The following is a 112,973-nucleotide window of genomic DNA, read 5'->3' as shown; positions in this document are numbered from 1 at the left end:
ATCCAGGAAACACCTTCGGTGCGGGTTATCTATGTGGCCCTGAACCAGTCCAAGGAAGTGCCGCCGGGCATGTCGGGCACCGATGGCAAGAACCCGCTTGCCGACAAGCGGGTGCGCGAAGCCTTGTCGCTGGCTATCGACCGCAAGGCCATTGTGGCGCGCATCATGGGCGGCGTGGCCCAGCCGGCGGCCAATCTGCTGGCTTATCCCGCTTTTGGCGCATCGAAAAAATACTCCACCGTGCCCGCCGTCAACGTGGCCAAAGCCAAAGAGCTGCTGGCCGCCGCCGGCTATGCCAAGGGTTTCACCATATCCCTGGGGTCGCCCGCCGGACGCTACACCAACGATCAGCGCATCGCCCAGACCGTGGCCTCTTTGTGGGCGCGCATAGGTGTCAAGGCCAATGTCGAAACCATGGCGCCGCCCGTGTTCTTCAAGAAGCGCGACAGCTATTCGTTCAGTACCTATCTGGCAGGCTGGGCCGCCAGTTCGGGCGAAATGCTCAATCCGCTAACGGCCCTGGTCGTTACCAAAGATCCCAAGCTGGGTTTGGGCACCACCAACTGGAGCCATTACTCCAACCCGGCACTCGACAAACTGGTGCTTGATGCCTCCAAAACGCTGGACGACAACAAGCGTTCCGAAATGCTGCAGCAGGCCGGAAACATGGCCATGGATGACTACGCCATTTTGCCGCTGCAGTTCGAGCTGTCGGTCTGGGCCATGAAGAAAGACATCCGTTATGGCGGGCGTGCCGACCAAATGACCCTGGCTCAAGACATGACCCTGGCCAAGTAGAAGGAAGGCTGCCGGGGTGTTGTCGACTATCATTCGCCGCCTGCTCCAGACTGTTGTCGTAGTCCTGGTCATGTCGGCGCTGGTGTTTGCCGGGCTGTATCTGGTGGGCGATCCGGTGTCCATGCTGGCCAGCCCCGAAGCGACTGACGCCGAGCGCGAGCTCATACGTCAGTCGCTGGGCCTGAACCTGCCCCTGTGGCACCAGTATTTCATTTTCCTCAGCAAAGCGGCGCACCTCGATTTCGGCAACAGCTTTCTAACCGGCGAGCCGGCCATGCGCCTGATTCTCGATCGCATGCCGGCAACCCTGGAACTGGCCACGGTGGCCATGCTGCTGTCATTGCTCATCGGCGTGCCGCTGGGTATTTATGCGGGCCTGAAGCCCGAAAGCGTCAGCGCCCGTTCCATCATGACCGGCTCGGTGTTGGGCTTTTCGCTGCCCAATTTCTGGGTCGGCCTGATGCTGATCATGGTGTTTGCCGTAATGCTCGGTTGGCTGCCGGCGGGCGGGCGCGGGCCGGTCGAATCGTTCGGGCCGATACAGCTCAGTGTCTTTAGCCTGGAAGGCTGGCGCAACCTTATTTTGCCGGCCGCCACGATAGCCACGGCCAAATGCGCGCTGATTATCCGCGTTACGCGGGCAGCAACCCGCGAGTGCCTGCCGCTCGATTACATCAAGTTCGCGCGCGCCAAGGGCCTGACCGAAAGGCGCGTGCTGGGCTTGCATTTGCTCAAGAATATCCTTATTCCCATCATCACGATAGGGGGGCTGGAATATGGCCAGGTGTTCGCGTTTGCGGTGGTGACCGAAACGGTTTTTTCCTGGCCGGGCATGGGCAAGCTGCTGATCGATTCCATCATCACGCTTGATCGGCCGGTGGTGGTGGCGTACCTGATGCTCACGGTCGTATTCCTGGCGCTGCTGAATCTGGCCGTCGACATCGCCTACACCATACTGGATCCGCGCGTACGTCTGGGAGGAGGCTCATGAGCATTGCGAATTCGGCGGTCGAAGCCCCCGATGTTGTCGCTCCCCGCGACAGCATGCTGCGGGTTTTCCTCGAGCAGTTCTTTGCCAGCAAGCTGGCGGTGGTGGGCTTGATCCTGCTGGTCCTGTTCCTGTGTCTGGCCATTTTTGCCCCGTGGATCGCACCCCAGAATCCGTTCGACATCGGTAGCCTGGACATCATGGATTCAAAGCTGCCGCCGGGGTCCGTCAGCGGCAGCGGCGCCATGACCTACTGGCTGGGCACCGACGGCCAATCGCGCGATGTGTTCTCCGCCATTCTGTACGGCATGCGCACCAGCCTTATCGTAGGCTTTGTATCGGTCTCGGTGGCTTTTGCAATCGGGTCCGCGGTGGGCTTGATCTCGGCGTATTTCGGCGGCCGTATCGATGCGCTGCTGATGCGCATCGTCGATATCCAGCTGTCGTTTCCGTCTATCCTGGTGGCCTTGATCCTGCTGGCCGTCCTGGGCAAAGGGGTGGACAAGGTCATTTATGCCCTGGTGGCTGTGCAATGGGCGTATTTCGCCCGGGCCGCCCGGGGGGCCGCCATCGTCGAGCGCAACAAAGAGTACGTCGAGGCCGCACGCTGTCTGTCTTTATCATGGCGGCGCATTTTGTGGCGCCACCTGTTTCCCAATTGCATTCCTCCGCTCATGGTCATTGCCACCATCGATCTGGCCCATGCCATTGCGCTGGAAGCCACCTTGTCGTTCCTGGGGGTGGGCGTGCCGGTCACCGAGCCGTCGCTGGGCATGCTGATTGCCAATGGTTTCGAATTCCTGATGTCCGGAAACTACTGGATTTCATTCTTTCCGGGAATCGCCCTGGCGCTGGTGGTCGTGGCGATCAATCTGGTTGGCGATCATTTGCGCGACATTCTCAATCCGCGCAACGCGACCTAGGGGAGCATTTTCTTGACGACCACAGCGGCATCCTCTTCCAGCGAGTGGCTACTTGATGTGCAGGGCCTGAAAACCTGGTTCTACACCCGCGACGGTGTGCTCAAGGCCGTCGATGGCGTTTCCCTGCAATTGAAGGCCGGCGAAATTTTGGGCCTGGTGGGGGAGTCGGGTTCGGGCAAAAGCATGACCGGCTTTTCCCTGATGAACCTGGTCGACAAGCCGGGCAAGATACAGGCCGACCGCCTGTTCTTCAATGGTCTGGATCTGCAGGCGCTGACCGCCGAGCAGTACCGTTCCCTGCGCGGCAAAGACATGGCGATGATCTTCCAGGATCCCATGATGACCTTGAATCCCACTTTGCGCATCGACACGCAAATGATCGAGGCGGTGCGGGCGCATAGTTCGGTTTCGCGGGCGGCGGCGCGGGCGCGGTCCATCGAGGTGCTGGGCAAGGTGGGGATTCCGGCTCCGGCGGAACGCATGAGCGTTTATCCCCATCATCTATCGGGCGGCATGCGCCAGCGCATTGCCATTGCCATTGCGCTGCTGAACGAGCCGAAACTGATTATCGCCGACGAGCCCACGACGGCGCTCGATGTGACCATACAAGGGCAGATCCTGTACGAGGTGCAAAAGCTGTGCCGCGAGATGGGCACGGCGCTGATCTGGATCACGCACGATCTGGCCATTGTGTCGGGGCTGGCCGATCGGCTGGCGGTCATGTATGCGGGGCGCATCGTCGAAACCGCCCATACCGACGAGATCATCCGCGCGGCCCAGCATCCCTATACCCATGGCCTGATGGCCTCTATTCCCACGCTCGAGACGCGCGGGAAAGAGCTGTTCCAGATTCCGGGCTCGACTCCATCGCTGTTGAGCATGCCCGAAGGCTGCCCTTTCCGTACCCGCTGCTACCGGGCGACCTCCAAGTGCATCGAGCCCCCGCAACTCGAAGAAACAGGGCCCATGCACCAGGTCAGCTGCTGGCACAAGGGGGTAGCATGAGTCCGGACCATAACGAGATCATCCTGGGCGTACGCCAGCTCGAGCGCCTATATGTGCAGCCGCAAGACATGGTCGACCGGATCGGACGCCTGCTGAAAGGCAAGCCTGCGCCGCGGCCGGTGCAGGCGGTGGCCGGGGTCGACCTGGATATTATCGCGGGCGAAGTCATCGGCGTGGTGGGCGAGTCGGGCTGCGGCAAATCGACCCTGGGCCGCATGCTTACGGGGATCCTGCCGCCCACCCGGGGCCAGATCTTCTACAAGGGCCGCGCCATCGATACCTTCAATGCCGCGGCACGGCACGAGTTCGAGCTGAGCGTGCAAATGATTTTCCAGGATCCTTTCTCCTCGCTCAACCCGCGCATGCGGGTCATCGATATCATCGGCGAAGCGCCCCTGGCGCATGGCATGATCAAGCGGGCCGAGAAAGAGGCCTATGTGTCCGGGCTGATGAAGAAAGTAGGCCTGGATCCGGCTTACCGCTTTCGTTACCCGCATCAGTTTTCCGGCGGCCAGCGCCAGCGCATTGGCGTGGCCAGGGCCTTGGCCATGAAGCCGGCGGTGATTGTGTGCGATGAAGCCGTGGCGGCGCTCGACGTGTCGATTCAGGCCCAGGTCCTGAACCTGTTCATCGAACTGCGCAAGGAATTTGCGCTGACATACTTTTTCATCAGCCATAATCTGGGCGTGGTCAGTCATATTTCCGATCGCGTGGCCATTATGTATCTGGGGCGCATTGTTGAAATCGCCCCAACCGAAACCATCTTCACGGCCGCCAATCATCCTTACACGCAGGCCTTGATCAAGGAACTGCCCAGGCTCAGGGCCGACCATCGGCAGTTCGACCCCATCAAGGGCGAGCTGCCTTCGCCCATCGATCCGCCGTCGGGCTGTCCATTCCACCCGCGTTGCCCCCATGCCATGCCGCGCTGCCGCGAAGAGCGGCCGGTATTAAGGGAAATTGGGCGGCCAGCCGGCGCGCATGCCGCCACCGTCAAGGAAATCAGGCTTCAGCACCTGAGCGCCTGCCACCTGAACGACATGCCGGCACGCTGAATTTCGTAGAGACGGCCCTTGCGGCCGCCCGATCACCCACCCATTCGAGGAGCCATTCAATGAATTTCCAGTTCGCCGACGCAGACTTTGACCCCTTTACATTGTCCCTGCCGACTCAAGACCCGATTCCATTGATCTGCGATTCGCCCCACAGCGGCGTCATCTATCCCAAGGATTTCGGCAGTTGCCTGCCCGCGTCGATTTTGCGCTCGGGCGAAGATACCTACGTCGATGAACTGTGGCAGGCACTTCCTGGCGTGGGCGGCTGCTTGCTGGCGGCCAATTTCCCGCGTTCGTATATCGACCCCAATCGCGAGATCGACGATATCGACATCAATATGCTGGCCGAGCCATGGACGAGTGCGCTGCACCCATCCGAGAAGACGCGCCTGGGGCATGGCCTGATATGGCGGCTGGCCCGCAAGCAGGCGATTTACGATCGCAAGCTCGAGGCGGCTGAAGTTGAAAACCGCATCGCCAGCTATCACCAACCCTACCATGCCGCGCTGACTCAACAGATAGACGCGGCGTACGCGCGTTTCGGCGGTATCTGGCACCTGAACCTGCACTCGATGCCCGCCAATTCGTATGAGGTGCTCGAGATCGAATCCGACACGCCTCTGGCCGATTTCGTATTGGGCGATCGCGATGGCGTGACCTGCGATCCGGCATTGATCGAGACGATCGAAGAGTTTCTGGTGGGGCGCGGCTACACGGTGGCGCGCAACGACCCGTTCAAGGGTGTCGCCCTGATTGCGCGCATAGGCCGGCCCGACGAAAATCGCCATAGCCTGCAAATCGAAGTGAATCGCAAGCTTTACATGGATGAAGATACGTATGAAAAGTCGAGCGGCTTCAATGCGCTGCAAGAGTCGCTGAGCCGTCTCAGCGCCCATGTTGCCGGGTTCGTGCGGGAACGCATCTGATTGGCCGCCCCTGCAGGCGCGATTTGCCGGTTTTGTAGAGGCACCCCTTGCGGGTGCCCGCCGGCCCGCCGCATTGACGGGGAGCGCCCATAAGGGCTGCGGTTGTATTATGGTAATGAATTTGCCGTTCGGTTTTTAAAGCGTCCTGACGCCGCATTATTGCCTGGCGCAGGTTTATGGTCTTGGGTAGTTTTTTTGCGAACAGAGTTATTTACGAGGTCTTGTCATGAGTGTGTTAGCCGATATCGAAGAAAGCCACGAAGAATTGATCGCCATCCGCCGCGATATTCATGCCAATCCGGAATTGGCATTCACCGAACAGCGTACCTCGGCCCTGGTGGCCAAACGCCTGACCGAGCTGGGCCTGGAGGTGCATACGGGCCTGGGCAAGACGGGCGTGGTGGGCGTGCTAAGGGCGGGAACCAGCACCCGGTCCATCGGCTTGCGGGCCGATATGGATGCCTTGCCCATGCCGGAAAACAATCGTTTCGCGCATCGTTCGAAGAATCCGGGGAAAATGCACGGCTGCGGGCACGACGGCCATACCACCATGTTGCTGGGGGCCGTACAGTACCTGGCCAAGCACCGCAATTTCGACGGCGTGGTCAATTTCATTTTCCAGCCGGCCGAAGAGGGCGGCAATGCGGGCGCCAAGGCCATGATGGACGACGGCCTGTTCGAGCGTTTCCCTTGCGATGTGGTGTACGGCATGCACAATATGCCGGGCATGGCGGAGGGATTTTTCGGATTCCGCGCGGGGCCCACCATGGCGTCGAGCAATCGGTTCGATATCGTCATCAAGGGGGTGGGCGGCCATGCGGCGCAGCCGCACAAGTCCGTCGATCCGATCATGATTGCGACGGAAATGGTGCAGGCGCTGCAAACCCTCATTACCCGCAATAAGAATCCGATCGATACGGCGGTATTGTCGATTACGCAAATACATGCGGGCGACGCCTACAACGTGATTCCGTCCGAGGCGATCATACGCGGTACGGTCCGGACGTATAGCGTCGAGGTGCTCGACCTGATGGAAAACAATATGCGCCGCATTGTCACGAAGTTGTGTGAAGCGTATGGCGGCACGGGCGAGCTGGATTTTGTGCGTTGCTACCCGCCGCTGGTCAATTGGCCTGAACAAACCGATTTCGCCGCGAGCGTGGCCGAAAAGATTTTCGGCGCCGATCGGGTCGACCGCGATACGCCGCCGCATACGGGGGCGGAGGATTTTTCGTTTTATCTGGAAAAAGTTCCTGGCACGTATTTGTTCATCGGCAACGGCGATGGCGACCACCGTATGAATACATACCATGGCATGGGGCCGTGCCAGTTGCATAATTCGAATTACGATTTCAACGATGCGCTGCTGCCGATTGGCGCCACGTATTGGTCGAAGCTGGTCGAGGCCACGCTGCCGGCGTGATCGTGCGGGTCCGGGTTTGTGCATTGGCTTTGATGGGTAATGCATGGGCCGGATGATTAATGCATCGTAATGCGGGCCTGGCGCATTTTTGGTTCGAGTGTTTACGGGATTCGACGTTTTGGTATTTTAAGACGCCGTCTATCGGGGCTTGGGGGCAGGACCGGCACGGCGTGCTTCATCCGGATTTAGCTCGTCAAGGCGGGCGTCGGTCGAACTCACTGCGCCTCGCACGCGAGGCTCCGTTCAGACAGCGCCCGACGACTTCCCCCGCCTTGCCAAGCTAAATCCGGCGCACGCCTTACGCCGGTCCTGCCCCCAAGCCCCGATAGACGGCTCGCGTAATGGCATGCCTGGAATTAATGTGCTCGCGCCCACAGAACTGTTGGCATGCCCGCATTCATGCCTCTATCGCGTGGCCACATCTACTCCGATCGACTACTCGATTTATTAAACGTCCACTGTTTCAACGCATACCTCGATGCAATTCCGTAATTCCCCCACCCTACGGCGTCTTAATAGAATCATTCCCAGTCAACACAGTCCAAGGCCATAGCTCAAGTCTAAAAACAGCTAAAAACGAAAGTCACTGAAACACGTTCAATGACGTAAACACTTGAACAAAAAATGCTTTAGTGCCCGCCATTTTTGACTCCAGCATTTCATGCAATTTCTTGTGCCGAGGCTGTGAGCGCCTGCTGCAAAAACTGAATCGGCGCCAGCTTGGCTTTTTCTTGACGGCAAATGAACAGCAGGGGGCTGATCGAGGTGGGCCAGGAAAAGCGAACGGGGCTGATGACCTTTAGTTCGGCATAGCGCTGCACCGCCAGGTGGGGCGCCAGGGTTATCAGCGGCGTGGCCCCAACCATATGGAAATTCGAGAAAAAAGAAAACGATTCTATCAATGGCACCGGCGGCACAATACCGTTTTGAATAAAAGCCTGATCGAATGCATTGCGCGTTTGCGAACCCTTGGGCACCACCACCCAATCCTGTTCTGCCAGTGTTTCAAGAGAAATGTTCTTCTTGCGCGCCAGGGGGTTGTTAATGCTGCATGCGACGGCCAGGAACATTGGCAGCAGGGGTGCAAAGCATAGCTGCTGAATGCTTTCGGGCGTGAAATTGACGGCATCCATGCGCCCTATGGCGCAGTCGAGCTTGTTTTCCAGCACATCGTTAATGACGCTGGACACGGTTCCTTCAAAAAATTTCAACACCAGGTGTATATCGTTTTTCACCAGCCAAGCGATTGACTGGGGAATAAGTTCGACCATCGCAATGGGCAAGGCGCCGACGAGCAGATGGCTGCCGTTGGGTTCGGTGATATTGGCGTTCTGAGCGGCCTGCAACTCATTCAAGGCGATGTGAAGCCGATCGCGCGTGGTCCTGCCGGCATCGGTCAGCAAGGCGCCCTGCCGGGTCCGGGTTACCAGGCCGGCATGAAACACGGCCTCGAGTTCCTTGAGCATGCTGCTCACGGCGGGCTGTGTCAGATTGAGCGCGCTGGCCGCCTTGCTGATGGACTTGAATTCGTCGATCAGATTGAGCAGCAAGAGGTGCTTGAGCCGCAGTTGGCCCAGACGTGGGTTGATGGAGGTCATACAAAAATCTTATCACATTGAAATAATATTTGATTATGTGTTTATGGCCGGCACGGACTAGCATTTGTGGACCGCCTTTGGGCGTAATAAATAGAAGGAGACAAGATGAGATTCCCCAAGAAATCTTTGGCCGCCGCGCTGGGCGTTTTTTTTGCCTGCGCCGGTGTGCCGGCGGCGGCAAGCCCGGCCGGCTATCCGCAGGAACCCGTGAAACTGGTCGTCAGCTATGCCGCGGGCAATGTGACCGATCTGGTGGCCCGCATGATCGGCGAAAAACTATCGACCCTCTGGAAGCAGTCGGTGCTGGTCGAGAACCGGCCGGGGGCGGGCGGCAGCCTGGGCGCGGCGATGGTCGCCAAGGCCAGGCCCGACGGCTATACCTTGCTGTTTTCGGCCGTGGCGGCCCTGGCGGTCAACCCGCATATCTATAAAAACGTGCATTACGATCCGCTGAAGGATTTCGACTACATCACCCTGACCGTGGCCATGCCGCTGGTCTGTGTGGTTAATTCCAAATCCGACATCAAGGATTTTCCCGGCCTGATCAGGTACTCCAAAGAGCATCCCGGATCTCTCAATTACGGTTCGGCGGGCAGCGGCACGATTTCCCATTTGACGATGGAGACGCTGAAGGCGAAATATCAACTGAATACGACACATGTTCCTTACAAGGCATCGTCGGCTGTCATGACCGATCTTTTGGGAGGCCGCATACAAGTGGCTTGCGAGCCGGCCACTGTCACCACGCCTTTGGTGAAGGCGGGCACGCTGCGGGCCATCGGCATCACGTCGAGCCAGGTGCTGCCGTCCATGCCCGAGGTGCCGACCGTGGCATCGCAAATCGGCCCCTTCTCCAGCGGCGCCTGGCTGGGCATGCTGGCTCCCAAAGGTACGCCGCCGGCCATCGTGAAGAAAATAAACTCGGACCTGCAGACGATACTCAAAGACCCGGGCTTCCAGGCCAAAATGAGTCAGCTGGGAATCGAAGTGCTGGCGGAAGGGCCGGCGGATTTCAAGAAACGCGAACGCCAGGATTACGATCAATACGGCGCCATCGTAAAGCGCCTGAACATGAAGGTGGATTGAGGCAATGGGTCCTTTAAGCGGGTTGCGCATTCTGGATCTGGCAACGCTGATTGCGGGGCCGCTATCGAGCACCCTGTTGGCCGATCTGGGCGCCGAAGTGCTGAAAATAGAGCTTCCCAGCGGTAGCGATTCACTCAGAACCCTGCCTCCGTTCAAGGACGGAGTGCCCTTGTGGTGGAAAGTCACCAACCGGAACAAGCGCGGCATTACGCTGGATGTGCGAACGGCCGAAGGGCGGGAGATTTTTCTTGATCTGGTCGCCCGGCATGATGTTCTGGTGGAGAATTTCAGGACCGGAACGATGGGCAAATGGGGGCTGGACGCCGCTACCTTGCGCGCGGTCAATCCGAAGTTGACGGTGTTGCGGGTTACCGGATTCGGCCAGACCGGGCCGGATAAATCGCGCCCGGGATTCGCCCGGATGTTCGAGGCCTTGTCCGGCTACACCTATATTTCCGGCCCCGAAGACCGTCCGCCTTCTTATAACGGCTACCCCATCGGTGACGCCGTGGCGGGCTTGTTTGGCGCGCTGGGGATTCTGTCCGCGCTGCTTCAGCTGCGTTCGGGGCCTGGAGACCAGGCTCAGGGCCAGGATATCGATTTATCCGCCACCGAGGCGATGTTCAGGCTGCTGGAATTCCTGCCCATCGAGTACGATCAACTGGGGGTGGTCAGGGAAAGAAACGGCAACACCAGCGCCTACGCGGCGCCGGTCAATACCTACAAGACCCTGGACGATAAATGGGTGTCTTTGCACGCCAGCGCGCAGCCCATGTGGGAACGCCTGGCGGCCTTGATGGGCAAGCCCCAACTGATCGCATCGGCCGAGTTTTCGGACAACGAGAATCGAGTCAAGAATCGGCATAAATTGAACGCCATGGTGGAAGAGTGGGTGCGCGGCATGCCTTACGATGCCCTCAGCCAGGCTCTGACCAGGGCGGACATTGCCCATTGTCCGATCTATTCAATCGCCGATATTTTCAAAGACCCGCAGGTGGTGGCCAGGGAAAGCATTATTCAAATTGAAGACAGATCGCTGGGCCCGGTCAAAATGCAGGGGGTCGTTCCCCGCTTCGAGAAAACCCCCGGCGCGGTGCGCGCCACGGGCCCGAATCTGGGGCAGGACAATACCGAGGTCTATGAGGCACTGGGGATTGATGCCGCAAGAATGGACGCGTTGCGCAAAAGCGGAGTGATTTGATCCTGATCTTGTCACACAACTACAAAAGCCCCAGGGCTTTTGACATGGATTTGGCTTCCGCCATGAGCAGCTTGCCGAACTCTTCAACTTGCACTGGGTTCAAGCGTACGCTTGGGCCGAAGACGCCTATGGATCCGGCTACCAGGCCCGCGCCATTGAAGAACGGCGCCGCAACGGCCACGGCACCCTTGATAAGTTCTTCATTACTGATGGCATAGCCACGTTGGCGGATGGTCTCCAGCTCTTCAGGATAATTGTTCAGGTTGACGCCAGTGCCTTTCGCATAATCGCGCAATTCACTGGCGCCAATGTTTGCATAGGCAAGGATGACCCTACCGCTGGCGCCTAAAACAATGCGTTCGCGATAGCCTATCCCGCGCTTGAAGCTTAACGGTTGAGCGCTAGGGAGCTCAGCAATGCACGTTCGGTACGCGCCCTGCGGCACAAACAGGGCGACGGTTTCGGCCGTTTGTTCCCAGATTCTGCGCAATATGGGTCTGGCGACTTCGCTGAGATCCTGGCTGGATGTCCAGACATGCACCAAATGTGCAACGGATGGCCCCATCCGAAATTTTTGCGGCTCTCCGACGGAGATAAGGAATCCGTTTTGTTGCAACGTATATAGGAGCCGATAGAGCGTCGGGCGACTCAGGTCGACTCGTTTCAGCAACTCGCTGGCCGAAAGCTCGTAGTCGGCTGCTGTGAAAGCCATCAGGATATCCAGTGCTCGATCCACAGCGCGAACGCCATCATTTATTTTTTCAGTCGCCAATCCATTTTCCTTATCAAAAGCGTGTGCCGCGGTCCATTGCATTTCGATTTCGACCACAAGCCTAGCATGACTGGCCACGCCCTGCCGGGCATACCGCACTTTGATCATGACACTGTCACATAAGTAATTACCCTCATTTAATATTATTCAATAAGTCCATAGAATGGATATGTGTCTTATCAGACGGACAAAATTTGTCGCAATATAGATCAGGAGCGGGAAGTAATGAACAAGGAAATGTCCGAAACACTGGTACGCACCGGACAGGGAACACGGATGGGTGATCTGATGCGCCGCTATTGGGTGCCCATTCTTCTCTCGAGCGAAATCGCTGAGTCAGATGGTCCCCAGGTTCGGGTGCAGATTTTGGGCGAGAAATTGCTTGCCTTCCGCGATAGCGAAGGCTACCCGGGAATCATTGACGAGTTTTGTTCGCACCGAGGCGCGTCGCTGTTTTTTGGCCGGAATGAAGAAAACGGTATTCGCTGCGCCTATCACGGCGTGAAGTTCGATCGCAATGGAACATGTGTCGATGTGCCGTCGGCGCCGCAGATGTGCCCGCGAATGAACATCAAGTCCTATCCTTGCACAGAACGCGGTGGAATTGTGTGGGCCTACATGGGGCCTGCAGAGAAAATGCCGCAACCCGTCGAGCTGGAATGGGCCACTTTGCCGGAAAGCCATGTGTTTGTTTCTCGGCGTTGGCAAGAGAACAACTATCTGCAGGCGATGGAAGGCGGCATTGATACGGCGCATGTTTCGTACGTGCATCGTTATGAAGTCGATACCGACCCCATGCACATGGGTACCAAGGCGCTCGATTACATCAAGGCTGATGGCAATGTCATTTTCGATATTGAAAAAACACCATTCGGTTTAACTCTTTTTGGTCGACGCAATGGTGAACCCGATTCGTATTACTGGCGCATTACGCAATGGCTTTTCCCTTGGTTCACGCTCATCCCTCCCTTTGGCGACCACGCCATGGGCGGGCACATTTTCGTGCCGATCGATGATTACAACTGCTGGGTATGGAGCATCAACTTCCATCCGAAGAAACCGCTCACGGCCGAAGAACGTCGTGACATGGAGCAGGGCAAGGGAATTCACGTGGAATACGAGGAAGGCTCGTTACGCCCCAGGGCGAACAAAGACAATGATTATCTGATCGATCGTCCGGCGCAGAAAGATAAGCGTTCATACAGCGGGGTCTTTGGCTTCGCACTGCAGGATGCGTCTTTGCAGGAAAGTATGGGGCCCATCCAGAACCACGCGACCGAGCACCTCTTGCCTACGGACAAGGCTATTGTCATGGCCCGCCGCATGCTTTACGAAGCCGTGCAAGGTCTTGCGCAAGGCATTGAACCTCCGGCCTTGGACGCATCGGCGCAGCGTGTACGTGCTGCTGGCGTATTGCTGGATCGCGCAAGCGATCCCGTCGAATGGGCCGAGGAGCATTTATCGGACGGCCTTCATCAAGCGCTTTACTCGGTGTAGACGCATCGTTAAAAAATTCATCCCATAAAGGAGACAGTATGAAAATCCTGCAGCGCATAGCCACAATCGCTCTGTTTGCCGCCAGCCTTGGCGGCCTGGCAACGCCTGTGAGCGCCAAAGAGTGGGCGCCCACCCGGCCGGTGCATATTATTGTGCCGATCGTAGGCAGTACCAATGATGTGCTGGCGCGCCTGGTGGCATCCAAGCTGGGGGATTTGATCGGGCAGCCTGTGATTGTCGAGAACAAACCTGGAGCCGGAGGCACTATCGGCGCGAACTACGTTGCCAAGGCTGCTCCCGATGGTTTGACGCTGCTGGTCGGTTACAACGGCCCGATTGCTGTCGATGTGTCTCTGTTCGTCAAAATGCCGTACGACCCGGTGAAGGATCTTGAACCTATTACACTGGCCGTGACAGCCCCGCAGTATCTGGCCGTTAACAAGAATCTACCGGTGAAGACTTTGGCCGATCTGGTGGCAATGGCCCGCGCCAAGCCTGATCAGCTTTCCTATGGCTCGGTGGCTGTTGGCAGCGCATCGCATTTGACCATGGAAATGCTGAAATCCGCCGCCAAGATCAATATTGTTCACGTTCCCTATAAAGGTTCGGGGCCGGCCCTGACAGATTTGCTTTCCGGAAACATACAGGCGACTTTCATGGTGCCAGGCAATGTGTTGCAGTACGTGAAGCAGGGGCGCTTGAAGTTGTTGGCCTCTACCGGCCAGAAACGCTTTGCCGGCACACCTGATGTTCCCACGATGATTGAGTCCGGCTACCCCGATTTTGTGGCTTTGTCATGGATTGGCTTTTTGGCTCCCGCAGGCACGCCCAAGAATATTATCGATCGCTACAACAGGGAAATCGTCAAGATTCTTCATATGCCAGACGTGCGTGCCCGGCTTCAAGCCATGGAATTCGAAGTGGTAGGCAGCTCGCCAGAACAGTTTCGCGACTGGATCCAGACCGAAATTCCGCGCTGGGGCAAAGTCATCAAAGATACCGGCACCAAAATCAATTAAAGCGATTAAGGGATAGTGAATCATGGCTAGGCTTGTGAGCAGGACGGCGCTTATTACTGGCGCGGGGGCAGGTATCGGCGCTGCTTGCGCGCGGCTGTTTTGCGCTGAAGGCGCGGCCGTCATGCTGGTCGATGCCGATGCGGTGGCTCTTGAGAAAACGGTGCGCGCGATTCGCTCGGAGCAGCCGCAGGCTTGTCTTGCGCACCTGGCCGCTGATGTGGCCGACGGGTCTTTGGCGCTTGCCGCAGTACAGCGTTGTGTTGAAGTGCATGGCGGTCTGGATATTTTGGTGAATAACGCGGCGATGCGCAATTACTCTACTGTTGCCGACGCGTCGGTCGCCGAATGGCAGGCAATGATCAATGTGAATTTGCTTGGCGCCGCCAATTACTGTCGAGCGGCATTGCCGCTACTGCGTCGCTCGGGACACGGCAGCATCGTGAATGTGTCTTCTTGCTATGCCGTGACTGGTCGCAAGGGCATGGGCATTTACGATACGACCAAGGCGGGCCAGCTTGCCCTTACCCGCACGCTGGCGCACGAAGAAGCTGAACATGGCGTGCGAGCCAATGCAGTCTGCCCTGGCTCCACATTGACCGATTTTCATATTTCCAAGGCTTTGGCCAATGGGAAGAGCGTAGACCGACTCAAGACCGAGCGGCAGAGCACATCGCTGCTAGGCCGCTGGGCAAGCCCGGAAGAAATCGCCTGGCCGATCCTCTGGCTTGCGTCCGGCGAGGCGTCGTTCGTGACGGGCGCTGCATTGATGGTCGATGGTGGTTTATCGATTATGTAGATCCGCTGCGCTGCTTCAGTATTCAGTGCCACAGGAAGCTTTAGTATGTCCACTCCTGCTTTGAACGCCCTTGTCCATACCATGCGCTATGAGGCCAAGGGCATAGTCAGCCTCGAATTACACCCGGCAATGGGCGATGCCGTTTTCCCTGCGTTTGAACCGGGCGCGCACATTGACTTGCATTTACCCAATGGATTGGTACGCAATTATTCATTGCTCAATCCGGCGACGGAGCGCCAGCGTTATGTAGTGGGTGTGCTTGACGATCGCAATAGCCGTGGCGGTTCGCGCTATGTGCACCAGCAATTGAGGGTCGGTATGGTATTGCCGGTTTCCGCACCTCGCAACAATTTTCCTTTGTGCGAATCGGCACAGCACAGCGTGTTGCTTGCGGGCGGTATCGGCGTGACACCCATGCTGAGCATGCTGCAGTCGCTGGCGGCGCGGGCCAGACAGGTGGAGTTCATCTATTGCGCACGGTCCCGCAGCGAAGCCGCTTTCGTTCGCAAGATTGAGTCGTATGCTGGCTTGCCTGGAGTGCGCTTGCGGTGGCACTTCGATGAAGAGGAAGAAGGGCCGCCGGATTTGAGGCAGCTTCTGGCAGGACATACGGCCGATACGCATTTATACGGTTGCGGTCCTGCGCCCATGCTGGATGCGTTCGAACGCACTTGCGAAGAACTGGGCTATGCAAATGTGCATATTGAGCGATTTGCGGTGTCTTCTGCGTCAGTTTCGGCCGTCGCGGAACGTGTGGCCGATGAGCTGAACGGATATTGTGTCGAATTGCGGCGCAGTGGCAAGACTCTTCAGGTCCCCGTTGGCGTTTCCTTGCTCGACGCATTGCTGGAGGCTGGCATATCCCATGACTACAGTTGCAAGGAGGGTTTGTGCGGCGCCTGCGAAACCCGAGTGCTGGCTGGCGAAGTGGACCATCGCGACAGCATCCTGACCAAGTCCGAACGCGCCGCCAACAACACAATGATGGTCTGTGTGTCCCGTTGCAAGCGTGGGCCGCTAGTGCTGGATATTTGAATGGTGTCGCCGGATGACCGCGTCACACGCTGTGGACGCGGCGCTGACTATCCCGGGGATCAATCGTGCGGGTGCGGATGCTTGTGGATAGGGTCTACCCAGTACACTTCCTCGGGCTTTTCGACGGCGTCGATATCCAGGTTGATGACAACGGCTTCGTTGTCGCTGCGCACCAGTACGCATTCCAGGGGCTCGTCGTCGCTGGCGTTGATTTCCTGGTGCGGGACATAAGGCGGCACATAGATGAAGTCGCCCGCTCCGGCCTCGGCCACGAATTCCAGATGATCGCCCCAGCGCATGCGGGCGTTGCCGCGCACAATATAAATAACGCTTTCCAGGGCCCCGTGGTGGTGGACACCCGTTTTGGCCTTGGGGAAAATGGTGACCGTGCCGGCCCATAGTTTTTGCGCGCCGACGCGGGCATAATTGATTGCCGCGGCACGGTTCATGCCGGGTGTTTGTGCCGTATTGGTGTCGAGCTGGTTTCCGTGGATGACGCTGACGCCCTCGGTGCGCCAGTCTTTATGCTGATGCTCTTCACTCATGAATTTCTCCGCTGTTGAATTTGTTTATGAAGCCGTTGCAGGCTGAGTGTGCTGGAGTTTGAAATTGCACATTCCCGCGCAAGCAGCTACGCCAAGCCTCATGTCGATCTGCATCAATCATACGTCGAGATGCCGCCGCGTGGAAATGTCCGGAGTGGATCGGGCGTGTTGCCGATGCCGGGGAATCAATGGCGGTGGGGCACAAGGCCTGTCTCTATATCTACACCGGAATACGCGTTTCGAACTTGCTGCGGTGTATCGAAAAAAACGTGCGCACATTGCGCACGTTTGCCTGCGAGGTAAACACGCGATGCGCCATGGCATGGTAAGCCGGCATATCGGGTACCTGGGCAATCACCAGGAAGTCCGGTCCGGGCGATACACGGTAACATTGCAATACGGCCGCTTCATCTGCGACACTGGCCTCGAATTGGTCCAGGTACTCGGCGGTTTGTACATCCAGCGTGATCTCGACAATAGCCGTCAGCGTATAGCCCAGTTTTTCCGGATCAAGTATGGCAACCTGTTTTTCAATCACGCCTTCCTCGATCAACCGCCGCACGCGGCGCAGGCAGGTTGGGGCCGAGGCATGAACCCGATGGGCCAAGTCCTGGTTGGTCAGCGAGCTGTCGGCCTGCATTTGTTCCAGAATGCGCTGGTCCAGTTCGTCCAGGGCGGCAAGCGGTCTTGATTTTTTAATCATGAGGTCGGTTAGGTAATGAAAAGCCGGCCGCCGAAGAGAATTTGAACCCGATGCTATCGGTTTGACGTAACTCAGGCTTGGCACAGCACATCAGTTAATGCCTATTTAGATAAAAAAATAAACAAATATGAAATAATATTTTATACTCTTCTTTTTAAGAAATAAAAAATCATAAATAATCAAATAAAGAAATCTAATTTCTCTCTATCTTGAGCACAATAGCCCAGTCCCTAAAAATTAGCTGGAGTTCCTTATGTGTGGCATTGTTGGCGCCGTTGCGCAACGCGACATCACCCCGATTCTTCTTGAAGGCCTCAAGCGCCTTGAATACCGCGGCTACGACTCGTGCGGCGTGGCGGTGTATTCCAATGGCGAATTGCGGCGCGCCCGCAGCACCGAACGGGTTGCCGAACTTGAAAATCAAATCCGGCAAGAGAACCTCAGCGGCTTTACCGGCATTGCCCATACCCGCTGGGCCACGCACGGCGCGCCTGCCACGCACAATGCCCATCCGCATTTTTCCGGGCAGGGAAAAGGGGCGGCCCGCATCGCCCTGGTGCATAACGGCATCATCGAAAATCACGATGAATTGCGCGCCGAATTGCAGGCCACTGGCTACGTTTTTGAAAGCCAGACCGACACTGAAGTCATTGCCCACCTTATCGACCACCTGTACACCGGCGATCTGTTCGAGGCCGTGCAGCAGGCCACGCGCCGCCTGACCGGCGCCTACGCCATTGCCGTATTCTGCCGCGACGAGCCGCATCGCGTGGTCGGCGCCCGCCAGGGCTCGCCCCTGATTGTGGGCCGCGGCACCAATGAAAACTTCCTGGCCTCCGACGCGCTGGCTCTGGCCGGCACCACCGACCAGATCGTGTACCTTGAAGACGGCGATGTCGTCGACCTGCAGCTTGCGCGCATCTGGATCCTTGATGCCGACGGCCGCCCGGTCGATCGTGAAGTCCATACCGTACATGTGCATACCGGCGCCGCCGAACTCGGCCCCTATCGCCACTACATGCAAAAGGAAATCTTCGAACAGCCGCGCGCCGTGGGCGACACCCTGCAAGACATCGAAAGCATCACACCTGAACTGTTCGGCGACGGCGCCTACAAGATTTTCAAGGATATCGACAACGTCCTGGTCCTGGCTTGCGGCACCAGCTACTACGCTGGCCTGACCGCCCGCTACTGGATCGAATCGATCGCCAAGATTCCCGTCAACGTTGAAATTGCCAGCGAATACCGCTATCGCGACAGCGTGCCCAACCCGCGCACCCTGGTCGTGACCATTTCCCAGTCCGGCGAAACCGCCGACACCCTGGCGGCCCTGAAGCATGCGCGCCAACTGGGCATGGAACACACCCTTACCATCTGCAATGTGGCCACCAGCGCCATGGTGCGCGAATGCAAGCTGAGCTACATCACCCGCGCCGGCGTCGAAATCGGCGTGGCATCCACCAAGGCATTCACTACCCAATTGACCGCCTTGTTTCTCCTGACGCTGGCATTGGCGCAAAGCAAGGGCCGTTTGACCGACGAGCAAGAGGCCGAGCAACTGAAGGCCTTGCGCCACCTGCCCGTGGCCATCGGCGCCGTGCTTGCGCTGGAGCCGCAAATCATGGCTTGGGCCGATCGTTTCGCCAGCAAGGAAAACGCCTTGTTCCTGGGCCGCGGCATGCATTACCCCATTGCCCTGGAAGGCGCGCTCAAGCTTAAGGAAATCAGCTATATCCACGCCGAAGCCTATCCCGCGGGCGAACTCAAGCACGGCCCGCTGGCGCTGGTGACCGAACACATGCCCGTCGTTACCATCGCTCCGCGTGACCAACTGCTGGAAAAGCTCAAGTCCAATATGCAGGAAGTGCATGCGCGCGGCGGCGAGCTCTATGTGTTTGCCGACGCCGACACCAAGATGGGCAGCAGCGACGGCATCCATGTGATCCGCATGCCGGAGCACTACGGCAAGCTCTCGCCTATTTTGCATACGATACCGTTGCAATTGCTGGCGTATCACACGGCGTGTGCGAGGGGAACGGATGTGGATAAGCCGAGGAATCTGGCGAAGAGTGTGACGGTGGAATAGGGAGTCGTCCAAAATGTGATGACTAGAGTAAATAAAGTCCGTCGGGCCCGAATAAAGTTCGTCGGGTGAATTGCAGATTAGGGAATCGAACTGAGCTTTCTCTGAAACAATAATTCATAGGACCGTGCCCTTTAATTTGAACATTGTGGGCGTGGTGCGGAATGCGGTTGAGCATGGCCGGGGTCAAAGTGGTGTTGCTACCTAAGGGTTGGTCCCGTTTGTATGTTTCCTTGAAAACATGCAAAATCAAATTAGATAACTGCTCATCCGTCAATATTCCATGGCACCACAGGCAGTGTCCGCCGGGCAGGGAAAGGGCTACTTGGCCGGATAGGCGATCGCCAAGAGGTGAATGACCAGCCGTTTAAGGCCTGCCGTGAGGCGGTAAAGTGAGTGACGCTCCTGGTGTAAATCTATATTTAGACTGGGCCCGAGGATAGCCTAAACGATTAATACATCTTCGGAAGCGGGGCTAATTGCCTGGATTGCTACTTCAGTGCCGTTCAACTCCGCGACAGCGTGGAAGTGGACTGCCGCCCCAGCGCGTCGAGCTTCTGCCGCATTTGTGCATCGGCCTGGAACCCCCGGGCATATTCCTCCAGCGCCGACAAGGCCGCCGCGACGCCGAAGGCGCGCAGGAAATCGCCGTGCGCAACGCCCTGTGCACCCGCAGAGTCGGCTGCGCTGACCACGCGACGGAAGAATAGTAGCGGGGCGGCAGGCACACAATCGAAACAGATCACCAACGCTGCGTCTCGAGCCCCGCCCAAAAAAGCTGGTCGCCCCCCACATTTACGGCATGATGACCAAGAGGATCGAGACGGCCATTTTCGACAATGCGAAAAATGCTGAACCCAGCCGGGCACTCAGTGACTTTGCCCGCCTTGCGTCGCAAGCTTGGCTGGCGAACCGCGGCGATCAGCAGATTGCCCGCTTGCGAAATCATTGCACATCTGGCGTGCATACCCTGAAGCGCTACTCTCTGTAGCAGGCGGGGGCGGCCGTTCGACGGGTCGACACTGAAAACTACTATGCTGTTTTCGCCCCCGCCAGACATAGGCAGGCCGTGGGCGGGCGGCTTGGCATGCGAACGGTTGACGACATAGATCGTGCGGCCATCCGGATGAACGACGATGGCGCCTGCCAGTTGAGGGTCTTGGATCGCAAGCGGATTGTCCAATAACCCGACCGTAAATGCCGGCTGGACGCCTATGGCGCCATCGAGAGTTCTGAACATCGAGAGTGCATTCTGTCGCTCCAGCACGGCATAAAGCCAGGGAGCTTTCGGGTGGAAGGCACAATTCCGGGGCCCGAACCCGAAACCGCCATTGGGAGCAACGATCTGTGCGCAGAAGGCCTTATGGCCCTCGACGCCGATCACACGAAGCGATCCGGGATTCTCGCCATACTCTGCCGTGGCATTGTCGCCTCGACACGTAAGAAGTAAGTCGTCGCTGCCAGGCATAGGGATGGCCTGATGCGGGAAATGTCCAACCACACCCGGATCGTCAATCCGAACGGCAGAGCCCTGCACCAACCCTTCTTTATTCAGGCCGTGCACCGTCAACGCAGCGGGTCGGTTGTAGGCAACGGCCAGCCGGCGCCGGTTGTCATCCAATACCACGTGAATCGGGCGATGGGGAAGCTCAATCGGCTCGCCCATTAAAAGAAAACGCCGTCTACCAAACGACAATTGAACCAATTGGTGGCGATTACCAGCGCTTGAGACTCCTCCATCGCTGCACACCACATATGCGAGCGCGCGGCCAGCGTCGAAGCAACCATACTGAACATTGAGCGGCAACATTACGGAGGTGCACTCCGACAGATTGCCAGCCTGGCTCAGTTGATATTGAACAAGACGGCTTCCAATCGCGCCGAAAAAACTCTCCGGCCGATCAGATGAGCAAAATGAGCCGGTCATTCGCAGACTCTTTCCGGCCTCTGCCATGACGGATATCCCATCGGACGCAGTAAACGGATCTATTGTGTAGTGAGCAGCCCCGACTTGATCAAGTCGGCATATGTAGCCACTTGCTGCTTTAATAGCGCATCTAAGCCCGCTCCGCTCAGGCCCACCGGAATACCGCCGATAGCCGCCACTCGCTGGCGGACCGAGGTATCAGCCAAAACCTTCTTACTCGCTTCGGCAAGCCGTGCAACAATTGCCTGAGGCGTATTGCGCGGCACCATCAAGGCGGCAAAAGGCGCGATGTCCACTTCGGGCTGATGGACTTCCGCCATGGTCGGAACATCGGGCAGCGATGCTACTCGCTCGGGGAAAACGACACCCAGGGCGCGGAGCTTTCCCGCTTTGACAAATGGCAGCACCGAAGGCAGATCGGTTGCCACGGCATCCAACTGGCCTCCGAGCAGGTCTCGTACGGCGGGCCCACTCCCTTTGTACCCCGCCAGAATGAATTTGGCGCCGAGCGCCTTCTGCATCTGCAAGATGTTGACGTGGCCGGCAGTTCCATTACCGGGATGACCGAACTTGATATTGCTTCGTGTTTTTGCGCTGCCGGCCAGGTCGGCATATGTCTTGAAGCTCGAGCTTGCATTGACAACCAGTACGTCGGGCACTTTAGTGAGCAATGTTACCGGCTTCAGGTCGGCCAGGCTGTATGCCGCGGCCTTGCCCGCCAGTTGCCAACTGGAGACAATGGGCCCCGTGGTCGATATGAGGACAGTGTAGCCATCCGGTTCGGCCCGCACGACCTGCAATGCGCCGATCATGCCACCCGCCCCTCCCTTGTTCTCGACAACGAACGACTGGCCAAACAGCTTGGCGTAAGCCTCTGCGAAGATACGCGCCGTGCTGTCGGCGTTCCCCCCCGGAGTGAAAGGAACAACCACCTTGACCGGGTGGTTCGGATAAGCTGGCTTCTGCGCCATCGCGGCAGGGGCGGCGGCTGTCAATACTGCGGCGGCCAAGGCAACCACAGTGCGTCGAGTGTAAAGGCGGGTCATGATGTCTCCATTTGTTCGAAGAATGAAAAGCAAGAGGGATATATGGGGCCGGCGCCAAGATGGGCGCAGCAAAATGCCTTGCCTCATTTATGATCATGGGTAAATACGCACCTATTATCAGGAGAAATAAAACCGCATACAATGAATTACGTCCTGCGTAACAGCCGCGCCCCCACGCTTCCGAAATATCCCGCGGGAACCCCAGTTGACCTATCTCCAGAGGACTAACGCCATGGCTGGCAAAAGACTCCGACCAAGCAGCCCCGCCCGCGCAATCGCTAGTTCGGAAACGGAAACACACTCCAGTACGATGCCGCTTTCCGAGCTTCTGACACCGATTGAGCCGATAAGTATTCAGCAGCGCCGCACACAGGTGCATGCAGTGACCCGGGCTTTATCGATCTTGACTGCCTTCAATAGCGGCGAGGTTTTCTTGACGCTTACCGAGCTTGCGCGCCGAACCGGTATGCACAAGCCGACGGTGCTTCGACTGGCACGAACCTTGGCCGCCTCGCGTTTTCTCGCCCGCCGCGAAGACGGGGCATGGCGGCTCGGGCCCGCAGCAGGCCTTATCGGATCGTTCTATCAGGCACAGTTCGACCTCGACTTCGCCATAGAACCCATCCTGCGTGAGCTTTCCACACTAACTGGTGAAAGCGCATCCTTCTATGTCTACGAAGGCAACCTGCGCAGTTGCCTCACGCGGTGCGATGGGCCCGCCGGCATACCTGACCACGTACGTTCAGGCGAGGTTCTCCCCCTTCACAAAGGCGCGCCCGGTTGGGTCATACTGGCGGCATTAGGGCAGCCGGGCCCTATGTACGAGAAGATCCGTCGCACGGGCTTTCATTACACATGCGGGGAAAGGGCTCCGGGCGTTTCAAGCGTGGCAGCCGCGGTAAGAGGCAAGCACGGAGCGGTCCTTGGGGCTGTCAGCACTTCGGGTCCGGTAAAGCGCTTGACAGAAGCTCGTCTGCTGAGCCATGCCCCGGCCACCATTGATGCAGCGAGACGACTGGGTATAAGTCTGGGCGCCATGCCGGCTACGGCGCTGCGCGCGGCCTGGCACCCCTGATATCGGCTGGTGCGGTTACGCAGTACGTAATGCATTGCACAAACCGGCGGCACTCGTCTAAAGTGCGACGCACTGTTACGGACAGCGACGCATCCCGCTGCCAGGCAGTATTAAAGCGAGTACTTTCATGACAACCTTGCCCCCAAGCCCGCTCAAGCAACAACAGGGCCCGGCCCCCAATGCGCGCAAGCTGTTGCCCAGGCGTTTGCGCAATATCCTGTCGCTGGGCGACTTCGAAAACGCTGCGCGCAGACACCTACCCCGGCCCATCTTCGGCTATATCAGTGGGGGGGTTGAGGACAACGCGTCGCTGGCCGAGAACCGCGCGTCTTTCGCGAAATGGATGTTCAAAACAAATGTCCTTGTCAACGTATCGCGACGCAGCCAAAGTACCGTTCTCATGGGCCGAACATACACCGCGCCCTTTGGCATTGCGCCGATGGGCCTCTGTGCGCTCTGTGCATTCGATGGCGACATGGCCATGGCTCGGGCGGCCGAGGCGGCCGGTATTCCCTATGTGCTAAGCGGAGCATCCCTGACACGGATGGAGGACATAGCTCGCGCCGCACCTACCTGCGGATGGTTTCAAGCCTATATACCCGGGGAAGCCGCACATATTGAAGCGCTCGTGGAACGTGTGCACGCAGCAGGATTCAGCACTTTGGTAACGACGGTCGATACTGCCACCTTGGCCAACCGGGAAAACAACATCCGTGTCGGCTTTTCCACCCCGCTACGGCCGAGCGCGCGCTTGGCCTGGGACGGCATTACGCGCCCTCGCTGGCTGTTCGGCACGTTGGCCAGAACCCTCATCAGCCGCGGCATGCTGCATTTCGAAAATGCGGGAGCCGGGCGCGGCGTACCTGTCATTTCCCGTAGTGTTGTTCGCCAGTTCGGACTGCGTGACCATCTGTCCTGGGAGCACCTCGATCTGATACGGCGCCTATGGAAGGGGCGGCTGATTGTCAAGGGCATCATTGATGCGGATGATGTTCGAAAGGCGGAGCAACATGGCGCGGATGGCGTCATCTTGTCGAACCACGGAGGGCGCCAACTGGACGGATCGATGACCTCCCTTGCCGCGCTGGCCGACGCATCCCTCGCCAAGGGTTCCATGGCACTCATGCTCGACAGCGGGGTACGACGGGGAACCGACGTGCTGAAGGCGCTGGGGCTTGGCGCAGACTATGTTTTCGTCGGCCGGCCCATGATTTACGCGGCGGCCATCAACGGGCAAGCCGGCGTAGCTCACGCAATCAAGCTGCTGCAGGACGAGATCCACCGCGATATGGCTTTGCTGGGGGTCAACCGGCTTACGGAACTTTCCCCCGAAAAACTGGTGCCGCGCTGACCGGATTGCGTCGTGTGTTTGCATGGCCTTGTCGGCGATCTCGATGGGACACGAACCGCTTGCATATCGAGGCTGCGCTGGGCGTCTTGGACGCGGTGTATGGGCATCATCACGCGTAGCGGCTCATACGTCGCCGGCGACGCTGCGCTTGCCCGAATTGCTGCGCCAGAACAAGCCCGTGCTCCGACAACGGGCTATGTTTTTCGGCACCATGAAAAAACCCATGCCGATAATGTTTCCGGATAGGATTATTTCAGTGTTTCTGGAAATTGATCTTCGATGCCACATTACCCCACATAACACTGGTTTCCGAAAGCATTTTCTTGAATGCGTTCGCGTCGAGATAACGTGCCTCGATACCCATATTGTCGGCGAATGACTTCATATCCGGGGCAGCAATGGCCGTCGAAATTTCCTTTTGCAACCGCTCGATCACGGCAGGGGGCGTGCCTCGCGGCGCCCATAACCCTGTCCAATTGACCACCCCTTGGAAATTTTTGACGCTGGCTTCGGAAAAAGTAGGAACTTTTGACAGTGCGCTGCTGCGCTTGCTGCCGCTGATAGCCAAAGGAAGCAGTTTGCCGCTGCGGATATTACCCATAACGCCGGAAGTGGATGCGAACTGGAAGTCGATAATATGGCTCAAGATAGCCTTGGTAGCTTCCGCGGCCCCTTTGAAAGGCACATGCATGAATTTCACGTCAGCCGCAATACCAAGCGCCTCCGCTGCGAAATATGGTGTGGTGCCTAGTCCACCTGACCCGTAGGTAACAGTGCCAGGCTTATTTTTGGCGGCGGCAAGCAGATCCTGCAACGTTTTATATTTCCCATCGGCATTTGTCACCAGAACCATTGGGGCAAACAGAAAGGCCGCTACGGGCTCGAGGTCGTGATCGTGATCAAAAGGCAGCTTCTTGAATACGAACGGCAGTAGCGAGTAGGTAGTGTCGTTCGCAACCAATGTATAGCCATCGGCCGCCGCATGAGCCACTTGACTGACTCCGATGGTTCCGGTTGCGCCTGGCTTATTTTCCACAACAAAGCTTTGCCCCGTCTGCTCAGTCAGCTTTTGTGCGATTTTCCGTGTTGCAACGTCAACCGCGCCTCCGGGCGCATAGGGCACGACAATACGTACAGCTCTGGAAGGCCAAACGTCATGAGCGTGAGCTATTTGGATTCCCAAACAAAATGCTGTTGCACACGCGAGTGAAAAAAACTTGATGCTTGCGTTCTTCAAAATAGAAGTGACTTGTTTCATGCATTGTCTCCTGGCTGGTATTGCGTCGTGCTGACCGAGATGATTTGGTTTGCTCTCCTTGTTGCTTGATTCGAGCACCCGCATTGTCTATTCGAATTTCATCTAATACAATGTCATCTCGTACTGCGACATGTATTCCAATCAATGAAAAATCAAAAAAAAAGCAGCGGCACCAATCCTGAGCAACAAGGTGGGGTAGAGGCTGTACGCAAAGCGATGCGCATCCTCCAAGCCTTTGGCATGGAGGATGCGCATCTGTCGTTGGCAGAATTGAGCCGCCGCACCGAACAGCACCCCTCCACCGCGCTACGCCTGGCAAGAACGCTGGCAATGGACGGCTACCTTTCTCAACGAGCTGACGGCACATGGCGGCTGGCGCATGCGGCGGGCTGGCTGGGTGCTTGTTATCAGGCAACATTCAGTGTGCATGACCTGGTAGAACCTGTGCTGCGTGAACTTTCTATCACTACTGGAGAAAGTGTCGCCTTTTATGTGAGGGAAGGAGGCCAACGGATTTGTGTGGCGCGCGTGGAGGGCCCGCAATCCATTCGCCATCATGTCCGGGCTGGGGCAGGGCTGCCGTTGGAGCTTGGGAGCCCCGGTAGGGTGATCCTGGCGTTTTCTGGTGAGGCCGGCGAACCGTATGAGTCGATACGGCGAGCCGGTTACATGCTGTCGTTGGGTGAACGAGATCCGCAAGTGTCCAGCATTTCGGCGCCCGTATATAGCACGAATTGGGTGCTGCTAGGTGCAATTTGCATATCGGGCCCTCTATCAAGGTTGACCGAGGAAGTCCTGAACCAGCATAAAGAAACCATCCTCTCCACCGCAAGCCGTCTGTCACGGGCAATGATGGGTTTGCATCAAGGCACTAAGGCATCCCGGTCTTTCAGTCGATAAGCTCCCGAAACACAAACTGGATTTTTCTCTTTGGGCGCGTCAACGCCACAATCTGCGCCACTCGACGGCAACGCCCTGATCTGCTCGAACTGCTCGTACACCCTATCGCCTGGGTAGGTTCCGATATAGGGGGCCAGTCGATCATGGCATGCAAATACCTAGTGATCTAGCTGGGGCGAGTGCATAATTCCCGATAGTGTCTCTATTTGGCAGGCTGCTACCTACTTGATATTTCCTGTATACGAAAGGGGCTTGCTATCGATTAAATTTAAGGTTCAGTGCAAGGTATAGGTAAGAGCCCCCAATGGATTTAACGTAAAGGCGGTAGCCGGAAGATGTTACTCGGAAGGCGGTTCGGGCTCAAATTTGCGTAGGATAGAACTATATTTTCTGAGCAATATGGGCGTCCATTCCGGCCAGGATAGAACAATAGTATTCATCACGACCTATCCAGTGCCGAAAATCAAGGGGTTATGTCATTTTTAGGATAGAACTATATTTTCTGTCTACAATTGCCAAAGTCGGCTTCGTGGATGAGACGGCCTCCGCGCGTGTCTGCTTTTTTATGTGCCGCCAAGGGAGGAACATATGCAGCCCAGGATCGACATCAACCTCGGTATCCAGGATGAGCCCGACGCTTGGGTGCATTCAGCCTGTATTCTGTGCTCCAACGGCTGCGGTCTCGATATCGCAGTAAAGGATGGCGAGATCGTTGGCGTACGCGGCAACGCTACCCATCCGGTCAATTTCGGTCATCTCGGCCCCAAGGGCGAACATGCCTGGGTGGCCAACCGTAGCAAACGCCGCGGCACAACGCCCATGGTTCGCCGCCGCAAGGGCGCGTCGCTGGAGCCGGTAAGCTGGCCTGAAGCCATGGATTTCTTCATCGAGAAATTTCGTGACGCCTGGCAACAAGGCCGCCAGAACCTGGCCTGTTATAACTCCGGCCAACTCACAATCGAAGAGTTCTACACACTTGGCAAGTTTTGGCGCGGTGGGCTGCGCTCAGCCAACCTCGATGGCAACACCCGTTTGTGTACGGCCACGTCCGCCACCGGCCTGATGGCCAATCCGAAACGGTGGAGCTGGCGGATATCTATTTTCCGGCTGCGAGCGCCTGTACGAAGACCTGAAGTTCGGGACGAGCGTCGATGATTGCGAAACCTGGGGCGTGGATTTCCTGACCGGCAAGACGACCACGCGTGTCGACTACGAGCGTAACGATCCCAAGGGAAAAGCCTTCCTGCGACCGGCGCACTGGCGCCGACATCTCAACCAGACCTCCGAAGCGTTTCCGTTTTTGCTCATCACCGAACGCGAGCTGGATGGCACCGTTAATCACGAGCCATCAGGCATTGGTTGACTGATTGTCGAAAGCGTGCAATTCGTCAAGGATGTTCAGGAAGAGTTTGACGCGATGGCTCAACGGGCGTGATACCAGGGTGACGGCGCACGCGACGTGCTGAAATGAGGGACTGCGGGGCGGTGTTTTCAGGACGAATCGCTTCTCCAGAATCTGACCGTAGTGGGTGGGCAGAATGCCCTGATAGTATCCCGTGGCGATCAAGGCACCGATGGCGTCGAGTCCACCCGCGTGCGGGCCCTTGATATAGCGGCCGGTGCGCAGGGCCTGTTCCACGTAGGGATGCGAGCGGTACACCAGCGGAAGATCCTGAAATTTCTTTTTGTTGTCGAGCCGCTCCGACACATATACCTGGTGAACCTCGATGTACAGCGGGAGATAACTGAACTCCCCGTTTTCATGATACTTTCCGCGAATCGCGATATCGACGCGCTGTTCACGCAGCGCGCGGTCCAGGTCGGTGAACGGCGCCACGATGATTTCCGGCCGCACATCGGGCGCCCGCTGCTTGAGCACCGCCAGCGCTTCCGGCAATCTGCATTGAGGATGGGTAAGCATATGTTCACCGATTCCGATCGTCAGCGGGCCCGACAGGATTCCGTGGGCTGCATCTATCTCGGGGCGAATCCGCTCCAGCGCCTGCAAGGCGTTCAGCGTTAAGTTCAGGGCGACCACACCTTCTGATGTCAGCTTGAATCCGCTTGGCCCCCGCTCGCACAGGACCACGCCCAGGCGATCCTCCACTTGCCGGATGTGCCGGCTGATGGATGCCTTCGACATGGACAGCCGCTTTTCAGCGGCGGCGAAACCTCCGGCTTCTGCCACATGGCAAAACACACGCAGCGAGCGTAAATCCCGTTCATCGAAATCGAGCTTGAGCATTTTCGAAGCTTAAAAGGTTTCAAATATTAAGACTATATCAGCAAAAGAATCATTTTGTATTCCCTAGGATGGTTCGTAGAATCAGACCATCCAACGTGGGCCGACTGGTGTCAACATCCCGCGGAAGATTTTCCAACCATTCGTTCGAGAGGTCATTTTTCATGGAAGCGCTCACTGTTTCACCCCACACTGGCGGCTACAAAACGCTGCTGTATTCCGATCTGGTTACGGACCTGGAGAATCTTGTCGCGGACATTGCTGTACTGGGCATGCCATTCGGCGCCGCTTATGGGCCTCGCGCATTCACCAATGACCAATCGCGCGCGCCTCAAGCCATCCGCGATGTGACCGACCGCCTGGTACGGGATCCCAGTCATTACGATTTCGATATCGACGGGCCTCTTCTTCAGGGGCGTTCCGATATCCGCTTTGTCGACTGCGGGGACGTGCTGCCGGTGCTGGGAAAACCGGGCGATCACTATCGACGGGCGGAACTCGCAGTGCGGCAGATATTGAAGGGAGGGGGATTGCCCATTGTGCTTGGGGGCGATCATGGCATCACCAATCCGGTGCTGCGTGCTTTCGACGAAGTAGGCCCCGTGACCGTGGTCCACGTGGACGCCCATCTCGATTGGCGTGACGAGGTCAATGGCGTGCGCGATGGGTTGTCGAGCCCATTGCGCCGCGCGTCCGAACTGCCTTTCGTCAAGCATATAGTCCAGATCGGCCTGCGTGCGCAAGGTAGCGGCCGGCCGGCCGATTATGAGGATGCCCTGCGGTATGGCGCCGATTTGATCACGGCGTACGAGTTGCACGATATAGGCATGGATGCGGTGTTGAAGCGCATTCCCGACGGCGGCAACTACTATTTGACGATTGATGCCGACGGGATGGATGCGACCGTCATGCCGGCCGTCGACGGTCCCGCGCCTGGCGGAGTGACCTTTGTTCAGGCGCGCAAGCTGATCCATGGCCTTGTGAAGAAAGGCCGTGTGGTGGGCATGGACATTGTCGAAATTCAACCGGCCAAGGACACCCCGACCAAACTGACCTGCGTCACTGCGGGAAGATTGATCGTCAACCTGATCGGCAGCACTATCCGCGCGGGCTATTTCGATAAGAAGTAGCACGCGGGTCGTTATGCCGGAACATTATCCCGGCCCCCATCCAATTTTTGAATTTTAGACCGACAGAAAATAGGTTATTTCATCATGGCTCATACACGCATCCGAAAATTCAACACCCGTGACACATACCCCGAGCAACAGATCGATAACGATTTGTCCCAAGCCGTGGTCGCGCGCGGGGCAACCGTTTATCTTCGTGGGCAAATAGGACAGGACCTGGATACGTCCGAGTGCGTATGCGTGGGGGACGCGGCGGGTCAGACTGAACAAGCGATGAAAAATATCGACATGCTGCTCAAGGAAGCGGGCAGCAAGCTCGATCATATATGCAAACTGACTATATATATTTCCGACCCGCGCTATCGCGAGGATGTGTATCGCGTCGTAGGCCGCTGGTTGAAAGGGGTTTTCCCGGTTTCGACCGGGATCGTGGTAACGGCATTCGCCCGCACGGAATATCTGGTCGAGGTCGATGCGACCGCGGTTATTCCGGACTGAAATTTTAGCGAATATTCCATATGGAATGGAGTCATGCGGCCTGTCCGCCGGCAGTAGAACGTAATCTTCCTTGTGTGGTAAGTGTTTCTGAAAGGGTCACGAAAATGAAACTCAAAACTTATTTGCCTGCAATTATTGTTGGCGCCATGGTTTTACTGAACGCTGCTCCAGCCGCCGCCGGCGATGCTCTCGCGAACATCGTGGCCAGCAAAACGATTCGGGTCGCCGTCCCCACCGATTACCCTCCATTTGGGTTCGTCGACTCGGACATGGAGCCCAAGGGCATGGACATAGACATGGCCAAGCTCATCGCCAAGAAGCTGGGCGTACAGCTTAAGTTGATTCCGGTTACCGCGCCCAATCGCATTGCCTACCTGCAGACGAAAAAGTCCGATCTGACGATTTCTTCGTTGGGCAAGACACCGGAGCGCGAAAAAATGATTGATTTCAGTATTGCGTATTCACCGTTTTTCGATGCAATCTTTGGCCATAAAGCGCCTCAGGTCAAACAATATAGCGATCTGTCCGGCAAGGTGATCAGCGTGACGCGTGGTTCGATGCAGGACGTGGAGTTGCAGAAGTTCGCCCCTAAAGCGGTCGTCAAGCGTTTCGAGGACAACAATGCCACGTTGGCGGCGTTCCTGTCGGGCCAGACCGAAATGTTCGCGAGTGGAACCTCGGTTGCCGCAGCCATCAAGCACAGAAATCCAAAACTGGATCTGGAACTAAAAATTGTGCTTGCCAATGCCCCGTGCTACGTGGGGGTGCACAAGGGGGAGCCTGAGCTGTTGGCTAAGGTGAATCAGATCATTAAGCAGGCGAAGGACGACGGGTATATCGATACCCTTTCAAAGAAATGGCTCGGAGCGCCGGCCGGGAATTTGCCGGAATAACATCGCCGTGTGGGTTTAGCCGCCGGGTTCTGGCCGTGGGTGTGGTGCCCGGCTCGGTTTCGGTACTGTAGGAGGGAGGTTGGCGTGAGCACACATGACGAACGCGTCAGTTGGCGCCTGGCGGATTGGGCGGCTGGGGTAAGCCCGCGAGACATGCCCACCCGGATCCGCATGCGCGCCAATACCTGTCTGATGGACACTATTGGAGTGGCTATTGCCGGCGCTCGCAGTGGTGCCGCCGGCCTTGCACGGGCGGTTTGCCTCGATGGTGCCGCGCAAGGCTGGTCCACCGCATTCGGGGCAGACCAGCAAGTTTCGGCTCAAGCCGCCGCTTTTATCAATGGCACGGCGGCCCATGCGCTGGATTTCGACGACAATTGCTATGCTGGGTTTGTGCACGGATCGGCTGTCGTGGCTCCCGCTGCGTTGGCTGTGGGCCAAAAGATGAATGGCATGGGTGCGGACGCAATCACTGCTTTCATCGTGGGCGTGGAATGTGAATATGCGGTTGGCGCGGCCACGATGAATGTTCTTTATGATCGCGGGTGGTGGACGACCGGTGTGCTTGGCCCAATCGGGTCGAGCATGGCCGCCGCCCGCCTTCTGGGTCTTGATGCCGCCAGGACCCACGCCGCCCTCGGGCTTGCTGTGGTCAATGCCAGCGGCATGAAGTCTTGCTTCGGCTCCGATGCCAAAGCCCTGATGGCTGGTCGCGCATCCGAGCTAGGAATAGTGTGCGCTGAATTGGCGGCGCGAGGAGCAAGCGGGCCCGAGCATCCGTTCAGCGATAGGAACGGATTCATAAATTTGTTCAACGAGGGCCGGTTCGATGATTCCGGTTTCGCCGCCCTGGGCGAGAAATGGCATATGGAATCGCCTGGGGTCGATATCAAACGCATTCCTGTTTGTTTGTCCTCGCATGCGGCGGTCGACGTTGCCCTGGAGCTAGTGGCAATGCACAATCTGCGCGTCTCGGAAATCCAGAGTATTGTTTGCGACGTTCCATCCATTGTTCGCGCCAACCTGAAGTACGATACGCCACGGACCCCCCGGGAAGCGCAATTCAGCATGCCTTTCGCGCTTGCCTCCAGCCTGCTGTTTCAGTCATTGTCGCTTTCGCTCCTTAATGATGAAACCCTTGAGGATCAGGCGCTACACGCCCTCATGGCCCGCATAACCATGATGTCCGGTCCGATGTGGGACAGTCCGGATATGCACCGGTCCGCGCCGGAGGGGGCTGAAGTCCGCATCCAGATGCGAGACGGGTCCATTTTCGAAGCGTTTCGCGACAAAGCCCTCGGCAGCGCGGCTCATCCATTGTCGGCGGAGCAATTGTCGGATAAATTCCTTGCGTGCGTGGCGCCTGTACTTGGAGATCGCTGCGCTGGAATACTGCTCTCCGACATAAAACAGCTGGACGGCCCGATGTTGCTGCGGGATATTTTTCGTGACGCCGATTTTGGCGTATTGACATAAACCCGGTGCTTTCGCGCCCATGTCCTGAAGAATCGATATGTCTACTTTAAACTTCTCGAATGTGTTGCAGGCTTGGTCGTTGTTTCTGGGCGGTCTTGGGCTGACCGTGGCGCTGACTGTTGTCTCGTGTTTTCTGGGCACATTGCTTGGCACTGCCTGTGCCTGGTGTCGAATTCATGCCACCGGCTGGCTTCGCATCGGGGTTGCGTGCTATGTGGAGCTTTTCCGCAATACGCCGTTTCTGGTGCAGATATTTTTTATTTTCTTCGGTCTTCCTTCGATCGGCTTGACGATGAACAGCATCATCGCCAGCGTGGTTGCCTTGACGCTCAATCTTACCGCCTATGCCTGTGAAATCGTCCGGGCCGGCATCGAGGCGACACCGCGCGGGCAGATTGAAGCAGCCGAGTCGTTGGCGCTCGATCGCTGGCAGGTGTTCACCCGCGTGGTGATTCCTCCCGCATTGGCTCGCGTCTGGCCGGGTTTGATCAGTCAGCTCGTCATCATGCTGCTTGCATCGTCCTTGTGCAGCCAGATATCGGCCGTAGAGCTCTCGTATGCGGCCAGTTTTATTGCCGGTAGAACTTTCGAAACATTTCAGCCCTACGTGGTGGCGACGGTGCTTTATCTTTTACTAGCCATTACGCTGCGTGGATTCCTCAAGTGGCTTGGCCCTCGTTGCATATTCGGCCGCCAAAACCCCGGGAGCATCAGATGAGCAATTTTTCCACATGGGATGTGTTCCGGAACCTGCTGATGTCGCTGCCCTGGACACTCATCCTGTCAGCTATCGCGTTTATCGGCGGCGGGGCGCTGGGGCTTTTGTTGCTGGTGTTAAGGGTCATGAAGCCTAAATCATTGGGGCGCGTCATCGTCTGGTATGTGCAACTGTTTCAAGGCACACCGCTTCTGATGCAGCTTTTCCTCACCTATTTCGGCATGGCCTTGTTTGGCATGCCGACCACCCCCCTGTTCGCGGCCACACTATGTCTGATACTGTATGCCAGCGCCTATTTGACGGAAACGTGGCATGGTTGCGTGGTATCCATTCCCGTGGGTCAATGGGAGGCTTCGGCCAGCCTGGCGCTGACTTTTCATGAACAGCTTCGACATGTGATTGTTCCGCAGGCCTTGCGCCTATCGATTGCCCCCACGGTGGGCTTGCTTGTGCAGATCATCAAGAACACCGCGCTGGCGTCGGTCATAGGATTCGTCGAGCTGACCCGCACGGGGCAAATCATTACCAACGTGACCTACAAGCCCTTTTTTGTCTATGGGGTCGTAGCGTTGCTGTATTTCGCCATCTGCTTTCCATGTTCGCTGTACGCCCGCAGGCTGGAAAGAAAAACTGAAATCCTATACTGAGAGGATACTCATGCAAAATGAGAAGAAAGAATCCGCGTATCTGGTCGAAATCACGAACCTGCATAAAAGCTTTGGCGATGTCGAGGTGCTCAAGGGGATTGATCTATACGTCAAGCCCAGCGAGGTCGTTTGCATTATCGGCAGAAGCGGTTCCGGCAAGAGCACACTGTTGCGTTGCATTAATGGGCTGGAAACTTTTCAGCATGGCGAGCTTTCCGTTGGGGGCAGGGCGCTGGAGCACGACAATGTGCGGGCCATGCGGGAACTGCGCCAGAAGGTTGGGATGGTATTCCAGCAGTTCAATCTGTTCCCCACGATGAGCGCGGGCGAGAACATCATGCTGGCGCCGAAGCTGGTGCGAAAACTGTCCAAGCCGGAAGTTCGGAAACTGGCGGATGTTTTGCTTGCTCGCGTTGGGCTCGAAGGCAAGTTCGACAGCGCACCGCATCAACTGTCCGGGGGGCAACAGCAGCGGGTTGCGATTGCGCGCGCGTTGGCCATGAATCCGGACGTCATATTGTGCGACGAAATGACGTCCGCGCTGGATCCGGAGCTTGTTGGCGAGGTATTGCGCGTCATCGAGAGCCTGGCCAACGAAGGTTCCACCCTGATCATCGTGACGCACGAAATGAATTTTGCCAGGAAGGTTAGTGATCGCGTCGTTTTCATGCATGAGGGGAAAATTCATGAGGAAGGACCTCCCGAGCAGATTTTTTCGTCTCCGAAAACACCGGAACTGAAGAATTTCCTGTCGTTCGAGGGCGGAGCGCCGGGGCCGGGTGCATAGATACGGGTGGATTTATTTAACTTTTAACCGGACACTAGTGGGACGGAATTGAATAAAGGAGCCGGAATATGCCGACACAGAATCAGACTAGCGCCAGTCAAACCGCTTATCCCGTGGAAGTCGAATTCCCCGATATCGGCATATATGCCCAAGGCAACACCGGAATTCCCTATGTTTTTACTTTCGACAGCAATGTGCCAGGGCCGCATGTCATGGTCAATGCCCTGACGCATGGCAATGAAGTTTGCGGCGCGATTATCGTCAAAGCGCTGCTCGATCTGAACGTGCGGCCGCGCCTGGGCAAGTTGACGCTTTCGTTCGCCAACGTCGACGCCTACGCTCGATTCGACCGGGCAAAGCCGGATGCGTCGCGTTTTGTGGATGAAGATTTCAATCGCCTCTGGAAGGCTGCCGTGCTCGATGACGCATCGCGCAGCTCCATCGAACTGGCCCGCGCCCGCATGCTGCGGCCGGTCGTCGACACGGTCGATTACCTGCTTGATCTGCATTCGATGCATGAACGCAGCGCGCCGCTTATTGTCAGCGGCCCCCTCGAGAAAGGAGTGCGGTTTGCCCGCGAGCTTGGCATCCCGCCGACCACTATCTGCGATGAAGGCCATCCTGAAGGTCGCCGCATGCGCGATTACGCGGGTTTTGGGGATCCATCCAGCGCAAAGAACGCACTATTGGTTGAGTGCGGCCAGCATTGGGAAGCCGCCTCGGTGGCTATCGCCCGGGCCAGTACGGCACGCTTTCTGAGTTTGGCCGGAGTCGTCGATGCCGATGATCTTCCAGCGGACTGGTCCGCGCAACCGGCTACGGCGGGGCGCGTCGTTCGAGTCACCCATCCGGTCGTGGCAACCAGTATGGATTTCCGCTTTGCCGGCCCCTACACGGGCCTGGAAACCTTTCCCGAGGCCGGCACTGTCATTGCGTGGAGTGACGGCGAACCAATCACGACACCCTATGCGAATTGTGTGCTGGTCATGCCGTCTCTGCGTCAATTGCGTCCCGGGGTCACGGTGGCCAGGCTGGGCGAATGGGTGGCCTGGCAAGTGTGAATTTCGTCTACGACGCCTTCGGGTCAACTCATCGGTTGTCAATTCAGAAATAAATACGAATGACTGAGGTCGCTATCGTTGATGTAGATGAGCTCCGTATAATTGTTAACAATTGCATTGTTTTCAATCATGATATAGAATTCTCCTCATGAACACACAAGTGCTTAAATCAAGGCTCGCCGAAAGTAGCGGCAAGCTGATGTCCGAGCTAGAGAATGCGGTGGTATTCCGCTTGTTTTCTGATCGGGCAATGCCAACGCTAACCGTGCCCGAGCAGATCGCCGCGCAAATTGGCGATGACGTCATCAAAGGACGGCTCGAGGCGGGTGCGCCATTGAACGAGCAAACGCTTGCCGACAAATTCCAAGTAAGCCGTGGCCCGGTCCGCGACGCCATCCGCATACTTGAGCGTGAAGGAATGGTCACCATGTACCCACGGCGCGGCGCGGTGATCACTAACCTTACGGTCGAAGAAGTGAAAGAGGTGTTCGAAATTCGGGCGGGCCTCTTTGAAATCGTCGCGCGAAAGATCGCCGAACACCACACTGAGGATTTCATGGCTATGCTGGAGGCGGGCGTGCAAAAGCTCGAAGAGCTTGCCGCGCTGGACGATGATCGTGGCCTTTTCGCCCAAACTTCTTATCGTCTTTCCATATTGGCTGTGCGCAATTGCAATAACCGGCGGTTGGCCCACATGCTCACTTCAATCTCGCTGCAAACGTTGCGCTATTCCTCCATCGGATTCCAGTCCAAAGCTCGGCGGCAAGCGTCGGCGAAGCTCTGGCGCAGTGGCTTGATCGCGCTACAGCGTGGTGATTCCGCCGCATACATCGCAATTGCTCGCGAACGGATAGAACGTTCCGCGCAAGAGATCGTGCGCCGCCTCTCTGAATCTTCTTCTGAATCATTTCCGACGCATGAATAGACCTGACGAATCAATAACACCCGCCGCGGGCGCTGGCCCGTTGGCAGGGCTCAAAGTCATCGAAATATGTTCGACGATAGCGGGGCCTGCTTGTACTCGGTTACTGGCGGATTTCGGTGCCGACGTCATCAAGATAGAGCCTCCGCAAGGCGATGGTATTCGTCAAATGGGTAAGCATGTCGGCGACGTCTCCCTTTATGCCGCGACGATTCTACGAGGCAAGCAGTCGATCGCGCTCGACTTGAAATCGGAAGAGGGACTGGAGATTGCGCGGGCGCTGATTAGGCGCGCTGACATTCTGGTCGAAAACAATCGGCCAGGTGTCATGGAGCGCCTGGGGCTGGGCTATCCGGAACTGTCCGCCGAAAACCCAGGACTCGTCATGGTGCGCATAAGTGGGTACGGTCAGGACGGGCCCTATGCCGCTCGGCCCGGCTATGGCGCCATCTGTGAAGCGGTTGGAGGCGTGCGGTACATGACGGGTGATCCGGACCGTCCGCCAGCTCGGGTTGCGCTGGCGACAACAGATTACCTGACGTCGGTGTACGCCGCCTTCGGCGCGGTCATGGCTATACTCGAGCGCGGCCGTACAGGCCTAGGCCAAGTGATCGACGCCGCACTGTACGAGACCTCGTTTACTCAAATGGAGCCGTACGTGCCAGCGTTCGAAAAGCTGGGTTTCGTTCCTAAGCGGGTAGGCCCCAACTTGCCGACCATGGCACCCAACAGCCTTTATCCAACTGCAGATGGGCAATGGATTCTTATCGCCGCCAATAGCAACATCATTTTTCGGAGGCTCGTTGATCTGATGAAGCAGCCCGAGCTGATGCTCGATCCGCGCTTCAGCACCATCCGCGCAAGAGGTCAGGCGCCGAACATGAAGTCCCTGGACGAAATCATTGCGGCCTGGACCCAGCGGCAGAATAGCAAGGAACTCGAGCGTCAACTGATTGCGCAGTCGATCCCGGCTTCGCGCATCTATACCATTGCCGACATCTATGCAGATCCTCACTTCGAGGCTAGGAACATGCTGGTAAAGGTACCGCATGCGCAGCTTGGGTCCACAACGCAGGCGGGCATCGTGCCTAAGCTTTCGCGGACGCCCGGATCCATCAGACATTCAGGGCCCGATATCGGCGCTGATTCTGAGCAGATCCTCCGCAGTCTTGGCATGGATGCTGAGCGCATAGAAGATCTGAAGGCTCGAAAGATAGTTACATATGCACCCGTCAAGACGCCGGCGACCGAAGCAACCACGACACTGAAAGGCGCCGTATGAAAGACCACAGCACGGCAGCGGTTACAGACGAATGGGCCGCTGAGCTGCAAGAACTTAAACTGCGGCGTGAACAGGCTGCTGCCATGGGGGGCAAGGAAGCTTTGGCAAAGCACAAGGCTCGAGGACGTCTGAACGTGCGCGAACGGATCGACACGCTAGTGGATCCCGGCACCTTCCGGGAACTGGGACGGATTACAGGGAAAGGGAGTTACGACGAGGCAGGTTTCTTGAATCGCTTGAGCCCCGTCAACGCTGTAATCGGAACGGGTCGAATTAACGCAACAAAGGCGGTCATCTCGGCCGACGATTTTACGCTGCGAGGCGGATCGTCCGAAAGCACTTTGTCTGACAAATGGGTGTATGCCGAAAGAATGGCGCTGGATTTCGGGCTTCCTCTGATCAGGCTGGTCGATACGGCAGGCGGCAGCGTCAAACTACTCGAGTTACAAGGAAGTAGCAAAATTCCTGGCTATGCACACTGGCCGGTGGTTCCTTTGATGGCTAAAGTGCCTGTGGTTGGTGTAGCGTTGGGCGCATGCGCGGGACTGGGTGCAATCAAGGTACTGATGTCGCATTTTTCTGTCATGGTGCGTGATCAGGCTCAAGTGTTCGCGGCCGGCCCCCCAGTCGTTAAACAGGCTTATGGTATCGAGATCGATAAGAACGCGTTGGGCGGCTACGCCGTGCACCGTCGCAGCGCGCTGGTATATAACGAAGCAGAAAGCGAAGAAGATGCATTCGAACAGGTTAGGCGGTTTCTGTCGTACTTGCCATCAAACGCATCTCGGCTGGCAAGGCGGGTCACTAATAATGACCCAGCTTCGCGGGCGGACGAATGGTTAAAGAACGCCATACCTAGAGACAGACGCAAGATCTTTGATCCGCGCAAGATCATGCGCTCGGTTTTTGATAAGGACTCCATTTTCGAAATCGGACGCCACCAGGGGGGCTCGACGATTACAGCGCTGGCCCGACTCGACGGCTATCCCGTGGGTGTGCTGTGCAATGACCCTAAGGTGGCCGGCGGCGCTATGACCTTGGGCGCTTCCTGGAAAATCGAGCGCCATGTGAAGTTGTGCGAGGTGTTTCATTTACCAGTCGTCAATCTCGTTGATCAGCCAGGTAACGCCACAGGGCCGGACGCGGAACTCAGCGGAACTTTGCTGGGTGCTTTGCGTGTACTGACCACGATCGAGAACAGCACGGTACCATGGGTCTCCATTATTTTGCGACGCGCTTTCGGCATGGCCGGCGGCTTACATGCGCCCAAGTATTTTCCGAAGCTGAATCATCGCTTTGCGTGGCCTTCTGCCCGATGGGGGTCAATTCCCATCGAAGGCGGTGTAGCCGCCGCGCACCGCAGCGAGATTGCAGCCGCCGATGATCCTGCAGAAGAGCAGGCGCGACTAGAGGCCTATTATCATCGCATTGCGTCTCCATTTCGCACAGCAGAAAAACTAGGCATCCTGGACATCATTGATCCTCGTGAGACCCGGGAGTTGTTGTGCGACTGGGTTGAGGATGCCTGGGCCCTAATAGAGGCGGAGTCATGTTCAAGAAAGTTGTAATTGCGAATAGAGGCGCGATCGCCTCCCGTCTATTGCGCGCGCTGCACGAAATGGGTATCAAGACGGTGGCGGTATATTCCGAAGCCGATGCATCTTTGCCTTATCTGGCACAGGCCGATGAGGCGTGGTGTATCGGAGCTCCGCCGCCGGCGGCCAGCTATCTGGATCAAGAAGCCTTGATCAATGTTATCCAGCGATTGGGCGCTGATGGGTTGCATCCGGGCTACGGTTTTCTAGCAGAAAATCCGGATTTCGCCAGACGCGTGACCGAGGCCGGAGCACGCTTCATCGGCCCCAGTGAAGCATGGATCAGACGTATGGGCCACAAGACCCGTGCCCGTGACTACATGATCAGTCATGGTTTGCCGTCATTATCCAGTTCTTCACTGCTGAGCTCGGGGCTGAATGAACTGACTACTGCCGCTGAAGCTATCGGCTTCCCCATCATGGTGAAGCCAGCATCAGGAGGGGGTGGCATAGGGATGTTTCGTGCCGACAACCCGGCGGAGTTGCTGCAGGCCTGCACACGCGCAAAATCGCTGGCCAACCGCAGTTTTGGCAGTAGCGAGATCTATCTCGAGCGGTATCTCGAGAAGCCTCGGCATATCGAATTTCAAATCCTTGGCGATCGCCACGGCAACGTGTGCCACTTGTATGAGCGCGATTGCTCGATCCAGAGGCGCCACCAGAAAATTATCGAAGAGTCGCCAGCACCTGGCATATCGCGTGAGCGTGTCAGCCGGTACGGTAATCTGCTGGCGGGCATCTTCTCCCGTATGGGCTACGACAACATTGGAACGGTCGAAACTTTGTACGAGCCTGATACCGGCTTTAACTTTCTAGAGATGAATACTCGTCTGCAGGTGGAACATGCCGTCACAGAAGAAACCACCGGTATCGATATCGTCAAAGCACAAGTCGCCTTGGCATTTGGTGAGTCTTTGGAAAGTTTGTTGCGAGATGGTGTCAGCCAGAAAGGCCACACGATCGAAGCCCGCATCTGCGCCGAAGACCCCTATACCTTTTTACCATCGACCGGCACGTTGCGAGCGCTGGCATTTCCCACAAATGCAGGCGTTCGCGTAGAAACAGGCTTTTCCGTTGGTAGCACCATTACCCCCTACTACGACTCCATGATCGCCAAGCTGATCGTGCATGGCGACACCCGCGATGCCGCCATTGAACTCATGATTAGATCTCTGAACGAGACGGTCGTCGACGGCGTGAAAAGCAATATACCGTTTCTGCGCCATGTAATCGACAGCCCACAATTTCGCGCGGGCGCCGTGCATACCGGGCTCGTCGAGGAGCTGAAGAAAACATCATGGAAAAAACCGGTCGGGATTTGTCCGGCATCGCAAACAGGAGAGCAGGCACATGTCACGATTTGAAGTTATCAGTGAGGTTACCGGTACCGTCTGGAAGGTCGAGGCCCAAGTGGGCCAAGCTGTGGGCGATGACGATGTCATCTTGATCGTCGAGTCAATGAAGATGGAAATTCCCATCACGTCAATGGATTCAGGCACAGTGGTTGAAGTATTGGTTTCCCAGGGCGATGTCGTATCCGAGGGGCAGCATGTCGCGACTATTGAACGATAAGCGCGTGCCTCGGCACTGGGTGGTCGACGATAAAGCTCTCAATGAGGAGGCAGTATGGTGCATGCATTGATTACTTCGCTCCGTCGGAAAATGAAGCTACCTGTAATTTCTGCCCCCATGTTTATTGTGTCCAACCCGTTGATGGCCATTGCGCAGTGTGCCAGTGGCATTATCGGCTCGGTACCCGCGCTGAATGCACGCCCGCAAAGCAAGTTGGACGAGTGGCTGACGCAGATCGATACCGCCCTGGACGAACTGAAGAAGAGCGACCCGACCAGGGTTGTAGCGCCCTATGCGGTGAATCAGATCGTGCATCAGTCTAATGACCGCTTGATGGATGACATGGCTGTCTGTGCCGAACACAAGGTTCCACTCATCATCACCAGCCTGCGTGCACCTAACCGCGTCGTCGAACAAGTGCATGACTGGGGAGGCATCGTCTTTCATGACGTCACGACCTTGCGCCATGCGCGCAAGGCGCTGGACGCTGGCGTGGATGGTTTGATTTTGGTCTGCGCGGGTGCCGGCGGGCACGCTGGCACCCTCAGTCCATTTGCGCTCCTGGCCGAGATAAGGCAAATCTTCGACGGTCCGGTGGCGCTGTCGGGCTCCATCACGCGCGGGCAGGACATCCTGGCTGCACAGGCCATGGGTGCTGATTTTGCGTACATGGGAACGCGCTTCATCGCAAGCGACGAAGCCAACGCGGATGCCGCCTACAAGCGGATGCTAGTCGACGCAAACGCAAGCGACATTCTTTACACGCCATTTTTTACCGGTATTCCTGGCAATTATCTGGTTCCGAGCATCGTGGCCGCCGGCCTGGATCCTTCTGAACTGCAGATATCGGCAGCCGGTACGCCAACTTTTGGTAAAGAACGCAAGCCTTGGCGCGACATCTGGGGGGCGGGGCACGGCGTAGGCAGCATCGACGCCATATCCTCCGTGTCTCATATCGTTGAGCGTTTAGAGCACGAATACCATGCCGCCTGGCAATCTCTGGATACGGTGGTGAGTATTCAAACAATTCTATCGGAGGAGAGTGCATGTTAGCCGGAAGCGAACTGACTGATGAGGTGGTGCAGGCCATTACGGCATTGCTAGGTTCCGATACTCAAATGGCTGCCAGTGTGGGCCAAAGAGTGCGCTTGCTCGGCGTAGCGCCGACTATGGATACGCGGCACAAGCTGACCGTCGCAGCTGCCAGCGCAATAGGCGCCTACGCGTTGGCTGTAGAAAAATGGTGGCATATGGCTAAAGGGCAGCGTCAAACCATTGCTATCGACTGCTTGCAGGCTACCTGTGCATTGAATCCTGGACAGTTCCAGCGGCAAAATGGCTACTCCATTTCAGCCGCCTCCCTTTTTACAGAGCTGAAAGCTGGTTTTTACCAGACTGCGGATGACCGTTGGTTTTATCCTGTCGGATCCTATCCTCACCTGCGGGACGGCGTCCTGGATACGCTGCATTGCGCCAATACGGTCGACGCCTTGGCAGCGGCCATAGGTGCACGGCAGGCGGACGAGCTCGAACAGGCCTTTGCACAGCGCAAACTGCCCGGTGTCTATGCAAGGTCGCCGGATGAGTGGAGATCGCATGAGCAAGGTCGATTTTTGTCGCAAGTCCCGGTCGTACAGATCGAAAAAATCGCAGATAGCGCGCCCGAGTTTCCCGCCGGTCAGAACAGGCCGCTGGACCGAGTCCGCGTGCTGGATATGGGACACGTGATTGCGGGACCTGTCGTGGCTCGTAGTCTGGCCGAACACGGCGCTGACGTGTTGCGTGTTTCGCCCCCGCTGATGCAGGATGCTTTTCGACAAACTGTAGACACCAATATTGGGAAAAGGTCCGGCTTCATCGACTTGGATCAAGAAAGGGATCAGCAAAAGATGCAAGGCCTGATCGCCGGGGCGGATGTCATGGTTCAGTCCTGGCGAACCCACAGTCTGAAGAACAGAGGCTTTGGCGCCGAAGAAGCGGCTGCCATACGTCCAGGCATCATCTATGTATCGGTCAGTGCTTTTGGAGACCAGGGTTCATGGGCGTTGCGCGGCGGATTCGAGCAACTTGGACAAGCCGCGAGTGGAATTGCCTTGACTGAAGCTCCGGGACGGCCACGGCTGGTACCTACTCAGCTTCTCAATGACTACCTCACCGGTTATCTAGGCGCGATGGGCGCCATGTTAGCAATGATGCGGCGGGCAGAAGAAGGCGGTAGCTACCACGTCAAGGTGGCGCTTACGCGCACATCAATGTGGGTGCAGGACTTGGGCCTGGTCTTGCAGGATGAGCTGGGCAGTAAGGTTCGGGCTCTGACGACTTTATCGCCTTTACTGCAGTCCAGGTCAACGCCATTCGGCATTCTTGAACAACTGCCCCCCGTGGCCCAGTTCTCCCGCACTCAAGCACAATGGGCGCTTCCGCCTGCTCCTACTGGGGCACATGAAACGTGTTGGCTTTAATGCCGTAGAGACAGAGCGTTTTTCCTTCAACCACTAAGCTGAGTCAGTAAAAATCTATAACTGGAGTAGACAATGTTAAAACTAACAATTCTGGCCGCAGCGGCCGCCGGTCTGGCTATCGGGCCCATTTCATCATTCGCGTCCAGCAGTTATCCCGACAAACCAATCAATGTTGTGATCGGGTTTGCGCCCGGAGGACCTACAGACTCTCTTGGCCGTGTTCTCTTCAAAAAAATATCTGAAGAGCTTGGCGTACCGATGGTAATCGAAAATAAACCTGGCGCAGGGGGCAATATTGCGGCGCAAGCAGTTGCCACTGCTAAGCCAGATGGCTATACATTGATGTTTGCCAGTGTGGCCATAACCATTGCACCTTTCCTATATGACAAGCAGAACCTGGCGCCCAAGACGGCCTTTGCCGCAGTTGGGTGCTCGTCGGCTGTGCCACTCATTCTGCTAGTGCCAAAAAAAGTTAAGGCCAATACGGCACCGGAGTTCTATAAACTGATGCGGGACAATCCGGGAAAATATTTTGCAGGGAATTCAGGCAACGGAACGATCGACCAGCTTGCCGCACTCGACATCGCTAGTAAGCTAAACCTGAAATTTGAAGCGGTTCCCTACAAAGGTAACGGCCCCGCCCTTACTGGCCTGATGTCAGGCGACACCAACTTTATGTATTCCGGCTCCTTCAATAGCGCACTTCCATTTATACAAAGCGGAGATCTTAAGGCCTTGGCCGTTACATCGACCAAACGCTCCGAGGTACTGCCCGACGTGCCAACCCTAAGCGAATCGATTCCGAAGCTTGCGGGCTTCAATGCTCAAGCATGGCAGGCCGTGATGGCGCCCAAAGGCACTCCGCCGGAAATGCTGACCAAGGTCAACAAGGCATTGAATGCTGCGTTGAAAGACCCAGAAGTGCTCAAAAGTTTGCATTTCCAAGGTGCGCAGGTCATGAATACAACGCCGCAGGAATGCCAAGCGTTTATCGACGGCGAATCGGACCGCTGGTCAGCCATGATCAAGGAGCTGGGAATTCATAACTAGCCAAGATGCCTGCTGGGTACGGGCCAGCGCGCTATCTTTGGCAATGGCTTGGGCAGCGATGTCACTGCAGTGATGGTCGGCATGCGTCACACATTCCGCGCCACAGGCGCGGCCGATGAGGGATGGGTAAATGGCCAGAGTGCTGGCCTTCAGTTCGACGAATGCCGTGCCGGCCCTTTCGCAGGAGCCGGAACGATCTCAATCCAGCTTGGCTGCTCGCCCACAGCATAACGCCCCATCAGGGCGAGGCTGCCGGTGGCAGGGTGACTGGCAAAGACGGCGATCTGGTGCTCTTCTGCCTCGCGCACAGCAGGAACCGGCCATTCGGCTCGATGGGGTTGTGCAGGGTGCTGATACCGCTGATCTCGATCTCACCGACCTCCGCCATGGCGAGCATCACGGCGACCAGGACTTTGCGTGGCTCCTGCGCGACGACAAATCGAGCTTAGGTCGTCCCAGGGCCACAATATGCATCCCTCAAATTCCAGTGGATGGAAATTTTGCTAAACTGCGCCATGGTCTCCACCCCTCCTCAGATGCCACGCCGGCAGCACCACGAAAACCCGGTACTGAACCGTTCCTTGGTGCGCGGCGTGGAGATTCTTCGCGCGTTCCAGCCGGGTGTGGATCTGCTCGGCAATGGGGAGATCGCGGAGCGCACTCGGCTTTCGCGCGCCACTGTCAGTCGCCTGACGCAGACGCTGGTTGAATGCGGGCTGTTGGAGTACGAGCGGGGCCGGCGTGCCTATCGGCTGGCCGCGCTGGTGTTGAGCCTCGCGCATGCGATGCGCACGGGGTCACCCGTGCTGGGTGTGGTCGCTCCGTTAATGCGGGCGTTGGCCGAGAAGATGCGCATCAACGTGGGGCTGGCAACCGCAGATCGCGATGAGATGGTCTATCTGGAATCGTTTCGCTACAACCGCAAGTTGGCGCTGCGCAATGTAGTAGCCGGCCAGCGTGTGCCCATGGAACTCACTTCGCTTGGCAGGGCTCATCTTGCGGTGGTGGATGATGCGCAGCGCAGCGCGCTGCTTGTACAGTTTCGGCAGCGGCACTCCGCTGGCTGGCACTGCCTGCGTGAAGAAATGGATGCCGCCAAGCGCGACGTCAATGCGAAAGGCTGCTGTGCAGCCTCGTGGCAGCCGGAAGTCGTCGCTATTGCCGCGCCGCTTGTCCTGCCGGGGCGACCCATCTACGTTCTGAACGTCAGCGTCAGGACCACGGCCGGTATCGCGGCGACGGAGAAGCAACTGAGCGGGCCGCTGCTCACGCTTTGCGAGCAAGCGAAGACTGCGCTGCTGATCGCCGACGCGTAAGACGTCGGCGCGGCCGGCATCGACATGCTGGGCGTGCCCTATCGCGCCGGTGTCCCGGCCGTCGTGGCGGTCCTCAACAAACACATCAACGATGCGCTCAAGCTGCCGGAAATCCGCAACAAGCTGGCAACCGCAGGCATCGAGCCGGAGGCGACGACGGCCGATCAGTTCTCCTCGCTCATGAAGACGGACCTCGCGCACTGGCAGAAGGTGGTCGAGAAAATGCCTCAATTGAAGATCAATTAGTAACGGCCCGGCTCTCGCCAGGGTCGGCATCCTTACCGATTACTCATCGTGCGCAATTCGGCTGCGGCGCCGTGTGACGCCAGTACAACGGGCCTCCGTTTGCCGGAAAGGGCGACATTCAAATCACAAAAATCGAGGAGCCCGTGGTCTTTCGGGCTTCCAGATCCTTGTGCGCCTGCACCGCGTCCCGCAAGGCGTACTTTTGATTGATTTCGATGCGGATGCGGCCTGTTGCCACATGGCCGAACAGCTCATCGACCAATTGCGCCTTTTCTTCCGGATCGGCAATGTAGTCGGCCAGGCCGGGACGGGTAATGTAAGCAGAGCCTTTGCGTGCGAGAATTGCGGGATCAAATGGCGGGATTTTCCCGGAGGCGGTGCCCACGCACACCAGCAGGCCGCGGCGCTTGAGTGAATCCAGCGAAGCCATGAAAGTGTCTTTGCCCACGCTGTCGAACACCACTGAAACACCCACACCGTCGGTGATTTCACGCACGCGCTTGGCGACGTCTTCACGGGTGTAGTAAATGATATGGTCGCAACCGTGGGCGCGCGCCAATTCAGCCTTGGCCTCGGTAGAGACGGTTCCGATCACATTCAGCCCCAGAAGCTTGGCCCATTGGCACACAATAAGGCCCACGCCACCGGCTGCGGCATGCAGCAATATGGTTTCGCCGGGTTGGAACGGGTAGATCTTTCGGCACAAATAGGCGGCGGACAAGCCGCGCATGGTCATCGCCGCAGCGGTTTCGCAACTGATGGCCTCGGGCAATTTGATCAGCGGGTCAGCGGTAATCAGCCGGTCGGTGCTGTAAGCGCCCAGTGTGTTGACGAAGCCCGTATAGGTCACACGATCGCCGACCGCCAGATGGGTCACGCCGGGACCGACGGCTTCGATCACACCAGACGCCTCGTTGCCGATGCCGCTGGGCAGCGGAACGGGGTAAGTGCCCTTGCGAAAATAAGTGTCGGCGAAGTTCAAACCGACGGCTACGTGGCGGAGGCGTACCTCTCCTGGTCCGGGCGCCCCCACGTCAACCTTCTCAAAACGCAGCACCTCGGGTCCGCCGGTTTCATGGAATTTAACTACTGTCGTCATGTTGTCTCCCGTACTGTAAAAGATAATGCAAATTGCTTGCTGTCTGCCGGTTCTTTGGTTGCGCCGGTCGCGGCTGGAATTGTGTCTGCTTATCCAGCAATGCCAGTGCGTCCAGTGACTATTACATCATTTGACTTGGCCCGATGTTGCGCTTTGCTTTACATGCCATGGGGTTTGCAAATCATGACTTTGCGTGCCCGCGGGCTGTTTACGCCAAAAGAAGTTTCGCACTGGCTGGGCAGGTCGCGCCAGCAGGCTCTGGCATACCGCCGATCCGGCTGGCGTGGCCAAGTATAATATATTTATGTCGACATTAATAAAATAATTTGATATTGTACTCAAACACTTAAAGGAACGACGACGCGTCGCAGGCCTGTGGTACGTGACGTAGTGCGTGGCAGCTAGGTGAATTGCCTGGCAAGTACTAGGAGATATCAATCATGATGAAAGTGGATCGGCTGACTGCCTGCATTGGTGCCGAGGTGTCGGGCGTGAGCTTGGGCGATGCATCCCGCGATGCCTCGCTCTTTGAAGAAATCAAAGCGTTGTTGCTCAAGCACCGCGTCCTTTTTTTCCGGGATCAGGACATAACGCGGGCGGAACATGTCGCCTTTGCGCGGCGTTTCGGAGAGCTGGAAGAGCATCCGGTTGCGGGAAGCGATCCAGAGCATCCCGGCCTGGTGCGGATCTATCGGTCGGAAGCAAAAAATCCCTACGAAAACAACTACCACACCGATGGACTTTGGCGGCCGAAACCGTCCATGGGTGCCGTGTTGCGCTGTGTCGAGTGTCCCGAAGTCGGCGGCGACACCATATGGGTCAACATGGTCGAGGCTTACAAGCAATTGCCTGACGACATCAAAAAGCGCATCGACGGATTGAGAGCGAAAAGCAGCATCGAGCACTCGTTTGGTGCGGCAATGGATATTGAAGAGCGCCGCAAGCTCGCGGCACAGCATCCCGAGGCGGAGCACCCCGTGGTGCGCACACACCCGGAGACTGGCGAGAAAATCCTCAGTGTCGCCAGCTTCACGACGCATTTCGTCAACTACCATACGGCCGAGAACGTGCGCTATGGCCTGGACAAGACGCCCGGAGCCAGCCTCCTGCTAAACTATCTGCAGAGCCAGGCATCGATTCCCGAGTATCAGGTCCGTTTCCGTTGGAAGCCCAACAGTGTTGCCATCTGGGACAACCGCTCGACTCAGCATTACGCGGTCATGGATTATTGGCCGGCTCCTCGCAAGATGGAACGCGCCGGAATTGAAGGGGATATTCCTTACTGATGGTGTGCCCTATTTTTTTTCGTGACGGTAACTTCGGACCGTGTAATTTCGAATTGTGAAGCTCGAAAAAAATGGACTTCATGCTACGCCATGGCTCGACATAAAACGCAGAACATTCCTGACCTTTCCACGCTCCTTACGCCCAGAAACTCATTGATGCTGGCTGTCGAGCGGGCGGTGCTGCGTGGCCAGGAATGGGCGTACGCCTCGGCGCCGATTGCCGAGCAGATTGCTGTCCGGCTGGCGGGCGTCATCACGCTCGACTTGGTGAAAGCGGGGCAACGCTTGCTGGAGAAAGACATCAGCGAAGTGCTGCGAGTGAGTCGGGCCCCCGTGCGCGAGGCGATGCGCATACTGGAGCGCGACCGCCTCATCGAGTTTCAGCCTCGGCGTGGCGCAATCGTCACCGCGCCCGACGAGAATGAGCTTCGCGATATCTTTCGCGTGCGCAGTGTCCTTTACGTCACCATGCTCGAAGAGGTGGCGCGTGAAAGCCCGGCCGAACTCGAGGCATTGCTGACCGACCATGTACCCAAGCTGGCGAAAGCGGCCAATGAGTCGGCGGACGCCTATGCCGTGGAAAGCTTCCTTCTGAATTTTGCGACGGTCAGCCTGTGCCGCAATCGGCTCCTGGTCGATGTCCTGCATTCCATTTCTTTGCGGACTATGCGTTATGTCCGGCTGGGATTCGTGGCTTCGCCGCATGCGATCAAGACGTCGTACCAGGCCTGGCGTAAGCTGCAAATGGCCGCAACCAAGCGCGACGTCAAACAGCTCATTTCTCTTGCGTCCTTGCGCCTGGACGAGGCAAGAGAGGCTGCCATTCAGGCGCTCGATCCAAAACCGGAGCCAAGCCGGCGTGCACGTGCCCATAAAGCGGCGTAGCCAGCTCCTGCCCGGGCGTGGCGTGTGCGCCGCGGGTCAGGCCGTCACGGATTTTTGACTGGCCACGTTCACGAAGGCACGGACGGCGGGGGAGGGTTCCCGGCGCCTGGACGCAATGGCCAGATGAACCGGAAGGTTGAAGTCCGCGACGGCTCGATAACAGATGCCGGATTGTGAAAAATGGTGCATCGATTCCGGCACGACGACAACCCCGTAGCCAGCGGATGCGAGGCTGATTGCGGAAATGAAATCGTGCACGCGATAGTCGAGAAAAGCGGTGAAACCTCCTGCCGCCCCCAGTGCTGACAACACCTCGCTGAATCCCTCGTTCTCGTCGAACTGGGGCGAGATGAACGACTCGTCCTTCAGGTCTCCAGCGAGCAGCCGGGACCGGGCGGCCAATGGGTGGTTCTTGGCCATGGCGATCAAGAGACGCTCAGTCTGCACAATGGTTACCGCCAAGCCCGGCGGGTATTGCCGCCGGGGCCTTACGATGCCGATATCGATTTCACCATTGTTGAGCGCCTCGTATTGGCGCGGTGTTTCCATGGCGATTATTTCGATTCGCACATTGGCATGCGACAGGCGAAACTGACGCAGCAAATCGGACAGCACACCGCTACTGGCGCCCGATGCGACGAAGCCGATACGTATGATGCCCGCAAGCCCTCTGGCCGCGAGCCGTCCGATTTGATCCGCACGATCGATATGCCGCAAGGCTGCCACCGCTTCGGCATGGAATAGCTTGCCTGCATCGGTCAGGGTGACCGGCTGGCGCTTGTTGCGATTCAGCAAGCGGACGCCCAGTTGCTGTTCCAGGCGTTGAATCTGAGCGCTCAGCGCGGACTGAGCCACGTTGAGACGATCTGCCGCTTTGGAGAAATGCAATTCTTCGACGACTGCTGTGAAATAACGGAGTTGGCGGGCATCAATCATTTAATCTGATTTAACGAATAAAAATTCAAATTATTGATAATGATGTTATCAAAAAAAAGGAGTGAAATGTGGACTTCAGACCTAAGGGAGCCCTTCATGGAAGCAATACTCGCCGCGCCTCAACAGAACTTTCGCCTGTCGCGTCACGCAGACCACCCTCGAATCATGCATATAACCGTCGGCAGCGATGCGCTGGCCGGCTTTCTGGAAGATGTCCGGCGCATCGACGTGCAGAACCTCGAGTATGTGCCTTTCATGCGTTATCACCTGGCCGATCTGCTGGTCAATCGCCTTGGCGAAGCGTTCCCGCGCACGCTGCTTGACTTGGTCAAGGATCGTCGCCATGGCGGCTTTACCATCGGTCTTCAGGGGCTTTCGCAAGACGATGCCGACTTCGTCAAGTTCGGTACGGCAGTCGGACATATTCTGGGTACAAGCAGTCACGATGCCATGTCCGGCACTTATTATGCGCGCTTTGTTGTGCAGCATACCGACAGCAGCGACTCTTATCTGCGCCAGGCATACCGTCTGTTCACGATGCACACGGACGGCACGTTCGTCTCCGAGGCAACCGATTGGCTGCTGATGATGAAGTTTGCCGAGCGCAACGCGGTCGGTGGTGAATCCAGGTTTCTTCACCTGGATGACTGGAAAGAGTGCAGCTACTTCGTGAATCACAAATTTGGAACCAGGCCGTTTCTTTACAAGGCGCCCGGCTCCAAGAATAGCAGCGAAAGAGTTGAGCGGCCCGTTTTTTTCCAAAGCGAATTTGGTTTGTCGATGTCGTTCATCGACCAGTTCGTGCAGCCCGCAAATCGTGAAGAAGCCGCCTACCTGTATGCCTTGTCGAATTCCATGGAAACATCCGAGGGCACCAGGGAAGTTGGCCTGCCCGTGGGGGATCTAGTTGTTCTGAACAATTACTTCTATGTCCACGGGCGCGCGCCGTTTGAGCGCAATGAAGCGCTTTGCCGGGAACTGATGCGCCAGCGCGGTACGTTTGCGCAATGAGGCGGTAATCCGCCGATGCCTGGAATGCCTGCGCAACGAACGCTTGACGATCGGCCGCTTGAAGAAAACGTTGAGGATTGATGGATGAAAGACTCCCTTGGAAATGCCGGTACGCAACAGGTTGAGCAGGCCGGGAAAAAAAACCTGGCTGCATACGGAGCCAGGAGCGATGCCCCGGCACGATTGCGGCAGATGCTTTCATTGGCCGATTTTGAAGCGGCGGCACGAAGCCATCTGCCGCGCCCCTTATTTGGCTATATTTCAGGCTCCGCCGAAGACGGCATGTCCTGCATTGCGAATCGCACGGCATTTGAACGCCTGAAATTCAATCCCAAGGTCCTGGTCGATGTGTCTCGCCGATCACAGAAAGTGACGATGTTCGGCAATACATACTCGTCTCCATTCGGAATCGCGCCGATCGGCATCAGCGCCATTTCGGCCTATCGGGGGGATGTTGCGCTGGCACGGGCCGCGAAGGATGAAAATATTCCCGCGATTATGAGCGGCTCCTCCCTGATTCCCATGGAGACCGTTCACGCAGAAGCTCCGGGTACGTGGTTTCAGGCCTATCTTCCAGGCGACCCCACACGTATCGATGCGCTTATCGATCGAGTCAAATCGGCGGGCTTCTCAACCCTCGTCGTCACCGTCGATATTCCCGTATGGGCAAACCGCGAGAACAATGTACGCACAGGGTTTTCCTTGCCCCTGCGGCCTTCGCTGCGTCTGGCGATGGATGGAATCACTCGGCCTCGGTGGCTGTGCGGCACATTCCTCAAGACACTTATCAAACATGGGATGCCTCACTTTGAAAATTCCTTCGCAACGCGGGGGGCGCCGATGCTGTCAGTCTCTGCCATACGCGATACGACGGGCCGAGATCATTTGTCGTGGAGGGATCTCGAGCGCATACGCGCCCGATGGAGCGGGAATCTGGTGATCAAGGGCATTCTTCATGTCGACGATGCAAAACGAGCTGTTTCGATCGGTGCTGAAGGAATCATCGTGTCGAACCATGGTGGCCGTCAATTGGATGGCGCCGTCGAGCCATTGCATGTGCTGCCGCGAATTTGCGATGCGGTCGGGAACGATCTGGTCGTGATGATGGACAGCGGAATCAGGCGCGGCGGGGATGTGCTGAAGGCGCTGGCACTCGGCGCCCGTTTTGTATTCGCGGGACGCCCCTTCATGTATGCGGCCGCCGTTGGCGGCGTACCGGGTGTGCGACACGCCATCGGTCTTCTGCGGGACGAAGTCGATCGCAATATGGCCATGCTCGGTACGTGCGCGATCCAGGAAGTCAACCGCGGCATACTCGTCTAGCCGTAAGCGCTGCGCCATGCCCAGGAGTGTCCGGGCTTGCAAATTGATATGGGTCAATAACGTGGCATGAACTGCAAAATCGGTGTCGCGTAATGGAAAGTGTATAGCCCGCAGGACGCTCAAACTTGATCCATCATAAGTTTTGCGATTGCTTCAATCGACACGATTGGACGGTCAGCCAAAATTCTAATAGCAAGAGTCAGGAGACACAAATGCAGAAGCTAGAAATTCGCCCGCGTGCCTGATATTGCCTGACAGGCTACACAACAACGATGAATGTGCGGGTTAAGGAGACAATAGATGATAGTAGGTATTCACAGGGCAGGTATACACAGAGTCGCGGGGTTCATTCTCGGATTGGCTGTGTTTCTCGGTTTGGCCGCATCGCAGACGGTTCAGGCCGCCGGCGCCTGGCCTGAGCGGCCGATCACCATAATTTCATCATCCTCGGCGGGTTCGGGGCCGGATGCGCTGGCACGCGCCTTGGCCAAGCAACTCTCGGCGGCGCTCGGACAGTCAGTGATTGTAGAAAATCGGCCTGGCGCCACCGGTGCGATTGGCATCCAGGCGGTGGCCAGGGCGCCGAACGACGGCTATACACTGCTGTATTCCACGGCTTCGAGCACGGTCGTCAGGCCGTCTGTTGAAAAATCCGTGCCCTTCAACGTGACCAAGGATCTCGTTCCCGTCGCGGAAACCGCCGCGGGCGGAGTCATCCTCGTGGTCAATTCGGAAGTTCCGGCAAAAAACCTGAAGGAGCTGATTGCGCTGATCAAGGCTAGTCCCAATCAATACAGTTTTGGCTCATGGGGAAACGGCTCCAGCGGACATCTGATGATGGAATGGCTGAAAGGCCGGACCGGCATGCAGATGGCCCATGTTCCCTATCGGAACACGACTCAGATGCTTACGGAATTGGCGTCGGGTGTGCTAAAGGTGGGCTGGACGGACCCCAGTGCGCTGATCCCGTTCGTTCAGGCGGGAAAGATCCGTGCCATTGCGATCAGTGGCAATGAGCGTGCCCCGCAATTGCCGGACGTTCCGACGCTGGCCGAATCGGGCTTCAAGTTTGATCAGGTGGGCTGGTTCGGCATCTTTGCGCCGGCCGGCACCGATCCGAAAATCGTCAAGCGTCTGAACCTGGAGATCAACAAGATTCAGGGATCCGAGGAAATGGTCAAGTTGATGAAGAACCTCAATTTCTCGGCGCCGCCGCAAAAAACATCTGAAGAATTCAAGGCGATCGTCGAGCACGATCTGGCAACCTGGAGCAAGATCGCGACGGACTCCCACTTGGCCAACGGCCAATAGCTCTAACACCACTCGAGCAGGGCGGCAGTTCACGGACAGCTTGTCCTGGCTGTCTGCCGCCCCGCGCGTTCACATGTTTGCATGCAGGTATTTGCCTCGCTGATCAGCGAGGCAGGGGAGACAAAAATAATGAAAGCAGTACATTTCAGCGTTGCCGCTGTATTGGCAACTTGCGTCGGCCAGGCCGTCGCACAGCCCAACGTAACCCTCTATGGCAGTCTGGACGTCGGCATCGAATACCAGAAGGTCAGCGCGGGCTCGACAGGCGGCGCGAGGAACGATTGGGCTTTTGCGAACGGATCGAGCAAGGCCAATCGCTTGGGGCTCCGTGGGGCCGAAGATCTGGGCGGCGGATCAAGCATTTTCTTCGTGCTCGAGGGCGGCCTCGACCTTGCCACTGGCAACTCGGTGCCAAATGGCGTCCTGTTCAACCGCCGATCCATCGTCGGCGCCAAAGGGCCTTGGGGTGAGCTGTCCTTGGGTCGCGATTACACACCGGCCTTCTGGGCCATGGCGTATACGGACTACACCAAGTCCGGCATGTACGGCGGCGCCGGACCGACTTCGCAGATTGTCGAGCTCGGCCTTATCCGGCAATCGGATGGCGTGTTCTACACCTCACCGACGGTCAACGGATTCAGTGCCCGGGTGTTCTGGAGCAACGGCACCCCGGGTAGCACCCCGACGACGAATACCGGCCAGATGGTCGGCCTGTCGGGCCATTATGTATCGGGTCCGGCTGCCGCCGGGATTTTCTACGAGCAGAAAAGGGTCGAGGGCGTCGGTGCAAAACCATCGGGCACGAACCGCTACCAGGGCGTGACGGGACAATACGACTTTGGCCAGTTCACGATCAACGGCGGCTACTCGCGATACGATCCGGCCGGGCCGAACACGGCCACCTCGGGTACCATGAACAGCGTCTGGCTCGGTCTCATGGTTCCGGTGGGCGCCGCCCAGGTCAGTTTGACGCTCGGTCATATCCGCACGAGCCTGGCTGCGCCGGAAGATGGTAAAACCTGGCTGTACGGCCTGAATTACCTCCGCCCCCTGTCCAAACGCACCAGCCTCTATGCCGGGATTGGAAAGGCCAGCAACAATAATCACGCCGCGATATCCCTGGATACTGGCCAGCGCGCCATCTTCGGCAATGGCTTGGGCAGCGATGTCACCGCAGTGATGGTCGGCATGCGCCACACATTCTGAACCGCGGGCACCGCCCGCCGGATGGGTCGGGCCAATAGGCCATGGGTTTCCTGTCAGGCCTGGAAGCGCTCCTCCCACTCCCCGACCTCGGCCAGGCCTAGATATGTGTTGTATTCGGCCGCGCTGAGCATGCGGCCGCGCATTGCCCCGGTATGGCCGTCTTCGCGCTCATAGTCACCGGCGGTCGCATTCGGTCCGGTACACTCTTGACAGACTGGTAGCCGTTTTCGCGTCGCTGCGCGACCTGGCTGTCCTTGCGCGCGCATGGCGGAAACCAGGCCGCTGCGGCGCAGGCCCTGGGTATTTAGCCCTTCAGCGCGGTGCGCACACCGTACTTCTCCTGCAAGGCCTTCGCTCCCGCTTCGCTGTTGAGCCAGTTCTGGAACAGCCTTGCACCGTTCGGGTGCGGCACAGTGGCGGAGACTCCCTGCAGGGCGTTCAGATTACGGGCGCGGATCTGTGGCAACACGGCCAGTGATCGATCCCGTCTTCTTCAGGACTCCTCATCCCGCAGGTTCGTCCGAGCGCAGCCAACCGGTCAGGCTCCAGCGTGTTTGTTGGCAAGGTAGTACCGCGTGCGGAATCAGGCCGCTGTGAAAAATCGCCAACCTTGCTCCCATAGGAGGGATTCGCCGTATTTCCACATTGGGATTACGGGGCTCGTACAGGCAAAGCTCGCCGCCATGCATTGGATTCCACTGCAGGTTCAAATACAGCACGATCGATATTTTTCGATGGTCACTATCGCGATGCTGGTCAATGTGCTTTATGTAGCCTTTGCCCTTGCCATAACGCGCAAAATGGAACTCCTGGCTGCGCAGGCCAAGTTGATAGCGCTCGTTCAGCTCTTCGCGAAACTGCGCCATCCATCGGAAAAAAGGGTGGTTGGCTTGATGCGAATTGGGGTGAATCCAGCAGATCGTGTCGCCGCGGATGTCGGGCCGCCGTGCATCGCTTGCGCTGCGGCCTATCCCTTCCGTGTAGAAGTGCCCGTCTTCCCACAGATTCCAGCCTTGCATCAGCAAGGTAATGTGCCACGACAAGGGAATGACGGTGTCAGAAATAGCCCAGCCCTGTTTTTCCAGCGACCGGAATATTTCATCATGGTCGTTCATAAAATTCACCACTCCTTGGCCAAAACTTCGGTATGAGCAAAAATTTTACCTCGATCAAAGATATTGATGATCCCCATCTACGCTGATGGCCTGGCCGGAAATGTTTTTCGCGGCGGGAGACGCAAGGAATAGCGCCATCGCCGCAATATCGTGGACCGACACCATCCGCCGAAGGGATATCTTCTGCAGGTATTCTTCCTTCATTTCGTCGAAACCAATGCCCAGGGTATCCGCCCTGGCGGAAATCACGCGGTCCATCCGTTCCCCCTCGACGACCCCAGGCAGGATGGCGTTGACCCGGATGTTGTTTGGCCCAAGCTCGATAGCCAGAGATTTCATTAGGCCCACAATGGCCCATTTGGTGGCGGCATAGGGCGTGCGAAACGGGTATCCAAGACGCCCCGCCACAGAGGCCATGGCGATGATGCTTGGGTTCTTGGATGTTTCTTTCAATACCGGAACGGCCTTCCTTAGAAAATAGTACTGGCTGTTGAGGTTGGTGGAAATCGTGCGCTCCCACTGTTCGGGATCGACGTCTTCGACGGCCCCCGTCGGGCCCGCGATACCGGCGTTGTTGACAAGAATATCCAAACCGCCAAGCTTGGCTCGAGCATCGTCGACGATGCCATCCACTTGATCGCGGTTTGCCACATCCGCAACCCCTGCATGAAGCTGTGGCCGCTCGGTTTTCATTTTATTGATCGCAGCCTGGTCAATATCGCAAACATAGACCTGTGCATCGACTTCCAGAAATGCCTGTGCAATGGCGGCGCCAATGCCGGTTGCAGCGCCTGAAACCAATACTCGCAAGCCAGGTGCCGGTTTCAGAAGATCAATAGTGTTCATCAATTACCTCGAATAACGTAGTGGGTTGATACAGTACAACGGTTCGATTCTTCCGTAGCCATGGGACGCCTGGCATTTTCCTTGCCGGGCCGGTGGATCATTTGCGCAATTCCCCCGGCCCCTTGCCCGTCCATCTTTTCAGCGCCCGCCGAAAGTTTGCGGCGTCGCTAAAGCCAAGCAGCATCGCGATGTCATCGGTGCTCATCTTGGTGGTCTTCAAGTATTCGGTTGCCAGGGAGCAGCGCACGTCATCGGCGATTGCCACGAAAGATGTGCCTTCGCTCTCGAGGCGTCGCCGCAGCGTTCGACTCGTCATTTTCAAGGCGTCCGCGACGACTTCCATGCCCGGGAATACGCCGGGCTTTCGCATCAGCACCTGATAGACCTCTCCAGAAACACCGACGGACGTCTTTGCCTGGCCAATGAGCCTGTCGCAGGTTTCCTGCAAGAGCGTGGCTGTCAGCCTGTGGGCCAGCTGAGGCCTGTCCTCGAATATGGCACTGTCGTAATGAAGCGAACATTGCGGCTGGTCGAAGTAGCACGGGCAGCCCAGATACTCCGGGTAAACGTCGGCATACGCCGGCGCCGCATATGAAAAGCACGCTTTTGTCGGTGGGCAGGTTCTTCCGGCGACGTCCTGCAGATGCGTCACGTGCTGGGTAAACTGCTGCTCGAGCAGGAACTGGCGCAGTTCTCTCGATGGATTAGAGATGAACGCATCCGGGAACGTCCAGATTCCTTCGTTGGGATATTCGTTCCATTCGATTGTGAGCGTTGGCGTGGCGAGCTGGTGGTACTTGACTCCGAGCCGGAAATAATCCCGGAACGACAGGCAGGACATCAGGGCGTAGCCATACATCCCATAGGCGGACAAATGCAGACGGGATCCGACAATAAAAGCCGTAGCGGTATTGCGAGACAGCAGGACCGCATTTCTACAGACGGCGACGTATTGCCGGACCGAGGTCAATGCCGACGCATCGTAAATCTCGCCCGCGGCAACGTTGCTGCCCTTGAGGCTGTCCTCCGGAGCAATGCCCTGTTCGCTCAGAACCTCCACCAGCGCCGCGATTTTATAGGGCGCGTAGATGCGCTCGTTAAGCAAGGGCAGCTTTGACGACATTGCTTCTCCCCGGATTGTCCCATAACAACATTCAACTGTCCGAATATGACCTTTCGGGTGCCATCATATTTCACTAATATCAATATCACAAGAGGCAAGCTGAACAGCGGACCGCGCGCCAAACTCGCCACGGTCAGCGCAACACGCAGCGCCAATGCAACACCGTGGAGGAATACACGCATGAGCGGTCCCAATCGCAAAGTCATTATTTCTTGCGCCATCACCGGCGCAACGCATACGCCATCGATGTCTGAATTCCTGCCATTGACGCCCGCGCAGATTGCGACGCAATCCATAGAGGCGGCGGAAGCGGGCGCAGCCATTCTCCATTTGCATGCCCGGAATCCTTTGGATGGCCGGCCGACCCCTGCGCCCGAAGTGTTCGGGGAATTTGTTCCCCTCATCGCGGCAGCGACCGATGCGGTCATCAATATAACGACGGGCGGCAGCACACGCATGACATTGGCCGAGCGTCTGGCCTATCCCAGATTGGCCAAGCCAGAGATGTGCTCGCTGAACATGGGTTCGATGAACTTCTCCATCCATCCGATCGCGGCGAAAATTTCGTCATGGCGCCACGACTGGGAAAAAAGCTTTATCGAAGGGACGGAAGACACAATTTTCCGTAATACCTTCAAGGACATCAAGAAAATCCTGCTTGAGCTGGGCGCGCACGGCACACGCTTCGAGTTCGAATGCTACGACCTCGGCCATCTTTACAATCTGGCGCATTTCGTGGACCAGGGCCTTATCAAGCCGCCATTTTTCATCCAGTCGGTCTTCGGCATTCTTGGCGGACTCGGGGCCGATCCAGAGAATATGACAGTGATGCGGTCGACAGCCGACCGTCTTTTCGGGCGGGAAAACTACCTCTTTTCCATCCTTGGCGCGGGGCGGCATCAAATGCCGCTCGTGACGATGGGCGCCATCATGGGCGGAAATGTTCGGGTTGGCCTGGAGGACAGCATCTTTCTTTCAAGGGGTGTCAAGGCTGAAACGAATGCTCAACAGGTTCGAAAAATTCGACGCATCCTCGAAGAGCTTTCATTTGAAATCGCAACACCTGCCGATGCCCGGAAAATGTTGGGCCTGAAAGGCGCAGACTCGGTCGAGTTTTGACACCGTTGCCAGATCTGTGCAGCAGGATGTGAAGCATCAGGGGGTATGACGCTGTAGCCATTTCAAATCCGTACAACTCAGGAGACAAACATGATTTCTAGCCACATTATTCGTCCGTTGATTCTTTCCGCAGCCTTGTCGTCGCTCGGTGGCATGGCCTGCGCCGCGCCGGTGAAAATAGCTCTCATCGAGACCTTGTCGGGTCCGCAAGCATCCACGGGGAACACGTATCGCGATGCCGCTCGTTATGAAGTCGACAGGCTCAACGCTGAAGGCGGGTGGAACGGCGAACCGATCAAGCTGCTCGAGTACGATAATCAGGGTACGCCCAGCGGCGCTGCCGACAAGCTCAAAACAGCAATAGCGGACGGTGCGCAGTTGGTGATTCAAGGGGCTTCTTCGGCGATTGCCGGCCAGCTGAGCGAAGACATTCGAAAGTACGATATCCGTAATCCCGGCAAAGAGCTGCTGTTCGTGAATGTGGGTGCCGAGGCCATGGATTTGACCGGCGCCAAGTGCCATTTTCACTCGTTCCGGTTCATCAGCAATGCACAAGTCAAGATCAAGGCTCTGGTGGCTGCCATGAAGGCGGCCAATGTACTGGGTACGCGCGTTTATTCCATAAACCAGAACTATTCCTGGGGGGCGGACGTGCAGCAGGCTATCGAAGACAACGCGGCTAATGGCGGCTACGAGGTCGTAGGCAAGACCTTGCATGATGTCAACAAGATCCAGGATTTCTCGCCCTATGTCGCCAAGATCGCTGCCACGCATCCTGATACCGTCATTACCGGAAACTGGTCCAATGATCTTCTGCTTCTGATGAAAGCCGCCAGGTCCGGAGGGCTTAAAGTACGTTTTGCCACCACGTACATGGATCAGCCAGGCAATCTGGCCAATGCGGGCAGCGTCGCCCTGGGAGCGTACGTGGTCCATCCCTTTGATGCCGAGGCGGGCGGCAAGAAAAGCGAGGCGTTCTCCGAGGCATTCAAGGCCAAGGTAGGTCATTATCCCGTGTTTGTGGAACCTCAAACCGTTTTCGCGGTGAAGATGGTCGGCGCCGCCTTGAAGCAGGTAAAGCCCGAGAACGGAAAGTTGAACGTCAACAAACTGGCCCTGGCGATAGAGCAAACCAAGGTAGAGACTCCCATGGGTGAGTGGAGTATGCGCGCGGCGGATCACCAAGTCTTGTTGCCATTGGTCGTTTCCGTAGTATCCAAAGACGCGAAATTCAAGGTGGACGGAACCGACATGGGGTTTAGACCCGTCAAGCTGCTGACGGCCGACGAGGCGGCGACTCCGGCACAGAAAACCTGCAAAATGAAACGCCCCAGCTAGGCGCCTCCGGTTTCGCGTTCCTTTCCCATTCTGCAGAATGCCATCATCCAGGGTCGAGCCCGGATGATGGCTTAGCGTTTAAAGGTCATCATGGATTATTTTCTTGTATCGTTGTTGAACGGACTGATCTATGGGCTGCTGCTTTTCATGGTGTCCGCGGGGCTGACGCTGATTTTCGGCATGATGGGTGTGTTGAACTTCGCCCACGCCTCGTTCTACATGCTGGGGGCGTACTTTGCCTACCTGCTGGGCCCCTATATCGGGTTTTGGCCCGCCATTGCCTGCGCGACCGTGCTTGTCGGTTTGGTCGGGGTGGTCGTGGAGCGATACTTCCTGCGTCGGGTACACAAGTACGGCCATGCCCACGAACTGTTGCTGACTTTTGGGCTGTCGTTCATCATCGCGGAACTGGTGAAGCTTTTCTTTGGCAACTACCCCGTCAATTATCACGTTCCGGCCATGCTTTCGTTTTCCGCGTTTCACATCGGCCCTTTGGCATACCCCGTCTACCGCTTGCTTATGGGGGGCGTCGCGCTGCTGATGTTTGGCGTGATCTATCTGCTGCTCACCCGCACACGGGTTGGCATCATCGTACGTTCGGCCATCTACAAGCCGGCCATGGCCGAGGCTCTGGGCCATAACGTACCTCGAGTATTCATGGCTGTCTTCGGGGTGGGCGCGGCCCTGGCCGGGCTGGCAGGTGCTGTGGCGGGAGCCTTTTATACGACCAATCCGAATATGGCGATCGAACTGGGCGTCCTGGTGTTTGTCGTGGTTGTGGTCGGGGGGCTCGGATCGCTCGAGGGCGCGATGCTGGCCTCCTTGCTTATCGGACTGTTGACCGCTTTCAGCGTGGGAGTCGACTACAGCCTTGCCGATCTTTTCACCTGGCTCGGCGCGGGCGACTGGGCACAACGCATGGGCGGACTCTTCACCCTGAAACTGTCCGGCCTGTCGGCCACCATCCCTTATGCACTCATGCTGTTGATCCTGCTGGTGCGCCCCTCCGGGCTGATGGGCGAGAAGGAGTAAATGGTGAAGACACGTCGTTTTCTGTTGCTGGCGGCTATTTTCGGGCTGGTTCTGGTGCCTGTCTTGTTGAGCCAGTCGCTGGTCAACGCCGCGATCCAGATGCTTATTGCGAGCCTGTTTGCCTGCGCGTTCAGTCTGCTGTGCGGGCAAGGCGGCATGTTGTCTTTCGGGCATGCCGCCTATTTCGGGGTCGGTGCATTCGCCACTGTGCACGCCATGAACGCATTCAACGGCGCCGGGCTTCTTCCCACACCGTTCTTGCCTCTGGTCGGAGCGGCCATGGGGCTTGTGGTGGGCCTGCTTGCCGGCTGGTTCGCCACGAAAAGAAGCGGCGTTTATTTCGCGATGATCACGCTGGCGCTGGCCGAACTGCTGTATGCCCTGGCGCCGCACCTCAAGGGCTGGTTCGGCGGAGAGGCCGGCGTTTCCTCGATGCGCATGCCAGCCTTTGGCCTGAGCTTCGGCTCGAACACCGAGGTCTACTACCTGACCTTGATATGGGTGCTGGTCTCGCTCGGACTGCTTTACCTGTTTACGCTGACCCCTCTGGGACGGCTGACTCTGGGTCTGCGCGAAAACGCGCGCCGCCTGTCCTTTCTGGGCTACAACGTTCATCGGGTCAGTGTGCTGGTGTTTGCCATCTCGGCGATGTTCTCGGGTATCGCGGGCAGCTTGCAGGCATTGAACATGGAAGCCGCCAATTATGTAATCTTCGATTTGCAAGGCTCGGCCGAGGTGCTATTGAACAGCTTCATCGGCGGAGTCACCATTTTTCTGGGGCCAGTCCTTGGGGCCGCACTCATGACTTTTTTCGGTTACCTGGTCTCGGACATGACGCATTCCTGGCTGCTGTACAAGGGCCTGCTTTTTGTGGTGATAATGCTTTTCATGCCACGGGGCATTGCCGGGCTCGTGCAATCAGTCGCCGCCAGCGGCCGGCGGCAGGGATTCACGCGGTTGGCGCCATCCATGGCGTTATATGCCGTCGCCTCGCTGCTGTTGACGGCTGGCACGGTGTATTTGGTGGAGCTGTTGCAGCGCTTTTTCTCCCAGGACTATCGGTCGCTGGCCGTCCTCAATGGGAAAGGCTGGCCGCCCATTGCCTTGTTCGGGGCTCAATGGGATCCCACCGCCGTGCTCACCTGGGTGCTACCCGTCCTGGCCTTGATCTCTGGCGTAGCGGTGCTGCGCCTGGCGTATTCCCGCCGGATTTTTGTCGTCGAGAATGGAGAATGTGTCCAGGCGCCTCTTGCCTTTGATAGCGTAGCTCCAAAAGGAGGGCAGCCATGAACGAGTCACCCATTCTTTCTCTGCGCGGCGTGCATAAGTCATTTGGGCAAACCCAGATTATCCGCGGCGTCGATCTGGATATTGTCCGGGGCGAGCGACACGCCCTGATCGGGCCGAATGGAGCAGGCAAATCGACCTTGTTTCATCTGATCTCGGGCCGGCTCGCCCCTACACGCGGCGAGATCGACCTCGACGGTCGGCCGATACAGGGCTTGCCCCCCGAGCAGGTCAATCGCCTGGGTTTGGCCCGGTCATTTCAGATCACCAATGTCTTTCCGGGTTTGACCGTGTTCGAGAACTTGCGCCTGGCGGCAATGCGCCCGTACGGGCTGCAGTATGTTTTTTGGACACTGATCCAGACCCGTCGACGGATCACGGCCCAAGTGGAGCAATTGCTCGAGCAAGTCCGCCTGCAAGCGCGGGCTGGTACGCTCGCCGGTGAGCTGTCGTACTCCGAGCAGCGTTCGCTGGAAATAGCCATGACCCTGGCCTCGGACCCAAAGGTGATCATGCTCGATGAGCCAATGGCCGGCATGTCCAATGAGGAAACCGACTACACACTGGCGTTGATACGCGAGGTAACGCAAGGGCGCACCCTTCTGATTGTCGAACACGACATGAATGTAGTGTTTGCCTTGAGCGACCGAATAAGCGTCCTGGTCTATGGTTGCATTATCGCGACTGGAAACCCGGATGAGATCCGACACAACAAGGCTGTGAAAGAGGCTTACCTTGGGGAGGAGATCGAGCAATGACGGCCGATGCCAAATCCCCGCCCTTGTTATCCGTGCAGGAGTTGCACGCTCATTATGGAAGGAGCCATATTCTTCATGGAGTCAGTTTCCATGTTTCATCAAATGAAGTAATCAGCCTGTTGGGGCGCAATGGCTCAGGCCGATCCACCACATTAAAGGCAATCATGGGGTTGGTGCCTCCGACAGATGGATCGATTCGGCTACGCCAGCACGAACTCGCGGGCCTGCGCCCGTACTCAATTTGCCGCCATGGCATCGGCTACGTACCCGAGGAGCGAGAGATTTTCGCGAACCTGACCGTCGAGGAGAATCTGCGCATGGGCATGCAGCCGGCCGTTAACGGCGCGTCGGTCTGGACAATCGAGCAAATGTTCGATTATTTCCCGCGCCTCAAAGAGCGCCGCAATACCAAAGGCGCCAGCCTTTCGGGTGGCGAGCAGCAGATGCTGACAATCTGCCGGGCGTTACTGGGCAACCCTTTGCTGATGTTGATCGATGAACCCACCGAGGGGCTGGCGCCGAAGATCGTCGCCGCCGTCGGTGAGGCCATTGCCGACATCCACCGCCAGGGCGTAGCCGTCATCCTTGTCGAACAGAAACTGGCGATCGCCTTGAAGGTATCGAGCCGGGTGTGCGTCATGGGACATGGCCGCATCGTGTTCGAGGGCTCGCCCGAAGCGCTGGGCGCCAGCCCCAGGATTCTTGCGGAGTGGCTGGCTGTGTGAGACGCTGTTTATGGCGTTGCACGCCAGTACCAGCCGATGAGGCCAACGCTATTTCGTGGAATTTTTCGTCATACGGCTATTCCCAACCGCCAGTTCAGTCAGCACATTCAACACATGCCGTGTGGCCGGTTCCATAGGGCCGACGCGATAGGCAATGCCCAGGTGCCGCCACAGGGCCGGGCGCAGGGGGCGCATTGCGATACGCTCATCCGGAACGGGCGCATCTGCCTCGTGCGGCAGCAGGGTTGCGCCGTATCCCGCGGCGACCAGGCTTTTGATGGCATCGTTATAGTTAAGCAGGATGCGTGCTTGCGGCTGCAGCCCGGAAGAGGCGAACCATTCAGTGGTTACGCGTGACAACTGTGTGCTGGCATCGTTCAGAATCAGCGGACGATGGCCCAGCCACGCCGGCGTAATATGGGCGGGCTTGTCCCAGGCCGATGGGACAAAGGCCATAATCGGGTCGCGCCGCCACGGGCGCAGTTCCAGCCCGCTCATGGGCGCTTGCGGTAGCGCAACCAGGCCCACATCCAGGGTGCCCGCCATGAGCCGCGCCAGTGATTCCCGCGAGGTGAGCACCATGACCTGCACGTCGATATCGGGATGGCGGACGCTCAGCGTATCCAGTGCCTGCGGCAGCAAATGGGCAATTGCACCGGTCGAAGCGCCCAGGCGCACCCGGCCGGCCAGGCCTTGGGCCTGGCGCAGCACATCATCCAGTGCCTGGTCCGCATCCGCTAAAAGACGGCGGGCACGTTCCAGCAAGGTTTCGCCGATGGTGGTGGGATGGATCTGTCCGCGCTTACGCGACAGCAGCGGGGCGCCGATGCGGGCTTCGAGGTCTTTGATGTGCAGGCTTACCGTGGGTGGGGCCAGGTTCAAGGCGCGTGCCGCCTTGGCGAACGAGCCCAATTCCGCGATCACTAACAAAGTACGCAAGCGGTCCAGATTGATTTCACGCATTGATGGAATACGTTCAGAATTTATGAATTAGATGGTCATTATATTCAACTTTTCTTTTCAATAGACATGGCCGAAGATGGATGCTTCACCCCATTCACTCTACGAGACTGCCATGAATCAGCCCATTGTTTTTATTGACGGGGACCAGGGCACGACCGGTCTGCAAATCCACACCCGGTTAAGCGGACGGACCGACCTGCGTCTTTTTACATTGCCTGATGTCGAGCGTAAAGATCCGCGGCGCCGTGCCGAGGCCATTAATGCGGCCGATGTTGCGATCCTGTGCCTGCCGGACGAACCGGCTCGTGAGGCCGTCGGCGCAATCACAAACCCATCGGTGCGTGTCATTGATGCGAGCTCTGCCCATCGCACGCAGGAGGGCTGGGTCTATGGATTTCCGGAACTGGACTTGGGTCAGGCGGAGCGCATTGCGCCCGCCAAGAGGGTGAGTAATCCTGGCTGTTATCCTACAGGCGCAATCGCACTCCTGTGGCCGCTCGTCAAGGCCGGGCTGATTCCAGCGGACTATCCGATTTCCGTACATGCCGTGTCGGGCTATTCGGGGGCCGGACGCGCGGGGATCGATCTGTATGAAGCGCCCGGTTCGGCCGCGGCGCCCGCATTCCAGGTCTATGGTCTAGGGCTTTCTCACAAGCATGTGCCGGAAATCCAGCACCATGCGGGCTTGTCGCAACGCCCTTTCTTCGTTCCCGCGTATGGAGCTTTTCGGCAAGGCATTGTGTTGACCATTCCGTTGCAACTGCGCCTGTTGCCCTCTGGCGTAAACGCCAAGCGCCTGCACGAGAGCTTGCTGCGCCATTATGAAGAATCAAGTCACGTGCAGGTCATGTCGCCCGAATGGGCTGCCGCGACGACGCATCTGGATCCTGAGGCGCTCAATGACAGCAATGAACTTCGTCTGGCGGTATTTTCAAACGAAGCACATGGCCAAGTGCTGCTGGCGGCGGTATTCGACAACCTGGGCAAAGGCGCTTCAGGTGCCGCAATGCAGAATCTGGATCTGATGCTGCGGGCGATGTGATCAGTCGGGCCTCATCGCCTGGCCTGATCCGTCGCGCGTCAGATCCTGCGCGTACGACGACGCCCGCATCAGGGGTGTAGCTTGGTATTCTTCAGCAATACCTCGCTCTTGGCATATTCGGCCACCATCAGCTTTCTGAAGTCGTCACCCGACAGATATTCGGGCCCCGCCTGCAGGGTCTTGAGCGTGGCCAGGTAGTGGGGCGTCTTCATGCCATCGGCGCAGGCGCTCTCTATGGCCGTCTTGGCCGCCGGGTTCAAGCCCTTGGGGGCGATCAGCCCGCCCATGATGGACCAGACTACTTTGTATCCCAGCTCGGTGAACGTCGGCGTGCCCGGCGCCTCTGTCGCCCGTGAATCGGCCGCTACGGCCAATTGCTTCAGGTGATGCGCGGAAGCCACGGCGCTGGTGCCGAAATACACATCCACGTGCTTGCCCAGCAGATCTATCACGGCTTGTCCTTCCCCTTTATAGGGAATATGCGTCATCGAAATGCCTGCCTGCTTCATGAAGTCCAGCGCGGGCCAGGCGGGGAGCTAGGGTAGCGGCCTATTCCTGGGCCATCAGCGAGATCATCTTATTCGGCATGCAGCGACGGCGCCTTGATGAAGTCGATAAAGGCTTTGAGTGGCGCGGGAACGAGCCTGCGTCCGGGATAATAGAGAAACGGTCCGGGAAAGGGCTGCCACCACGGTTCAAGGACAGGTTCAAGAGTGCCGTTGTCAAGATAAGGGCGCAGCCAGTCCTCGAAGAGGTGGACGATGCCGGTACCGGCGATCGCCGCGTCGACGGCGAGATCGACGGCCCCGCCGATCCGTACGATCAGCGGTCCCGCCGGATCGATTCGAACCACCTCGCCCTTGCATTCGAATTCCCATGGGTGCATTGCTCCGCTGGGAAAGCGGCCACGCAGACAAGCATGGCCGATCAGGTCGCGTGGGTGTTCTGGCCGGCCATGGCGATCGAGGTAAGCCGGAGAGGCGGCTGTGGCAAGGCGCTGGATGCGAGGGCCGATCGGCACGGCGATCATGTCCTGCTCCAGTCGCTCGTCGTAGCGAATGCCCGCGTCGCATCCGGCTGCCAATACGTCGACAAAGCTCTCCTCGGCAACTACGTCGAGCAGGATATCGGGATAGGCGGCGAGGAATGGCGGAACAATGGCGGGTAGCACGAGCCTGGCCGCGCTGACCGGAACATTGAGCTTGAGCGTGCCCGCCGCCTTGTCGCGAAAGCCGTTTACCGCGTCGAGCGCGGCCTCCACTTCGGTCAATGCCGGGGCGAGTCGCGCCAATAAGCCTTTGCCCGCTTCGGTCGGAACCACGCTGCGTGTCGTCCGGTTGAGCAGCCTGACACCGACCTGAGCCTCCAGGCGGCGCACTGCTTCGCTCAACCTGGATGCGCTGGTGCCGTTGGCTCGCGCGCCACCGCGAAAGCCTCCGGCGTGCGCGACCGCCATGAAGGCGTTCAGGTCGTTCATATCGATTTTCATTGTTCGCCATTTAGCACAAGCCGTGCTGATTGTACCGGATTATCGAGACTAATCGGAGTCGCTATGATGGCTTTCAGGTACATTTTTGAAGGAAACGGATCATGTCCAGAATCAATCAATCCGGCACATTCACGCTCGGCAATCGCATTGTGAAGCGGCTTGGCTATGGTGCCATGCAGCTTGCGGGGCCCGGCGTATTCGGGCCGCCCAAGGATCGCGATATGGCATTGACCGTGCTGCGCGAGGCGGTCGAGTTTGGCGTGAACCACATCGACACCAGTGACTTCTATGGCCCGCATATCACCAATCAGCTGATCCGCGAGGCGCTCAGCCCCTACCCCGATGATCTCGTCATTGTCACCAAAGTCGGCGCTGTGCGAGGGGAGCAGGGATCGTGGCTCCCCGCCTTCGCGCCTGGGGATCTGACCCAGGCAGTCCACGACAATCTGCGCAATCTTGGGCTCGATGCGCTGGACGTGGTCAACTTGCGGATCATGTTCGGCATCCATGAGCCTGCCGAGGGGTCGATCGAGGCGCCGCTCAGCGTCCTGGCCGAGCTTCAACGACAGGGCCTCGTGCGCCGCATCGGGTTAAGCAATGTCACTCCCGCGCAGATCGCGGAGGGACGCCGGATCTGTGAGATTGTCTGCGTACAGAACCATTACAACCTGGCGCATCGGGCCGACGATGCGGTGATCGACGATCTTGCCCGCGACGGCATCGCTTATGTGCCGTTCTTCCCGCTGGGCGGGTTCACTCCGCTGCAGTCATCCATCCTGTCTGATGTCGCCCGGCGCCTCAACGCCACACCGATGCAGGTTGCGCTCGCCTGGCTGCTGCGGCGCGCACCCAACATTCTGCTGATTCCCGGCACCTCGTCTGTGACGCATCTGCGGGAGAATCTCGCCGCCGCGGAGTTAAGCTTGCCGGACGATGCCGTCGCAGCGCTGGATGGCATAGCCGCGAACGTCGACGCTGCCTGAGGGCGGCATGCATTGCACGGTGGCGGTGCGCGTTCGCCGGCCGTGCTTCAGGACTCGTTTGAAGTCGACTGGAAATGGGCGGCCGCCAGTTCTTTTTTTATGACATTGATAATAAAGTGCTGCCGCTTCAAAGGCATTCTGTCGACCACGCTGGAGACACTGATGGCAAAGAGTGGATTGTCCGGGTTGCGTAATATGGGCACGCCCACGCCCAGTACACCCGGCACCGCGGCATTCCCTACGGCGGACCAGCCCCGCTCAAGGGTTGATGCGATTAGCTTCCTTAGTTGTTTGCTTGTCATGCCTCCATAGTTCGCCAATTTTTCTTTATTTATATCGAGAATGTCGTCGATATCGTTCTGCGGCAAGTTGGCAAGCAGGGTCAGCCCTGCGGCCCCAACCCCCAAAGGCTGTCTATGCCCGATCGTGACGGAAAGCACTTGCAGCGGGTATGTCCCAAGCTCTCGATGCACGCACAGGGAGTCGCCGTCTTCTCGCCTTACCAGGAACGAGGAATCGCCCGTTTGCGCGCTGATGCGCTGTAGCACGGGCTTTAGCCTTTCGGTGGTGTAGGCCAATGACGTGCCGCGTGTAAAACGCATTTCATTAAAAACAAATACCCGCTTGTCCGGCGACGCATGGGCATACCCCTCCCTGATCAGAATATCGAGAAAGCGGTATACCGTCGTGCGTTCGATGCCCGTCTGGATCGCAATATCGGTAATTTTCAAGCCGGTGTCGCCCGCGCTATGCAGGGCGTCCATGATGCGAAGCCCACGCGCAAACGTCTTGGGCCCCGATTGCTTCATTGTCGAACTCATGGCCGGAACTCCTGTTCATAAATTGAACATTTTTGTTTGTTGAATTAATAATTACCTGCCTATTATAGGGATTGATGCTATTTATATGTTCAATTTATAGACAAATAATGGAGACAAGAATGAAATCCACTTCCTGGAAATCCCGCCTCAAGGTAAGCTTGCTGTGCATGGCGCTGCCAGCGTCGATGTTGGGCAATACGCCTACGCAAGCCGCCGAAGCGGCCTATCCGTCACGACCCATTACCTTGATCGTGGGGTATTCGGCGGGCGGTGCCACCGACATTCTGGCCCGGATAATAGCCAAATCCCTCACTCTCGAACTCAAGCAGTCCGTTATCGTTGAAAACAAGGCGGGAGCAAACAGCAATATCGGCGCGGAGTATGTATCGCGCGCGAAAAAAGATGGCTATACCTTGTATGTCGGCACGATCGCCAACACGATCAACCGTGCTCTTTACAAAGACCTTCATTACGATTTCGTAAAAGACTTTGCGCCTGTAGGCATGATGGCCTCCATCCCGAACGTCCTTGTCGTCAACCCCAAATTACCCATCCACTCGGTGCAGGAATATATCCAATATGCCAAAGCCCACCCGGGCAAGCTGACTTGCGCCTCGTCGGGCATAGGGTCATCGATCCACATGTCGTGTGAACTGTTCAAGATAAAAACCAATACCAAGATCATGCATGTTCCCTATCGCGGCAGTGGCCCCGCGGTGGCCGATTTATTGGGAGGGCAGGTTGATTCCATGTTTGACAACTTACCCTCGTCCCTGCCTCATATACAAGCCGGCAAATTGCGCGCACTGGCCACCACGACTACTGAGCGCGTGAAGCCGCTACCCAATGTGCCCACTTTCGCTGAGATGGGCGTCAAGGACTTTGTCGTATCTTCCTGGTTTGGAATCGATGCTCCCGCGGGCACTCCCGCATCTGTGATCAAAACGCTCAATACGGCCTTGAACAAGGCCTTGAAGTCCCCCGAGGTGGTCGCGATTTTCGACAAACAGGGCTTTACCGCTCCAGAGGGAACGAACTCAGCGGAAAGTCTGAAGAAATTTACACAAGAGGAAATCGTCAAATGGGCGAAAGTGGCCGACAAGGCCAATATCAAGGTTAATTAATTATTTTTCATGACATCAGAAAGGCGCTCAACGTAATGGTTCCCATAGATTTTCTGTATCGTGCAGCCCAATCGCACGCCAATAGAATAGCCATCGAAAGTCCGACCGAATGCATCACTTATGCCGAATTAATGGTGGCTGTAAATGCCCTGGCGGTCGCGCTTCAAGAAAGAGATCCAGCCCCTGGGTCCCGAGTCGGATTATGCGCGGCCAACGCCCCCAGCTACATTGTCGGCATGCTGGCCATTCTGGCGGCGGGAAAAGTATGGGTTCCCCTGAACTACCGAAGCACCTCGAGTGAAATTCACCGAATTCTGGAAACGACGACACCCACGGCCATACTGGTTGACAATCTGGGCGATGCCCTGATTGGCGGCCACGGCAATGAGAAAATTCAGTTCTCCCAGTTTCCTGAATTGATCGACAGCCACCGGAATCAGTCGCCCCTGCGTTTTGAGCATTCACGGGACGACACCCAGGCCATTAAATTCACCGGCGGCACGACCGGCATTCCCAAGGGGGTCATGCAACCCTATCGAGCCTGGGTGGCCGGCATTATTAATCAGATTGCGGGCTGGGAAATTACCCTCAACGACAAATTTGTAATATGCGCGCCTATTAGTCATGGCACGGGAACGTATATTGTGCCCATTTTGGCGCAAGGCGGATGCCTGCTGTTGTGCAAATCAAACTCCGCGGCTGACATCGGCCATGCATTCGCGCGGCAAGGAGGCACCATGACCTTCATGCCTCCCACCCTGATCTACAAGTTGATGACAGCGCCGGAAATACACCGGGCATGCTTCCCGTCGCTGCGGCTGCTGATATATGGCGGGGCACCGATGCCCGCCGAAAAAATCTCCGCCGTACAGGAGTTTTTCGGCCCGGTCGTCGCCACAACATATGGCCAGACGGAAGCGCCGCAAATCGCCACCTTGCTCAGCTCCCGCGACTTGGCGCTACCTGAAAACCGAACCTCCGTCGGCCGAGTGACGTGGCTCTCGGAGCTTGCCATTTTGTCGCCCGATCGCACGCACTTGCCAACAGGCCAACTGGGCGAGGTCGCCATCAAGGGCGATCTCGTGATGACGGGCTATTGGAAATTGCCCGAAAAAACCAGCGAAACCATTGTCAATGGCTGGCTGCTTACAGGCGATGCAGGGTATATAGACGAGCGCGGGTTTTTGTTTCTTAAAGAGCGATTGCGCGACGTGATCATCACGGGCGGATTCAATGTTTATCCCATAGACGTTGAATCCGCGCTGTCGCAACACGAGGCCGTGCATGAGGCGTGCGTCTTCGGCGTGCCCGATGAAAAGTGGGGGGAAACGGTTAACGCCGCCATAGAGTGCAAACCCTCGTTCTCGGTGTCTGAAGAGGAACTTAAGGCGTTTGTGCGTGAAAAGCTCGGGCCGGTACTCACACCCAAGCACATTTATTTTTACGATAGCCTACCCAGATCAGCAGTGGGCAAAGTATTGAAAATGGCTATAAAGGCCAAGGCAAGCCAAACGATCCAGACCTGACTGAACACCAGAATCAACAAACAAGGAACCAGCATGAATAAAACGCCGACAACGGAATTATGCGCTCACAGTCTTACAGGCATGAACTACCGGGACAAGGACTTGGTCAACGATTTAATTGGCGAGCGCACCTTCACCGAGGTCATGTTCATGCAAATTACCGGCCGCATTCCGCGACCTGTCGATTTGCGAATTGTCGATGCGGTGCTCATCACGCTGATGGAACATGGCCTGACCCCCAGCGCCATTGCGACACGCCTCATCTATATGAGCGCCCCGGAAAACCTGCAAGGGGCTGTATCGGCGGGGCTTATGGCGGTTGGAAGCCAATTTGTGGGCACGATGGAAAACTGCTCCGGGTTGCTCAATCAATTGCTCGATTCCGGTAATCCGGAACAGACGGCGTTGGATATCGCGCATTCATATAAAAATGACAAACAGCATTTGCCTGGCTTCGGCCACCATCTGCATAAACCCGACGACCCACGCTCGATCAAACTGATTCAAATTGCGCAGCGGGAAACTGAACTGGCCCAGTCCCATGTCAACGCCTTGCTTACACTGAACAGAGCCGTAGACGACGTGTATGGAAAGCACATCACTATTAATGCGACAGGTGCCGTTGCGGCATTATTGGGAGAACTCGGCATTCCCACCCAGTTGATGCGCGGCTTTGCCGTGATTTCACGAGCCGCTGGCCTGGTATCACATATTGCCGAGGAGCAACGAGTCCCTAGCGGTCGATTTATATGGGACACGATAGATCAAGCGATCCCTTATATTAAAAAAAGCACCGACCGTTAGCCTGCAGGGTAGCCCGCGGGCGCAATGGCAGGCCCTGCAATTCCATGGCTCTGCAATGCGTGGGCTATGAAACCGCCTGCCTTGATGTCTTCGATGAATTCATTCAGGGTGGAGCATGCAAGGTCTCCGCGACACTTTTTAATGGCCAGCGATTGGTGGATGGCCATGAATGGCTGCTCGATTATGCGCAAGCCGGGCTGATGTTTGGCCACATCGCGTTGAATCTGGCGCCTTACGCCAGCGGCGGCTTCGTATTCATCGCGGACAAAGGTATCGACGACTTCGGGCGAGGTGGGAACTTCAATCACTTGTGCGTATTTGAACTCGCGTGCAAGAAACAACGCGTAGGCGCTGCCCGCCCCGACGGCAACGCGATGGCCTGGGCGGTCGACGTCCGCGGCGACGATGATCGGGGAACTGTCCGGCACCACGTAGATGCCCTCCATTTGGATATAGGGCGGCGTAAAGTGAATTTCCTGGCCTCGCGTCGGGTCCATGGCGAAAAAGCTTACGTCCACTTTCTCGTCCAGCACCGCCGCTACGCAACGGCGGGCGGAGTCAAATGTCACCAGCTCGGCATCCATGCCCAGCCAGCGACCCAGTGCGAGCGAGATATCGGCGGCCAGGCCCGCGACCTCTCCTTCCGCGGTATGCCCTGAGCAAAGCACCGGATTGGCTAGATTTATGGCTGCGCGCAGGCGTCCGGTGGGTGCTATCAAGGCGGCATGGGGGCGGTTCGGCGTCATGCTAGTGTTCCTTGATGCCCGCGTCGCGCAGAATTACCGGCCATTGCGTCAGTTCCCGCTTGATGCGTTGATCCAGAACGGTTGCCGTACTGCCAATTGGGCGTGTCCCGGTCGCTATGAGTTTTGCCGACACGTCCTTGTCGTGGATAGCCTGCATGAAAGCTTTTTCCAGCTTTGCGCGTATAGGTGCCGGTGTGGCCGAGGGCGCGACAATGCCGATCCAGTAGGTTGATTCGAAGCCCGGGTAGCCGGATTCGGCGACGGTGGGGACATTGGGCAATTGCTCCATGCGTTGTGCGCTGGTGACCGCATACAGCTTGAGCTTGCCGCTTTGCACGAAGCCGTTCGCCGTAATGTATGCATCAACTTTCACCTGATAGACGCCATGCACCAGATCGGCCAGCGCGGGCGCGGCGCCCTTATAAGGGATATGTGTCATTTGCAGGCCGGCGCGGCTTTTCAGCATTTCCATCGAAAGGTGGGGGAAGGTGCCGATTCCAGCGCTGCCATAATCCAGCTTGTGTGTCTTGGCGTAGCTGATGAACTCCTTGAAATTATTGGGAGGCAATGACGGATGGGCCACAAGCAGCCCGGGCATGTCGCAAAGAAGGGAGATGGGTGCAAAATCTTTCAGCGTGTCGTATGGCAGTGATTTGTATAAGGCCGGATTGGCGGTATGCGAGGTGGTTGCCATCAGCAATGTGTAGCCATCGGGCGCGGACCTCGCCACATAGGCCGAGCCAATAGAGCCGCCCGCGCCCGCGCGATTTTCGACAACAACTGGCTGGCCCAGGATCTGCGCTACTTTTGCACCGACGAGACGGCCCACGAGATCCGTGCTCCCGCCCGGAGAGAACGGTACGATGAGATGGATCGGATGGCTGGGGAACGTGTCCGCCTGTGCCGTAGTGCCAAGCAGCGTGCTGATCAATAATGCTGGGATGATGGAAAAGCGCTTCATGAAAGTCTCCTTGTATTTATTGTTTCCCGTTCCTGCGGCAGTGCGTCGGCCTCAGGCCTCGGACCGGGGTGGCGCGCCATATAGCTGGCCGGGGTTCGTGACCAGGATCCTGGCACGGTCATGCTCATCGGGCGCCCAGTCCGCAATCAGGTCGAACAGGTCGCCGTCGTTGGGCATTTGCCTGTCGACCATATTGACATGGGGCCAGTCCGAGCCCCAGACCATGCGGTCGGGGGCATGGCGGATCAAGGCGCGGGCAAATGGCGTGACCGCCGGATAGGGCATATTGCCGGCAGCGCAGCGCATCGGTCCGGAAAGCTTGATCCAGACACGGCCCGTGTCGAGCATCTTCAGTATGGCTTTCATTGCGGGTTGGTCCAGGCCTTTGGCCGTTGGCACGCTCCCGAAATGGTCCAGGACGATCTTGCTGTTGGGCAATGAAAGCAGGCGGTCCGAATATTCGACGATATCTTCGCCGTGCGGATAAAAATGGATGGGCCAGCCTATGTTTTCAGCCTGGGCTGCCATGTCGGGCAGTATCTGCGGCAGATTGGATGCCCGCCTGGCGCTGACAAATCGAACGCCGCGTACGCCCAGCGTGTCCAGCCTCTGAAGCTCCTCATCCGAGAGTGCGTCCGGCGGCAGAATTACACCGACAAAGCGCTGCGGATAGCGCTTCAGCACATCCAGCAGATACCGATAGTCGCGACCGTACCCGCCGCCGCTTACAACAACAGCGCGCGCCAGTCCAAGGGTATCGAGCATCCTTATGGCGGTTTCGGGCAAGGCTGGCGCCGAAACGTATGGGCTGTCGGGGTCGAAAGGGTATTGTTCGACAGGGCCGAAGAGGTGGATTTGACAGTCCCAACCTCCCGTTGGGGCTATCGTCGCCGGCTTTTTGGGAGAGCTATCGGGAGGAGGCGTTAAATAAGGCATTGGGGGGATCTCCATTAAGCAATTGGCTGGATCCGTGGATGCGATCACGGGTCCCTGCTTGCAGTATGCAGAAGGGGGAGCAAGAGGGCATAATGCATTTTGGCCATGCAGCGATACCTTTTGCTTATTGCTGCCGTGGTGGCCCATCGTCCCGCGGGGGCATCGAGGAGGCAGCAAGCTGGAAATCACGACTATCGAACCCAATCTGCGTCGCCTCCGTGCATTCGTAGGGGTGGCGCGATGGAGCAGCGTCAGAAAGGCGGCAGAAGAAATGCATCTGACCCAGCCGGCGGTAACGCGTGCAATCCAGAAGCTCGAGCGTGAGCTTGGTGTGCTTCTGTTTCATCGTACCGCCCAAGGCATGTGTACGACTTCCTTCGGCGCGGTTGCGGAAAAGCGCGCCACGCGCGCATTGATGCATCTGGAGCAGGCGGAGAGCGAGCTGGCCGGGCATCTACGCCGGGAAGAGGCCGAGAATAAAATAATTCGGTGCTCGGTGCGCCACCTTGTCCACGCCCTGACACACCGCCATTTTCAGGCACTCATCGCCACGGCGGAGTCAGGCACGCAGGGTGCTGCGGCCACGCTTCTCGGTATTTCGCAACCGGCCGTGGCACAGGCCTTGAACGATCTGGAGCGACAGGTCGGCGTACCCTTGTTGCTGAGAGCCAGCAGCGGCATGATTGCCACGACCGCAGGCGAGATTCTGATTCGCTGCGGAAAACTCGCCTTGACCGAAATTGCCGCCATGCCTGGCGATATTGCGGAAAGCACGGGGGTCATTATGGGCCGCGTCAGGGTAGGCGTCTTGCCGCTGTCCGGTACGCTGCTGGTACCGCGTGCCGTAAGCCGTCTAATCGAGGAGCACCATGGCCTGAAGATATGCCTTGTGGATGGATCTTACGATACTCTGTTGCAGCAACTGCGCTATGGCGATATAGACGTTATCGTCGGCCCGCTGCGTTCGCCATGTCCGGCCACCGACATCGTGCAAGAGCGGCTGTTCGACAGCACGTTATCGGTGATCGCCCGCAAGGGCCATCCGCTCGACAAGCCGAAGGCCCTGACATTGGCAGCGCTTGGACAGTGGGGCTGGGTGCTGCCCAGGCGAGGTACGCCGGCATACCGTGTGATCGAACGCACCATGCGCAACGCGGGGCTTGCGATGCCGTCCAATCCGATTGAGTCGAATGGCCTGGCGACGATACGCGCTCTGCTGGTCGAGAGCAACCGCCTGTCCATGATCTCAAGACACCAGGTCTATTTCGAAGAACGGGACGGATTGCTCTGCATCCTGCCTGTCGATCTGTGCGAGACTGCGCGCCCGGTCGGCATCGCGACCAGGGCCGATGCGGCGCATTCCGCCGGCGTTCTTGCATTGCTCAAGCACTTGCGCGCCGTGAATCGGGATGCGCTCCTTGCCGACAAGGGTTGTCAGACTGCAGGGTAGTTGCAACTTATCGTCGAGGTAACAGTTGCTGGCGTTGTTAGCCGAAGCCGCCGCGGTGTCCGTTCGGTTGGACTACGGCAGGGTATAAGTCAGTTGGCCGTTTACGATGCGAGCCGGTGAAGTCATTGGGTGGGTGACGCAGTGTTTGGCATCCATAATATGCAAGACGTGGATGCCGTCGGCACAGAGCGCATCGGCGATCATCGAGCGGTGGCAGCGCCACCAGACCGCTTCCGCGCACATCAATGCCGTGCGCGACCGGCAGGCCAGCTCGCGTAGCTCGTCCAACCCTTGCGCGAATTCAGGGCTCGACATGTAGTCCGCGTAGCCACGAAACGAGGCATTGCGCCAGGTGGTGTTCGGCGAGCCTGGGTGAGCACGCCGACGTCCGCCCAGGCTCTTCAGCCATTGATATCCTACACCGTGCGCCGCCAGCGTGGCGGCCAGTGTTTCCTGGTCGTACTGGGGGTATTTGCGCGAGCCAGGCAGGCTGCGTACATCGGCAATGGTCTGAATCTGATGCTCGGCAAGCAGATCGAGAAACTCCTGGATCGGCCGTGTTGAATGGCCGATAGTCCAGACTGTTGTTGCCTGGCTTTTTTTAGGCATGGCCTAGTCGATCTTGTGCAGCGCCGTGCCTTTGTGCATGGCGATGTGCTCGGTTTTATCGCTTTTGATTGCGTACTGTGGGTCGGCCACTGTTGCATGGTGCGTATAACCCTTGTGCTCGAAGTTCTTGGTGTGGATTCTGGTAATCGTGCCGCTTACCTGGCCGGCTTCAGAGTTCCAGCCCACATGGTCGCCAATCTTGAATTTCGTGGTCATGGCAATGATTCCTGTTATGTGCATAGAGGGTGCGCACGCCTGGCTTGCTATGCGTGCCCTGCATGCAAGGACATTATCCGCCTAATCGAGGATCGAATTCATTTCAGGGCTTGGAGCACTTCCTCGGAGTTGCGCGTCAGGCCTATCCTGGGGAAGGTGAATTTCAAGGTTGCCTCGTGTGCTTCGCGTGATGTGCTCGCCATAGCGTCGCTGACGAAAATCTGGTTATAGCCATGTTCGAATGCATCGCGCGCTGTGGATTCAACGCCTACATTAGTGGCTATTCCCGCCAGCACTATTGTGTTGATGCCGCGGCGCCGCAGTTGCAAGTCCAGCTCTGTTCCATAAAAAGCGCCCCACTGGCGCTTGCGGATCAGGATATCACCGGCTTCCGGCCCGATTTCGGGAACCAGCGTGGACCAGTTTTCAGGCCGGCGAACTCCGGCTGGAGCCATGGCGTCGGCTATTGGGCGCAGCATATCGCCCTCATCGGCCAGATTCCCCACGGTGACCAGCACGACCGGCGCGCCGAGTTCACGAAAGCGCTGAGCCAAGGCGGCGCAGCGCTGTATTACTTGGACGCCGGTAATGGGCGCTACATCCATGGCAACAATGCCATGCTGAAGATCGATCAAAACCAGTGCGGTCGACTTAAAGTCTACTGAAAGAGGTTTTTTGTCCATGAACAGCGATCCTTTTACTATAAAAACAAACCTTAGCTTACCGGCCTTGTGGAAAAACAGAGATCAGCGCTTTGATGCGTGCCGTCAGTGTACTGTTTTTATTAAAACAAATGTTTGAAATATTTGTTTTAATAAAATAGAATGCATTCTTCCAATATGAAACCCGAGCGCAAAATCGACACTACGCAGCAGGATCCCATAACTGACAATAAGCCAGCCGACACGCGCAAGCGAATACTCGATGCGGCGGAGCGCCTGTTTGGCGATAAAGGCCTGGATGTTACGTTTCGTGAATTGACGGAGGCGGCCAACGTGAATGTTGCCGCCATCCACTATCACTTTGGCTCGAAAGAGCGTTTGCTCAGTGAGTTGTTTATAGAGCGTACCAAGCCGGTTGTCGAAGGCAGGCTGAAGAAACTGAGAGAGGTTCCGCGCGATGCGCTAGGGAAGGCCAAGCTTGAAGACATCCTGGATGCTTTTCTGGTGCCGGCCCTGGAGCTGCAATCGTCCGCTGAAAACGGCGAAGCCTTTCTACGCTTGCGAGCGCGCCTTGCGTTTGATTCTGTACAGAGCCAGAACCTGGTTTCGGCCGTGTTCGATGAATCGAATGGCCTATTTATCGAAGAGTTTTGCCGGGCCTTGCCGGAAATTCCAAAGGAAGAAATCTATTGGCGGTTTCACTTTCTGTTGGGGGCTGTTCACTACACCATGGCGAACTCGCAAAGGATATCCCGGCTTTCGAAGGGGATGATAAATCCTCGAGCCAAGGGCAATACGATTCCCAGGCTGATCAGTTTTTTTGTAGCAGGATTCAAACACTGAGTCTATAAGGGGGAGGCAAAATGAATCAAAATAATGGAAACGCCCGGCGTCGGATGCTGAAAGCCGTGGGGAACGCTTTGTGCGGCGCGGGTTTGCTGGCCGGGGCATCGTCGCTAATTGTGCCCACGGCTTTTGCGCAAGCCTATCCCGATAAGCCGGTCCATCTGATCGTGCCATTCGGCGCAGGAGGGGCGGTGGATATCGTAGCCCGGATACTTGCGGCGGACCTCACCAAGCGCCTGGGCCAGAATTTCGTTGTCGAAAACCGTACCGGTGCGGGCGGCAATATCGCGGCGTCATTCGTGGCGAAATCCGATCCGGACGGCTATACCTTATTGATGGGATCCACAGGCAATTCGGTCAACGGCAGCCTGTACAGCAACCTTAATTATGATCCCGATCGCGACCTCGCGCCTGTTGCGCTAGTGGGAACGGTACCAACATTGTTGCTGGCCAATCCGTCTGTGCGGGCCAACAATGTCAAAGATCTCATCGATTTGGCTCGCTCGAATCCCAACAGCCTCAATTTTGCTTCGGGCGGAAGCGGTACGACCGAGCATCTGGCCGCGGAAATGTTCAATGCGCAAGCCAAGGTGGACATCAAGCATATCCCTTATCGCGGGGGCAATGCCGCTTTGACCGATGTGATAGGCGGTCACGTCCAGTTGATGTTCACCAATCAATTGAATGCCATCCCTTATCTGAAGGCGGGGACGCTGAAGGCATTGGGTATAGCCAGCGAAAAGCGCAGCCCAGTCTTGCCGGAAATTCCCACTTTCATAGAGCAGGGCATGAAAGATTTCACGGTAAGCGTATGGTGGGGTGTATTTGCTCCCGCTCATATACCGGACGCTGTGGAGAAGACCTTGAATCAAGCGATCAATGCGGCCATCAGTTCGCCTCAGATCGTTGCCCAATTGGCCAAGCTGGGGGCGACGCCGCGCAGCGGCACGTCTCAGGAGTTCGCTGCTTTCTTTCGCCAGGAATCAGCGAAATGGAAAAACGTCGTGGAAACAGCTCATATCAAAGTCGATTGAATCAGATGCCTTCCCTTGAAACGCCTGCGTCGCAGGCGGCCGGTTCGCCCGTGACTGCTGTACCTTTATTGGAAACGCCTTTTTCCCTGGCGGGAAAATACCTGCGCAACCGGATCGCGCATGCCTCCATGACCACTCTCACGGCTCGCGACGGACAGGTTACGCCGGCATTGATTCAATATCATGCCAATCGGGCTCGAGGCGGAGCGGCCATGATCATCACCGAACCTTTGGCCATGTCGGCCATGCAGGCGGTGCCGGCGAAAGTGCATGTTTTCGACAACAGGAATACCGACGATTTGAAACGATGGGCCTCCGCGGTGGAGGAACATGATTGCCGGCTGCTTGGACAAATACAGCATCCGGGCCGGGCGCGCCATGAAGCCGGCCGCCATCTGAATGCGGTTGCTCCTTCTGTCCTGCCCGATGACTTGAGCTGGTCCGCGCCACGTGCGCTCAGCATTGCTGAAATCGAGCGGTATGTCGGGGATTTCGCCGATTCGGCGCGGCGCTTGCAGCAATGCGGGTTCAGCGGCGTGGAACTGTCATGCGGACACGGGCATCTATTTCATCAATTCATGTCTCCGTATTCCAACCACAGGCAGGATCAATATGGCGGCAGTTGGGAAAACAGGACGCGGTTTGTCGCCGAAATCGTGGCCGCCATCCGCGCCGTCTGCGGCCGCGATTTCATCATCGGCTTGAAGCTGCCCGGAGACGACGGTATGCCTCAAAGCATCGGTCCGGCAGAGGCCATGATCATTACCTCTTTGCTGACCGCTTCGCGCCAGGCCGACTACATTGCCTTTGCGCAAGGCACTCATAGCCGCACATTGGAGATGCATGTGCCGGACCGTTATGGTCCGCGACTGCCTTACCTGCAGCTCACCACGCAACTGCGTCATGCGGCTCCGCATACGCCTCACATGGCATTGGGGCGCATTACCGATCCAGCCGAGGCCGAAGGCATACTTGCGCGTGGGGAAGCTGAGCTGATAGGGCTTGGAAGGGCGCTGCTGGTGGATCCGGCTTGGCCGATAAAGGCAGCGGCCGGCCGAAGCAACGACATACGCTATTGCGTGTCATGTAACACCTGTTGGGACACCATCATTACACGGCATGCGCCGGTCGCCTGTGTGAACAATCCCCGTGTTTGCGATCCCGACGAAGTTGATTTCTGGCCGGCCCCTACGTCGGCTCCCCGATCTGTAGTGGTGGTGGGGGCGGGCATCGCGGGAATGGAAGCCGCCTGGGTTGCTGCGGCGCGTGGCCATAAGGTCACTGTCTTCGGGCAATCGGCCCATATTGGCGGTAAAGCGTGGCTGCGTTCCCATTTTCCGGGAGGCGAAGAGGTCAGCAGCATCTACGATTACCAGACAGTTTGCGCACAACGGGCCGGGGTCAGGTTCGAGCTGGGCGTGCAGGCCGATGTGCCGGGTATTCTGGCGCTCTCGCCGGATGCGGTGGTACTGGCCACAGGCGGCACAATGATGCCGCCGGCATGGCTGCCCACCGACGCCGTAGAATCCGGAATGGTGCCCGACCTGCGCCAGGCTATGGGCGCGCTACTGGATATTACCGCTCGGCAGCCGGGTACCGCCGTGATTTTCGATATGGATCATGGCGAAGGTACTTACGCCGCGGCGGAGCGCCTGCATGCACTGTTTGAGCGCGTCGTCATTATCACGCCGCGCAATTCCATTGCCGACGATATGTCGCTGGTGACCCGACAGGGCGTGCATCGCCGTTTGGCGCAAAAGGGGATAGATGTAATTTTCCTGTGCGAACCGATGTGGAATGAGCTTATCGAGGGGGGGGAGCTGGCTTACCGGCATCTTTACACAGGCGAGGTTTTCCGGATTGCGAACCTGTCCTTGCTCACCTATTCAACGCCGCGGGCTCGGAACGACGAAATGCTTGCCGAACTTGAGGAAGCGGGCGTCGAAGTCATTCCCGTGGGTGACTGCCTGTCGCCACGCGACCTGCTTGCGGCGACAGCGGACGGCCATCGGGCAGGCATGCGCCTGGCCGCTTAGTGCGGCGTGGCCAATGGTAGTGACTGCACAGATTGGGGGCAGGTATGCATGCGGCCATTTGATATGCTGCCAGAGCGGCAGCCGACACTTGTCAGTTCATTGAACTGGATCTGGTTGCTGCCAAAAAAGCGATTCGCAAGCTTCGTTATATTTTCCGGGGTTGCCGAGGTATAGAAAGAGATCCCCGGCTCTCGGCTATCCAGGAACTCCGGATGACGGGCCAGGTAGGCGGCAAGGCTGTTGGCGGTTATTTTCGGTTGCGAAAAAATCTCGACATGGCTGGGCAAAGCCTCGACGAAGAGATCCTCGATCAAGGGGTAGTGCGTGCAGCCGAGTAGCGCCGCCGCCAGGCGTTCTCCGTCCAGGCGGCGCAGTAAAAGGGCGACATAGCGCCGGACGGCACGTCGAAGGTCAGGTAATGGGGCACCCGCCTCGATAAGCCTGACGAGGCTTGGGCAGGCCTGTTGAATCACGTTGATTTCGGGAGCTCGCCTTCTTGTTTCCTCGACAAATACTTGGCTGTTCACCGTGTACCGTGTCGCAAAGACAGCTACATTCTTCCGAACGAAGCCTTGCTTATCCACATCGTGCGTCGTCGACCAAGGAACACCGGTCATCGCTTCCACCATTGGGACAATGACGCCAATGACACGCTTGTCGGGGAAGTGAATGGGCAGCCACGTCTGTTGAAGACGGCGAAGTCCCGTAGCCGCCGCCGTGTTGCACGCCACCACGACCAAGGAGCAGCCCAGGGCAAAGAGTCGTGTCAACGACGACAGGGTGAGTTCGTAGATCGAGTCGGCATCGCGGTTACCGTAGGGTGCGTTCCCGTGGTCACCGTAGTAAATGAAGTGTTGGTCAGGCAGTGTTGCCCTGAGCTCTTTTAGGACCGTAAGTCCGCCACTACCAGAATCAAAAACCCCTATCACCACGCTTCCTTGGGCCAAAACAATGCGTCTTTTGCAATTTCCTGAAACGGGGCTTCGCGAATCCCCGCGGGCAAGCAAGAATAGCGGGAATTTTACATGGTTGCGTCCGGCCTCTGGTTCAGAGGTCAAGCACAAGCGGTTTTGACAAACCGCGGGAACAACACGCCATCAGCCGTGTGCTTTTCTGCTTTTCCGTGAGGCTTAGCACGCTGTCGCGATGATCTATTTCACCCGACACCACACCCACTTCGCAGGCTCCACAAAGGCCTTCTTCACAGTCGCTTTGCACATCGATATTGGATGCTCGCAATACCTCGAGCAGGGTCTTGTTTGCGGGCACTTGTAATGTCAGCCCGGAGTTTCTCAGCTCAACCTCAAAAGCCATTTCCCTATCCGGATCAAGCCTGTTGGCGGTGTTGATAAAATGCTCGACATGAAGGGCACGGTCAGGCCAGCCTTGCTGGACAAGCACATTTTGCAGGTCATCAAGCATCCGTGAGGGGCCGCATGCGTAAATCTGCGTTGTGGCGTTGGGCTGGGCGAGGAGTTCACGGAAATTGTTTCGATGCCCTTCTTCGCTGATGTACAAGCGCAGGCGAACGCCATGGCGGCGTTGCAGGTTTTCAATAAGCGGCAGTGCAGCTCGAGATCGGCCGCTGAAATGAATTTCGTAGTCGATGCCAAGAGACTGTGCATGCTGTGCCATAGCCATGATGGGGGTAATGCCAATGCCTCCGGCAATCAGCACAATACGATCTGTTGATGCCTCGCTCATGCGGAAATGGTTTCGTGGGCCGCGAATGCGCAGCGTCGCACCTGGTTTGGCGTAATCGTGTATCCAGGCCGACCCACCGCGGCTATTGGGATCGCGTTGTACCGCGATCTGCCATGTCTCGCGATTTTCCAGATCGCCGCACAGAGAGTACTGTCGGGACAACCCCGTATCACCACACTCGACATCCAGGTGTGCCCCTGGGGTCCAATTCGGAAGCGGCGATCCCGTGGGAGACGCCAAACGCAGGAGTACCGTGTCTGGCGCCACTTTTTCCGCCGATTCCACCACAAGCTTGCGCACCATGTTTTTTGCGAGAGGCGCTCCCAGCCGTACGGGTTGAACTTGTTGCAATGCTACCGAGTCGAGCCGCTCGGGATTGAGATTGGGATCCCATTCCACCAAGAGATTTCGCGGCCCGCGGAACGACAAGTTGTGGACATATTTGTACGACTGCTGGGCCAATCGCATGTGGGGCAGGCGCCGTGTCAATTCGCCGATGATAATCTGCATCTCCATCCGGCCGATATTCTTGCCCAGGCATTGGTGAGCGCCGAAGCCAAAGGTCAGGTGCTCGACTGTGTTGTCACGCCGGATATCGAAAAAATCGGGATCGCTGAATTGCTTGTTATCGTGATTGGCGGAAGCGACTACGAGCAATAGCTTGGAGCCGGCTGGAATCCGGACGCCTTCAATCTCGACATCACTCATAACCTTGCGCCGCCATGATGCAATGGAGCCGCTATGCCGCAGGCATTCTTCCACTGCAGGTGAAATCAGCCCGGGATCGGCACACAGATCCTGCCAAGCTTCCGGATGTTCCAGAAGCATTTTGATCGCATTGGCCGATGCAAAGGACGTCGTTTCATGCGCGGCCACGATGATCGCCATCATCATCGAGTGCAGATAGGAATCCGTGACCACATCCGGATAGTCTTTTTGCTGACGGATCGAGTAGCGCATCCACCCCGGTCCATCTGGCGTGCGTTTCATTTTTTCCAGCACTTCGCCTGCCAACTGCCAGAACTGACCGACGGTATGCGCTACCGACTCCCGTTCCTCAGGGGTCGGCCGCCCGAAGGCGTTGACCGTATGCGCAATCGAAAAGCGGTGCATTTTTTCACGATCCGAGTCATCATCGATGCCCAGAAAATGCAAAGCCACGGAGAAGGGGACATCCCATAACAGCTTCTGGAACAGATCGACGTGGCCTTCATCCATAAACTGATCGATGGCCTCTGTGACCAGGCGGCGCACCATCGGCTCATGTTGCTTCAGGTGTTCTGGTGTAAAAGGTGCCATCAGTACCCGTCGTCGAGCCATATGCGCCGGCTCGTCCTCATTGACCAAGGTCCGATTCATTGCATAGCCATAGTGCTTCAAAATGGCAGCCGCTTCATTTGAAAGCGGCTCTATCGGCTCCAAAACATTTGACGGACTGAACGTAATCGGGTCTCGAAAAATATTTTTAATCGCCTGATAACGTGTCACGACCCAGTAATCGAGCTTGGGGCTATAAAAAACCGGTTCCTTTTCGCGTGCCCAGCGTATAAATTCGGAAGGGTTTTCCATGTAAGCATCTTGAAACGGGTCGAAATCGGCGGCGTGCTGACTGATAGGGCAGCCCGTCGAGGGTTTTGGCACCGCTCCGGCTACGTGCGCGATTGGGCAGGCTGAAGGAAGTTTGTGATGGATGGCATTCGTCATGCTGCTTTCTCCGTTTAAGCCAACGCCGTGGGATAGGGGCTGGTATCGACATGATTGAGCATCATGTACGCAAGTTTTTCCAGCATCTTGGCGCGCAGGCAGGCGCTGGAAGAATCGCTCCACAGATTATTCAGTTCGTTCGGATCCTCTGCCAAATTGTAGAGTTCCCCCCAATTGGCGCCATCGTAGATGGTGACGCGGCAGTCGTTTGCCAGCAAAGTCCGGCAACGTATGCGAGTATTGAAACCCAGTATTACCCGCTGCCCTTCTTCTTCAATGATTAGCGCATCGCGCAATTGCGTGTCTGCCCCTGCCATGACAGGCATCAAGCTATGCCCTTGAATGCCGTTGTAGGGCGCTACACCTGCGCGGTTCAGTACCGTTGGAGCGATATCGACAGTGCTGACGAGGCTGTCGGAGTTCAGGGTTTTGGCTGCGCCTTCTGGTTCCGCCCATAGGAATGGCACACGGGTGAGGCCTCGGTAGTGGATTGGCCCTTTAAGCATAAGCTGATGATCGCCCAGATAATCGCCATGGTCGCTGGTAAACACCACCACGGTGTTGCGGCTCAGCCCCAGTCGATCCAATTCGCCCAGCACCCGGCCGATCTGGTGATCGATGTTGCTGATCGAGCCATAGTTTAGCGCCAGTGCCTCTTTGGCTTCCTGTTCATTGCAGGCAAATATGGCGGGCGTGTTCTTGATGGCCTTGCCGGAATCGCGCTGATCGTAGAGCCACTTCACATGAGGGGGCACCGATGTCGGCGTGCCATGGAACGAAGGGGGTAGTTCCATCTGCGCTGGGTCGTACATGTCCCAATACTTGCCGGGCGGTGTAAACGGATGGTGCGGATCGGGAAATGAACACTTCAGGAAGAAAGGTTGTCCTTGCGCGGCGAATTCCCGCAAATAGTCCATGCCACGATCGGCAATATACGCTGACGGATAAATCTCTTCAGGCAGGCGTGTGCGCCAGGCTTGGCGGATTTTCGACAGGGCATAGCCGGGTGTGGGCATGGCGCCATCCGGACCGACGTGGCGCTCCAGTTCCGGATAGTGCTTGCGCAGCCAGTATCGATAATGGCCATGAACCTCGTCGCTGTGTTCATCCACCAGACGTGCCTGCTCGAAGCCGTAGTAAGGGTAGTCCAGATCGAAATCGTCGCTGGACAGCCAGTATTTTCGCCGTTCCTGGTCGTAATTACCCGGTGTGGCGCGCATGGCCTCCTGCTTCAAGCGACTTTCAAGAGGCACCGGCCACACCGGGGGCCTGAGTGTCATGTTCTGCAGATGTGCTTTGCCCACCAGTGCTGTCCGATATCCGGCTTGCCGCAGCGATTCAACAAAGGTCATGGCCTGCAAGGATAGTGGAATACCATTGTGGCGGGCTCCATGCGTGGATGGAAAGCGGCCGGTCATCAGGCTTGCGCGATTTGGCATGCAAATAGGAGTTGCCACATGCATGTTGTTGAATTGGCTGGCCCGCCGGGCAAGCGTGTCCAGATTGGGGGTTTTCACCACCGGATTGCCATAGCAGCCCAGATGATCCGCCCGTTGCTGGTCAGTAATGAAAAACAGAAAGTTTACCGGCGCATCGGATCCAACGCTCATTGTGTCGTCCCAGTCTCTTCTACTGTCTTTTTCCAGAAGGCCAACCCGTCGGCCACCAGTTTTCTGAATGCCTCCGGCGTCATGGGCAGGGGCTTTGTACCCTGCTTGTCCAGCTCCTTAATGAACTCGGGGGATGCCAATACTGTATTGACGAGCGTGTTGAGTTTCTCCACAGTCTGGGCGGATGTACCCGCCGGCGCAAACAATCCCAGCCAGGAGCTGACGGATGCGCCTGTGGTCAGATCGGAAAAATACTCCACCCCTTTGATCGAATCATATTTTTCATCGTTGGCAATACCCAGCAGCTTGACTTTACCGGACTTGATGAACGGCAGTGCCGGGGCCAAACCGCCCATCATCAAAGGCACCGTATCCGCCGCGAGATCCATCATGGCAGGGCCAGCGCCCTTGTAGGGTACATGCTGGATTTTGAGGCCCAGTTTCTTGCTCAGCAATGCCATGGCAAATTCATGCACCGTACCCACCCCGGGCGAGGCATAGCTATATTTTCCAGGGTGTGTCTTGATGACCTCGACCGCTTCTTTCAGGCTGCTGGCCGGAAAGCTTTGATTGGCGAGCAATACCACGACGTTATCAACTACAGCGGCCACCGGGGCAAAACTTTTTTGCGGATCATAAGCGAGATCATGATAAATGAATGGATTAAGGCCGTGCGTATTTGAAGTCCCCATCAATAGGGTATAGCCGTCTGGCTTGGAGCGGGCCACGTAGCCCGCGCCAATTCCACCGCCTGCGCCGGGCTTGTTCTCCACAATAAAGTTATAGCCGGAAGCCGTGGACATTCGCTGCGCCAATAAACGTGAAATGACATCTGTGGCCCCACCGGGCGCATAAGGCACTATGATTTTGATGGGTCTGGATGGATAGTTATCGGCCGCCATGGCCGGGGTGCTGACCGCAGTTGCTACAAGACTGCAAGCCAATATTCTTTTGATCAAATGCTTCATGCCGCTCTCCTGGATTATCGCGACCGCCATTTCGCTAGAACGAATAGGGATGCGAATGTGATTTCCTCAATAGTGTGGCGCCGCATCGCCATAACGTAAAATGAAATCTTTTACCACCGCGATAACTATAAATATATGATGAGCGAGCCATTATTCCCTCAGCTGTACATTAAAAAACGTCATGTCGAGCTGCTTCTGGCCCTATATGAAACCCAGCATATGGGACGCGCGGCCGATCGCCTGAATATGAGCCAACCGGCTGCCTCGAAGGCACTGGCCCAGCTTGAAGAGCACGTCGGTGCGCCGCTATTCCTGCGCACGCCTTACGGTACCAAACCCACGCCGCTGGGCATGCTTTTGATTTCCCATGCGCAAAATCTAAATGGCGCGGCACAAAGAGTAGGCGACGAAGTCCGATCCTTGCTGACGCGCGACAGGCGTATCCTGCGCATAGGCGTGCTGCCTTCCTCGTCGGTTCACACATTGCCCAAATTGATTTCCAGCCTGATCGAGCACGACGCCGGGCTCGAGCTCACTATTTTCGAAGGCGTCTTGAACGTCCTGGTTGAAAAGCTGGAGCGGGAAGAGCTCGATCTCGTTCTGGGGCGTGTGTCCGATGCGCTCCATCGCAACTGGATTCATGAGGTGTTTTTGTATGACGAACCGGTAGCTATCGTATGCGGACCGCGACACGAACTGATACAGCGCAAGCCGAAACACTTGCGTGAACTGATCCCGTACCGCTGGATCATCCCCATTAGCGGTACCGTTCAAAGAGACTGCGTGGAAGCGATGCTCGATCGGGCCCGGCTTAGGCTTGCCGATTCCATTGAGTCGAACTCCTTATTAACCAATATCACGCTTATCAATCAATATAACTGGATCAGTGTGCTGCCCCAAAGCCTGGCTGGCTACTATGAAACCAAAAACCTCGTCAAAACTCTAGCCATAAAATCGGGCGTCAACTTTGGCGCCATCAGCTTGCTGTATCGGAAGCAGGTCGTTGTGTCTAGCCAAATACAACTGGCGGTACAAATCATGCAAGATTTATTTCCGGCTGCTCGTCAGTAGGACAAGGTCAAAGTGAAGAAGCTGCTCTTGCTCGCCATGAGCCCTCATACAGGGGCTGAACGCCGCACATGGCGCAGACATTGTGCGGCGCTTATGGTTTTTACTGTTCGGCAGCGCCGGATTCCCGCACGATGCGTCCCCATTTCTCGCTTTCCTTGCGTATGAAAGCGGCGAATTCCTGGGGTGTTTGCGTCATGGGATCGGAGCCGATGGCCTGTAGCTTTTTATCCATGCCGGGGTGTTTGACCACCTGCTGTATCGCTGTCGAGAGTTTTTCAACCACCTCTTTGGGCAGGCCGGCGGGTCCCAGTATGGCATACCAGATGGTGATGTCGTAGCCAGGGACACCTGCCTGGGCAATGGTCGGAACGCCGGGAAACAGCGGCGATGTGGTGGTGCCCGAGACACCCAGCGGGCGGACTTTGCCGGCTTTGGCGAGTTCCACATAGCTGGGAATGTTGTCGATCATCATATTGATGCGGCCGCCTACGAGGTCGGTGATGGCCGGTGCCGTACCCTTGTATGGAATGTGCAGCAGCTTGATGCCGGTAAGCGATTCCAGCATGACGGCGGCCAGGTGGCTGGAACTGCCTATGCCCGAAGAGCCGAACGTGAGCTTGCCCGGTTCGGACTTGGCCAGTGCGATCAGCTCTTTGACGGTGTGCACCGGTACCTTGGGGTTGACCACCAGCACGTTGGCGGAGGAGGCAACCGGGCCGATGGGGGTGAAGTCCTTGACAGGATCGTAGCGCAGGTTTTTGTACAGATAGGGGTTGATGACCAGCACCCCCGTTGTGGAGAAAAACAGGGTATAGCCGTCGGGCGCTGCCCCAACCACGGATTGCGCGCCAATCGTACCCGCCGCGCCGGCACGATTTTCAACGATTACGGTCTGCCCCAGAAGAGGCCCAAGTTCGGCGGCGATGAGGCGGGCGGTGGCGTCGGTACCGCCGCCGGCGGGGAAAGGCACGATCAAGTGTATCGGCTTATCCGGATACGCCGCTTGCGCGGCAACGGCGGCGGTACATAGCGCGAGACCTGCGAGAATGCTTGTAACATTTTTGAGGATGGACATGTAGGCTCCGGGAATAGATGGGCTGATTTCCCTTTGCGGAATATAAGCCCTGGGTCAATGGAAAATTACACTTGAAAACGATGCGGCCGCATTCAAGCCTTGTCCGGCTTGTTGTTCGCGCGGCCGTGAAATTGACGCGCATGGTGCACCATGTCGGCCGGAGGCCGCGCATGCAGATAGCCGCGGCGGGTCACGCTGATGCCCATATCCTTGAAGTCCGCCATTACTTCGGCCATCTTGATCGTCGCGCTCAGGCCATCGATTACCGGCACCTCGTCGATGCGGGTGATATGGGCACGCGCCATTGCTTCACTCAGATAGAGCTGGCCTGGAATAATGGCCTCGGCGCCTTGTGCAATCGCTACTCGCGCGGCTTTTTCGAATTTGGCTACCAGTTGCTCGGATTCCGAAAGCCCGCGGCTGATATCCTCGAAGCTGGCGTCGATGAGCAGCGTAGGCAGTGCGCGTGTGGCCAGGCCCAGTCGCTGGACGCGTAAGTCCATCATTTGATCGAAGCCTTCCTGGAACACCAGTATGGCGAATCGAGTGGACATGCAGCAGGCGAAGTGCATGGCGGATTCGCCATAGCCCACCACGGGAATATCGAGCAGAGACCGAGCTTCTTCGAGAGCGGGATCCTGCACCGAGCCGACCACGAACACGTCATAACCTTGCGCTTCGGCACGCAGCGCGTTTTCCAGGATGAGCTGCGTGCTGAAGGCCGCCATATATGGATACTTCACCACATCCGCGGGCGTGTATTTGCCATAGACGTTCTCCGGCATGCCGATGAAGTCGACCGTCACGCCGGGCCGGGCAATTTTTTTGACCCGCTCGTGCATGCCTGCGAAGTAGGCCGGAGTGCGACCGGTTTCGACGAGGCTCTGGAAAAGTATGCGCATTATTCATTCCTCCGGTCGGCGTGCCTGGCATGCCGCCAATAATCAAGAAGCGGTGAAGGCCGCGACGATGTCGCGCCAAGGCTGGCGCATGCGGGCGGCGGGCAGCGTCATCAGAGCATCGGCAGCCGGACGCAGGCGTGGATACATCGATTGGGTCAGTGCGCCGATCTTGTCCAGCCGCTGCTCGTCCGCGTAAGGCCGGTCAGGGCCGCCGGTGGCCGATAGACACTCCGCTACGAGCTGCGTGCCGTCGGCGAACCCCATTTGTATGCGCGCCGGCCTATCGTTTGGCGGCGCTGGAATCGGCGTGGGCCAGGGCGCCATGGATACGCGCTGACGCAGTCGATTCACTTTTTCATCGGCCAGCATGGCGCTGGAGAAGGCGTCGGCGCCACCGTTGCCGCGCACCACCGCTGCCGCCAGCGCGTGCGACATCGAGAACTTTGCGGCCAAGGTGTTGTGAGGCTGCGGGTTCTGCAGAGGCAGCGCCAATTCATGGGTTTCCACCTCGATGGCGGTGATATTGTCTACGCCTTTCTGTATGGCCTGGTCGCGGATCTCGAGTGTCGCCTCGACCGCGGCGTGCAGGTGCTGGCAGCAGGCGTACATCTTGGTGTAGCCGTCCAGGATGGCCCAGGATCGGCCCAGTTCCTGCGTCAGGAATTTCTCATGGGAAATACCGCCCAGCACCGTGCAATACACATCGTAAAAACTGCTTGGTGTGCCGGAGATTCCACCATCGGCCCATTCCACGGCGGCCATGCCGGATTGCGCGCCCACGCCGGCCCACACATTGCGTACCAATGCGCCGAGCGCCAGGTGATTGCGCGGCGCGGGAGTGATCAATGTAACGGCGGCGCTGGCGGCGTTCAACGCCTGTTGCGCCGACAGCTTGCGATTGAGGGCCACCGCCACCGCCGCACCCACGGCGGCGAATCGGCCATGCGATTGCATCACCGCGGGACGTTGCTCGAAGGCGCGCGCGACGCGGGTTACGACTTCGTAAGCAAGCACGATAGCGTGCAGCAGATCGTCGAATGACGTGCCGTCGGCTTCCGCGTCGGCCAGCAATGCAGGCAGCACATAGAGGCCCGCGTGGCAGGGCGATAGGCGATAGCCTTCATCCAGTTCCAGCCAATTAGTGGCGACAGCGTTGATGAGGGCCGCGTTGCGGCGATCGGTCTTTCGCCCCGGTACTGGAATGATCGTGGCTTCGGGCGTCCCCCCCGTCCCCCCGAGCTTGGGCAGCAGGCGTTGGAACTCCGGCTCGGCGGCGGCGCCGGTCATGGCGGCGAGGTCGTCGAACAGGACCAATACCGCGCGGCGCTTGACCTCTTCCGGGATATCGTGCGGCGTCGTCGAAAAGGCCCAGTCGAACAATTGGAGAATAGCTTGCTCGCAGACCTCTCTGGGGTCGGCAGGCGCGGAACTGAGGCGGCTGGACATAGGATTCTCCTAGTAAGCGTGAACAAGCAAGGACTGTGCGGCATGGTCGCCGGCTATCATGCCGAGTCCGTAGGCGCTGAGCAGGCCGTTTCCGGACATATAGCCCTGCGCGCAGTCTCCGGAGATGCCGGCCGCCGAGCCGCCGCCCGCGTACAGGTTCGGAATGCGGGACCCATCGGGCCGCTTGACGCGCGCGTGCACATCCACGACCAGGCCGCCTTGCGTATGCACCATCGCACCGGTGATGACGGCACCGTAGAATGGCGGTGCCTGAGGCACCGGCAGGCCTGCCCGATCCCAGGGATCCGGGCGTATCCCCGCGCATTCCTCGAAGCTTTGCTGCAATGCCTCCGGCGGCAGCTTGAACCTTTCGGCCAGTTGCGCGAGGGTGGGTGCGGATTTGATCGCGCCGGACGCCACGGTTTCCTTCCAGTGGTCCAGCCGGGCTACCACGTCGAACATGTTTTGATCGAAAATCGCAATGGCCTGCTGGTCCGCCTGCGCCAGCACCTCTTGGGCGAATTCCGAATAGCCCTGGTCTTCGCGCGCAAAGCGCCGGCCTTGCCGATTGACGATCACCGCACCGAGCTGTGGGATTTCCGGCGACAGACGGGTGCCGTAGCCCGCACATACCAGTCCATGCCCCTGATAGGCGGACATATGAGCGACCGCCGCTCCCAGCTCGAGTCCCCAGCGAATGGCGTCGCCGGTATTGCCCTGCACGCCAATGCAATCGATTCCCGCCATTTCGGGAATGTAGCGCGCAATCATGTCCTGGTTCGATCCGAAGCCGTCGCAGGCCAGGATGACGTGCTTGGCTCCAATGCATTGTTCACCGTCAGGACCGGCACGCACACCGTTCACCGCTCCTTGCGCATCGATTATCAGACCCATGCCGGGCGTGCGATCGGCATGGGTGATGTTGTTCATTCGCGCCAGTGCGCCTTGCAAGGCCCGTATCAGTGGCGCACCGGTCCGGCCCGGCCCGTTGTGCAGGCGCAGGGCGGAAAAGCCGGAGCGTCCAGCATCTTGATTGAGTTCGATCGGTACGCCCAGATCTTCCTCGAAAATGCGAATGATTTCGGTTGAAAGGGCGCATAGCGCATGCACGATCCGGGCATCGGCGCGGCCTTTGTTCTTGCGCAGGATATCGGCCGCCATCCGCTCCGGCGAATCTTCGATGCCGGCCGCGCGCTGATGATGCGTACCGGCCGCGGGCAAGGAGCCGCTGGCAATTTCGGCGTTGCATCCGAGCCTGGAGTCTTTGTCCAGCAATATGACGTCCAGCCCTTGCAGGCCGGCGCGGTAAGCCGCCATCAGCCCGCATGCGCCGGCGCCGACGACGACGACATCCGCTTCATAGTCGAACTCTGTATGTTCCATGGTTCCTCAGGCGATTGAGTCAGGACATGTGGCAATGGGCGATGGCACCCGTCTTATCGTTCGATCTTGATATTGGCCTTCTTGATGATATTGCCAAAACGGTCGTACTCCGCCTTTACGAAATCGGCGAATGCCTGCTGGCTCATGCCGTTGGCCGGATCCATGCCTAGCTGGGTATAACGCTTGCTCAGGTCGCCGGCCAAGGCCTGGTTGACCGCGTCATGCAAGCGCTTGACCACGGCATCGGGGGTGCCCTTGGGTGCAAAAATGGCGTACCACGTACTGGATTGATAACCTGGCACACCCGCTTCCTGCGCGGTCGGCACTTCGGGCAGAATGGGCGAACGCTTCTGGCCTGTTGTCGCCAGCGCCTTGACGCGGCCGGACTGGATCAGCGGCACGGCAAAAGCAATGTCCGCGAAAGCGAAGTTGACCTCGCCGGACAGCACGGCCGTCATGGCCGGCCCCATGCCTTTGTAGGCCACCGGCAGAAACTTTGCGCCGGTGGCCGCGGAGAGCATTTCGCCCGCCAGATGAGGTGCTCCACCGACGCCGGAAGTACCGTATGTAATGTGTCCGGGGTTCTGTTTGGCCAGGGCCACGAGCTCCTTCAGCGTGGACACCTTGACCGTGTCATTGACGATGATCGCCGAGGGCGTCTTGACCACCAGCGCGACGGGGATGAACGCTTTCAGTGGATCGACCCGCAGCTTGTACAGGTGCGGGGCCGCCGTCATCGGGCCGGCCGAGGCGAACAATAAGGTATAGCCGTCCGGTTTGGATTGCGCCACGAATTGGTTGGCGATGACGCCGTTGGCACCGGGTTTGCTATCGATCACGATGGACTGGCCCAGAATCCTGCCCAGCTCCGGCGCCAAGGGCCGTGCCACGGCATCGCTGCCTCCTCCGGGTGCGAATTGCTGAATGAGCGTGATGGGGTGGGTCGGATACTGCTCGGCACCGGCTGTGCCCGTGGCCAGCGGGGCTATTGCGAGTGTGGCGGCGGATAAGAACCTGCGTGTGATTTTCATTGCTCCTCCAGTTGTTCAGTTATGCGGGTGAAACGGTTATGTTCAGGGCATGCGTGCGTGCAAGTACCGAGGCGCGTCTGGCCCGGCCCCTTAGCGGGCCGGGCTCACACCCTGCAGACTATCCAGCAACTCTTCGGTGGTGCCGACATCGGCGTATTTTTCCGACATGTCGAATAGATTGACCGCATGGGAAACGGCGCTGCGGTCATAGACGCAATCTTGCGGAACGAAGACTTTGAAATTCAGCGAAAACGCGTCTACTACGCTCCCTCGCACGCAGCCGCTCGTCGTGCATCCCGTTACGATCAGGGTATCGGCCTGCAAATCGATCAAATGACTCGCCAGGGCGGTACCGAAAAACGCGCTCGGATGTTTCTTGGGCAGCAGTACGTCGGTCTGGGCCGGTGCGATCTCGGCAACGAAGTCATAGCCGTGCGAGGCGATATTCATGATCGCGGGCACTTTCTCCGCCAAACGGCCGCCTTCACCTGCGACTTTCGGCGCGACATGCGGATAGAGCACTGGCCAACCCTTGGCGCGGAACATCTCGAGCAGTTTTTGAATATTGCCGACCGCTTGCCAGCCCATTTCGCCGCAACTGGTGGGGAATTCTTTGATGGCTTCCCAGAAGGGCATCGGACGGGTGCCGACGGTACGGTACTGCACATCGATGATCAGCAGCGCCGGTCGTTGGCCGATACCCCCCGGCCGGCCAAAACCCGCGGCCCGATATCCGGCCTGTTCGTCTGCGCTGATGATGTTGTCCCAAGGTTTCATGATTCCATCCCACTATCGAAATTGATTTATGCAGAAAATTTCCAATTCAGGACACTAGCGGCCGCGCCAGATACTGGCCATAGCCGGGTTCGCCCATAATCTTGCCGTCTTGCATCACAGTCTCGCCGCGCACGATGGTGCGCACCGGCCAGCCCTTGAGCGTCCAGCCGTCATACAAGCTGTAGTCCGAATACGAGCCAAGCTCCTCCGCTCGCACGGTACGGCTGCGCTCCAGGTCGACCAGGGTGATGTCCGCATCCGCGCCGGTCTGCAGCGTTCCCTTGCGCGGCATCATTCCAAAGATCTGCGCGGGTGCCCTGCTCAGCAGTTCGGCGACACGCTGCAGCGATAGGCGGCCCTTGTGGTAGCCCTCGCTGAGCAGCACCGGCAGGATCGTTGCTGTGCCCGGGAAGCCCTGCGAGGCCAGCCAGAAAGGCCGTTCCTTGGTGGAGCGCTTGCGCGGCACGTGGTCGGAAGCGACCACATCGATGCTGCCGTCGCGCAAGCCTTCCCACATTGCTTCGACGTCGTCCTTGCTGCGAAACGGCGGGTTGGCTTTGCCCATGGGACCCAGGGTCGAGTCGTCGTCGTGCGTCAGGTAATGTGGGCAGGTTTCGACATGAATATGTGGGTAGCGCGAACGCCAGCGGCGTACTTCATCCAGCGCCATGCGCGTGCTCAAGTGCGGAATATAGAGATGCGCGCCCAGTTGTTCCGCGAAATACATGGCCCGCACGCAGCTCTCCGCTTCGGTGAATGGCGGCTTCGTGTCCGCCCAATCTTTCAGCGTCGGCTGTTCGATCGCCTGCGCGCGCCGGCGCAGCCTGTTGACGATTTCGATGTTCTCGGTGTGGCAGACTATCTTCACGCCCGGCAATGTTCCTGCCATTTTCAGCAGATCGTAGAAATAGCCGTCATCGGTTCCATCCAGGCCGAGGTAGCGCCCTTCCTCACCCTTGAAGTTCATGAAGTATTTGAACGAGGTGACACCATAGCGATTGACATAGGCGGGCATGTCGCGGACATGCTCTTCGTTGGCCACGCTGAAGTGGAAACCGTAGTCGACATGGCAACGAGCCCGTGCGTATTCCTGCTCACGCTCGTAGACATCGGCATAGCTTTCGTTGTTTAGAAAGTAGCCCAGAATCGAGGTAAAGCCGCCCTGCGCGGCATACACGGTTTCGGTGGAGTACTCGGTGATCTTTTCACCGAAGCCGAAATGCACGTGAGCGTCGATGAGGCCGGGAAAAGCATGCAAGCCATCCGCTCGAAGGACGGGAATCGACGCATCGACCGGCGTGTCGGGAGTCAGTCGCCCCGCGATTTTTCCGTCCTGGATCAGGAGGTCGAGCGCGCAGGGCATATGGTCGGGTTCGACCACTTGAGCGCCGCGCAGGACAAATTCAGCTGGCATGGAAAGCGTTCTCCATCATAAGTTACATAGGATGCAGGTGGCTGCATGTGGAATGGACCACCTGATTCAACTCTTCGAGCGTGCGCGGCAGCAGCCCCGTTTCATCGATGAGAAAGGCGGGCAGACTGGCGCGCAGCCAGGACGGGTCGATCCGTTCGCCAATCACCACCATCCTCGCGCGGGGGTCGCTGTCTGGCCAGCGTGCAATGGCCGCGGAGGGGTGGAAGTAGCGTCCGACCCCTTGCACGAACACATCGCGTATCGGGTCGGATAAATGCAGTAGGCCCTTGCAACGCAACAATCGGTCGCCGTATTCACAAATCAGCAGATGTGTCCACGCCGCCAGCCCCGCGGGATGAATGCGCTGCGGCCCGAGCCAAAGGCTTTCATTGTTGACCGCTCCATGCAGGTGCGCGGCATGGTTGTGACGATGGCTATCGTGGCTGGTGCCGGCCTCGTGCGTAGGCTCGCTCCTGGCCGGCACCGCGGGGTTGGCGCGCACGAAAATGTCAGTGAGCGCGTCGGCATCATTCGCCCGCACCCGCAGCGCTGTCGCATTCAGGCCGTCGAGCGCCGTATTCAATGCAAGCTCGGCCTGCTTGTCCACCAGATCGGTCTTGGTGATCGCAAGCACATCCGCGAGCGCGACCTGGCGCACGGTTTCGCGTTGCCGTCGAATCTGCCCGAGCGCCTGATGCGCGTCGACGGTTGAGATTACGCGACCCAGCACGAAGCTATCGGCCAGTGTCTGGTCGCCCAATAAGATGTTAAGGATCGGTGCCGGTTCGGCCAGCCCGGTTGTCTCGATCACCACCCGTGTGAGCGGATGCCCTGCCGCCCGTGCCTGCCGTTTCAGGTCGAGCAGGGTTTCGCGCAGGGACCCCGAGAGCGAACAGCACAAGCAGCCCGACTCGAGCAGAACCACGTTCTCGGATATTTGCGACAGGATCAGTTGATCGATACCGATGGCGCCGATTTCATTAATGACAACCGCCACTCCCCGCGCGGTTTCCGTATGCAGGAAGCGATTGAGCAGGCTTGTCTTGCCGCTGCCCAGAAAACCCGTGAGTACATCGCAGGTAATACGACAGGCGTCTGGCTGTGCCGAGTTCGCAGCGTTTTCCATTGAGGCGCATTCCCATCGATATGAGCCGGATTCGATCCGATGTTATGTCTTGATGTTACGTCCTAATCGTTACGTCTGACAATAATTTATTTCTTCTAGCGTAACATGTGACCCTATTGCGATGCAAGATCTATCGTCAATCCACAGGAGGGCTATCTCATATCCTGGACGCCCTGGACTGGTAGGCCGGACGGGGAGTGGCCCACCTGCCCGGCCATATCCGTGGATTCTTCGGTACACTTTTGGCATGGGCAGTGTTGTCCGGTCCTTGCCGTCGAGAGTCATAACCGCATATGAGTGAAAAAAAATTGAATTCGGTCGATGCCGTCAAGGTATCGGTCCGCATCCTGGATAGCCTGGCCCTCGCGCATCGTGCGATGGGTGTGACCGAGCTGGCCGAGCAATTGAGCGAAACCAAGCCTCGCATTCATAGGCATCTGGCAACGCTCAAGGAAGTGGGCTTGATTGAACAGGACAACGCCAACGAGCGCTATCGTCTGGGGTGGCGGCTGTTCCAGCTTGGCGAGGCGGCTGGCAATCAGTTTGATCTTCGGCGAAGAGCCGAGCCTTACCTGGTGCAATTGCGCGATGAATTGCGCGAGACGGTGGTGTTGACCGTTGCGACCAATGGCATGCCCATGGTTATCAGCACCATGGAAAATATCTACGCGCGCATTTGCGTGAGCGTCAAACCCGGCAACCGCCCGCCACCGCATCGGTCCGCCCTGGGGCGAGTGTCACTCGCATTTGCTTCGCCGCGGGAGCGCGATGCCATGCTGGACGAGGTGCTGGCCTCCGGTGTCAAGTTCGATGCAGCGGCGCTGACCGAGCTCTCGAAGCGACTGGATCGGATTCGCGCGGATTACTACGAAATATGCAGTGGCGAGATGATGACCGGCATCAGCACGCTGGCGGTACCGATATTTCGCGACGGCGCTTCGCTTGCCGGCTCGATTGCGATCGTGGGTTCGGTCGACGATATTCCAACGCCGCCCGACGAGCGGCAGATCAAGGCACTTCAGCGCGTCGCCCGTGAGCTGTCCGAGCAGTTGAATAGCATGATGTATTCGGAGCGCGCGGGTGCTCCGGTGCGTCGCTGATGCTCCGCGGCAACGCCTCCACTGTCTGAAAACGGTTCGGGGCCGAGGTTGCTCGTACGTTAGTCCAGCCATTGTGCTGTTGGTCAAGGTGTCTGGCTCCGGATATGATGAGGATGCTCAAACGGCTGAAGGAGATATTTTGATTACTGTCGATGAAAAGCGGCTTTGGGATTCGGTGATGGACATGGCACGCATAGGCCAGACCACCAACGGAGGCAGTTGCCGGCTGACGCTGACCGAGGATGACGTGGCAGGCCGTCGTCTTTTCATGCAATGGTGCGAAGAGGCGGGGTGCCAAGTCTATACCGACGAAGTCGGGAATATTTTCGCCCGTCGGCCTGGGACCGATTCCGGCGCGGCGCCGGTATTGTGCGGCAGTCATCTGGACACGCAGCCGCTGGGCGGGCGCTTCGACGGCGTTTATGGAGTGCTGGCTGGGCTTGAAGTCCTGCGCACGTTCAATGCGCGGGGCATCGCTACCTGGCGTCCGGTAGAGGTTGTCGCCTGGACCAATGAGGAAGGCTCGCGCTTCACGCCGGGAATATTGGGGTCGTCCGTTTACGCCGGGCGCGCGGATCTCGCGTTCGCGCGTGCCCGTCCCTGTCTGAAGACCGGGGTGACTCTTGGCGAAGAACTGGATCGTACCGGGTTCGCCAATACGCCGCGCTTTCGCGATAGGCCGGTGGCCTATTACGAAGCCCATATCGAGCAGGGGCCGGTGCTGGAACAGGCGGCTGTGCCGCTGGGCGTGGTGACTGGCGTGCAGGGCTTGCATGAATATGACGTGACCCTCACCGGCTTCGAGTCTCACGCCGGTACCACGCCTATGAAAATCCGCCGGGACGCGCTGGCCTGCGCCGCCGGGATCATCGCCGCTCTTGCGGAACTGGGGCGGCAATCGGGCGATGACACGCGCCTGACCGTAGGGCATATCGCCTGCCGACCGAACTCGCCCAGCACCATCCCTGGCAGCGTGGCATTCAGTATCGATCTGCGGCATCCGGACATTCGCCAACTGGACACGCTGGCCGAACAGGTCGCTGACATCTGCCGTGAACGCGCCAAGATGGAGAATATTGCACTCGATTTTGCGCCCGTGGCGACCTATGAGCCCATTCAGTTCAGTCCCGCTTGTGTGGATCGGGTGCGCCAGGCCAGCGCAGCACTAGGTTTTTCCAGTCTGGATATGTGCAGCGGCGCCGGGCACGATGCCGTCAATCTGTCGTACGTGGCGCCGTCGGCGATGATATTTGTGCCTTGCCGCAACGGCCTAAGCCATAATGAAGCTGAATATGCGGAATCACGCCACCTGGCGCAGGGAGCGTCGGTGCTGGCGAATGTGCTTCTTGTCGAGGCAGATTCGGCCTGACCGGTGACAGCATGCAAGTTGCATAAGCTATTGCCGTCTAAAGTCGCATATCGAGAAATTCCTCGATAGGCGGATTATTATCGGCTCTTATCGATAACAGGCTGCCACCAGAAGAATGTCTTTGCAGGGCTCGAATGGGGTCAGGAAGCCAGAAATCGATAGAAAGACATTAAATTCCATTCACATTGATCCAAATCCTCATGGCACTAAAAATAATTCTTACCGGCGATGTCAATCTGATGAATGTCCCGGATCCGGATACGCCGTTTCGCCAGGTTAAAAAGGTGTTTGGCTCGGCTGATCTGGTGTTCAGCAATCTCGAGTGTTCGCTATACGAACCGCCCCCAAACCATTCGGTCGACAATGAAGGTTTTTATGTCGCCCCGCTTGCCGACGAGCAGGACACACTGCGGGAGGATCACGCAGGGCTCGAAAGTTTATGGGACGTGTTTTGAGCCCAGCGGCGATGAAATAATGCTTGATTTGAAAACCGTTTGAGGCAGGGGGCGGGACCGTGGCGATTGGAAGTAGAATCTCGCTGCCTGTTTCAAAAAGGATCATGCGATGATAAGTGCCGGTCATGCCACGCGTTAATTATATTGAGCCGATCGTCATGCTGGCGACCGTCATGCAGTGGCTTGTTCTGGCAACCATTACCGGAGCCATCGTGGGAAGCGGCACGAGCCTTTTCTTGCATGGCTTGTTTTTCCTCACCGGCAAGACAGCATCCATCCCATTGTGGCTTCAGATGACATTACTGCCGCTGGGCGGATTTCTGAATGGATTGCTTCTGCATTATGGCTATAGGAAAAATACGAGCGGACTCAAGGACTCGGTCATTGCCGCGGTTCATAAGCAATCGGGCCAGATGCCCTTCAAAACACTGGCCATCAAGCCCATTGCGGCGATCATTACACTGGCGTGCGGCGGGTCCGCGGGAAAGGAAGGGCCCTGCTCACATATTGGCGGCTCGCTGGCTTCGGGCGTGGGCCGAGTGCTGGGACTAAACAGCGAACTGCAAAAGCGCATCGTGGCTTGCGGCGTCAGTGCCGGTTTTGCCAGCGTATTCGGCACGCCGATAGCAGGGGCCATTTATGGCGTTGAAGTGCTGGCTATCGGACGCATACGGCATGATTTCCTGTTTCCGGCCATTGTGGCTGGCGTTACTTCCTTTGAAGTCAGCAAGTTATGGGGAGTTCCCTACAAGTACTACAGCATCCAGTTGCTGCCCCATTTTTCCGAAATCCTGTTTATCAAAACGATAGCCATCGGAATAATTTGCGGCATTGTCGCATGGGTGTTTGTTGACCTGATCGGCCTGGTGCGCCTGCTTTTCAGCCGCCTGAGGACCCGATTCAATATGTGGCCGCCCATCATGCCACTGTTGGGTGGCATTGTGCTCTCCGCACTTATTTTCTTCATTTCGACAGACTATCTGGGCTTGAGCCTGCCTCTCATGGATAGAGCACTGGACGGCGAGGCCATGCCTTACCTGGGGTTTTTCTGGAAAACGCTTTTGGTGGCGATTACCTTGGGCTCGGGCTTTTACGGTGGGATCGTTACCCCGCAGTTTGTCATCGGAGCCATTGCCGGGAACGCGTTTGCTCCTATGTTGGGAATCAGCCCGTCATTGGGTGCGGCTGTAGGTTTGGTGGCCGTGGTAGCTGCGGCTTCAAATACCCCGGTCGCCGCCGTACTCATGGGAATTGAGCTATTTGGCGGGACAATAGGGACGGTGTACGTGGCAGGAGCGGGCATCGCGGCCTATCTTATTATCGGGCACCGCAGTGTTTATCCCGATCAACTCGTCGCCTATTCCAAAACGTCCTGGATGCGTGTCAGGCCGGACATGCCCTTGGGGCAGGAAAAAATCCATCTTTCTTACGGCTTGTTGAAGTGGTGGAGCCGGTTTCGATTCAAGCGCGCCCACGATTATTGGCGCTATTTATTGTCCAGGCTGAAACGTTAGGGCGATTCGCGCCGAGCGCCCTTGCTGCTCACTCCGGCTTTACCCCCGCGTCGTGTGCGACCTTGCCCCACAACCGCACGCCGTCGGCGATCTTGTCGCGAAATTGATCGGGTGTACCCGGGGCCGGTGTGAAGCCGCTATTGCGAAGAATCTTGATGGCTTCCGGCGTTTCGAGCGCCTTCTGAACGGCTTGATTGATTTTCATGACCACGTCCTGCGGCATTCCCTTGGGCCCGGCAGGCGTACCGCATGGATCGCCGATTGTTCCTTCGGCTCCGGCGTCGGATCCATTGCGGTCAACAGCCACGCTGCGCTAATCTACACACCTCATTCCCACGCATTACGCCCATGACACCCGATCGCTCCGCACGAAAGCCATTCATCTTCCGACGCCTCGGCGCGGAAGACGCCACGATTTACCGCAGTCTTCGTTTGGAAGGCTTGCAAAGCTGCCCGACCGCTTTCAGCAGTTCCTGGGATGAGGAAAATGGACAAGCCATGGCGCAGTTTGCCGATCGGCTGGAAAAAAGCGTGGTCCTGGGGGCTTGGCTGGGTGAACTTTCTTTATGCGGTATTGCCGGCATGTTTGTGCCTGACACGGCCAAACTGCGGCACAAGGCGAGTATCGTGGGGGTGTATGTGCGCCCCGAGGCTCGCGGCACCGGTCTGGCGCAGGCATTGTTGGAGCAGCTTATAGCGCACGCCAATGAACGGGTGGAAGCTCTGCTGATAATGGTCGAGGCTTGCAATATTGCGGCGCTTCGACTCTACAGGAAGCTGGGTTTCGAAGAATATGGCCGGGAGCCGCGGGCGCTGAAGGTAAATGGCGCCTACTACGATGAGATATTAATGACGTTGCCGCTATCAAGTGGTACCCGTCGCCCGTCCATAAGGGCTTCAGTTTGACGGCGAGCCGGGGGGCGTCGCCGCGGCGGCACTACTGGTCGAATCTCAGAGCGGCCGGGACGCCGTAGTGCGCGCCGTCATAAGCCAGTGTCACATTGGCCTGCTTGGTCGCTTTGTTTTTCGTGGCGCATTGGCCTGCGGCCTCGGCATGGGTCGAGTCAACGGTCTTTTCGCTGATATGCAGCGTTGCATAAGCGCCCTGACCGGCAGGGCCGACAGATATTACGCGGGTGATGTCAGAGAATTGGCCCGAGCAATTGCCGTCCCACTCTCCGTTGCTCTGTTGCGTAGTCAGATTGGCGAGCACCCTGCGCAGGTTTGATCCGTCGACAACATAAAGGCTGAGCGTGGTGGCCGCGAAGGGGTTTACTCGCGACGAGCCTTCGTAGCTCTTTCGCACACCGAAGGCGAGTGCGTGAGGTGCAAGCTGCCAGTGCGCCGTGTCCAGGGCAATGCCCCGCAGGCTGATTGCATCTGAGGTAATGGCGGACGGTTCGTAGCTGTGGGCGATGATTGCCCCTGTCTTGCTGTCCGCCACGAGTACCTGGACATCGTAGACCGTTTTGTCCTCTGTGGCGCCTTTCTGGGGCAGGGGCAAAACGGCAAGTGTTTGCGCCGGATTCTGGGGCCAGGCCTTGCAGGCGGCATTGTTGGCATCGATGGTGCGACCGGGGCTTAATGCTTGCGCCCACTCATTCAGGTGTGCCGTGCAATCCGCGTGCGCGAAAACAGGTGTGCATAGGACAAAGGCTGCAATAACTGCGCGTATGGACATGAGGTCGAGTGCGGAATGAGTGGTATTGCAAAATGCTGCTGGAAGCATTCTACAGGATGCGGGATATCCCGGCGTTGCTTGCAAGATCAATCTTCGTCCCGGCCCGCACCCATAGCCACCCCCGCAGCCGATGTAGAATACGCTGCGTCGGTGCGCGTTGGGCCGGCACATCATCAATCTTGGGCCGAACACCTTCATGAAAAACACGCTCGACTCGCGAGAGTCTCCCAGCCCTGTCATTGGGCTGGCAGTCTTTGCATTGATTGTGCTGGTTGGCTTGTTCTACGTCAAATGGTTTCCGTATTACAACCGTGCCTTCGTTGCCGCGGACAGCCACTCGATCGGTACATCGATTCTGATGGGCAACGCCGCCAGCGCGCCCGAGCCGTCATTCAAGGCCGCGTTCGATTACGCTCTGGTCTACGGCAAGGCAATCTGGCAGGCGCTGGTGCTGGGACTGCTGCTTGGTTCGGCGGTTCAGGCGCTGCTGCCGCGTCATTGGGTTGCGAAAGCCTTGGGCGGAACCGGTTTTGGCAGCGTGGCCGCGGGCGGCATGATGGCGCTGCCCGGAATGATGTGCACGTGCTGCGCGGCGCCTGTCGTCGCGGGGTTGCGCGAACGGCATGCCTCGCCCGGAGGCGCGCTGGCATTCTGGCTTGGGAACTCGGTGCTCAATCCGGCCACGCTGGTCTTCATGGGTTTCGTTCTGGGCTGGCACTGGGCGGCCTTGCGCCTGGCTTTGGGCATCCCCATGGTGTTCGGCACCGGCTATCTGATTAACCGAATGATCAAGCCCGCCGAGGCCGACATCGAACGAGAACGCGCGGCACGCTTGTTTACAGAAGATGTGCCGCGGGAGGCGTTCTCTTACTGGCGAGGCGCCTTTGCACGTTGGGGCCAGATTCTGGCTCGCATGGCCCTGCGCCTTGTGCCTGAATACATCGTTCTTGTCTTGTTGCTCGGCGCGGCCCGCGCATGGCTGTTCCCGCATATTGGCGCGGATATCGGCAACCATCTGTTCTGGATCGGCGCACTGGCGGTAGCGGGCGCGTTGTTCGTGATCCCAACGGCCGGGGAAATACCGATTATCCAGGCGATGCTGTCGCTGGGCATGGCGGCCGGCCCCGCCGGAGCCTTGTTGATGACCCTGCCGCCGATCAGCCTGCCTTCCCTGGCCATGGTTGCCAAGTCGTTCCGCCCCAGGGAACTGGCGACGGTGAGCGCCGCGGTAGTTATTTTCGGGATTGCCGGCGGCGGGCTAGCCGTCGCCCTGGGTTTCTAGTCGCGGGGCGGCGGACGCCGCTTACTCCCTTCAAGATAAAACCGGCCGCTGGTCCATTGGGCTTCGCGCTGCCTGGGCCTTGCGCACACTTTGTGTTGCAATGATCATTGCATAATATAAATTTATATGATAATTTCATTGCGTCATTGCTGTAAGCCTTTATCACTGGCCATGGCACGCAAGGTCTTGCTCTGAAACTGAGATGCCTCGACACACTCATGCTGCTGAATTCAGCATTCAATCGGGAGTAGAAAAGATGAAAATCCGATTTCCAAGGTTTTGCAGCGGGCTATTTGCCGCGTGTTTCTTTTTTTCATCGCTCGCTTCGGCCCAGGATTGGCCTTCTCAGCCAATTCGTCTGGTTGTGCCTTTCGCTCCGGGCGGGGGCACGGATATCCTGGCTCGTTTAATGGCACCGAAGCTATCGGCCCTGCTTGGCCAACAAATCGTGGTCGAGAACAAGCCAGGTGGTTCCAGCATTATTGGCACCCAGCTTGTCGCTCAGTCGGCTCCCAATGGCTATACCATCTTAATGGTCGATTCCACGTTCATGATCAATCCAGGTCTGCGGCCGAACCTGCCCTATGATTCGGTCAAGAGTTTTGATCCTGTGGTCCATCTTGCCGCGGGCCCGGTGATCCTTGTTGCGAATCCATCGTTGCCAGCCAAGAATTTGCAAGAGCTCATAGCCATGGCAAAAGCGAAGCCCGGCAGTCTGTTTTATGGATCGGGTGGAAATGGCGCATCCACGCATCTCGCGGGAGAGCTCTTCAATCTGGCTGCCGGAGTCAAGATCTCGCATATTCCCTATAAGGGCACCGGGGAAGCTTTTGCCGCGGTGATAAGCAATCAGGTGCCATTGACGTTTACAGGCATAAGCTCGGCACGCCCCGCTATTGAAGGGGGCAGGCTCAGGGCACTTGCCGTCACGGGAGCGCACCGCAACGCGGCATTGCCCGACGTGCCTACATTTGCCGAGGCGGGTGTGCCGGGTGTGGACAGCAGCACACATTGGCAGATTCTGGCGCCCAAGGGTACGCCACGGAACGCGGTACTGCGCCTGAACAAGGATTTCAATATCGTCCTGGCCGATCCGGATATCAAGAAACGCGTTGCCGCTCTGGGGTACGAACCGATCGGCGGAATGCCGGAGGACCTTGCCGCTCTCGACAAGAAAGAGATTGCAAAGTGGACGGAAGTCATCAAGGCCGCCCATATCTCGATTCAGTGATGACATGCCGGCGGGCGGCTGTGGTTATTCCTGCCTCGCCAGGCAGCTTGGGTGCATCCGTTTTCGCTTCGATGCCTGCTTGCCATTATTCTCATTAGGTAAATTATGCAAACCTTTACCAAAGACGGCCTCAAGATAGCTTATCAAGTCGATGACTTCACTGATCCGTGGCGCAAACCGGACACGCTGCTCCTGGTGCACGCAGCCATGGGCAGCTCGCGGCGCTGGTTCCAGTGGGTTCCTCGCCTGGCTCGGAAATATCGAGTCGTACGGCTCGATCTTCGTGGCCATGGCGAGTCACAGATTCCCGATCCCGATAGTGAATTTTCCTTGTCGCAACTGGTGGGCGATGCCATCACGGTGCTCGATCTGGTGGGCGCCAAGCAAGCCCACATAGTGGGCAATTCGGCGGGCGGTTATGTGTCGCAGCAACTGGCCATTCATCATCCCGAGCGAGTCAAAACGCTGTCGCTGTTCGCGTCTACACCGGGGTTGAAACACAGCCACGCCCCGACGTGGGTGCCGAAAATAAAGCAGATAGGCCTCAAGCAATTCCTGTCCGATACGATCCAGGAGCGCTTCGACTCCAGTGCCGATCCCGCATTGGTGAAATGGTTTATCGAGCAGGCGGGTTCCAATGACCCCGCCTTCATCGCTCGTTTTGTAATGCACATGTGTACCCATGATTTCATGGAGGAGCTGTCTGTCGTCAAGGCGCCTACCTTGATCGTTGCCGCGGGCAAAGAGCAGATCGGACATGCCAGTGCATACGAAGACATGCGGCGCCGTATTGCGGGCTCCGAGGTAATCTACTACGACACTTCGGCACACAATATCTGCGATGGCTACGCATCGCGGTGCGTCGACGATTTAATGGAGTTTCTCGCGCGGCGCGGCTGAACTTTCCCGCACGATCAGGAATGAGAGCCCTGAGGCTTGACTGCAACCGTCCTCATTTGATGGAGCATTGCAATTGGAAAATATTGAAAATGAGCGCTCCCCCTCGTCTGCAGCAGGCCGGCTGGGCGGCAAAGTCGCTCTGGTTATTGGGGGAGGTACGGGTATTGGCGCAGCCGCCGCACGCATGTTTGCGCGTGCGGGTGCCTGTGTCGTGATCGGCGACATACGCGAGCAAGCCGCCGGGAAAGTCGCCGACGACATCATCGCCGGTGGTGGGCAAGCCATCGGCGTTCACACCAATGTGTTGCTCGAAGATAGCGTCAAAGCGGTTGTTGATGCCGCCGTGGCTCGTTTTGGAGGGTTGCATGCGCTTTTCAATTGCGCAGGCGGCTCGCTGCCCGAAGATGCTCCGGTAACCGAAGTGGACTTGTCGGTGTGGGACCAAACGATGTCGCTTGATGTGCGCGGCACGATACTAAGCTGCCGCCATGCCATTCCGACTATCATCGCCTCCGGCGGCGGCACGGTAGTGAATATGTCATCGGGCGCCGCCTTGCGGGGTTCGGGCAAGGCCCACATTTATGCCGCGGCGAAGGGTGCCCTTGTTTCCCTGACGCGAACCCTTGCCGGTACATACGCAAAGCATAATGTGCGTGTCAATGCCATTTGCTCGGGTCGCGTGAATACGGAGCGGATCCGGCGGACTTATGGCGTTCCAGGGCAACCCGGACAAAGTGCGGATGCAATGCAGGTTGACGAACAAATCAAGGTCTACCCGTTCTGGTTCGGCGAACCAGACGATATCGCCCATATTGCCTTATTCCTTTCATCCGACGAATCGCGCATGATTACGGGCGCCGCCATTCCCGCGGACGGCGGACGCTCCGCATATTGAAGAGCTGCCGGCGCATCAGGCGCCTTTTTTCTCGATGAAAACGTCGAAGTGATTCCAGAGTTTTTCGCCGCGCTTGAGCAGCGCTTCCGTTTCTTTTTTGCGGCGCCAGGCAACCGCCGACACCAGGGCGTTGCACAGGCTGAACGCGGCAGTGTAAGAATCAAAGGGAGAGGCGCTGGCGGTCTGGAAAAGGATGCGGTGATCCGACAAGCCGGCGATCGGGGCCAGGGGGCTGTCGGTGATGCACATCACGCTGGCGCCCAATTGCTTGAAGTGCTGCGCTGTTTGCGTAATGACTTTTGAGTAGCGCCGTATTGTAATGGCCAGCAATATGTCCTGGCCGGATGCCCACAGCAAATTGTCGGCCAGCAGGGTATCGTCGGCACCCAGCAGATGCACATTGGGAATGCACATATTCAAATGCGTGTGCAAATAGTGGGCCACAGCATAGCTGTTCTTTGAGCCCGCGATATATATTCGACCGGCAGTTGGCTTGGTAAGAGTATCGACGACCGCTTGAAAATCATGGATGTTGATGGCTTCACGAGTAGCGTTGAGGTTTTCCTTGTCGAAGGTAAAGGCATTGTCAAGAACGGAATCCAGCGAATGGGCGTTCTTGATGGTAAGGTTTGCGCGTTGTGAGGGCGATGCCAGCTTCGAGGAAATTTCCAGGCGTGCTTCTCGTTGGGCCTCGGCAAACGAGCTGTAACCCAGCTTTGAGAAAAAGCGGACGACCGTGGAAGGACTGACGTCAACACTTTTTGCAATAGATGTTGCAGAGTCGAGAATTCCCTGCGGATAGCAGGAAATTATGTAATTGACCAGCGTGGTTTCATTCTGAGTCAGCTTTCTGGGATTTTTAGCTATTCTGTCGAAAAATTTCATTGGCTTGGCCGAGTTCTTTACGCGTCATTTTACGCTGTGCAGGCATTGTCGGCTTGCCTGTCGACTCTGTGCCATGCGGGGGTTTGCCAATTTATGCAATGCTTATTGCATATTTTCAAAAAAAATGGTTTTATGTCGTCATAATGGGTTGATAAAAGCCGGCTGACGGACATCGATAGGCGAATTCCGCTTTCGATCGGCCTTGCCAGGATGCGCGCTTGCGGCCCTCGTTTTCATTGCCTTGCTGCGTTTGAACGATGCCAATGCGGGGGCACTGAATGGAATAGGCATGGGACAAGAGATAGTTCGTGAGGCAATACTGGAATGGTTGCGGGCGCGTGAACAGCAAATGTTCGACCTGCTTGAAGAGGTGGTCGCCATTGAAAGCGGCAGCTACGGCAAAGGCGGAGTCGACAAGGTAGGTGCTGTGTTCCGGGCCTGGTTCGAGGCGGCCGGCATTGCGACCAGAGTATTTCCGCTGCCGGACCACGGGGACTGCCTGCTGGCCGAGGTGCCAGGCAGCGCGGGCGCCGATGCGCCTCACGTACTGCTGTTGGGCCATATGGATACAGTTTTCCCGGACGGTACTTTGGCCCAAAGGCCGTATCGTGTCGAGAATGGCCTTGCCTATGGCCCGGGAGTTGCCGACATGAAGGCCGGCTTGGTCATGAACGCTTTCGTGGCGCGTGCGTTTGCCGAGGTCGGAGGCAACAGGGCGCCCATTCGTGTTTTTTTTACCGGCGATGAAGAGATCGCCTCACCCGCATCGCGCGATCTGACCTTGACGATGGCCAAAGGCGCCTCGACGGTCCTGAATGCCGAGCCGGGGCGGCCCAGCGGGAATGTCGTGGTCGAACGCAAGGGCGCATTCTTTATCGATTTTGAAGTGGACGGTGTGGCGGCTCATTCAGGCGTGGCCCATGACAAGGGCGCCAGCGCGATCGAGGCCATGGCCCGGAAAATCGTTGGCCTTCATGCCCTGACCGATAAAAGCATGGGCGTGACCGCCAATGTAGGGACCATACAGGGCGGCGTTTCCGTGAATACCGTCGCGCCTCACGCAAAAGGCCAACTGGATGTGCGTTTTCCAAAGGGTGTGGATGAAAATCGGCTGCGCAAGCGGATCTTGAACATTATCGAAGGCCAGTCGCTGGCTTGTACCTGCGGCCGTGTGACACACGAGGGCCGGTTCCTGCCTTTGTTCCAGACTGATGCCAGCCGGGAGCTCATGGCGGATTACGCGCAAGCGGCGCAAGAGCTGGGTTTGTCTGTAGCGGGCGAGTCCACGGGCGGCTCGGCGGATAGCGGTTTTACGGCGGCGGCCGGCGCGCCCACGCTATGCGCCACAGGCCCCGTTGGCGGCCATGCTCATACACCTCAGGAGTATTGCCAGCTGGACACTTTGGTTCCCAGAGCCCAGACGGCTGCATTGACCATATTGGCGAGAGATCCGCTTTAAGCCGGGATCGAGCGCGAAACCCATTCAATGTTAGAGCGCACAACACGCGATTCTTGTCACGGAGACACTGTATGAAAGATCTAATGGCTTGCCTGACGTTCGACTTCGACGCAATGTCGGGCCTGGTGGCGCGGGGGATGATGACACCCACCCCGGTGTCTCGCGGAGAGTTCGGTGCCGTGGCGGTTCCCCGCATACTTGATTTGCTTAAGCGTTACGGCATCAAGTCGTCGTTTTTTGTGCCGGGTGTCGTCATTGGTACGTATCCGCAGTTGTGCGAGCGCATCGTGGCCGAGGGGCACGAACTGGGCAATCATGGCTGGACGCATGTGCCGCCGGCCAGTCTTTCACCCGAACTTGAGGAAGAAGGCCTGGTTCGGGGCAATGAGGCGATTTTCAAGCTGACAGGCAGGAATCCGGCAGGCTATCGCTCGCC

Annotated in this window: 110 protein-coding genes (2 of these 110 only partly in view); 70 read left to right on the top strand and 40 right to left on the bottom strand. The window is 57.6% G+C overall.

Annotated elements, in window-relative coordinates; translation table 11 throughout:
• The 7 genes from ACYVIS_RS11035 to ACYVIS_RS11005 form a co-directional block, all read left to right on the top strand.
• Positions 1–798: the 3' portion of an ABC transporter substrate-binding protein gene (locus tag ACYVIS_RS11035; protein WP_460873982.1), read on the top strand. The gene continues 750 nt to the left of window position 1, outside the view; only the last 798 of its 1,548 coding nucleotides appear in the window; its start codon lies off the left edge, out of view; it ends in the stop codon at positions 796–798.
• Positions 799–814: 16 nt separating this feature from the next.
• Positions 815–1,789 (top strand): ABC transporter permease, encoded by a 975-nt coding sequence (locus ACYVIS_RS11030; protein ID WP_232741542.1) that lies wholly within the window; start codon positions 815–817, stop codon positions 1,787–1,789.
• Positions 1,786–2,709: an ABC transporter permease gene (locus ACYVIS_RS11025; protein ID WP_232741541.1), complete on the top strand. Its 924-nt coding sequence runs from the start codon at positions 1,786–1,788 to the stop codon at positions 2,707–2,709. Before ACYVIS_RS11030 ends, ACYVIS_RS11025 begins: the two co-directional genes overlap by 4 nt.
• A gap of 12 nt (positions 2,710–2,721) precedes the next feature.
• Entirely contained in the window at positions 2,722–3,714 is a 993-nt protein-coding gene (locus ACYVIS_RS11020) for an ABC transporter ATP-binding protein (protein WP_460873973.1), read from the top strand.
• Positions 3,711–4,769 (top strand): ABC transporter ATP-binding protein, encoded by a 1,059-nt coding sequence (locus tag ACYVIS_RS11015; RefSeq protein ID WP_460873972.1) that lies wholly within the window; start codon positions 3,711–3,713, stop codon positions 4,767–4,769. The genes ACYVIS_RS11020 and ACYVIS_RS11015 overlap by 4 nt, the downstream gene beginning before the upstream one ends.
• 59 nt (positions 4,770–4,828) lie before the next feature.
• On the top strand, positions 4,829–5,695 hold the full coding sequence (locus tag ACYVIS_RS11010) for an N-formylglutamate amidohydrolase (RefSeq protein ID WP_460873971.1): 867 nt from the start codon (positions 4,829–4,831) through the stop codon (positions 5,693–5,695).
• Positions 5,696–5,921: 226 nt separating this feature from the next.
• Entirely contained in the window at positions 5,922–7,118 is a 1,197-nt protein-coding gene (locus ACYVIS_RS11005) for a M20 aminoacylase family protein (protein WP_232741537.1), read from the top strand.
• Between the two features lie 659 nt (positions 7,119–7,777).
• Here ACYVIS_RS11005 and ACYVIS_RS11000 read toward each other — a convergent pair.
• Positions 7,778–8,716, bottom strand: coding sequence for a LysR substrate-binding domain-containing protein (locus ACYVIS_RS11000; protein WP_460873970.1), 939 nt, complete (start codon positions 8,714–8,716; stop codon positions 7,778–7,780).
• A 105-nt stretch (positions 8,717–8,821) separates the two neighbouring features.
• Between ACYVIS_RS11000 and ACYVIS_RS10995 the strand changes: the two genes are divergently transcribed.
• The gene (locus tag ACYVIS_RS10995; protein WP_232741535.1) at positions 8,822–9,802 is read left to right on the top strand and encodes a Bug family tripartite tricarboxylate transporter substrate binding protein; all 981 of its coding nucleotides are present in this window, start codon (positions 8,822–8,824) and stop codon (positions 9,800–9,802) included.
• A gap of 4 nt (positions 9,803–9,806) precedes the next feature.
• A complete protein-coding gene (locus ACYVIS_RS10990; protein ID WP_460873968.1) occupies positions 9,807–11,003 on the top strand; it encodes a CaiB/BaiF CoA transferase family protein in 1,197 nt (398 codons plus the stop codon).
• A 19-nt stretch (positions 11,004–11,022) separates the two neighbouring features.
• Here the strand turns inward: ACYVIS_RS10990 and ACYVIS_RS10985 are convergent, their stop codons facing one another.
• On the bottom strand, positions 11,023–11,883 hold the full coding sequence (locus tag ACYVIS_RS10985) for an IclR family transcriptional regulator (RefSeq protein ID WP_460873967.1): 861 nt from the start codon (positions 11,881–11,883) through the stop codon (positions 11,023–11,025).
• Positions 11,884–12,000: 117 nt separating this feature from the next.
• On the opposite strand from ACYVIS_RS10985, the gene ACYVIS_RS10980 reads away from it, so the two are divergent.
• The 4 genes from ACYVIS_RS10980 to ACYVIS_RS10965 are packed head-to-tail and all read left to right on the top strand — an operon-like array spanning position 12,001 to position 16,122.
• A complete protein-coding gene (locus ACYVIS_RS10980) occupies positions 12,001–13,272 on the top strand; it encodes a Rieske 2Fe-2S domain-containing protein (RefSeq protein WP_460873966.1) in 1,272 nt (423 codons plus the stop codon).
• Positions 13,273–13,310: 38 nt separating this feature from the next.
• A complete protein-coding gene (locus ACYVIS_RS10975; protein ID WP_460873965.1) occupies positions 13,311–14,291 on the top strand; it encodes a Bug family tripartite tricarboxylate transporter substrate binding protein in 981 nt (326 codons plus the stop codon).
• 22 nt (positions 14,292–14,313) lie between these two features.
• Positions 14,314–15,087, top strand: a complete 774-nt coding sequence (locus ACYVIS_RS10970; RefSeq protein WP_232741531.1) for an SDR family NAD(P)-dependent oxidoreductase — start codon at positions 14,314–14,316, stop codon at positions 15,085–15,087.
• 45 nt (positions 15,088–15,132) lie between these two features.
• On the top strand, positions 15,133–16,122 hold the full coding sequence (locus ACYVIS_RS10965) for a PDR/VanB family oxidoreductase (RefSeq protein ID WP_460873964.1): 990 nt from the start codon (positions 15,133–15,135) through the stop codon (positions 16,120–16,122).
• 59 nt (positions 16,123–16,181) lie between these two features.
• Here ACYVIS_RS10965 and ACYVIS_RS10960 read toward each other — a convergent pair whose 3' ends face one another.
• Entirely contained in the window at positions 16,182–16,667 is a 486-nt protein-coding gene (locus tag ACYVIS_RS10960) for a cupin domain-containing protein (RefSeq protein WP_232741529.1), read from the bottom strand.
• A 220-nt stretch (positions 16,668–16,887) separates the two neighbouring features.
• Positions 16,888–17,370 (bottom strand): Lrp/AsnC family transcriptional regulator, encoded by a 483-nt coding sequence (locus tag ACYVIS_RS10955; RefSeq protein ID WP_460873963.1) that lies wholly within the window; start codon positions 17,368–17,370, stop codon positions 16,888–16,890.
• A gap of 253 nt (positions 17,371–17,623) precedes the next feature.
• On the opposite strand from ACYVIS_RS10955, the gene glmS reads away from it, so the two are divergent.
• Positions 17,624–19,456: a glutamine--fructose-6-phosphate transaminase (isomerizing) gene (gene glmS / locus ACYVIS_RS10950; RefSeq protein ID WP_460873961.1), complete on the top strand. Its 1,833-nt coding sequence runs from the start codon at positions 17,624–17,626 to the stop codon at positions 19,454–19,456.
• Positions 19,457–19,959: 503 nt separating this feature from the next.
• Here glmS and ACYVIS_RS10945 read toward each other — a convergent pair.
• The 3 genes from ACYVIS_RS10945 to ACYVIS_RS10935 are packed head-to-tail and all read right to left on the bottom strand — an operon-like array spanning position 19,960 to position 22,426.
• A complete protein-coding gene (locus tag ACYVIS_RS10945; RefSeq protein WP_460873959.1) occupies positions 19,960–20,199 on the bottom strand; it encodes a hypothetical protein in 240 nt (79 codons plus the stop codon).
• Positions 20,196–21,407: a beta-propeller fold lactonase family protein gene (locus ACYVIS_RS10940; protein ID WP_460873958.1), complete on the bottom strand. Its 1,212-nt coding sequence runs from the start codon at positions 21,405–21,407 to the stop codon at positions 20,196–20,198. The genes ACYVIS_RS10945 and ACYVIS_RS10940 overlap by 4 nt, the downstream gene beginning before the upstream one ends.
• 32 nt (positions 21,408–21,439) lie before the next feature.
• Complete coding sequence (locus tag ACYVIS_RS10935) at positions 21,440–22,426, bottom strand: tripartite tricarboxylate transporter substrate binding protein (RefSeq protein WP_232741524.1); 987 nt, start codon at positions 22,424–22,426, stop codon at positions 21,440–21,442.
• A 382-nt stretch (positions 22,427–22,808) separates the two neighbouring features.
• Between ACYVIS_RS10935 and ACYVIS_RS10930 the strand changes: the two genes are divergently transcribed.
• The gene (locus ACYVIS_RS10930; RefSeq protein ID WP_460873957.1) at positions 22,809–23,501 is read left to right on the top strand and encodes an IclR family transcriptional regulator; all 693 of its coding nucleotides are present in this window, start codon (positions 22,809–22,811) and stop codon (positions 23,499–23,501) included.
• 127 nt (positions 23,502–23,628) lie between these two features.
• Entirely contained in the window at positions 23,629–24,852 is a 1,224-nt protein-coding gene (locus ACYVIS_RS10925; protein WP_232741523.1) for an alpha-hydroxy acid oxidase, read from the top strand.
• A gap of 253 nt (positions 24,853–25,105) precedes the next feature.
• Here the strand turns inward: ACYVIS_RS10925 and ACYVIS_RS10920 are convergent, their stop codons facing one another.
• Positions 25,106–26,110: a Bug family tripartite tricarboxylate transporter substrate binding protein gene (locus ACYVIS_RS10920; protein WP_232741522.1), complete on the bottom strand. Its 1,005-nt coding sequence runs from the start codon at positions 26,108–26,110 to the stop codon at positions 25,106–25,108.
• Between the two features lie 144 nt (positions 26,111–26,254).
• Here ACYVIS_RS10920 and ACYVIS_RS10915 point away from each other — a divergent pair, with 144 nt between their 5' ends.
• The 3 genes from ACYVIS_RS10915 (at position 26,255) to ACYVIS_RS10905 (ending at position 28,373) form a co-directional block, all read left to right on the top strand.
• Positions 26,255–27,010: an IclR family transcriptional regulator gene (locus ACYVIS_RS10915; protein WP_232741521.1), complete on the top strand. Its 756-nt coding sequence runs from the start codon at positions 26,255–26,257 to the stop codon at positions 27,008–27,010.
• Positions 27,011–27,598: 588 nt separating this feature from the next.
• The gene (locus tag ACYVIS_RS10910) at positions 27,599–28,165 is read left to right on the top strand and encodes a molybdopterin-dependent oxidoreductase (protein WP_232741520.1); all 567 of its coding nucleotides are present in this window, start codon (positions 27,599–27,601) and stop codon (positions 28,163–28,165) included.
• 16 nt (positions 28,166–28,181) lie between these two features.
• On the top strand, positions 28,182–28,373 hold the full coding sequence (locus ACYVIS_RS10905) for a hypothetical protein (protein WP_232741519.1): 192 nt from the start codon (positions 28,182–28,184) through the stop codon (positions 28,371–28,373).
• On the opposite strand, the gene ACYVIS_RS10900 is transcribed toward ACYVIS_RS10905, so the two are convergent.
• On the bottom strand, positions 28,359–29,255 hold the full coding sequence (locus ACYVIS_RS10900; protein ID WP_232741518.1) for a LysR family transcriptional regulator: 897 nt from the start codon (positions 29,253–29,255) through the stop codon (positions 28,359–28,361). The two genes, ACYVIS_RS10905 and ACYVIS_RS10900, sit on opposite strands and share 15 nt — an antisense overlap.
• Positions 29,256–29,416: 161 nt before the next feature.
• Here ACYVIS_RS10900 and ACYVIS_RS10895 point away from each other — a divergent pair, with 161 nt between their 5' ends.
• The 18 genes from ACYVIS_RS10895 to ACYVIS_RS10810 all read left to right on the top strand — a co-directional run bounded on the left by ACYVIS_RS10895 (position 29,417) and on the right by ACYVIS_RS10810 (position 46,907).
• Positions 29,417–30,382, top strand: a complete 966-nt coding sequence (locus ACYVIS_RS10895; RefSeq protein ID WP_232741517.1) for an agmatinase — start codon at positions 29,417–29,419, stop codon at positions 30,380–30,382.
• A gap of 84 nt (positions 30,383–30,466) precedes the next feature.
• Positions 30,467–30,880 (top strand): RidA family protein, encoded by a 414-nt coding sequence (locus ACYVIS_RS10890; protein ID WP_232741516.1) that lies wholly within the window; start codon positions 30,467–30,469, stop codon positions 30,878–30,880.
• A gap of 104 nt (positions 30,881–30,984) precedes the next feature.
• Positions 30,985–31,773, top strand: coding sequence for a transporter substrate-binding domain-containing protein (locus ACYVIS_RS10885; RefSeq protein ID WP_232744698.1), 789 nt, complete (start codon positions 30,985–30,987; stop codon positions 31,771–31,773).
• A gap of 84 nt (positions 31,774–31,857) precedes the next feature.
• Positions 31,858–33,249: an MmgE/PrpD family protein gene (locus ACYVIS_RS10880; RefSeq protein ID WP_232741515.1), complete on the top strand. Its 1,392-nt coding sequence runs from the start codon at positions 31,858–31,860 to the stop codon at positions 33,247–33,249.
• A 37-nt stretch (positions 33,250–33,286) separates the two neighbouring features.
• Positions 33,287–33,967, top strand: coding sequence for an amino acid ABC transporter permease (locus tag ACYVIS_RS10875; protein ID WP_232741514.1), 681 nt, complete (start codon positions 33,287–33,289; stop codon positions 33,965–33,967).
• Entirely contained in the window at positions 33,964–34,614 is a 651-nt protein-coding gene (locus tag ACYVIS_RS10870) for an amino acid ABC transporter permease (RefSeq protein ID WP_232741513.1), read from the top strand. The genes ACYVIS_RS10875 and ACYVIS_RS10870 overlap by 4 nt, the downstream gene beginning before the upstream one ends.
• 10 nt (positions 34,615–34,624) lie before the next feature.
• Positions 34,625–35,401, top strand: coding sequence for an amino acid ABC transporter ATP-binding protein (locus tag ACYVIS_RS10865; RefSeq protein ID WP_305072043.1), 777 nt, complete (start codon positions 34,625–34,627; stop codon positions 35,399–35,401).
• Between the two features lie 68 nt (positions 35,402–35,469).
• Positions 35,470–36,462: a M14 family metallopeptidase gene (locus ACYVIS_RS10860; protein ID WP_232741512.1), complete on the top strand. Its 993-nt coding sequence runs from the start codon at positions 35,470–35,472 to the stop codon at positions 36,460–36,462.
• Between the two features lie 148 nt (positions 36,463–36,610).
• The gene (locus ACYVIS_RS10855; RefSeq protein WP_232741511.1) at positions 36,611–37,387 is read left to right on the top strand and encodes a GntR family transcriptional regulator; all 777 of its coding nucleotides are present in this window, start codon (positions 36,611–36,613) and stop codon (positions 37,385–37,387) included.
• Entirely contained in the window at positions 37,380–38,666 is a 1,287-nt protein-coding gene (locus ACYVIS_RS10850; RefSeq protein WP_232741510.1) for a CaiB/BaiF CoA transferase family protein, read from the top strand. Before ACYVIS_RS10855 ends, ACYVIS_RS10850 begins: the two co-directional genes overlap by 8 nt.
• Positions 38,663–40,234 (top strand): acyl-CoA carboxylase subunit beta, encoded by a 1,572-nt coding sequence (locus ACYVIS_RS10845; RefSeq protein WP_232741509.1) that lies wholly within the window; start codon positions 38,663–38,665, stop codon positions 40,232–40,234. The genes ACYVIS_RS10850 and ACYVIS_RS10845 overlap by 4 nt, the downstream gene beginning before the upstream one ends.
• Complete coding sequence (locus ACYVIS_RS10840; RefSeq protein ID WP_232741508.1) at positions 40,216–41,625, top strand: acetyl-CoA carboxylase biotin carboxylase subunit; 1,410 nt, start codon at positions 40,216–40,218, stop codon at positions 41,623–41,625. Before ACYVIS_RS10845 ends, ACYVIS_RS10840 begins: the two co-directional genes overlap by 19 nt.
• Positions 41,612–41,833, top strand: coding sequence for an acyl-CoA carboxylase biotin carboxyl carrier protein subunit (locus tag ACYVIS_RS10835; RefSeq protein WP_232741507.1), 222 nt, complete (start codon positions 41,612–41,614; stop codon positions 41,831–41,833). The genes ACYVIS_RS10840 and ACYVIS_RS10835 overlap by 14 nt, the downstream gene beginning before the upstream one ends.
• Before the next feature lie 54 nt (positions 41,834–41,887).
• On the top strand, positions 41,888–42,886 hold the full coding sequence (locus ACYVIS_RS10830; protein WP_232741506.1) for an NAD(P)H-dependent flavin oxidoreductase: 999 nt from the start codon (positions 41,888–41,890) through the stop codon (positions 42,884–42,886).
• Positions 42,880–44,295 (top strand): CoA transferase, encoded by a 1,416-nt coding sequence (locus ACYVIS_RS10825; protein ID WP_460873956.1) that lies wholly within the window; start codon positions 42,880–42,882, stop codon positions 44,293–44,295. Before ACYVIS_RS10830 ends, ACYVIS_RS10825 begins: the two co-directional genes overlap by 7 nt.
• A gap of 72 nt (positions 44,296–44,367) precedes the next feature.
• Positions 44,368–45,345, top strand: coding sequence for a Bug family tripartite tricarboxylate transporter substrate binding protein (locus ACYVIS_RS10820; protein ID WP_232741504.1), 978 nt, complete (start codon positions 44,368–44,370; stop codon positions 45,343–45,345).
• Between the two features lie 536 nt (positions 45,346–45,881).
• Positions 45,882–46,661 carry an IclR family transcriptional regulator gene (locus tag ACYVIS_RS10815; RefSeq protein ID WP_460873981.1) on the top strand — a complete coding sequence of 260 codons (780 nt, stop codon included), beginning with the start codon at positions 45,882–45,884 and terminating at the stop codon, positions 46,659–46,661.
• Between the two features lie 24 nt (positions 46,662–46,685).
• Positions 46,686–46,907 carry a tripartite tricarboxylate transporter substrate-binding protein gene (locus tag ACYVIS_RS10810; RefSeq protein WP_232741503.1) on the top strand — a complete coding sequence of 74 codons (222 nt, stop codon included), beginning with the start codon at positions 46,686–46,688 and terminating at the stop codon, positions 46,905–46,907.
• Between the two features lie 118 nt (positions 46,908–47,025).
• Here the strand turns inward: ACYVIS_RS10810 and ACYVIS_RS10805 are convergent, their stop codons facing one another.
• Positions 47,026–48,006 (bottom strand): quinone oxidoreductase family protein, encoded by a 981-nt coding sequence (locus tag ACYVIS_RS10805; RefSeq protein ID WP_232741502.1) that lies wholly within the window; start codon positions 48,004–48,006, stop codon positions 47,026–47,028.
• Between the two features lie 443 nt (positions 48,007–48,449).
• Here ACYVIS_RS10805 and ACYVIS_RS10800 point away from each other — a divergent pair, with 443 nt between their 5' ends.
• Positions 48,450–49,292 carry a TauD/TfdA dioxygenase family protein gene (locus tag ACYVIS_RS10800; protein ID WP_232744695.1) on the top strand — a complete coding sequence of 281 codons (843 nt, stop codon included), beginning with the start codon at positions 48,450–48,452 and terminating at the stop codon, positions 49,290–49,292.
• 90 nt (positions 49,293–49,382) lie between these two features.
• The gene (locus tag ACYVIS_RS10795) at positions 49,383–50,177 is read left to right on the top strand and encodes a GntR family transcriptional regulator (RefSeq protein ID WP_232741501.1); all 795 of its coding nucleotides are present in this window, start codon (positions 49,383–49,385) and stop codon (positions 50,175–50,177) included.
• A gap of 36 nt (positions 50,178–50,213) precedes the next feature.
• Here ACYVIS_RS10795 and ACYVIS_RS10790 read toward each other — a convergent pair whose 3' ends face one another.
• Positions 50,214–51,113, bottom strand: a complete 900-nt coding sequence (locus tag ACYVIS_RS10790) for a LysR family transcriptional regulator (protein WP_232741500.1) — start codon at positions 51,111–51,113, stop codon at positions 50,214–50,216.
• 96 nt (positions 51,114–51,209) lie between these two features.
• Between ACYVIS_RS10790 and glaH the strand changes: the two genes are divergently transcribed.
• The 4 genes from glaH (at position 51,210) to ACYVIS_RS10770 (ending at position 55,964) form a co-directional block, all read left to right on the top strand.
• Complete coding sequence (gene glaH / locus ACYVIS_RS10785; protein ID WP_232741499.1) at positions 51,210–52,124, top strand: glutarate dioxygenase GlaH; 915 nt, start codon at positions 51,210–51,212, stop codon at positions 52,122–52,124.
• Positions 52,125–52,208: 84 nt separating this feature from the next.
• The gene (locus ACYVIS_RS10780; RefSeq protein ID WP_370635874.1) at positions 52,209–53,447 is read left to right on the top strand and encodes an alpha-hydroxy acid oxidase; all 1,239 of its coding nucleotides are present in this window, start codon (positions 52,209–52,211) and stop codon (positions 53,445–53,447) included.
• 300 nt (positions 53,448–53,747) lie between these two features.
• Positions 53,748–54,758 carry a Bug family tripartite tricarboxylate transporter substrate binding protein gene (locus ACYVIS_RS10775; protein ID WP_232741498.1) on the top strand — a complete coding sequence of 337 codons (1,011 nt, stop codon included), beginning with the start codon at positions 53,748–53,750 and terminating at the stop codon, positions 54,756–54,758.
• 129 nt (positions 54,759–54,887) lie between these two features.
• Positions 54,888–55,964 carry a porin gene (locus tag ACYVIS_RS10770; protein WP_232741497.1) on the top strand — a complete coding sequence of 359 codons (1,077 nt, stop codon included), beginning with the start codon at positions 54,888–54,890 and terminating at the stop codon, positions 55,962–55,964.
• Positions 55,965–56,268: 304 nt separating this feature from the next.
• On the opposite strand, the gene ACYVIS_RS10765 is transcribed toward ACYVIS_RS10770, so the two are convergent.
• From ACYVIS_RS10765 to ACYVIS_RS10750, 4 genes are all read right to left on the bottom strand, one after another.
• Positions 56,269–56,433, bottom strand: a complete 165-nt coding sequence (locus ACYVIS_RS10765; RefSeq protein WP_232741496.1) for a hypothetical protein — start codon at positions 56,431–56,433, stop codon at positions 56,269–56,271.
• Between the two features lie 34 nt (positions 56,434–56,467).
• Complete coding sequence (locus ACYVIS_RS10760; RefSeq protein ID WP_232741495.1) at positions 56,468–57,079, bottom strand: 2OG-Fe(II) oxygenase; 612 nt, start codon at positions 57,077–57,079, stop codon at positions 56,468–56,470.
• A 54-nt stretch (positions 57,080–57,133) separates the two neighbouring features.
• The gene (locus ACYVIS_RS10755) at positions 57,134–57,925 is read right to left on the bottom strand and encodes an SDR family oxidoreductase (RefSeq protein ID WP_232741494.1); all 792 of its coding nucleotides are present in this window, start codon (positions 57,923–57,925) and stop codon (positions 57,134–57,136) included.
• Between the two features lie 97 nt (positions 57,926–58,022).
• Positions 58,023–59,048: an AraC family transcriptional regulator gene (locus ACYVIS_RS10750; RefSeq protein ID WP_232741493.1), complete on the bottom strand. Its 1,026-nt coding sequence runs from the start codon at positions 59,046–59,048 to the stop codon at positions 58,023–58,025.
• A 180-nt stretch (positions 59,049–59,228) separates the two neighbouring features.
• Here ACYVIS_RS10750 and ACYVIS_RS10745 point away from each other — a divergent pair, with 180 nt between their 5' ends.
• From ACYVIS_RS10745 to ACYVIS_RS10720, 6 genes are all read left to right on the top strand, one after another.
• Positions 59,229–60,167 (top strand): beta-keto acid cleavage family enzyme, encoded by a 939-nt coding sequence (locus ACYVIS_RS10745; RefSeq protein ID WP_232741492.1) that lies wholly within the window; start codon positions 59,229–59,231, stop codon positions 60,165–60,167.
• A 90-nt stretch (positions 60,168–60,257) separates the two neighbouring features.
• Positions 60,258–61,505, top strand: coding sequence for a branched-chain amino acid ABC transporter substrate-binding protein (locus ACYVIS_RS10740; RefSeq protein WP_232741491.1), 1,248 nt, complete (start codon positions 60,258–60,260; stop codon positions 61,503–61,505).
• Positions 61,506–61,595: 90 nt separating this feature from the next.
• A complete protein-coding gene (locus ACYVIS_RS10735) occupies positions 61,596–62,537 on the top strand; it encodes a branched-chain amino acid ABC transporter permease (RefSeq protein ID WP_460873955.1) in 942 nt (313 codons plus the stop codon).
• Positions 62,538–63,827 (top strand): branched-chain amino acid ABC transporter permease, encoded by a 1,290-nt coding sequence (locus tag ACYVIS_RS10730; protein ID WP_460873954.1) that lies wholly within the window; start codon positions 62,538–62,540, stop codon positions 63,825–63,827.
• Positions 63,824–64,582 (top strand): ABC transporter ATP-binding protein, encoded by a 759-nt coding sequence (locus tag ACYVIS_RS10725; RefSeq protein ID WP_460873953.1) that lies wholly within the window; start codon positions 63,824–63,826, stop codon positions 64,580–64,582. The genes ACYVIS_RS10730 and ACYVIS_RS10725 overlap by 4 nt, the downstream gene beginning before the upstream one ends.
• Positions 64,579–65,307: an ABC transporter ATP-binding protein gene (locus ACYVIS_RS10720; protein ID WP_460873952.1), complete on the top strand. Its 729-nt coding sequence runs from the start codon at positions 64,579–64,581 to the stop codon at positions 65,305–65,307. The genes ACYVIS_RS10725 and ACYVIS_RS10720 overlap by 4 nt, the downstream gene beginning before the upstream one ends.
• Positions 65,308–65,355: 48 nt before the next feature.
• Here ACYVIS_RS10720 and ACYVIS_RS10715 read toward each other — a convergent pair whose 3' ends face one another.
• A complete protein-coding gene (locus ACYVIS_RS10715) occupies positions 65,356–66,270 on the bottom strand; it encodes a LysR family transcriptional regulator (protein ID WP_460873951.1) in 915 nt (304 codons plus the stop codon).
• Between the two features lie 112 nt (positions 66,271–66,382).
• Between ACYVIS_RS10715 and argC the strand changes: the two genes are divergently transcribed.
• Complete coding sequence (argC, locus tag ACYVIS_RS10710) at positions 66,383–67,312, top strand: N-acetyl-gamma-glutamyl-phosphate reductase (RefSeq protein WP_460873950.1); 930 nt, start codon at positions 66,383–66,385, stop codon at positions 67,310–67,312.
• Positions 67,313–67,380: 68 nt separating this feature from the next.
• Here the strand turns inward: argC and ACYVIS_RS10705 are convergent, their stop codons facing one another.
• Together ACYVIS_RS10705 and ACYVIS_RS10700 are read right to left on the bottom strand one after the other, a co-directional pair.
• Positions 67,381–67,821 carry a tripartite tricarboxylate transporter substrate-binding protein gene (locus ACYVIS_RS10705; protein WP_232741480.1) on the bottom strand — a complete coding sequence of 147 codons (441 nt, stop codon included), beginning with the start codon at positions 67,819–67,821 and terminating at the stop codon, positions 67,381–67,383.
• A 68-nt stretch (positions 67,822–67,889) separates the two neighbouring features.
• Positions 67,890–68,801, bottom strand: coding sequence for a LysR family transcriptional regulator (locus tag ACYVIS_RS10700; protein ID WP_232741479.1), 912 nt, complete (start codon positions 68,799–68,801; stop codon positions 67,890–67,892).
• Positions 68,802–68,902: 101 nt separating this feature from the next.
• Between ACYVIS_RS10700 and ACYVIS_RS10695 the strand changes: the two genes are divergently transcribed.
• Positions 68,903–69,784, top strand: a complete 882-nt coding sequence (locus ACYVIS_RS10695; RefSeq protein WP_232741478.1) for an aldo/keto reductase family oxidoreductase — start codon at positions 68,903–68,905, stop codon at positions 69,782–69,784.
• A 47-nt stretch (positions 69,785–69,831) separates the two neighbouring features.
• Here ACYVIS_RS10695 and ACYVIS_RS10690 read toward each other — a convergent pair whose 3' ends face one another.
• Positions 69,832–70,605 (bottom strand): IclR family transcriptional regulator, encoded by a 774-nt coding sequence (locus ACYVIS_RS10690; RefSeq protein ID WP_460873949.1) that lies wholly within the window; start codon positions 70,603–70,605, stop codon positions 69,832–69,834.
• A gap of 119 nt (positions 70,606–70,724) precedes the next feature.
• Here ACYVIS_RS10690 and ACYVIS_RS10685 point away from each other — a divergent pair, with 119 nt between their 5' ends.
• Genes ACYVIS_RS10685 through ACYVIS_RS10675 form a run of 3 tightly spaced genes read left to right on the top strand, consistent with a single transcriptional unit; the run spans position 70,725 to position 74,059 of the window.
• On the top strand, positions 70,725–71,729 hold the full coding sequence (locus ACYVIS_RS10685; RefSeq protein WP_232741476.1) for a Bug family tripartite tricarboxylate transporter substrate binding protein: 1,005 nt from the start codon (positions 70,725–70,727) through the stop codon (positions 71,727–71,729).
• Positions 71,730–71,764: 35 nt separating this feature from the next.
• Positions 71,765–73,255, top strand: a complete 1,491-nt coding sequence (locus tag ACYVIS_RS10680) for a class I adenylate-forming enzyme family protein (RefSeq protein WP_232741475.1) — start codon at positions 71,765–71,767, stop codon at positions 73,253–73,255.
• A 33-nt stretch (positions 73,256–73,288) separates the two neighbouring features.
• Positions 73,289–74,059 carry a citryl-CoA lyase gene (locus ACYVIS_RS10675; RefSeq protein ID WP_232741474.1) on the top strand — a complete coding sequence of 257 codons (771 nt, stop codon included), beginning with the start codon at positions 73,289–73,291 and terminating at the stop codon, positions 74,057–74,059.
• Here ACYVIS_RS10675 and ACYVIS_RS10670 read toward each other — a convergent pair.
• The 3 genes from ACYVIS_RS10670 to ACYVIS_RS10660 are packed head-to-tail and all read right to left on the bottom strand — an operon-like array spanning position 74,056 to position 76,702.
• Complete coding sequence (locus tag ACYVIS_RS10670; RefSeq protein ID WP_232741473.1) at positions 74,056–74,805, bottom strand: transporter substrate-binding domain-containing protein; 750 nt, start codon at positions 74,803–74,805, stop codon at positions 74,056–74,058. The two genes, ACYVIS_RS10675 and ACYVIS_RS10670, sit on opposite strands and share 4 nt — an antisense overlap.
• A gap of 1 nt (position 74,806) precedes the next feature.
• Positions 74,807–75,766 carry a Bug family tripartite tricarboxylate transporter substrate binding protein gene (locus ACYVIS_RS10665; protein ID WP_232741472.1) on the bottom strand — a complete coding sequence of 320 codons (960 nt, stop codon included), beginning with the start codon at positions 75,764–75,766 and terminating at the stop codon, positions 74,807–74,809.
• 51 nt (positions 75,767–75,817) lie between these two features.
• Complete coding sequence (locus ACYVIS_RS10660; protein ID WP_232741471.1) at positions 75,818–76,702, bottom strand: amidohydrolase family protein; 885 nt, start codon at positions 76,700–76,702, stop codon at positions 75,818–75,820.
• A 34-nt stretch (positions 76,703–76,736) separates the two neighbouring features.
• Here ACYVIS_RS10660 and ACYVIS_RS10655 point away from each other — a divergent pair, with 34 nt between their 5' ends.
• Positions 76,737–78,152 carry a LysR family transcriptional regulator gene (locus ACYVIS_RS10655; protein WP_460873948.1) on the top strand — a complete coding sequence of 472 codons (1,416 nt, stop codon included), beginning with the start codon at positions 76,737–76,739 and terminating at the stop codon, positions 78,150–78,152.
• 72 nt (positions 78,153–78,224) lie between these two features.
• On the opposite strand, the gene ACYVIS_RS10650 is transcribed toward ACYVIS_RS10655, so the two are convergent.
• The 3 genes from ACYVIS_RS10650 to ACYVIS_RS10640 form a co-directional block, all read right to left on the bottom strand.
• A complete protein-coding gene (locus ACYVIS_RS10650; protein WP_232741470.1) occupies positions 78,225–78,761 on the bottom strand; it encodes a DUF488 domain-containing protein in 537 nt (178 codons plus the stop codon).
• A 3-nt stretch (positions 78,762–78,764) separates the two neighbouring features.
• Entirely contained in the window at positions 78,765–78,977 is a 213-nt protein-coding gene (locus ACYVIS_RS10645) for a hypervirulence associated TUDOR domain-containing protein (protein ID WP_232741469.1), read from the bottom strand.
• A gap of 98 nt (positions 78,978–79,075) precedes the next feature.
• The gene (locus ACYVIS_RS10640) at positions 79,076–79,660 is read right to left on the bottom strand and encodes a hydrolase (RefSeq protein WP_232741468.1); all 585 of its coding nucleotides are present in this window, start codon (positions 79,658–79,660) and stop codon (positions 79,076–79,078) included.
• Between the two features lie 141 nt (positions 79,661–79,801).
• Here ACYVIS_RS10640 and ACYVIS_RS10635 point away from each other — a divergent pair, with 141 nt between their 5' ends.
• The 3 genes from ACYVIS_RS10635 to ACYVIS_RS10625 are packed head-to-tail and all read left to right on the top strand — an operon-like array spanning position 79,802 to position 83,555.
• The gene (locus tag ACYVIS_RS10635; RefSeq protein WP_232741467.1) at positions 79,802–80,482 is read left to right on the top strand and encodes a TetR/AcrR family transcriptional regulator; all 681 of its coding nucleotides are present in this window, start codon (positions 79,802–79,804) and stop codon (positions 80,480–80,482) included.
• A 20-nt stretch (positions 80,483–80,502) separates the two neighbouring features.
• Complete coding sequence (locus tag ACYVIS_RS10630) at positions 80,503–81,519, top strand: Bug family tripartite tricarboxylate transporter substrate binding protein (RefSeq protein WP_232741466.1); 1,017 nt, start codon at positions 80,503–80,505, stop codon at positions 81,517–81,519.
• 5 nt (positions 81,520–81,524) lie between these two features.
• Positions 81,525–83,555, top strand: coding sequence for an oxidoreductase (locus ACYVIS_RS10625; RefSeq protein ID WP_460873947.1), 2,031 nt, complete (start codon positions 81,525–81,527; stop codon positions 83,553–83,555).
• On the opposite strand, the gene murI is transcribed toward ACYVIS_RS10625, so the two are convergent.
• From murI to ACYVIS_RS10605, 4 genes are read right to left on the bottom strand one after another with little or no spacing between them, the layout of a single operon-like run.
• Positions 83,552–84,613: a glutamate racemase gene (gene murI / locus ACYVIS_RS10620; protein WP_460873946.1), complete on the bottom strand. Its 1,062-nt coding sequence runs from the start codon at positions 84,611–84,613 to the stop codon at positions 83,552–83,554. The two genes, ACYVIS_RS10625 and murI, sit on opposite strands and share 4 nt — an antisense overlap.
• Positions 84,603–86,963, bottom strand: coding sequence for a cytochrome P450/oxidoreductase (locus ACYVIS_RS10615; RefSeq protein WP_232741464.1), 2,361 nt, complete (start codon positions 86,961–86,963; stop codon positions 84,603–84,605). Before ACYVIS_RS10615 ends, murI begins: the two co-directional genes overlap by 11 nt.
• 14 nt (positions 86,964–86,977) lie before the next feature.
• Positions 86,978–88,573, bottom strand: coding sequence for a sulfatase family protein (locus tag ACYVIS_RS10610; RefSeq protein ID WP_232741463.1), 1,596 nt, complete (start codon positions 88,571–88,573; stop codon positions 86,978–86,980).
• Entirely contained in the window at positions 88,570–89,541 is a 972-nt protein-coding gene (locus tag ACYVIS_RS10605; protein WP_232741462.1) for a Bug family tripartite tricarboxylate transporter substrate binding protein, read from the bottom strand. Before ACYVIS_RS10605 ends, ACYVIS_RS10610 begins: the two co-directional genes overlap by 4 nt.
• 135 nt (positions 89,542–89,676) lie before the next feature.
• Between ACYVIS_RS10605 and ACYVIS_RS10600 the strand changes: the two genes are divergently transcribed.
• Positions 89,677–90,612: a LysR family transcriptional regulator gene (locus ACYVIS_RS10600; RefSeq protein ID WP_460873945.1), complete on the top strand. Its 936-nt coding sequence runs from the start codon at positions 89,677–89,679 to the stop codon at positions 90,610–90,612.
• Between the two features lie 100 nt (positions 90,613–90,712).
• Here the strand turns inward: ACYVIS_RS10600 and ACYVIS_RS10595 are convergent, their stop codons facing one another.
• The 8 genes from ACYVIS_RS10595 to ACYVIS_RS10560 form a co-directional block, all read right to left on the bottom strand.
• On the bottom strand, positions 90,713–91,687 hold the full coding sequence (locus ACYVIS_RS10595; protein ID WP_460873944.1) for a Bug family tripartite tricarboxylate transporter substrate binding protein: 975 nt from the start codon (positions 91,685–91,687) through the stop codon (positions 90,713–90,715).
• A gap of 92 nt (positions 91,688–91,779) precedes the next feature.
• Positions 91,780–92,589, bottom strand: a complete 810-nt coding sequence (locus tag ACYVIS_RS10590) for an aspartate/glutamate racemase family protein (protein WP_460873943.1) — start codon at positions 92,587–92,589, stop codon at positions 91,780–91,782.
• 42 nt (positions 92,590–92,631) lie between these two features.
• Positions 92,632–94,035, bottom strand: a complete 1,404-nt coding sequence (locus tag ACYVIS_RS10585) for an MmgE/PrpD family protein (RefSeq protein ID WP_460873942.1) — start codon at positions 94,033–94,035, stop codon at positions 92,632–92,634.
• 9 nt (positions 94,036–94,044) lie between these two features.
• The gene (locus tag ACYVIS_RS10580; RefSeq protein WP_460873941.1) at positions 94,045–95,418 is read right to left on the bottom strand and encodes an FAD-dependent oxidoreductase; all 1,374 of its coding nucleotides are present in this window, start codon (positions 95,416–95,418) and stop codon (positions 94,045–94,047) included.
• A gap of 53 nt (positions 95,419–95,471) precedes the next feature.
• A complete protein-coding gene (locus ACYVIS_RS10575; RefSeq protein WP_460873940.1) occupies positions 95,472–96,449 on the bottom strand; it encodes a Bug family tripartite tricarboxylate transporter substrate binding protein in 978 nt (325 codons plus the stop codon).
• A gap of 90 nt (positions 96,450–96,539) precedes the next feature.
• Complete coding sequence (locus ACYVIS_RS10570; protein ID WP_460873939.1) at positions 96,540–97,226, bottom strand: isochorismatase family protein; 687 nt, start codon at positions 97,224–97,226, stop codon at positions 96,540–96,542.
• Between the two features lie 46 nt (positions 97,227–97,272).
• Positions 97,273–98,640, bottom strand: a complete 1,368-nt coding sequence (locus ACYVIS_RS10565) for a dihydroorotase (RefSeq protein WP_460873938.1) — start codon at positions 98,638–98,640, stop codon at positions 97,273–97,275.
• Positions 98,641–98,662: 22 nt separating this feature from the next.
• Positions 98,663–99,766: a CobW family GTP-binding protein gene (locus ACYVIS_RS10560; protein WP_460873937.1), complete on the bottom strand. Its 1,104-nt coding sequence runs from the start codon at positions 99,764–99,766 to the stop codon at positions 98,663–98,665.
• A gap of 293 nt (positions 99,767–100,059) precedes the next feature.
• Here ACYVIS_RS10560 and ACYVIS_RS10555 point away from each other — a divergent pair, with 293 nt between their 5' ends.
• The 4 genes from ACYVIS_RS10555 to ACYVIS_RS10540 all read left to right on the top strand — a co-directional run bounded on the left by ACYVIS_RS10555 (position 100,060) and on the right by ACYVIS_RS10540 (position 104,204).
• Complete coding sequence (locus tag ACYVIS_RS10555; protein WP_232741452.1) at positions 100,060–100,866, top strand: IclR family transcriptional regulator; 807 nt, start codon at positions 100,060–100,062, stop codon at positions 100,864–100,866.
• 139 nt (positions 100,867–101,005) lie between these two features.
• On the top strand, positions 101,006–102,235 hold the full coding sequence (locus tag ACYVIS_RS10550; RefSeq protein WP_232741451.1) for a Zn-dependent hydrolase: 1,230 nt from the start codon (positions 101,006–101,008) through the stop codon (positions 102,233–102,235).
• 200 nt (positions 102,236–102,435) lie between these two features.
• Positions 102,436–102,690, top strand: a complete 255-nt coding sequence (locus ACYVIS_RS10545) for a hypothetical protein (RefSeq protein WP_460873936.1) — start codon at positions 102,436–102,438, stop codon at positions 102,688–102,690.
• A gap of 125 nt (positions 102,691–102,815) precedes the next feature.
• Positions 102,816–104,204, top strand: a complete 1,389-nt coding sequence (locus ACYVIS_RS10540; protein ID WP_460873935.1) for a chloride channel protein — start codon at positions 102,816–102,818, stop codon at positions 104,202–104,204.
• A 28-nt stretch (positions 104,205–104,232) separates the two neighbouring features.
• Here ACYVIS_RS10540 and ACYVIS_RS10535 read toward each other — a convergent pair whose 3' ends face one another.
• The gene (locus ACYVIS_RS10535; RefSeq protein ID WP_460873980.1) at positions 104,233–104,427 is read right to left on the bottom strand and encodes a hypothetical protein; all 195 of its coding nucleotides are present in this window, start codon (positions 104,425–104,427) and stop codon (positions 104,233–104,235) included.
• A 125-nt stretch (positions 104,428–104,552) separates the two neighbouring features.
• Between ACYVIS_RS10535 and ACYVIS_RS10530 the strand changes: the two genes are divergently transcribed.
• On the top strand, positions 104,553–105,110 hold the full coding sequence (locus ACYVIS_RS10530; RefSeq protein WP_460873934.1) for a GNAT family N-acetyltransferase: 558 nt from the start codon (positions 104,553–104,555) through the stop codon (positions 105,108–105,110).
• 31 nt (positions 105,111–105,141) lie between these two features.
• Here the strand turns inward: ACYVIS_RS10530 and ACYVIS_RS10525 are convergent, their stop codons facing one another.
• Positions 105,142–105,933 (bottom strand): PA3715 family protein, encoded by a 792-nt coding sequence (locus ACYVIS_RS10525; protein ID WP_460873933.1) that lies wholly within the window; start codon positions 105,931–105,933, stop codon positions 105,142–105,144.
• Positions 105,934–106,081: 148 nt separating this feature from the next.
• On the opposite strand from ACYVIS_RS10525, the gene ACYVIS_RS10520 reads away from it, so the two are divergent.
• The 4 genes from ACYVIS_RS10520 (at position 106,082) to ACYVIS_RS10505 (ending at position 110,193) form a co-directional block, all read left to right on the top strand.
• Positions 106,082–107,167: a permease gene (locus ACYVIS_RS10520; protein WP_460873932.1), complete on the top strand. Its 1,086-nt coding sequence runs from the start codon at positions 106,082–106,084 to the stop codon at positions 107,165–107,167.
• Between the two features lie 409 nt (positions 107,168–107,576).
• The gene (locus ACYVIS_RS10515) at positions 107,577–108,398 is read left to right on the top strand and encodes a tripartite tricarboxylate transporter substrate binding protein (protein WP_460873931.1); all 822 of its coding nucleotides are present in this window, start codon (positions 107,577–107,579) and stop codon (positions 108,396–108,398) included.
• Between the two features lie 105 nt (positions 108,399–108,503).
• Positions 108,504–109,298 carry an alpha/beta fold hydrolase gene (locus ACYVIS_RS10510; RefSeq protein ID WP_232741443.1) on the top strand — a complete coding sequence of 265 codons (795 nt, stop codon included), beginning with the start codon at positions 108,504–108,506 and terminating at the stop codon, positions 109,296–109,298.
• 73 nt (positions 109,299–109,371) lie between these two features.
• Positions 109,372–110,193: an SDR family NAD(P)-dependent oxidoreductase gene (locus ACYVIS_RS10505; RefSeq protein WP_232741442.1), complete on the top strand. Its 822-nt coding sequence runs from the start codon at positions 109,372–109,374 to the stop codon at positions 110,191–110,193.
• 15 nt (positions 110,194–110,208) lie between these two features.
• On the opposite strand, the gene ACYVIS_RS10500 is transcribed toward ACYVIS_RS10505, so the two are convergent.
• Positions 110,209–111,078, bottom strand: a complete 870-nt coding sequence (locus ACYVIS_RS10500) for a MurR/RpiR family transcriptional regulator (RefSeq protein WP_232741441.1) — start codon at positions 111,076–111,078, stop codon at positions 110,209–110,211.
• Between the two features lie 289 nt (positions 111,079–111,367).
• On the opposite strand from ACYVIS_RS10500, the gene ACYVIS_RS10495 reads away from it, so the two are divergent.
• Both ACYVIS_RS10495 and ACYVIS_RS10490 read left to right on the top strand, forming a co-directional pair.
• Positions 111,368–112,537 carry a M20 family metallopeptidase gene (locus tag ACYVIS_RS10495; protein WP_232741440.1) on the top strand — a complete coding sequence of 390 codons (1,170 nt, stop codon included), beginning with the start codon at positions 111,368–111,370 and terminating at the stop codon, positions 112,535–112,537.
• A gap of 71 nt (positions 112,538–112,608) precedes the next feature.
• Positions 112,609–112,973, top strand: partial view of a polysaccharide deacetylase family protein gene (locus tag ACYVIS_RS10490; protein WP_460873930.1) — the beginning only. The gene runs 463 nt beyond the window's last position; only the first 365 of its 828 coding nucleotides appear in the window; it begins with the start codon at positions 112,609–112,611; the stop codon falls past the right edge of the window.

This window comes from Paralcaligenes ginsengisoli (assembly GCF_054781135.1).
This window is presented reverse-complemented; position numbering and strand designations above follow the sequence as displayed.

Bases quoted from the DNA above. Each gene is read 5' to 3' on its own strand.
- ACYVIS_RS11025 (WP_232741541.1), top strand. From the start codon at position 1,786: ATGAGCATTGCGAATTCGGCGGTCGAAGCCCCCGATGTTGTCGCTCCC.
- ACYVIS_RS11015 (WP_460873972.1), top strand. From the start codon at position 3,711: ATGAGTCCGGACCATAACGAGATCATCCTGGGCGTACGCCAGCTCGAG.
- ACYVIS_RS11010 (WP_460873971.1), top strand. From the start codon at position 4,829: ATGAATTTCCAGTTCGCCGACGCAGACTTTGACCCCTTTACATTGTCC.
- ACYVIS_RS11005 (WP_232741537.1), top strand. From the start codon at position 5,922: ATGAGTGTGTTAGCCGATATCGAAGAAAGCCACGAAGAATTGATCGCC.
- ACYVIS_RS11000 (WP_460873970.1), bottom strand. From the start codon at position 8,716: ATGACCTCCATCAACCCACGTCTGGGCCAACTGCGGCTCAAGCACCTC.
- ACYVIS_RS10995 (WP_232741535.1), top strand. From the start codon at position 8,822: ATGAGATTCCCCAAGAAATCTTTGGCCGCCGCGCTGGGCGTTTTTTTT.
- ACYVIS_RS10990 (WP_460873968.1), top strand. From the start codon at position 9,807: ATGGGTCCTTTAAGCGGGTTGCGCATTCTGGATCTGGCAACGCTGATT.
- ACYVIS_RS10985 (WP_460873967.1), bottom strand. From the start codon at position 11,883: ATGATCAAAGTGCGGTATGCCCGGCAGGGCGTGGCCAGTCATGCTAGG.
- ACYVIS_RS10980 (WP_460873966.1), top strand. From the start codon at position 12,001: ATGAACAAGGAAATGTCCGAAACACTGGTACGCACCGGACAGGGAACA.
- ACYVIS_RS10975 (WP_460873965.1), top strand. From the start codon at position 13,311: ATGAAAATCCTGCAGCGCATAGCCACAATCGCTCTGTTTGCCGCCAGC.
- ACYVIS_RS10970 (WP_232741531.1), top strand. From the start codon at position 14,314: ATGGCTAGGCTTGTGAGCAGGACGGCGCTTATTACTGGCGCGGGGGCA.
- ACYVIS_RS10965 (WP_460873964.1), top strand. From the start codon at position 15,133: ATGTCCACTCCTGCTTTGAACGCCCTTGTCCATACCATGCGCTATGAG.
- ACYVIS_RS10960 (WP_232741529.1), bottom strand. From the start codon at position 16,667: ATGAGTGAAGAGCATCAGCATAAAGACTGGCGCACCGAGGGCGTCAGC.
- ACYVIS_RS10955 (WP_460873963.1), bottom strand. From the start codon at position 17,370: ATGATTAAAAAATCAAGACCGCTTGCCGCCCTGGACGAACTGGACCAG.
- glmS (WP_460873961.1), top strand. From the start codon at position 17,624: ATGTGTGGCATTGTTGGCGCCGTTGCGCAACGCGACATCACCCCGATT.
- ACYVIS_RS10940 (WP_460873958.1), bottom strand. From the start codon at position 21,407: ATGGCAGAGGCCGGAAAGAGTCTGCGAATGACCGGCTCATTTTGCTCA.
- ACYVIS_RS10935 (WP_232741524.1), bottom strand. From the start codon at position 22,426: ATGACCCGCCTTTACACTCGACGCACTGTGGTTGCCTTGGCCGCCGCA.
- ACYVIS_RS10925 (WP_232741523.1), top strand. From the start codon at position 23,629: ATGACAACCTTGCCCCCAAGCCCGCTCAAGCAACAACAGGGCCCGGCC.
- ACYVIS_RS10920 (WP_232741522.1), bottom strand. From the start codon at position 26,110: ATGAAACAAGTCACTTCTATTTTGAAGAACGCAAGCATCAAGTTTTTT.
- ACYVIS_RS10915 (WP_232741521.1), top strand. From the start codon at position 26,255: ATGAAAAATCAAAAAAAAAGCAGCGGCACCAATCCTGAGCAACAAGGT.
- ACYVIS_RS10910 (WP_232741520.1), top strand. From the start codon at position 27,599: ATGCAGCCCAGGATCGACATCAACCTCGGTATCCAGGATGAGCCCGAC.
- ACYVIS_RS10900 (WP_232741518.1), bottom strand. From the start codon at position 29,255: ATGCTCAAGCTCGATTTCGATGAACGGGATTTACGCTCGCTGCGTGTG.
- ACYVIS_RS10895 (WP_232741517.1), top strand. From the start codon at position 29,417: ATGGAAGCGCTCACTGTTTCACCCCACACTGGCGGCTACAAAACGCTG.
- ACYVIS_RS10890 (WP_232741516.1), top strand. From the start codon at position 30,467: ATGGCTCATACACGCATCCGAAAATTCAACACCCGTGACACATACCCC.
- ACYVIS_RS10885 (WP_232744698.1), top strand. From the start codon at position 30,985: ATGAAACTCAAAACTTATTTGCCTGCAATTATTGTTGGCGCCATGGTT.
- ACYVIS_RS10875 (WP_232741514.1), top strand. From the start codon at position 33,287: ATGTCTACTTTAAACTTCTCGAATGTGTTGCAGGCTTGGTCGTTGTTT.
- ACYVIS_RS10870 (WP_232741513.1), top strand. From the start codon at position 33,964: ATGAGCAATTTTTCCACATGGGATGTGTTCCGGAACCTGCTGATGTCG.
- ACYVIS_RS10865 (WP_305072043.1), top strand. From the start codon at position 34,625: ATGCAAAATGAGAAGAAAGAATCCGCGTATCTGGTCGAAATCACGAAC.
- ACYVIS_RS10860 (WP_232741512.1), top strand. From the start codon at position 35,470: ATGCCGACACAGAATCAGACTAGCGCCAGTCAAACCGCTTATCCCGTG.
- ACYVIS_RS10855 (WP_232741511.1), top strand. From the start codon at position 36,611: ATGAACACACAAGTGCTTAAATCAAGGCTCGCCGAAAGTAGCGGCAAG.
- ACYVIS_RS10850 (WP_232741510.1), top strand. From the start codon at position 37,380: ATGAATAGACCTGACGAATCAATAACACCCGCCGCGGGCGCTGGCCCG.
- ACYVIS_RS10845 (WP_232741509.1), top strand. From the start codon at position 38,663: ATGAAAGACCACAGCACGGCAGCGGTTACAGACGAATGGGCCGCTGAG.
- ACYVIS_RS10840 (WP_232741508.1), top strand. From the start codon at position 40,216: ATGTTCAAGAAAGTTGTAATTGCGAATAGAGGCGCGATCGCCTCCCGT.
- ACYVIS_RS10835 (WP_232741507.1), top strand. From the start codon at position 41,612: ATGTCACGATTTGAAGTTATCAGTGAGGTTACCGGTACCGTCTGGAAG.
- ACYVIS_RS10830 (WP_232741506.1), top strand. From the start codon at position 41,888: ATGGTGCATGCATTGATTACTTCGCTCCGTCGGAAAATGAAGCTACCT.
- ACYVIS_RS10825 (WP_460873956.1), top strand. From the start codon at position 42,880: ATGTTAGCCGGAAGCGAACTGACTGATGAGGTGGTGCAGGCCATTACG.
- ACYVIS_RS10820 (WP_232741504.1), top strand. From the start codon at position 44,368: ATGTTAAAACTAACAATTCTGGCCGCAGCGGCCGCCGGTCTGGCTATC.
- ACYVIS_RS10815 (WP_460873981.1), top strand. From the start codon at position 45,882: ATGCCACGCCGGCAGCACCACGAAAACCCGGTACTGAACCGTTCCTTG.
- ACYVIS_RS10810 (WP_232741503.1), top strand. From the start codon at position 46,686: ATGCTGGGCGTGCCCTATCGCGCCGGTGTCCCGGCCGTCGTGGCGGTC.
- ACYVIS_RS10805 (WP_232741502.1), bottom strand. From the start codon at position 48,006: ATGACGACAGTAGTTAAATTCCATGAAACCGGCGGACCCGAGGTGCTG.
- ACYVIS_RS10800 (WP_232744695.1), top strand. From the start codon at position 48,450: ATGAAAGTGGATCGGCTGACTGCCTGCATTGGTGCCGAGGTGTCGGGC.
- ACYVIS_RS10795 (WP_232741501.1), top strand. From the start codon at position 49,383: ATGGCTCGACATAAAACGCAGAACATTCCTGACCTTTCCACGCTCCTT.
- ACYVIS_RS10790 (WP_232741500.1), bottom strand. From the start codon at position 51,113: ATGATTGATGCCCGCCAACTCCGTTATTTCACAGCAGTCGTCGAAGAA.
- glaH (WP_232741499.1), top strand. From the start codon at position 51,210: ATGGAAGCAATACTCGCCGCGCCTCAACAGAACTTTCGCCTGTCGCGT.
- ACYVIS_RS10780 (WP_370635874.1), top strand. From the start codon at position 52,209: ATGAAAGACTCCCTTGGAAATGCCGGTACGCAACAGGTTGAGCAGGCC.
- ACYVIS_RS10775 (WP_232741498.1), top strand. From the start codon at position 53,748: ATGATAGTAGGTATTCACAGGGCAGGTATACACAGAGTCGCGGGGTTC.
- ACYVIS_RS10770 (WP_232741497.1), top strand. From the start codon at position 54,888: ATGAAAGCAGTACATTTCAGCGTTGCCGCTGTATTGGCAACTTGCGTC.
- ACYVIS_RS10760 (WP_232741495.1), bottom strand. From the start codon at position 57,079: ATGAACGACCATGATGAAATATTCCGGTCGCTGGAAAAACAGGGCTGG.
- ACYVIS_RS10755 (WP_232741494.1), bottom strand. From the start codon at position 57,925: ATGAACACTATTGATCTTCTGAAACCGGCACCTGGCTTGCGAGTATTG.
- ACYVIS_RS10750 (WP_232741493.1), bottom strand. From the start codon at position 59,048: ATGTCGTCAAAGCTGCCCTTGCTTAACGAGCGCATCTACGCGCCCTAT.
- ACYVIS_RS10745 (WP_232741492.1), top strand. From the start codon at position 59,229: ATGAGCGGTCCCAATCGCAAAGTCATTATTTCTTGCGCCATCACCGGC.
- ACYVIS_RS10740 (WP_232741491.1), top strand. From the start codon at position 60,258: ATGATTTCTAGCCACATTATTCGTCCGTTGATTCTTTCCGCAGCCTTG.
- ACYVIS_RS10735 (WP_460873955.1), top strand. From the start codon at position 61,596: ATGGATTATTTTCTTGTATCGTTGTTGAACGGACTGATCTATGGGCTG.
- ACYVIS_RS10730 (WP_460873954.1), top strand. From the start codon at position 62,538: ATGGTGAAGACACGTCGTTTTCTGTTGCTGGCGGCTATTTTCGGGCTG.
- ACYVIS_RS10725 (WP_460873953.1), top strand. From the start codon at position 63,824: ATGAACGAGTCACCCATTCTTTCTCTGCGCGGCGTGCATAAGTCATTT.
- ACYVIS_RS10720 (WP_460873952.1), top strand. From the start codon at position 64,579: ATGACGGCCGATGCCAAATCCCCGCCCTTGTTATCCGTGCAGGAGTTG.
- ACYVIS_RS10715 (WP_460873951.1), bottom strand. From the start codon at position 66,270: ATGCGTGAAATCAATCTGGACCGCTTGCGTACTTTGTTAGTGATCGCG.
- argC (WP_460873950.1), top strand. From the start codon at position 66,383: ATGAATCAGCCCATTGTTTTTATTGACGGGGACCAGGGCACGACCGGT.
- ACYVIS_RS10705 (WP_232741480.1), bottom strand. From the start codon at position 67,821: ATGAAGCAGGCAGGCATTTCGATGACGCATATTCCCTATAAAGGGGAA.
- ACYVIS_RS10700 (WP_232741479.1), bottom strand. From the start codon at position 68,801: ATGAAAATCGATATGAACGACCTGAACGCCTTCATGGCGGTCGCGCAC.
- ACYVIS_RS10695 (WP_232741478.1), top strand. From the start codon at position 68,903: ATGTCCAGAATCAATCAATCCGGCACATTCACGCTCGGCAATCGCATT.
- ACYVIS_RS10690 (WP_460873949.1), bottom strand. From the start codon at position 70,605: ATGAGTTCGACAATGAAGCAATCGGGGCCCAAGACGTTTGCGCGTGGG.
- ACYVIS_RS10685 (WP_232741476.1), top strand. From the start codon at position 70,725: ATGAAATCCACTTCCTGGAAATCCCGCCTCAAGGTAAGCTTGCTGTGC.
- ACYVIS_RS10680 (WP_232741475.1), top strand. From the start codon at position 71,765: ATGGTTCCCATAGATTTTCTGTATCGTGCAGCCCAATCGCACGCCAAT.
- ACYVIS_RS10675 (WP_232741474.1), top strand. From the start codon at position 73,289: ATGAATAAAACGCCGACAACGGAATTATGCGCTCACAGTCTTACAGGC.
- ACYVIS_RS10670 (WP_232741473.1), bottom strand. From the start codon at position 74,805: ATGACGCCGAACCGCCCCCATGCCGCCTTGATAGCACCCACCGGACGC.
- ACYVIS_RS10665 (WP_232741472.1), bottom strand. From the start codon at position 75,766: ATGAAGCGCTTTTCCATCATCCCAGCATTATTGATCAGCACGCTGCTT.
- ACYVIS_RS10660 (WP_232741471.1), bottom strand. From the start codon at position 76,702: ATGCCTTATTTAACGCCTCCTCCCGATAGCTCTCCCAAAAAGCCGGCG.
- ACYVIS_RS10650 (WP_232741470.1), bottom strand. From the start codon at position 78,761: ATGCCTAAAAAAAGCCAGGCAACAACAGTCTGGACTATCGGCCATTCA.
- ACYVIS_RS10645 (WP_232741469.1), bottom strand. From the start codon at position 78,977: ATGACCACGAAATTCAAGATTGGCGACCATGTGGGCTGGAACTCTGAA.
- ACYVIS_RS10640 (WP_232741468.1), bottom strand. From the start codon at position 79,660: ATGGACAAAAAACCTCTTTCAGTAGACTTTAAGTCGACCGCACTGGTT.
- ACYVIS_RS10635 (WP_232741467.1), top strand. From the start codon at position 79,802: ATGCATTCTTCCAATATGAAACCCGAGCGCAAAATCGACACTACGCAG.
- ACYVIS_RS10630 (WP_232741466.1), top strand. From the start codon at position 80,503: ATGAATCAAAATAATGGAAACGCCCGGCGTCGGATGCTGAAAGCCGTG.
- ACYVIS_RS10625 (WP_460873947.1), top strand. From the start codon at position 81,525: ATGCCTTCCCTTGAAACGCCTGCGTCGCAGGCGGCCGGTTCGCCCGTG.
- ACYVIS_RS10615 (WP_232741464.1), bottom strand. From the start codon at position 86,963: ATGACGAATGCCATCCATCACAAACTTCCTTCAGCCTGCCCAATCGCG.
- ACYVIS_RS10610 (WP_232741463.1), bottom strand. From the start codon at position 88,573: ATGAGCGTTGGATCCGATGCGCCGGTAAACTTTCTGTTTTTCATTACT.
- ACYVIS_RS10605 (WP_232741462.1), bottom strand. From the start codon at position 89,541: ATGAAGCATTTGATCAAAAGAATATTGGCTTGCAGTCTTGTAGCAACT.
- ACYVIS_RS10600 (WP_460873945.1), top strand. From the start codon at position 89,677: ATGATGAGCGAGCCATTATTCCCTCAGCTGTACATTAAAAAACGTCAT.
- ACYVIS_RS10595 (WP_460873944.1), bottom strand. From the start codon at position 91,687: ATGTCCATCCTCAAAAATGTTACAAGCATTCTCGCAGGTCTCGCGCTA.
- ACYVIS_RS10590 (WP_460873943.1), bottom strand. From the start codon at position 92,589: ATGCGCATACTTTTCCAGAGCCTCGTCGAAACCGGTCGCACTCCGGCC.
- ACYVIS_RS10585 (WP_460873942.1), bottom strand. From the start codon at position 94,035: ATGTCCAGCCGCCTCAGTTCCGCGCCTGCCGACCCCAGAGAGGTCTGC.
- ACYVIS_RS10580 (WP_460873941.1), bottom strand. From the start codon at position 95,418: ATGGAACATACAGAGTTCGACTATGAAGCGGATGTCGTCGTCGTCGGC.
- ACYVIS_RS10575 (WP_460873940.1), bottom strand. From the start codon at position 96,449: ATGAAAATCACACGCAGGTTCTTATCCGCCGCCACACTCGCAATAGCC.
- ACYVIS_RS10570 (WP_460873939.1), bottom strand. From the start codon at position 97,226: ATGAAACCTTGGGACAACATCATCAGCGCAGACGAACAGGCCGGATAT.
- ACYVIS_RS10565 (WP_460873938.1), bottom strand. From the start codon at position 98,640: ATGCCAGCTGAATTTGTCCTGCGCGGCGCTCAAGTGGTCGAACCCGAC.
- ACYVIS_RS10560 (WP_460873937.1), bottom strand. From the start codon at position 99,766: ATGGAAAACGCTGCGAACTCGGCACAGCCAGACGCCTGTCGTATTACC.
- ACYVIS_RS10555 (WP_232741452.1), top strand. From the start codon at position 100,060: ATGAGTGAAAAAAAATTGAATTCGGTCGATGCCGTCAAGGTATCGGTC.
- ACYVIS_RS10545 (WP_460873936.1), top strand. From the start codon at position 102,436: ATGGCACTAAAAATAATTCTTACCGGCGATGTCAATCTGATGAATGTC.
- ACYVIS_RS10540 (WP_460873935.1), top strand. From the start codon at position 102,816: ATGCCACGCGTTAATTATATTGAGCCGATCGTCATGCTGGCGACCGTC.
- ACYVIS_RS10535 (WP_460873980.1), bottom strand. From the start codon at position 104,427: ATGCCGCAGGACGTGGTCATGAAAATCAATCAAGCCGTTCAGAAGGCG.
- ACYVIS_RS10530 (WP_460873934.1), top strand. From the start codon at position 104,553: ATGACACCCGATCGCTCCGCACGAAAGCCATTCATCTTCCGACGCCTC.
- ACYVIS_RS10525 (WP_460873933.1), bottom strand. From the start codon at position 105,933: ATGCTTCCAGCAGCATTTTGCAATACCACTCATTCCGCACTCGACCTC.
- ACYVIS_RS10520 (WP_460873932.1), top strand. From the start codon at position 106,082: ATGAAAAACACGCTCGACTCGCGAGAGTCTCCCAGCCCTGTCATTGGG.
- ACYVIS_RS10515 (WP_460873931.1), top strand. From the start codon at position 107,577: ATGGCACCGAAGCTATCGGCCCTGCTTGGCCAACAAATCGTGGTCGAG.
- ACYVIS_RS10510 (WP_232741443.1), top strand. From the start codon at position 108,504: ATGCAAACCTTTACCAAAGACGGCCTCAAGATAGCTTATCAAGTCGAT.
- ACYVIS_RS10500 (WP_232741441.1), bottom strand. From the start codon at position 111,078: ATGAAATTTTTCGACAGAATAGCTAAAAATCCCAGAAAGCTGACTCAG.
- ACYVIS_RS10495 (WP_232741440.1), top strand. From the start codon at position 111,368: ATGGGACAAGAGATAGTTCGTGAGGCAATACTGGAATGGTTGCGGGCG.